General features: G+C 36.6%; 131 protein-coding genes, 4 pseudogenes and 2 riboswitches. Of the genes and pseudogenes, 103 read left to right on the top strand and 32 right to left on the bottom strand.

Annotation, left to right across the window (positions count from 1 at the left end; translation table 11 throughout):
• Positions 1-349 precede the first annotated feature (349 nt).
• The 20 genes from ACQKMI_RS18580 (at position 350) to ACQKMI_RS18675 (ending at position 20,831) form a co-directional block, all read left to right on the top strand.
• Entirely contained in the window at positions 350-532 is a 183-nt protein-coding gene (locus tag ACQKMI_RS18580; protein WP_100543083.1) for a hypothetical protein, read from the top strand.
• 227 nt (positions 533-759) lie between these two features.
• Positions 760-1,443, top strand: coding sequence for an adenosylcobinamide amidohydrolase (locus ACQKMI_RS18585; protein ID WP_427491285.1), 684 nt, complete (start codon positions 760-762; stop codon positions 1,441-1,443).
• Positions 1,440-2,396, top strand: coding sequence for an adenosylcobinamide-phosphate synthase CbiB (gene cbiB / locus ACQKMI_RS18590; protein ID WP_427491287.1), 957 nt, complete (start codon positions 1,440-1,442; stop codon positions 2,394-2,396). The genes ACQKMI_RS18585 and cbiB overlap by 4 nt, the downstream gene beginning before the upstream one ends.
• Positions 2,383-3,531, top strand: coding sequence for a pyridoxal phosphate-dependent aminotransferase (locus ACQKMI_RS18595; RefSeq protein ID WP_427491289.1), 1,149 nt, complete (start codon positions 2,383-2,385; stop codon positions 3,529-3,531). The genes cbiB and ACQKMI_RS18595 overlap by 14 nt, the downstream gene beginning before the upstream one ends.
• Positions 3,532-3,847: 316 nt before the next feature.
• On the top strand, positions 3,848-4,462 hold the full coding sequence (locus ACQKMI_RS18600; protein WP_427491291.1) for a histidine phosphatase family protein: 615 nt from the start codon (positions 3,848-3,850) through the stop codon (positions 4,460-4,462).
• Between the two features lie 12 nt (positions 4,463-4,474).
• A complete protein-coding gene (locus ACQKMI_RS18605) occupies positions 4,475-5,050 on the top strand; it encodes a bifunctional adenosylcobinamide kinase/adenosylcobinamide-phosphate guanylyltransferase (protein ID WP_427491293.1) in 576 nt (191 codons plus the stop codon).
• A gap of 40 nt (positions 5,051-5,090) precedes the next feature.
• Positions 5,091-5,867, top strand: a complete 777-nt coding sequence (gene cobS, locus ACQKMI_RS18610) for an adenosylcobinamide-GDP ribazoletransferase (protein ID WP_427491295.1) — start codon at positions 5,091-5,093, stop codon at positions 5,865-5,867.
• Positions 5,840-6,439: a histidine phosphatase family protein gene (locus ACQKMI_RS18615; RefSeq protein ID WP_427491297.1), complete on the top strand. Its 600-nt coding sequence runs from the start codon at positions 5,840-5,842 to the stop codon at positions 6,437-6,439. Before cobS ends, ACQKMI_RS18615 begins: the two co-directional genes overlap by 28 nt.
• Positions 6,388-6,780 (top strand): bifunctional adenosylcobinamide kinase/adenosylcobinamide-phosphate guanylyltransferase, encoded by a 393-nt coding sequence (locus ACQKMI_RS18620; protein ID WP_427491299.1) that lies wholly within the window; start codon positions 6,388-6,390, stop codon positions 6,778-6,780. The genes ACQKMI_RS18615 and ACQKMI_RS18620 overlap by 52 nt, the downstream gene beginning before the upstream one ends.
• 316 nt (positions 6,781-7,096) lie before the next feature.
• Positions 7,097-7,591 carry an ECF transporter S component gene (locus tag ACQKMI_RS18625; protein ID WP_427491300.1) on the top strand — a complete coding sequence of 165 codons (495 nt, stop codon included), beginning with the start codon at positions 7,097-7,099 and terminating at the stop codon, positions 7,589-7,591.
• The gene (locus ACQKMI_RS18630; RefSeq protein ID WP_427491302.1) at positions 7,588-8,271 is read left to right on the top strand and encodes a hypothetical protein; all 684 of its coding nucleotides are present in this window, start codon (positions 7,588-7,590) and stop codon (positions 8,269-8,271) included. Before ACQKMI_RS18625 ends, ACQKMI_RS18630 begins: the two co-directional genes overlap by 4 nt.
• A gap of 109 nt (positions 8,272-8,380) precedes the next feature.
• Positions 8,381-8,570: riboswitch (cobalamin riboswitch) on the top strand.
• Between the two features lie 161 nt (positions 8,571-8,731).
• The gene (locus ACQKMI_RS18635) at positions 8,732-10,945 is read left to right on the top strand and encodes a ribonucleoside-diphosphate reductase subunit alpha (protein WP_427491304.1); all 2,214 of its coding nucleotides are present in this window, start codon (positions 8,732-8,734) and stop codon (positions 10,943-10,945) included.
• A 13-nt stretch (positions 10,946-10,958) separates the two neighbouring features.
• Positions 10,959-11,999 carry a ribonucleotide-diphosphate reductase subunit beta gene (locus ACQKMI_RS18640; RefSeq protein WP_427491306.1) on the top strand — a complete coding sequence of 347 codons (1,041 nt, stop codon included), beginning with the start codon at positions 10,959-10,961 and terminating at the stop codon, positions 11,997-11,999.
• Between the two features lie 704 nt (positions 12,000-12,703).
• Entirely contained in the window at positions 12,704-14,437 is a 1,734-nt protein-coding gene (locus tag ACQKMI_RS18645; protein WP_427491308.1) for an ABC transporter ATP-binding protein, read from the top strand.
• On the top strand, positions 14,434-16,245 hold the full coding sequence (locus tag ACQKMI_RS18650; protein ID WP_427491310.1) for an ABC transporter ATP-binding protein: 1,812 nt from the start codon (positions 14,434-14,436) through the stop codon (positions 16,243-16,245). The genes ACQKMI_RS18645 and ACQKMI_RS18650 overlap by 4 nt, the downstream gene beginning before the upstream one ends.
• Before the next feature lie 125 nt (positions 16,246-16,370).
• The gene (locus tag ACQKMI_RS18655; RefSeq protein WP_427491312.1) at positions 16,371-16,793 is read left to right on the top strand and encodes a DUF1801 domain-containing protein; all 423 of its coding nucleotides are present in this window, start codon (positions 16,371-16,373) and stop codon (positions 16,791-16,793) included.
• A 122-nt stretch (positions 16,794-16,915) separates the two neighbouring features.
• Positions 16,916-17,908, top strand: a complete 993-nt coding sequence (locus ACQKMI_RS18660; RefSeq protein WP_427491313.1) for an alpha/beta fold hydrolase — start codon at positions 16,916-16,918, stop codon at positions 17,906-17,908.
• Positions 17,905-18,576, top strand: coding sequence for a response regulator transcription factor (locus tag ACQKMI_RS18665; RefSeq protein WP_427491315.1), 672 nt, complete (start codon positions 17,905-17,907; stop codon positions 18,574-18,576). The genes ACQKMI_RS18660 and ACQKMI_RS18665 overlap by 4 nt, the downstream gene beginning before the upstream one ends.
• Positions 18,573-19,565 carry a histidine kinase dimerization/phospho-acceptor domain-containing protein gene (locus ACQKMI_RS18670; protein ID WP_427491317.1) on the top strand — a complete coding sequence of 331 codons (993 nt, stop codon included), beginning with the start codon at positions 18,573-18,575 and terminating at the stop codon, positions 19,563-19,565. The genes ACQKMI_RS18665 and ACQKMI_RS18670 overlap by 4 nt, the downstream gene beginning before the upstream one ends.
• Positions 19,566-19,730: 165 nt before the next feature.
• Positions 19,731-20,831, top strand: a complete 1,101-nt coding sequence (locus ACQKMI_RS18675) for a lactonase family protein (RefSeq protein ID WP_427491319.1) — start codon at positions 19,731-19,733, stop codon at positions 20,829-20,831.
• A 99-nt stretch (positions 20,832-20,930) separates the two neighbouring features.
• On the opposite strand, the gene ACQKMI_RS18680 is transcribed toward ACQKMI_RS18675, so the two are convergent.
• A complete protein-coding gene (locus ACQKMI_RS18680; protein ID WP_427491321.1) occupies positions 20,931-21,848 on the bottom strand; it encodes a LysR substrate-binding domain-containing protein in 918 nt (305 codons plus the stop codon).
• Positions 21,849-21,911: 63 nt separating this feature from the next.
• On the opposite strand from ACQKMI_RS18680, the gene ACQKMI_RS18685 reads away from it, so the two are divergent.
• The 21 genes from ACQKMI_RS18685 (at position 21,912) to ACQKMI_RS18785 (ending at position 39,887) form a co-directional block, all read left to right on the top strand.
• A complete protein-coding gene (locus ACQKMI_RS18685) occupies positions 21,912-23,150 on the top strand; it encodes an MFS transporter (RefSeq protein WP_427491323.1) in 1,239 nt (412 codons plus the stop codon).
• A 136-nt stretch (positions 23,151-23,286) separates the two neighbouring features.
• Positions 23,287-24,279 carry an ATP-binding cassette domain-containing protein gene (locus ACQKMI_RS18690; RefSeq protein WP_427491609.1) on the top strand — a complete coding sequence of 331 codons (993 nt, stop codon included), beginning with the start codon at positions 23,287-23,289 and terminating at the stop codon, positions 24,277-24,279.
• 44 nt (positions 24,280-24,323) lie between these two features.
• A complete protein-coding gene (locus ACQKMI_RS18695) occupies positions 24,324-25,091 on the top strand; it encodes an ABC transporter permease (protein WP_427491611.1) in 768 nt (255 codons plus the stop codon).
• A 135-nt stretch (positions 25,092-25,226) separates the two neighbouring features.
• Positions 25,227-25,610, top strand: a complete 384-nt coding sequence (locus ACQKMI_RS18700) for an SRPBCC family protein (protein ID WP_427491325.1) — start codon at positions 25,227-25,229, stop codon at positions 25,608-25,610.
• Positions 25,611-25,701: 91 nt separating this feature from the next.
• Positions 25,702-26,235 (top strand): sigma-70 family RNA polymerase sigma factor, encoded by a 534-nt coding sequence (locus tag ACQKMI_RS18705; RefSeq protein WP_427491327.1) that lies wholly within the window; start codon positions 25,702-25,704, stop codon positions 26,233-26,235.
• On the top strand, positions 26,219-27,103 hold the full coding sequence (locus ACQKMI_RS18710) for a hypothetical protein (RefSeq protein WP_427491328.1): 885 nt from the start codon (positions 26,219-26,221) through the stop codon (positions 27,101-27,103). Before ACQKMI_RS18705 ends, ACQKMI_RS18710 begins: the two co-directional genes overlap by 17 nt.
• Positions 27,104-27,257: 154 nt before the next feature.
• Positions 27,258-27,974 (top strand): toast rack family protein, encoded by a 717-nt coding sequence (locus ACQKMI_RS18715; protein WP_427491330.1) that lies wholly within the window; start codon positions 27,258-27,260, stop codon positions 27,972-27,974.
• Between the two features lie 268 nt (positions 27,975-28,242).
• A complete protein-coding gene (locus ACQKMI_RS18720; RefSeq protein WP_427491332.1) occupies positions 28,243-28,785 on the top strand; it encodes a sigma-70 family RNA polymerase sigma factor in 543 nt (180 codons plus the stop codon).
• Positions 28,769-29,875, top strand: a complete 1,107-nt coding sequence (locus tag ACQKMI_RS18725) for a DUF4179 domain-containing protein (protein ID WP_427491334.1) — start codon at positions 28,769-28,771, stop codon at positions 29,873-29,875. Before ACQKMI_RS18720 ends, ACQKMI_RS18725 begins: the two co-directional genes overlap by 17 nt.
• Before the next feature lie 87 nt (positions 29,876-29,962).
• Positions 29,963-30,487 (top strand): tubby C-terminal domain-like protein, encoded by a 525-nt coding sequence (locus ACQKMI_RS18730; RefSeq protein WP_427491336.1) that lies wholly within the window; start codon positions 29,963-29,965, stop codon positions 30,485-30,487.
• 479 nt (positions 30,488-30,966) lie between these two features.
• Positions 30,967-32,649, top strand: a complete 1,683-nt coding sequence (locus ACQKMI_RS18735) for a methyl-accepting chemotaxis protein (protein WP_427491338.1) — start codon at positions 30,967-30,969, stop codon at positions 32,647-32,649.
• Positions 32,650-33,022: 373 nt separating this feature from the next.
• Positions 33,023-34,606 carry a right-handed parallel beta-helix repeat-containing protein gene (locus ACQKMI_RS18740; protein WP_427491340.1) on the top strand — a complete coding sequence of 528 codons (1,584 nt, stop codon included), beginning with the start codon at positions 33,023-33,025 and terminating at the stop codon, positions 34,604-34,606.
• A 542-nt stretch (positions 34,607-35,148) separates the two neighbouring features.
• Positions 35,149-35,340, top strand: coding sequence for a hypothetical protein (locus ACQKMI_RS18745; protein WP_323649640.1), 192 nt, complete (start codon positions 35,149-35,151; stop codon positions 35,338-35,340).
• Between the two features lie 231 nt (positions 35,341-35,571).
• Entirely contained in the window at positions 35,572-35,865 is a 294-nt protein-coding gene (locus ACQKMI_RS18750; RefSeq protein ID WP_427491342.1) for a cysteine hydrolase family protein, read from the top strand.
• A 64-nt stretch (positions 35,866-35,929) separates the two neighbouring features.
• The gene (locus ACQKMI_RS18755) at positions 35,930-36,526 is read left to right on the top strand and encodes a class I SAM-dependent methyltransferase (RefSeq protein WP_427491344.1); all 597 of its coding nucleotides are present in this window, start codon (positions 35,930-35,932) and stop codon (positions 36,524-36,526) included.
• Between the two features lie 24 nt (positions 36,527-36,550).
• Positions 36,551-37,126, top strand: a complete 576-nt coding sequence (locus tag ACQKMI_RS18760) for a DNA-3-methyladenine glycosylase I (RefSeq protein ID WP_427491346.1) — start codon at positions 36,551-36,553, stop codon at positions 37,124-37,126.
• Positions 37,116-37,799: a DUF1963 domain-containing protein gene (locus ACQKMI_RS18765; protein WP_427491347.1), complete on the top strand. Its 684-nt coding sequence runs from the start codon at positions 37,116-37,118 to the stop codon at positions 37,797-37,799. The genes ACQKMI_RS18760 and ACQKMI_RS18765 overlap by 11 nt, the downstream gene beginning before the upstream one ends.
• Positions 37,800-37,915: 116 nt before the next feature.
• Positions 37,916-38,077, top strand: coding sequence for a hypothetical protein (locus ACQKMI_RS18770; RefSeq protein ID WP_427491624.1), 162 nt, complete (start codon positions 37,916-37,918; stop codon positions 38,075-38,077).
• A 234-nt stretch (positions 38,078-38,311) separates the two neighbouring features.
• Positions 38,312-38,614 (top strand): hypothetical protein, encoded by a 303-nt coding sequence (locus ACQKMI_RS18775; RefSeq protein WP_427491349.1) that lies wholly within the window; start codon positions 38,312-38,314, stop codon positions 38,612-38,614.
• A gap of 165 nt (positions 38,615-38,779) precedes the next feature.
• A complete protein-coding gene (locus ACQKMI_RS18780; protein ID WP_427491351.1) occupies positions 38,780-39,187 on the top strand; it encodes a hypothetical protein in 408 nt (135 codons plus the stop codon).
• Between the two features lie 79 nt (positions 39,188-39,266).
• Entirely contained in the window at positions 39,267-39,887 is a 621-nt protein-coding gene (locus ACQKMI_RS18785) for an NAD(P)-dependent oxidoreductase (protein WP_427491613.1), read from the top strand.
• Positions 39,888-40,363: 476 nt separating this feature from the next.
• Here ACQKMI_RS18785 and ACQKMI_RS18790 read toward each other — a convergent pair.
• Positions 40,364-40,564 (bottom strand): annotated as a pseudogene (locus tag ACQKMI_RS18790) (tyrosine-type recombinase/integrase); the annotation flags it as partial.
• Between ACQKMI_RS18790 and ACQKMI_RS18795 the strand changes: the two are divergent.
• The 4 genes from ACQKMI_RS18795 (at position 40,544) to ACQKMI_RS18810 (ending at position 43,799) form a co-directional block, all read left to right on the top strand.
• The gene (locus ACQKMI_RS18795; protein WP_427491353.1) at positions 40,544-40,741 is read left to right on the top strand and encodes a hypothetical protein; all 198 of its coding nucleotides are present in this window, start codon (positions 40,544-40,546) and stop codon (positions 40,739-40,741) included. The pseudogene ACQKMI_RS18790 and the gene ACQKMI_RS18795 sit on opposite strands and share 21 nt — an antisense overlap.
• Before the next feature lie 172 nt (positions 40,742-40,913).
• Positions 40,914-41,098: riboswitch (Lysine riboswitch) on the top strand.
• 153 nt (positions 41,099-41,251) lie between these two features.
• Positions 41,252-41,968, top strand: a complete 717-nt coding sequence (locus ACQKMI_RS18800; protein WP_427491354.1) for a cysteine hydrolase family protein — start codon at positions 41,252-41,254, stop codon at positions 41,966-41,968.
• 13 nt (positions 41,969-41,981) lie between these two features.
• Positions 41,982-43,325 carry an APC family permease gene (locus tag ACQKMI_RS18805; RefSeq protein WP_427491356.1) on the top strand — a complete coding sequence of 448 codons (1,344 nt, stop codon included), beginning with the start codon at positions 41,982-41,984 and terminating at the stop codon, positions 43,323-43,325.
• A gap of 282 nt (positions 43,326-43,607) precedes the next feature.
• Positions 43,608-43,799, top strand: a complete 192-nt coding sequence (locus ACQKMI_RS18810) for a hypothetical protein (protein WP_100543053.1) — start codon at positions 43,608-43,610, stop codon at positions 43,797-43,799.
• A 198-nt stretch (positions 43,800-43,997) separates the two neighbouring features.
• On the opposite strand, the gene ACQKMI_RS18815 is transcribed toward ACQKMI_RS18810, so the two are convergent.
• The 3 genes from ACQKMI_RS18815 to ACQKMI_RS18825 all read right to left on the bottom strand — a co-directional run bounded on the left by ACQKMI_RS18815 (position 43,998) and on the right by ACQKMI_RS18825 (position 45,121).
• Positions 43,998-44,243 carry a hypothetical protein gene (locus ACQKMI_RS18815; protein WP_427491358.1) on the bottom strand — a complete coding sequence of 82 codons (246 nt, stop codon included), beginning with the start codon at positions 44,241-44,243 and terminating at the stop codon, positions 43,998-44,000.
• Positions 44,244-44,475: 232 nt separating this feature from the next.
• Positions 44,476-44,862 carry a hypothetical protein gene (locus ACQKMI_RS18820; protein WP_427491360.1) on the bottom strand — a complete coding sequence of 129 codons (387 nt, stop codon included), beginning with the start codon at positions 44,860-44,862 and terminating at the stop codon, positions 44,476-44,478.
• Between the two features lie 67 nt (positions 44,863-44,929).
• A complete protein-coding gene (locus ACQKMI_RS18825; protein ID WP_427491361.1) occupies positions 44,930-45,121 on the bottom strand; it encodes a hypothetical protein in 192 nt (63 codons plus the stop codon).
• 289 nt (positions 45,122-45,410) lie between these two features.
• On the opposite strand from ACQKMI_RS18825, the gene ACQKMI_RS18830 reads away from it, so the two are divergent.
• Positions 45,411-45,773, top strand: a complete 363-nt coding sequence (locus ACQKMI_RS18830) for a hypothetical protein (RefSeq protein WP_427491363.1) — start codon at positions 45,411-45,413, stop codon at positions 45,771-45,773.
• Positions 45,760-46,398 carry an O-methyltransferase gene (locus ACQKMI_RS18835; RefSeq protein WP_427491365.1) on the top strand — a complete coding sequence of 213 codons (639 nt, stop codon included), beginning with the start codon at positions 45,760-45,762 and terminating at the stop codon, positions 46,396-46,398. Before ACQKMI_RS18830 ends, ACQKMI_RS18835 begins: the two co-directional genes overlap by 14 nt.
• 69 nt (positions 46,399-46,467) lie before the next feature.
• Here ACQKMI_RS18835 and ACQKMI_RS18840 read toward each other — a convergent pair whose 3' ends face one another.
• From ACQKMI_RS18840 to ACQKMI_RS18855, 4 genes are all read right to left on the bottom strand, one after another.
• Positions 46,468-46,689, bottom strand: coding sequence for a hypothetical protein (locus tag ACQKMI_RS18840; RefSeq protein WP_427491367.1), 222 nt, complete (start codon positions 46,687-46,689; stop codon positions 46,468-46,470).
• A 199-nt stretch (positions 46,690-46,888) separates the two neighbouring features.
• A complete protein-coding gene (locus ACQKMI_RS18845) occupies positions 46,889-47,317 on the bottom strand; it encodes a GNAT family N-acetyltransferase (RefSeq protein WP_427491369.1) in 429 nt (142 codons plus the stop codon).
• Between the two features lie 339 nt (positions 47,318-47,656).
• Positions 47,657-47,989 (bottom strand): chaperone CsaA, encoded by a 333-nt coding sequence (csaA, locus tag ACQKMI_RS18850; protein WP_427491371.1) that lies wholly within the window; start codon positions 47,987-47,989, stop codon positions 47,657-47,659.
• Positions 47,990-48,006: 17 nt separating this feature from the next.
• On the bottom strand, positions 48,007-48,417 hold the full coding sequence (locus ACQKMI_RS18855; protein ID WP_427491373.1) for a hypothetical protein: 411 nt from the start codon (positions 48,415-48,417) through the stop codon (positions 48,007-48,009).
• Positions 48,418-48,849: 432 nt separating this feature from the next.
• Here ACQKMI_RS18855 and ACQKMI_RS18860 point away from each other — a divergent pair, with 432 nt between their 5' ends.
• Positions 48,850-49,587, top strand: coding sequence for a polysaccharide deacetylase family protein (locus ACQKMI_RS18860; RefSeq protein WP_427491374.1), 738 nt, complete (start codon positions 48,850-48,852; stop codon positions 49,585-49,587).
• A 132-nt stretch (positions 49,588-49,719) separates the two neighbouring features.
• Positions 49,720-50,418, top strand: coding sequence for a Type 1 glutamine amidotransferase-like domain-containing protein (locus tag ACQKMI_RS18865; RefSeq protein ID WP_427491376.1), 699 nt, complete (start codon positions 49,720-49,722; stop codon positions 50,416-50,418).
• Positions 50,419-50,774: 356 nt separating this feature from the next.
• On the opposite strand, the gene ACQKMI_RS18870 is transcribed toward ACQKMI_RS18865, so the two are convergent.
• The 3 genes from ACQKMI_RS18870 to ACQKMI_RS18880 are packed head-to-tail and all read right to left on the bottom strand — an operon-like array spanning position 50,775 to position 53,643.
• The gene (locus ACQKMI_RS18870) at positions 50,775-51,572 is read right to left on the bottom strand and encodes an ABC transporter ATP-binding protein (protein WP_427491378.1); all 798 of its coding nucleotides are present in this window, start codon (positions 51,570-51,572) and stop codon (positions 50,775-50,777) included.
• A gap of 14 nt (positions 51,573-51,586) precedes the next feature.
• Entirely contained in the window at positions 51,587-52,642 is a 1,056-nt protein-coding gene (locus ACQKMI_RS18875) for a FecCD family ABC transporter permease (protein WP_427491380.1), read from the bottom strand.
• Positions 52,642-53,643: a FecCD family ABC transporter permease gene (locus ACQKMI_RS18880; protein ID WP_427491382.1), complete on the bottom strand. Its 1,002-nt coding sequence runs from the start codon at positions 53,641-53,643 to the stop codon at positions 52,642-52,644. The genes ACQKMI_RS18875 and ACQKMI_RS18880 overlap by 1 nt, the downstream gene beginning before the upstream one ends.
• 172 nt (positions 53,644-53,815) lie before the next feature.
• Between ACQKMI_RS18880 and ACQKMI_RS18885 the strand changes: the two genes are divergently transcribed.
• Positions 53,816-54,796 (top strand): ABC transporter substrate-binding protein, encoded by a 981-nt coding sequence (locus ACQKMI_RS18885; protein WP_427491384.1) that lies wholly within the window; start codon positions 53,816-53,818, stop codon positions 54,794-54,796.
• Between the two features lie 238 nt (positions 54,797-55,034).
• On the top strand, positions 55,035-55,325 hold the full coding sequence (locus ACQKMI_RS18890) for a DUF5316 domain-containing protein (RefSeq protein ID WP_427491386.1): 291 nt from the start codon (positions 55,035-55,037) through the stop codon (positions 55,323-55,325).
• Between the two features lie 262 nt (positions 55,326-55,587).
• Here the strand turns inward: ACQKMI_RS18890 and ACQKMI_RS18895 are convergent, their stop codons facing one another.
• On the bottom strand, positions 55,588-55,764 hold the full coding sequence (locus tag ACQKMI_RS18895; protein WP_427491388.1) for a YjcZ family sporulation protein: 177 nt from the start codon (positions 55,762-55,764) through the stop codon (positions 55,588-55,590).
• A 983-nt stretch (positions 55,765-56,747) separates the two neighbouring features.
• Positions 56,748-57,245 carry an NUDIX hydrolase gene (locus ACQKMI_RS18900; RefSeq protein ID WP_427491390.1) on the bottom strand — a complete coding sequence of 166 codons (498 nt, stop codon included), beginning with the start codon at positions 57,243-57,245 and terminating at the stop codon, positions 56,748-56,750.
• Positions 57,246-57,524: 279 nt separating this feature from the next.
• Between ACQKMI_RS18900 and ACQKMI_RS18905 the strand changes: the two genes are divergently transcribed.
• Positions 57,525-57,872: a hypothetical protein gene (locus ACQKMI_RS18905; protein ID WP_427491392.1), complete on the top strand. Its 348-nt coding sequence runs from the start codon at positions 57,525-57,527 to the stop codon at positions 57,870-57,872.
• A gap of 79 nt (positions 57,873-57,951) precedes the next feature.
• Here the strand turns inward: ACQKMI_RS18905 and ACQKMI_RS18910 are convergent, their stop codons facing one another.
• The gene (locus tag ACQKMI_RS18910; protein ID WP_427491394.1) at positions 57,952-58,863 is read right to left on the bottom strand and encodes a LysR family transcriptional regulator; all 912 of its coding nucleotides are present in this window, start codon (positions 58,861-58,863) and stop codon (positions 57,952-57,954) included.
• A gap of 515 nt (positions 58,864-59,378) precedes the next feature.
• Here ACQKMI_RS18910 and ACQKMI_RS18915 point away from each other — a divergent pair.
• The 5 genes from ACQKMI_RS18915 to ACQKMI_RS18935 all read left to right on the top strand — a co-directional run bounded on the left by ACQKMI_RS18915 (position 59,379) and on the right by ACQKMI_RS18935 (position 64,160).
• Entirely contained in the window at positions 59,379-60,587 is a 1,209-nt protein-coding gene (locus ACQKMI_RS18915; RefSeq protein WP_427491396.1) for an ABC transporter substrate-binding protein, read from the top strand.
• Between the two features lie 96 nt (positions 60,588-60,683).
• The gene (locus tag ACQKMI_RS18920) at positions 60,684-61,565 is read left to right on the top strand and encodes a branched-chain amino acid ABC transporter permease (RefSeq protein ID WP_427491398.1); all 882 of its coding nucleotides are present in this window, start codon (positions 60,684-60,686) and stop codon (positions 61,563-61,565) included.
• Between the two features lie 13 nt (positions 61,566-61,578).
• A complete protein-coding gene (locus tag ACQKMI_RS18925; RefSeq protein WP_427491400.1) occupies positions 61,579-62,631 on the top strand; it encodes a branched-chain amino acid ABC transporter permease in 1,053 nt (350 codons plus the stop codon).
• On the top strand, positions 62,624-63,421 hold the full coding sequence (locus ACQKMI_RS18930; RefSeq protein ID WP_427491402.1) for an ABC transporter ATP-binding protein: 798 nt from the start codon (positions 62,624-62,626) through the stop codon (positions 63,419-63,421). The genes ACQKMI_RS18925 and ACQKMI_RS18930 overlap by 8 nt, the downstream gene beginning before the upstream one ends.
• Positions 63,414-64,160, top strand: a complete 747-nt coding sequence (locus ACQKMI_RS18935) for an ABC transporter ATP-binding protein (RefSeq protein ID WP_427491404.1) — start codon at positions 63,414-63,416, stop codon at positions 64,158-64,160. Before ACQKMI_RS18930 ends, ACQKMI_RS18935 begins: the two co-directional genes overlap by 8 nt.
• 126 nt (positions 64,161-64,286) lie before the next feature.
• Here the strand turns inward: ACQKMI_RS18935 and ACQKMI_RS18940 are convergent, their stop codons facing one another.
• Positions 64,287-64,721, bottom strand: coding sequence for a PaaI family thioesterase (locus tag ACQKMI_RS18940; protein ID WP_427491406.1), 435 nt, complete (start codon positions 64,719-64,721; stop codon positions 64,287-64,289).
• 439 nt (positions 64,722-65,160) lie between these two features.
• On the opposite strand from ACQKMI_RS18940, the gene ACQKMI_RS18945 reads away from it, so the two are divergent.
• From ACQKMI_RS18945 to paaX, 15 genes are all read left to right on the top strand, one after another.
• Positions 65,161-66,492: a phenylacetate--CoA ligase family protein gene (locus ACQKMI_RS18945; protein ID WP_427491408.1), complete on the top strand. Its 1,332-nt coding sequence runs from the start codon at positions 65,161-65,163 to the stop codon at positions 66,490-66,492.
• Positions 66,489-67,505, top strand: coding sequence for an NAD(P)/FAD-dependent oxidoreductase (locus tag ACQKMI_RS18950; protein ID WP_427491410.1), 1,017 nt, complete (start codon positions 66,489-66,491; stop codon positions 67,503-67,505). Before ACQKMI_RS18945 ends, ACQKMI_RS18950 begins: the two co-directional genes overlap by 4 nt.
• Before the next feature lie 29 nt (positions 67,506-67,534).
• Complete coding sequence (locus ACQKMI_RS18955) at positions 67,535-67,774, top strand: ferredoxin (protein WP_427491412.1); 240 nt, start codon at positions 67,535-67,537, stop codon at positions 67,772-67,774.
• A gap of 71 nt (positions 67,775-67,845) precedes the next feature.
• Complete coding sequence (paaA, locus tag ACQKMI_RS18960) at positions 67,846-68,799, top strand: 1,2-phenylacetyl-CoA epoxidase subunit PaaA (protein WP_427491414.1); 954 nt, start codon at positions 67,846-67,848, stop codon at positions 68,797-68,799.
• A 23-nt stretch (positions 68,800-68,822) separates the two neighbouring features.
• On the top strand, positions 68,823-69,176 hold the full coding sequence (paaB, locus tag ACQKMI_RS18965; RefSeq protein WP_427491416.1) for a 1,2-phenylacetyl-CoA epoxidase subunit PaaB: 354 nt from the start codon (positions 68,823-68,825) through the stop codon (positions 69,174-69,176).
• Positions 69,169-69,969: a 1,2-phenylacetyl-CoA epoxidase subunit PaaC gene (paaC, locus tag ACQKMI_RS18970; RefSeq protein WP_427491418.1), complete on the top strand. Its 801-nt coding sequence runs from the start codon at positions 69,169-69,171 to the stop codon at positions 69,967-69,969. Before paaB ends, paaC begins: the two co-directional genes overlap by 8 nt.
• Positions 69,970-69,998: 29 nt before the next feature.
• Positions 69,999-70,496, top strand: coding sequence for a 1,2-phenylacetyl-CoA epoxidase subunit PaaD (gene paaD / locus ACQKMI_RS18975; protein ID WP_427491419.1), 498 nt, complete (start codon positions 69,999-70,001; stop codon positions 70,494-70,496).
• Positions 70,497-70,516: 20 nt separating this feature from the next.
• On the top strand, positions 70,517-70,819 hold the full coding sequence (locus ACQKMI_RS18980) for an EthD family reductase (RefSeq protein WP_323649746.1): 303 nt from the start codon (positions 70,517-70,519) through the stop codon (positions 70,817-70,819).
• Complete coding sequence (locus ACQKMI_RS18985; protein ID WP_427491421.1) at positions 70,819-71,595, top strand: enoyl-CoA hydratase/isomerase family protein; 777 nt, start codon at positions 70,819-70,821, stop codon at positions 71,593-71,595. Before ACQKMI_RS18980 ends, ACQKMI_RS18985 begins: the two co-directional genes overlap by 1 nt.
• Before the next feature lie 2 nt (positions 71,596-71,597).
• Positions 71,598-72,371, top strand: coding sequence for an enoyl-CoA hydratase-related protein (locus tag ACQKMI_RS18990; RefSeq protein ID WP_323649749.1), 774 nt, complete (start codon positions 71,598-71,600; stop codon positions 72,369-72,371).
• 16 nt (positions 72,372-72,387) lie between these two features.
• Positions 72,388-73,896: an aldehyde dehydrogenase family protein gene (locus tag ACQKMI_RS18995; RefSeq protein WP_427491424.1), complete on the top strand. Its 1,509-nt coding sequence runs from the start codon at positions 72,388-72,390 to the stop codon at positions 73,894-73,896.
• Between the two features lie 73 nt (positions 73,897-73,969).
• Positions 73,970-74,839: a 3-hydroxyacyl-CoA dehydrogenase gene (locus tag ACQKMI_RS19000; RefSeq protein WP_427491426.1), complete on the top strand. Its 870-nt coding sequence runs from the start codon at positions 73,970-73,972 to the stop codon at positions 74,837-74,839.
• Entirely contained in the window at positions 74,836-76,041 is a 1,206-nt protein-coding gene (locus ACQKMI_RS19005; RefSeq protein WP_427491428.1) for a thiolase family protein, read from the top strand. The genes ACQKMI_RS19000 and ACQKMI_RS19005 overlap by 4 nt, the downstream gene beginning before the upstream one ends.
• A gap of 924 nt (positions 76,042-76,965) precedes the next feature.
• Complete coding sequence (locus tag ACQKMI_RS19010; protein ID WP_427491430.1) at positions 76,966-77,742, top strand: enoyl-CoA hydratase-related protein; 777 nt, start codon at positions 76,966-76,968, stop codon at positions 77,740-77,742.
• Positions 77,743-77,763: 21 nt separating this feature from the next.
• Positions 77,764-78,588 (top strand): phenylacetic acid degradation operon negative regulatory protein PaaX, encoded by an 825-nt coding sequence (gene paaX / locus ACQKMI_RS19015; RefSeq protein WP_427491432.1) that lies wholly within the window; start codon positions 77,764-77,766, stop codon positions 78,586-78,588.
• Between the two features lie 46 nt (positions 78,589-78,634).
• On the opposite strand, the gene ACQKMI_RS19020 is transcribed toward paaX, so the two are convergent.
• A complete protein-coding gene (locus ACQKMI_RS19020; protein ID WP_427491434.1) occupies positions 78,635-79,042 on the bottom strand; it encodes a PaaI family thioesterase in 408 nt (135 codons plus the stop codon).
• Positions 79,039-80,016 (bottom strand): NAD(P)H-dependent flavin oxidoreductase, encoded by a 978-nt coding sequence (locus tag ACQKMI_RS19025; RefSeq protein ID WP_427491436.1) that lies wholly within the window; start codon positions 80,014-80,016, stop codon positions 79,039-79,041. The genes ACQKMI_RS19020 and ACQKMI_RS19025 overlap by 4 nt, the downstream gene beginning before the upstream one ends.
• A gap of 75 nt (positions 80,017-80,091) precedes the next feature.
• Between ACQKMI_RS19025 and ACQKMI_RS19030 the strand changes: the two genes are divergently transcribed.
• The 3 genes from ACQKMI_RS19030 to ACQKMI_RS19040 all read left to right on the top strand — a co-directional run bounded on the left by ACQKMI_RS19030 (position 80,092) and on the right by ACQKMI_RS19040 (position 82,199).
• On the top strand, positions 80,092-80,604 hold the full coding sequence (locus tag ACQKMI_RS19030; protein ID WP_427491438.1) for a gamma carbonic anhydrase family protein: 513 nt from the start codon (positions 80,092-80,094) through the stop codon (positions 80,602-80,604).
• 246 nt (positions 80,605-80,850) lie between these two features.
• Positions 80,851-81,270 carry a hypothetical protein gene (locus ACQKMI_RS19035; RefSeq protein ID WP_323649765.1) on the top strand — a complete coding sequence of 140 codons (420 nt, stop codon included), beginning with the start codon at positions 80,851-80,853 and terminating at the stop codon, positions 81,268-81,270.
• Positions 81,271-81,605: 335 nt separating this feature from the next.
• Positions 81,606-82,199 (top strand): GNAT family N-acetyltransferase, encoded by a 594-nt coding sequence (locus tag ACQKMI_RS19040; protein ID WP_427491440.1) that lies wholly within the window; start codon positions 81,606-81,608, stop codon positions 82,197-82,199.
• Positions 82,200-82,517: 318 nt separating this feature from the next.
• Here ACQKMI_RS19040 and ACQKMI_RS19045 read toward each other — a convergent pair whose 3' ends face one another.
• Both ACQKMI_RS19045 and ACQKMI_RS19050 read right to left on the bottom strand, forming a co-directional pair.
• Positions 82,518-83,675 (bottom strand): Ger(x)C family spore germination protein, encoded by a 1,158-nt coding sequence (locus ACQKMI_RS19045; protein WP_427491442.1) that lies wholly within the window; start codon positions 83,673-83,675, stop codon positions 82,518-82,520.
• A 205-nt stretch (positions 83,676-83,880) separates the two neighbouring features.
• Positions 83,881-84,285 carry a VOC family protein gene (locus ACQKMI_RS19050; RefSeq protein WP_427491443.1) on the bottom strand — a complete coding sequence of 135 codons (405 nt, stop codon included), beginning with the start codon at positions 84,283-84,285 and terminating at the stop codon, positions 83,881-83,883.
• 110 nt (positions 84,286-84,395) lie between these two features.
• On the opposite strand from ACQKMI_RS19050, the gene ACQKMI_RS19055 reads away from it, so the two are divergent.
• Positions 84,396-84,563: a hypothetical protein gene (locus ACQKMI_RS19055; RefSeq protein WP_427491445.1), complete on the top strand. Its 168-nt coding sequence runs from the start codon at positions 84,396-84,398 to the stop codon at positions 84,561-84,563.
• A gap of 89 nt (positions 84,564-84,652) precedes the next feature.
• Here ACQKMI_RS19055 and ACQKMI_RS19060 read toward each other — a convergent pair whose 3' ends face one another.
• On the bottom strand, positions 84,653-84,853 hold the full coding sequence (locus ACQKMI_RS19060; RefSeq protein ID WP_427491447.1) for a hypothetical protein: 201 nt from the start codon (positions 84,851-84,853) through the stop codon (positions 84,653-84,655).
• A gap of 163 nt (positions 84,854-85,016) precedes the next feature.
• On the opposite strand from ACQKMI_RS19060, the gene ACQKMI_RS19065 reads away from it, so the two are divergent.
• Complete coding sequence (locus tag ACQKMI_RS19065; protein ID WP_427491449.1) at positions 85,017-85,262, top strand: hypothetical protein; 246 nt, start codon at positions 85,017-85,019, stop codon at positions 85,260-85,262.
• Between the two features lie 974 nt (positions 85,263-86,236).
• Here ACQKMI_RS19065 and ACQKMI_RS19070 read toward each other — a convergent pair.
• Both ACQKMI_RS19070 and ACQKMI_RS19075 read right to left on the bottom strand, forming a co-directional pair.
• Positions 86,237-86,683 carry a GNAT family N-acetyltransferase gene (locus ACQKMI_RS19070; RefSeq protein ID WP_427491451.1) on the bottom strand — a complete coding sequence of 149 codons (447 nt, stop codon included), beginning with the start codon at positions 86,681-86,683 and terminating at the stop codon, positions 86,237-86,239.
• Between the two features lie 96 nt (positions 86,684-86,779).
• Positions 86,780-86,944, bottom strand: coding sequence for a hypothetical protein (locus ACQKMI_RS19075; RefSeq protein WP_427491453.1), 165 nt, complete (start codon positions 86,942-86,944; stop codon positions 86,780-86,782).
• 503 nt (positions 86,945-87,447) lie between these two features.
• Between ACQKMI_RS19075 and ACQKMI_RS19080 the strand changes: the two genes are divergently transcribed.
• From ACQKMI_RS19080 to ACQKMI_RS19090, 3 genes are read left to right on the top strand one after another with little or no spacing between them, the layout of a single operon-like run.
• Complete coding sequence (locus ACQKMI_RS19080; protein ID WP_427491455.1) at positions 87,448-87,789, top strand: ArsR/SmtB family transcription factor; 342 nt, start codon at positions 87,448-87,450, stop codon at positions 87,787-87,789.
• A gap of 28 nt (positions 87,790-87,817) precedes the next feature.
• Entirely contained in the window at positions 87,818-88,333 is a 516-nt protein-coding gene (locus ACQKMI_RS19085) for an SRPBCC domain-containing protein (protein ID WP_427491457.1), read from the top strand.
• Positions 88,334-88,391: 58 nt separating this feature from the next.
• Positions 88,392-88,772: a VOC family protein gene (locus tag ACQKMI_RS19090; protein ID WP_427491459.1), complete on the top strand. Its 381-nt coding sequence runs from the start codon at positions 88,392-88,394 to the stop codon at positions 88,770-88,772.
• Positions 88,773-88,889: 117 nt separating this feature from the next.
• Here ACQKMI_RS19090 and ACQKMI_RS19095 read toward each other — a convergent pair whose 3' ends face one another.
• A complete protein-coding gene (locus ACQKMI_RS19095) occupies positions 88,890-89,078 on the bottom strand; it encodes an RNA polymerase subunit sigma (protein WP_427491461.1) in 189 nt (62 codons plus the stop codon).
• A gap of 332 nt (positions 89,079-89,410) precedes the next feature.
• Here ACQKMI_RS19095 and ACQKMI_RS19100 point away from each other — a divergent pair, with 332 nt between their 5' ends.
• The 3 genes and pseudogenes from ACQKMI_RS19100 to ACQKMI_RS19110 all read left to right on the top strand — a co-directional run.
• Positions 89,411-89,557 carry a DUF3953 domain-containing protein gene (locus ACQKMI_RS19100; protein WP_427491615.1) on the top strand — a complete coding sequence of 49 codons (147 nt, stop codon included), beginning with the start codon at positions 89,411-89,413 and terminating at the stop codon, positions 89,555-89,557.
• 118 nt (positions 89,558-89,675) lie between these two features.
• Positions 89,676-89,798 carry a hypothetical protein gene (locus ACQKMI_RS19105; RefSeq protein WP_427491463.1) on the top strand — a complete coding sequence of 41 codons (123 nt, stop codon included), beginning with the start codon at positions 89,676-89,678 and terminating at the stop codon, positions 89,796-89,798.
• Between the two features lie 62 nt (positions 89,799-89,860).
• Positions 89,861-90,165 (top strand): annotated as a pseudogene (locus ACQKMI_RS19110) (IS3 family transposase); the annotation flags it as partial.
• Between the two features lie 83 nt (positions 90,166-90,248).
• Here ACQKMI_RS19110 and ACQKMI_RS19115 read toward each other — a convergent pair.
• Entirely contained in the window at positions 90,249-90,821 is a 573-nt protein-coding gene (locus ACQKMI_RS19115; RefSeq protein ID WP_427491465.1) for a hypothetical protein, read from the bottom strand.
• A 993-nt stretch (positions 90,822-91,814) separates the two neighbouring features.
• On the opposite strand from ACQKMI_RS19115, the gene ACQKMI_RS19120 reads away from it, so the two are divergent.
• Positions 91,815-92,012: a helix-turn-helix transcriptional regulator gene (locus tag ACQKMI_RS19120; RefSeq protein WP_427491467.1), complete on the top strand. Its 198-nt coding sequence runs from the start codon at positions 91,815-91,817 to the stop codon at positions 92,010-92,012.
• Between the two features lie 2 nt (positions 92,013-92,014).
• Positions 92,015-92,413 (top strand): hypothetical protein, encoded by a 399-nt coding sequence (locus ACQKMI_RS19125; RefSeq protein WP_427491469.1) that lies wholly within the window; start codon positions 92,015-92,017, stop codon positions 92,411-92,413.
• Positions 92,414-93,152: 739 nt separating this feature from the next.
• On the opposite strand, the gene ACQKMI_RS19130 is transcribed toward ACQKMI_RS19125, so the two are convergent.
• A complete protein-coding gene (locus tag ACQKMI_RS19130) occupies positions 93,153-93,770 on the bottom strand; it encodes a hypothetical protein (protein ID WP_427491471.1) in 618 nt (205 codons plus the stop codon).
• Positions 93,771-94,736: 966 nt separating this feature from the next.
• Between ACQKMI_RS19130 and ACQKMI_RS19135 the strand changes: the two are divergent.
• From ACQKMI_RS19135 to ACQKMI_RS19145, 3 genes and pseudogenes are all read left to right on the top strand, one after another.
• Positions 94,737-95,450: pseudogene (locus ACQKMI_RS19135) on the top strand (DUF2278 family protein).
• Between the two features lie 641 nt (positions 95,451-96,091).
• Entirely contained in the window at positions 96,092-96,814 is a 723-nt protein-coding gene (locus tag ACQKMI_RS19140) for a peptidoglycan recognition protein family protein (RefSeq protein WP_427491473.1), read from the top strand.
• Between the two features lie 442 nt (positions 96,815-97,256).
• Positions 97,257-98,045 (top strand): copper amine oxidase N-terminal domain-containing protein, encoded by a 789-nt coding sequence (locus ACQKMI_RS19145; RefSeq protein ID WP_427491475.1) that lies wholly within the window; start codon positions 97,257-97,259, stop codon positions 98,043-98,045.
• Positions 98,046-98,378: 333 nt separating this feature from the next.
• On the opposite strand, the gene ACQKMI_RS19150 is transcribed toward ACQKMI_RS19145, so the two are convergent.
• On the bottom strand, positions 98,379-99,368 hold the full coding sequence (locus tag ACQKMI_RS19150; RefSeq protein WP_427491477.1) for a C45 family autoproteolytic acyltransferase/hydolase: 990 nt from the start codon (positions 99,366-99,368) through the stop codon (positions 98,379-98,381).
• A 238-nt stretch (positions 99,369-99,606) separates the two neighbouring features.
• Here ACQKMI_RS19150 and ACQKMI_RS19155 point away from each other — a divergent pair, with 238 nt between their 5' ends.
• Together ACQKMI_RS19155 and ACQKMI_RS19160 are read left to right on the top strand one after the other, a co-directional pair.
• Positions 99,607-99,819 carry a hypothetical protein gene (locus tag ACQKMI_RS19155; RefSeq protein ID WP_427491479.1) on the top strand — a complete coding sequence of 71 codons (213 nt, stop codon included), beginning with the start codon at positions 99,607-99,609 and terminating at the stop codon, positions 99,817-99,819.
• Positions 99,820-100,158: 339 nt separating this feature from the next.
• Positions 100,159-100,467, top strand: coding sequence for a hypothetical protein (locus ACQKMI_RS19160; RefSeq protein WP_427491481.1), 309 nt, complete (start codon positions 100,159-100,161; stop codon positions 100,465-100,467).
• Between the two features lie 215 nt (positions 100,468-100,682).
• Here the strand turns inward: ACQKMI_RS19160 and ACQKMI_RS19165 are convergent, their stop codons facing one another.
• Together ACQKMI_RS19165 and ACQKMI_RS19170 are read right to left on the bottom strand one after the other, a co-directional pair.
• Positions 100,683-100,922: a DNA-binding protein gene (locus ACQKMI_RS19165; protein ID WP_427491483.1), complete on the bottom strand. Its 240-nt coding sequence runs from the start codon at positions 100,920-100,922 to the stop codon at positions 100,683-100,685.
• An 82-nt stretch (positions 100,923-101,004) separates the two neighbouring features.
• Positions 101,005-102,015 carry a hypothetical protein gene (locus ACQKMI_RS19170; RefSeq protein WP_427491485.1) on the bottom strand — a complete coding sequence of 337 codons (1,011 nt, stop codon included), beginning with the start codon at positions 102,013-102,015 and terminating at the stop codon, positions 101,005-101,007.
• Positions 102,016-102,448: 433 nt separating this feature from the next.
• Here ACQKMI_RS19170 and ACQKMI_RS19175 point away from each other — a divergent pair.
• Positions 102,449-102,673 (top strand): annotated as a pseudogene (locus tag ACQKMI_RS19175) (IS1595 family transposase); the annotation flags it as partial.
• Positions 102,674-102,706: 33 nt separating this feature from the next.
• On the opposite strand, the gene ACQKMI_RS19180 reads toward ACQKMI_RS19175, so the two are convergent.
• On the bottom strand, positions 102,707-103,138 hold the full coding sequence (locus ACQKMI_RS19180) for a hypothetical protein (RefSeq protein WP_427491487.1): 432 nt from the start codon (positions 103,136-103,138) through the stop codon (positions 102,707-102,709).
• Positions 103,139-103,379: 241 nt separating this feature from the next.
• On the opposite strand from ACQKMI_RS19180, the gene ACQKMI_RS19185 reads away from it, so the two are divergent.
• The 7 genes from ACQKMI_RS19185 to ACQKMI_RS19215 all read left to right on the top strand — a co-directional run bounded on the left by ACQKMI_RS19185 (position 103,380) and on the right by ACQKMI_RS19215 (position 107,880).
• The gene (locus ACQKMI_RS19185) at positions 103,380-103,811 is read left to right on the top strand and encodes a BrxA/BrxB family bacilliredoxin (RefSeq protein WP_079560990.1); all 432 of its coding nucleotides are present in this window, start codon (positions 103,380-103,382) and stop codon (positions 103,809-103,811) included.
• Entirely contained in the window at positions 103,799-104,602 is an 804-nt protein-coding gene (locus ACQKMI_RS19190; protein WP_427491489.1) for a class I SAM-dependent methyltransferase, read from the top strand. The genes ACQKMI_RS19185 and ACQKMI_RS19190 overlap by 13 nt, the downstream gene beginning before the upstream one ends.
• Before the next feature lie 174 nt (positions 104,603-104,776).
• A complete protein-coding gene (locus ACQKMI_RS19195; protein WP_427491491.1) occupies positions 104,777-105,298 on the top strand; it encodes a hypothetical protein in 522 nt (173 codons plus the stop codon).
• 111 nt (positions 105,299-105,409) lie between these two features.
• Complete coding sequence (locus ACQKMI_RS19200) at positions 105,410-106,171, top strand: ANT(4')-I family aminoglycoside nucleotidyltransferase (RefSeq protein WP_427491493.1); 762 nt, start codon at positions 105,410-105,412, stop codon at positions 106,169-106,171.
• Positions 106,172-106,504: 333 nt separating this feature from the next.
• On the top strand, positions 106,505-106,720 hold the full coding sequence (locus tag ACQKMI_RS19205; protein ID WP_427491495.1) for a hypothetical protein: 216 nt from the start codon (positions 106,505-106,507) through the stop codon (positions 106,718-106,720).
• A 343-nt stretch (positions 106,721-107,063) separates the two neighbouring features.
• Positions 107,064-107,228, top strand: a complete 165-nt coding sequence (locus ACQKMI_RS19210) for a hypothetical protein (RefSeq protein ID WP_427491497.1) — start codon at positions 107,064-107,066, stop codon at positions 107,226-107,228.
• Complete coding sequence (locus ACQKMI_RS19215; RefSeq protein ID WP_427491499.1) at positions 107,221-107,880, top strand: AroM family protein; 660 nt, start codon at positions 107,221-107,223, stop codon at positions 107,878-107,880. Before ACQKMI_RS19210 ends, ACQKMI_RS19215 begins: the two co-directional genes overlap by 8 nt.
• Positions 107,881-108,110: 230 nt before the next feature.
• Here ACQKMI_RS19215 and ACQKMI_RS19220 read toward each other — a convergent pair whose 3' ends face one another.
• Both ACQKMI_RS19220 and ACQKMI_RS19225 read right to left on the bottom strand, forming a co-directional pair.
• Complete coding sequence (locus tag ACQKMI_RS19220; RefSeq protein WP_427491501.1) at positions 108,111-109,313, bottom strand: tyrosine-type recombinase/integrase; 1,203 nt, start codon at positions 109,311-109,313, stop codon at positions 108,111-108,113.
• Positions 109,314-109,371: 58 nt separating this feature from the next.
• Positions 109,372-110,052, bottom strand: coding sequence for a helix-turn-helix domain-containing protein (locus ACQKMI_RS19225; RefSeq protein WP_427491503.1), 681 nt, complete (start codon positions 110,050-110,052; stop codon positions 109,372-109,374).
• A 141-nt stretch (positions 110,053-110,193) separates the two neighbouring features.
• Here ACQKMI_RS19225 and ACQKMI_RS19230 point away from each other — a divergent pair, with 141 nt between their 5' ends.
• The 5 genes from ACQKMI_RS19230 to ACQKMI_RS19250 all read left to right on the top strand — a co-directional run bounded on the left by ACQKMI_RS19230 (position 110,194) and on the right by ACQKMI_RS19250 (position 114,220).
• Positions 110,194-110,457: a helix-turn-helix domain-containing protein gene (locus ACQKMI_RS19230; RefSeq protein WP_427491505.1), complete on the top strand. Its 264-nt coding sequence runs from the start codon at positions 110,194-110,196 to the stop codon at positions 110,455-110,457.
• On the top strand, positions 110,438-110,707 hold the full coding sequence (locus tag ACQKMI_RS19235) for a hypothetical protein (RefSeq protein ID WP_427491507.1): 270 nt from the start codon (positions 110,438-110,440) through the stop codon (positions 110,705-110,707). Before ACQKMI_RS19230 ends, ACQKMI_RS19235 begins: the two co-directional genes overlap by 20 nt.
• 56 nt (positions 110,708-110,763) lie before the next feature.
• Entirely contained in the window at positions 110,764-113,184 is a 2,421-nt protein-coding gene (locus ACQKMI_RS19240) for a phage/plasmid primase, P4 family (protein WP_427491509.1), read from the top strand.
• A 439-nt stretch (positions 113,185-113,623) separates the two neighbouring features.
• Positions 113,624-113,839 carry a hypothetical protein gene (locus ACQKMI_RS19245; protein ID WP_427491511.1) on the top strand — a complete coding sequence of 72 codons (216 nt, stop codon included), beginning with the start codon at positions 113,624-113,626 and terminating at the stop codon, positions 113,837-113,839.
• Positions 113,840-114,220, top strand: coding sequence for an HNH endonuclease (locus ACQKMI_RS19250; RefSeq protein ID WP_427491513.1), 381 nt, complete (start codon positions 113,840-113,842; stop codon positions 114,218-114,220). It begins immediately after the preceding gene.
• The last annotated feature ends 105 nt before the right edge of the window (positions 114,221-114,325 follow it).

A 114,325-nucleotide genomic window follows, 5' to 3' on the forward strand; every position in this document is an offset into this window, starting at 1 on the left:
TTACGGGCAGTTAAACGTCGCTTGATTCATGGATAGAGGTCATGTATTTGAGGATTCATTTTCAATACAGAAAAAATACGGCCCGTTAATGCGGGATAAAGTGAAACTTTAATCAGTGGGGAATACTTTATCCCCACTGATTATTAGTGTTCACCAATCGGGCATTTACGGGCAGTTAAACGTCGCTTGATTCATGGATAGAGGTCATGTATTTGAGGATTCATTTTCAATACAGAAAAAATACGGCCCGTTAATGCGGGACAAACGCTAATCCTTGAAACGGATTAGTGTTTTCTTTTTGGCGAGAATACGGTAAAATCGAGGGCGTACAAGATTGGAGGTTTTTCTTTTGAAAAAATTATCGATTGGTATGTTTCTATCAATGATTGGCATACTATTTGTTTGTTTAACGATCATGGATATTTTACCGTCCTCGACTAAAACAATGAAAATTGTCTATATCGGTATTGGTTGGGTATTTATTATTGCGGGATCCGTTATTCGTTTTAAAACTTTAAAACAAAGACAATAACGGAATATCTCGAAATTGAATTGTGATAACCTGCGAATTTATGATACAATTTCAAAAAAATAAATAATTTGAGTATTATGAAGTTGCGATGCTGTGCGAAAATTCAAAAGGATTAAATTGGGGAAAGATGATTAATTTAAGTATAAACAGTACAAATTCTTCTTTGTAAGAATTTGTTTTTTTATTTTCGTTAACAATGCCCAACACATAGAATAGGAGGAGAAATCATGCCAGTACTTCGCAAGGAGGATATTCATATTTCCGACCAGTATGTGGCTATCCAAACAGATTCACCAATGAAGGTCGTATCCTCAGCAGTACATAATCCGGGCTTTGGCTTTTTTACTCATTTAATTAATCGTTCGGTGCCCTATACGTATGATGAACGAAAACCACAGCTAGAATTGCAACGGTTTTTACAGTCTGAGGGCTTTCCCATTGACAAGACGGTGGCGATGATGACGGCAGTCTATGCTCGGTATGCGACAGTCCGTGAGTTTACATATGAAGGGATTCATCTTGTCATCATGATTACTGCTGGTCTTGGCAATGCAGTCGATATTACGCGAGCTTTTCATCGTCAGGAGCAGTATCATGCGGGAACTATTAATACGTGGGTACTAATAAATGGGAGATTGTCAGATGAAGCATTATTTCAAGCGATGATTTCTACGACAGAGGCAAAGGTTAAGGCACTTATTGATGAAGGCATCACAGATCCAACAACGGGTACACAAGCTACAGGTACTTCAACGGATAGCTTGTTGATTGCTTCAACAGAGGAAGGTGACTACCATCAATATGCTGGGCCGATTACGATGCTTGGAAAAGTCATTGGCCACGGTGTTTATGAAACGATGCGTGAGGCCATTCAAAAATATAAAAAAGATAAAGAGGAGAATCCGTTATGATGGCACTGGTGATTGCCTGTATCATTGGGCTTGTTTTTGATTTAATAGTGGGTGATCCTCCTAAAATGCCTCATCCAGTACGCTGGATTGGAAAGCTCATTCAATCTCAAACAGAGTTATGGAATAAAGGGAGAATGAGGAAATTTCGTGGCATGGTGATGGCGCTTGCTGTAGTTGGTACAACGATGTTTGTTGTGACGGCCATTATGCTACTAAGCTATAAGGTTAGCCTCCTATTTGGCATAGTGGTTGAGGGCTTACTTATTGGGATTGGACTAGCACAGCGTAGTTTGAAGGAAGCGGCGATGGCTGTCTATGAACCGCTCGTCAAAGGCAATTTTGCTGAAGCTCGAGTGAAGCTTTCCTGGATAGTTGGGCGTGATACGGAAAAACTTGACGAGGATGAAATTGTTCGTGGTGTTGTGGAAACAGTCTCAGAAAATACGAGTGATGGCGTAACAGCTCCATTATTTTACGCCTTTTTATTTGGTGCTATTGGGTTATGGGGTTATAAAGCTGTTAATACGCTAGACTCTATGATTGGCTATAAAAATGAACAATATAAAGATTTTGGTATGTTTGCAGCAAAGCTAGACGATATACTAAACTTTATTCCGAGTCGATTAACAGGCCTACTGATGGTGCTAGGGACGAAAAATGAAACGAATGTATCTCTCGGGAAGCGCTTAAAACGATGGGCACAAGATGCGAAAAAGCATCCAAGTCCTAACAGTGGTTATTTAGAAGCAGCTACAGCTGTTCAATTAGGTGTACAGCTTGGTGGAAAAAATACATATAAGGGAGTCGTTTCTAATCGAGCAATAATGGGCGAGAAATTAGTCCCATTAACAAAAGAGCATATTGCAACGTCAGTGATACATATGCGCATCGCGACCTTGCTCTTTACGCTTGTAATGATATCAGTGGAGGTGTTAATTTTTGCAATTACCTAATCACGGAGCAAATCCGCAAAATGTTTATCATCAGCTAGGGCTTGTTATGCCCGAAGAGGTGTATGATTTTAGTGAAAATGTGAATTCAGCAGGGCCTCCTCCGTTTGTTGAGGCACGTTGGCGAACATTTTATCCGCTTATTCAACGTTACCCAGATCCGGACGGTGAACCGTTTTTATCAAAGGTGGCAGCTTTTCATGCCGTCCCAAAAGATTCTATATTACTAGGTAATGGTGCATCTGAGCTATTTAGTGTTTTAGTTAGACGCTACGCCAATAAGCGTGTTATTATCGTACATCCAACTTTTTCAGAATATGAACGAACATTAACAGCTGCAGGCGCTGAAATTGTGCCAATTATTGTAGAGGATATTGTACACTACACATTGCCGATGGAGCATCTGAAGCGTGAAATGGTAAACGCGGATGCTTTATATATTTGTACACCGAACAATCCAACAGGGGTGCTTCCAAAGAAAGAGGAGCTTCTCGAATTAATCTCTCACGGTGCAAAGGTCAATTGTGAGCTTGTCATTGATGAGGCATTTATTGACTGGGTAGATGAAGCTTATTCATTAATCCAGTATGTGGCAGAAAAACCTCATTTGATTGTCGTTCGTTCGATGACAAAAATGTATGCGATTCCAGGATTACGCCTAGGCTATTTAGTGGCGAACCCAGTAGTTGTTACTGAGCTAAAGGATATTCTGCCGCATTGGAACTTAAATGCCTTTGCCCTCGTTATCGGGACAGGTTGTTTAGATGAACGCGCATATTGTGAGCAAGCCATTACCTATGCTAAAAATCAACGAGAATCGCTACAGCGCTATTTACAGGAACATGGTTGCCAGGTGACAAATAGTGTAACGAATTATGTATGTTTTGCATTACCGAAAAATCAGCAAGCAGATACATTTTTTACATATTGTTTATCAAAGGGCGTCGTGCTGCGTCATACAAAAAACTTTATGGGCTTAAATGGTGAATGGTTCCGTATTGGGATTAAAGATATTGTAGCCATGACATATTTACAGAATTGTTTACAGACGTGGTTTAACTTCATTCAGCAGAAGTCTCCCACCTCTATAGATGGTGATATGAATGCAGATTTAAGCTGCTTTTCAGCGGGTATCTAAACACCTGTACCTGTCGCTACGCTTTCGGTACAAAAAACACATGTAGCTGACGCTGCGTTAGCACTACGCTTTCGCGCAAAAGACATCTGATGGCACAAAGCCTCCGGCGGATGTCACAGAATCGGATAGGAGTTCTTAGGGGATGTTAGCCTAAAATCATCGCATCCATGCGATAACGGCTAACTGACCTGCATCGGTAAAAACGCAACGTCCTGTGGCATTACAGAAATGACCGACATCGTGTCGGCCCTCGTGCAGGCCTAAGCACAAAGCCGATTCCGGACTCAGCCGAGGCATAATTGATTGCAAATTAGGGGTGAGAAAGTTGACGACTTTTTATTTAGTAAGACATGGGGAAACAATGTGGAATAAAGAGCAACGACTACAGGGATGGTTAGATTCGCCGTTATCCGAAAATGGTATTTTACAGACAGAAAAACTTCGGGATCATTTGAAAAATATTTCTTTTACAGCGGCATTTAGCAGTTCAAGTGGTCGTGCTAAGGAAACGATGCAAATTCTTCTAACTGAACGACAGCTTCCAATTAATTATGAGGATAATTTACGCGAGATTTTTTTAGGAGATTGGCAAGGAAAAAAAGTCGAGGACATCATGACTTCTCATTCTGATTATGAATTATATACCGATTATCCTGGACAATTCGTCGCAACTCATACGGAAAGCTTTGATACGGTAACAGAACGAGCGATGTTTTCTTTAAAGAAAATAGCAGAAAAATATCCCGAGAATAATGTGTTAATTGTGTCCCACGCTGTAACGATTAAATGTATCATTAACGCTATTTTAGGGCGAAATGTCGATCAGCTGTGGGCAGAGCCATTTATTAATGGTACAAGTGTAACGATTATTGAACAAGTCGATCAACAATGGCTCGTTAAAGAGATCGGTAACATTCAACATTTACAATAGGAGGCGTAAACATTGCCACTGATTTTCATTACTGGGGGAGTACGCAGTGGTAAATCCCACTTTGCTGAAAAATCGGCTGTTACTCACTATCAAACAAAGTTTATGCAAGCGCAACGACTTATTTATATTGCTTCCGGAGTAGCGTTGGATCGTGAAATGGAGAAGCGGATCATACGACATCAAGCAGACAGACAAGCGCAAAATATCGAGTGGCTGACGATAGAAGCACCTTATGACATCGCAGATACCTTGCATAAACTGACCGATGGAGATGTCGTGTTATGGGACTGTGTTACGACATGGCTGACAAATGCGTTTTACGAGGGTTTTGATGCGGGTACTCCATGTGTGGAACAACCCGGCTGTTTAGAAAAGAAGGTTGAGGTTTTAAAAAAGGCGGTAGGGACGTTACTTGAGAAAAGAGTGACGTTTTTTATCGTCTCAAATGAATTATTCGATGAGCCTCCATATACGAACGAGGAAGTCGAATTATACCGACAAATGCTTGGGAAATTACATCAATGGTTCGTGTCTTTAGCGGATGAGGCGTATGAAATAAATTATGGTGTCGTTAAGAAATGGAAATAATGAATGACGCTTTAAAAATAAAAAAAAGGTAGGCAAGACGATGAAAAATTTCTGGCATAGTATGCAACTTGCATTTCAATTTTTTACAGTTTTGCCGGTACATAAAGAAATTCCTTTAACGAAAGCAACGATTACAGGGATGTTCGCCTTTTTGCCATGGATAGGGGCACTCATGGGTACAGCAGTGGCAGCAGTGATCTATTGTTTAACGGAATGGACGGCAAGTAGTGAGGTTTTACTTGCCTTTGTGATTATTGGATTATTTGCCTTATTTACTGGTGGATTACATTTAGACGGTTTTATTGATATGGGAGATGCTTATTTTTCCTATCGAGATCGTGAGAAGCGGCTTGAGATTTTAGATGATCCACGCGTTGGGGCATTTGGTGTGCTTTCAGTGTTATTTTTAGTGCTTGGTAAATTTGTGATACTGCATGAGCTATTCGTACAGCATAAATTAGCACTGTGGATGCTTGTGTTTATTCCGTTACTAACACGAGTAGGTATGAGCTTTTATTTTATGTCGCTCAAGTGTTCAAAGGAAAAGGGGCTTGCCTACTTTTTTAAAACACATATTAAGCCAGGTTTACTTATCTGCTTTATGCTATTAACATTAGTTGTTGCGTACAGTAGCTTGTTGATTGTAACGGGCTTCACAATTGTTCCATTCGTGTTGATGGCTGTATTAGCGATTGCCTTTTTAGTCTTTCGGCAATTTACAGTGCGCAACTTTGGCGGTGTTTCTGGGGATTTACTCGGTGCATCAATTGAAGGAATGGAGGTTGTACTATGGGTGACGTTGTTACTGTGCACTTAATGAGACATGCACCAACAAAGGAAAATTTAGAGAAGCGTTATATCGGCTGGACCGATTCTTTATTAGCTGATGCATCTTTACTCCCTATTGTAGATCAAGAGGTCACGAAGGTGTATGGTAGTGATTTACTGCGCTGTAGGGAAACCGCGGCCCGTTATTTCCCGAATGCAATATACGTGTCTGATAGGAGATTTCGAGAGTCGAATTTCGGAGAATTTGAAGGGCGAACATACGAGGACTTAAAATCGGATAATCGATATTGTGCATGGTTAGATGATCCTGTACAGTCACCTCCTCCAAAGGGGGAAGGTTTTGATGACTTTTGTGCACGTGTTTTGGAAGGGTTCACTGCATTACCAAAAGGGGAAGATGTGTGTCATCTCGTCGTCCATGGTGGCGTTATTCGAGCACTTCTCGTAGCCTTTGCACCAACTGAGCAACCTTTTTGGTCGTATCAAACACCGCATGATAAAATGTTTTCTTTAACGTTTACAAGAAAGGCTTGGGAGGAGGGAGCAAGATGCATGTCTTTATCGGAGGAGCATATAGTGGGAAAACCGACTACGTCATGAAATTACTTGCAGGTCAAAACGTTGAGCTAGTGGATGGTACTCTACCTAATGGCACTCTTACCTGTGATGTACTAGTTATTAAAAATATAGAGAAATGGCTTGTGACACAAGATCTTGAAGATGATGAGCCCCTTGTCAGAACCATTTTGACAAGACTAAAGACCCTTGAAGAAAATTGTACCTTATATATAATAGTGACCGATATGGGACGTGGCGTTGTGCCGATGGACAAACAGGCACGATTATTGCGTGATACATGTGGGCGTTTGTACCAGGCATTATTTGCTGAAGCCGAACAAGTCGTACGCATTTGGTACGGTATTGGGGAACAAATTAAATAATATAGTGACTTGAAGAATTTGTAAGGCTCTTTACAAAAGTGGGGATGACAAATGCAAAGATACATGCTATGTATATAAGTTGATTGGAGTGGAGGCTGGGCGACACCTCGGGGATCAGCAATAAAGGAACGAAGGCTAAAACCATCACATCCTGTGATAACGCCTTCGTGACCAACATAGTGTTGGCCCGAGACCCTGCAGCGAAGCGAATGTTTTCTGTGCGAAAGCGAAGCGGCAGCAACAAAGCGCCCAGCCGGAACGGAAATCAACCTACGATATGTTGACGAGCCAAATATAAAAAGAAAGAGGAAATGGAATGGATCGACAAAAATTGATGAAATTGACGCTCACTGCCATGGTAGCAGCAATTTGTGCAGTAGGTGCAGTTATTAAAATTCCTGCATTTATTACAACTGCAGCGCTTGACTCTGCACCTGCATTTTTGAGCGTTGTATTTTTATCACCAGTATTAGCTGGTGTTGCGGGAGTCATTGGGCATTTTATCTCAGCCTTGACTACGGGCTTCCCTCTAGGACCACTACATATAATTATCGCATTGGAAATGTTTATCGTTGTATGGATCTTTGGAGTTATGCATAAAAAAGGAATGCATTTCTGGAAATGGCCTGTGGCACTTATATTAAATGGTGTCGTGGCACCTTTACCATTTTACTTTATCATTAGTCCGGCATTTTACTGGACGTCATTGACTAGTCTTCCGCTGGCAACACTCATAAATTTAGTGATCGTTGCGGTTGTGATGCCAATTCTGTCGAAGGTGTTTGTGCGTAAGGAAGGTCGAGTCCATTGAGAAATGCAATGAAAATAGGTGAGCTGATTGCGACAACAGATAATGCCGCAGCAATTGGCGAAAAGATACAAGATGTTGTGTCTGCTCCAGATCAACTTACGGCATATTTTACCGCACGTGTTACATTTTTAGAGCAGCTTGCTGCAAATGCTTTACCAAGGCATATTTTACTTGCTAATTTTACAGGGGATGCTGCATGGTCTCGTTATGTTGCAGGTATTCAGCAAGTTTTTGATGAGGCTGGTCTTTTTTGTCCACCAATAGACGGTAGTTCAGAGACTAATATGCCAACTTTACAATCAGGTTTGTCAATCACGATGCTTGGGGAGCAGCAAAAACGCATAGCAACTAAGCATGAGCAGCTAAGTTGGTACACATATGGTCTGCCACTTGTAGGCAATGAAATCCTTGGACAGCCTGAGGATGTCGCACAGCTGGAACCTATTTTTCAAGCGTGGAAAGAGGGGCTCGTGCAGCAAGTATGGCCAGTAGGGTCAAAAGGTCTACAAGCAGAATTTACCCGACTTTTTGGCGAGCAACAGATCAAAAGTTCATTAGATGTTGAGAAAACGGCTGGTCCATGTGCAGTAGTTTTGCTAGGAATTGATTCAGAAAAAGAGCAGCTAGCACAAAAATATTTTCCTAGAAATTTTGAAAAACTACGTAAAACTGCATTGTAATCGGGCTTGCTTCGAGAAAAAGTAGCACTTTAAAAATTTTAAGGGGCAAAACGCCTATTGCAAGTGTAAACACAATATGTTAGATTTGTTTAGGAGTTAAAACACAATATATAGTAGTTTGGACGAGCGGTACCAAATATGGTTTAAAAGGGAATTCGGAAAAGAGTCATCTTAGGCCGAAGCTGTCCCCGCAACTGTAAGTGCTGACAAATGATGAAAAGGCCACTGTGAAGAACGGGAAGGCTATCATTTGGAGGAAGCATGAGCCAGGAGACCTGCCAACTTGTTCAAGACAGCAACACATTCTTCGGGGATTGAGAAGTGGAGGCGAGAGATTTGTCCACTTCTTAGTGTGCATGTCCTTCATTTCCATTTCCGATTTTACAGCGATCACGTAACCGATAGATGTTGCGTGATCGCTTTTTGTGTTGCTGGAGAAAGAAAGGGAGAGAATGTATACATGACAATTCAAATCGAACAGCAAATTGCTAAGCTCAAGAAAAGTTATACGGAGGATGAACTCGAAAGTTTTGTAAGATTATCGGATCGATGGCTACGAAAAAACGACAATGCGACATTTGAAGCATGGGCGGATGCGATGATTTTACAAACGCTTAGCCTAATTGATGAGGAGGAGCCTTACTGGACATTTGTCGCAGCTCAAGTTTATTTAGAAAAACTGTATGATCAATTTGCAATGCGCCGTGGCGTTTCAGTGCAGGATGTTTATAAAGGTTTCCCAGAACAATTAGCACGCTATACAGAAGCTGGTTTGTATCATGAATGTTTAACAACAAAATATAGTGAGCAGGATCTTCAAGAACTCGCTTCCTATTTAGAATCAAGTCGAGATGAATTGTTTACGTATATTGGCTTAAAAACATTAATGGACCGCTATGTAGTCCGTGATTACACGAAAACACCAGTGGAGCTACCACAGGAACGCTGGATGGTCATTGCGATGACCCTTATGCAAGATGAAACAGAAAATCGTTTAGAAAAAGTACGTGAATCTTACTGGGCAATGAGTAGTTTATATATGACTGTTGCCACACCGACTTTATCGAATGCAGGTAAAACACATGGCCAGCTATCTAGCTGCTTTATCGATACAGTAGATGATAGTTTACAAAGTATTTATGACACGAATACAGATGTCGCTACATTATCGAAATACGGCGGTGGCATTGGCGTTTATATGGGCAAAATTCGTAGCCGAGGCTCATCAATTAAAGGCTTTAAAGGCGCATCAAGTGGCGTTTTACCATGGATTAAACAGCTTAATAATACGGCGGTTTCAGTCGATCAGCTCGGTCAACGACAAGGAGCTATTGCTGTCTATTTAGATGTTTGGCATAAAGACGTCTTTACGTTTTTAGATTTACGCTTAAACAATGGGGATGAGCGTTTGCGTGCCCATGATATTTTCACAGGACTATGCTTACCGGATTTATTTATGGAAACGGTTGAAGAGCGCGGGGAATGGCATTTATTTGATCCACATGAAGTGCGAGAAGTTATGGGCTTTTCATTAGAGGATTACTACGATGAGAAAAAGGGTGATGGCTCTTTCCGTACTAAATATGCGGAATGTATCGCGAATCCATTATTAAGTCGTGAAGTCGTGCCAGCGATTGATATTATGAAGCGAATTATGCGCTCACAGCTTGAAACAGGCGTGCCGTTTATGTTCTATCGAGATGAAGTGAATCGCATGAACCCGAATAAGCATGAAGGGATGATTTACAGTTCGAACTTGTGTACAGAAATTTTCCAAAATATGTCTGCGACTGAATTCGAGTCTATTACCCTAGAAGATGATGTCATCGTAACACGTCGCAAGCCTGGAGATTTCGTTGTATGTAACTTATCATCTATCAATTTAGGTAGAGCTGTACCGGCTGGTGTTTTAGAACGATTGATCCCGATTCAAGTACGTATGTTAGATAACGTTATTGCACTTAATACAATTCCAGTAAAACAAGCAGAGCGTACAAACTTACGCTACCGTGGTATTGGGCTTGGAACATTTGGCTGGCATCATTTATTAGCTTTGAAAGAAATTCAATGGGAGTCTGAGGAAGCTGTGGAATTTGCGGACAAGCTTTATGAGCAAATTGCGTATTTAACGATTCGTGCTTCAAACAATTTAGCATGTGAAAAAGGGGCATACCCACTATTTGAAGGCTCGGATTGGCATACTGGTGCATATTTTGACAAACGTGGCTACGACAGTCATAAATGGAACGAGTTACGTGCAGCGGTTGCTGAAAAAGGAATGCGTAACGGTTATGTCATGGCGGTTGCACCGAACTCATCAACATCCATTTTAGCGGGCAGTACGGCTACGATTGATCCTATCTTCCAAAAGAGTTATTCAGAGGAGAAGAAGGATTACAAAATTCCGGTAACAGTACCAGATCTATCACCTGTGACAACTTGGTATTATAAATCTGCTTATTTCATTGATCAAAATTGGACAATCAAGCAAAATGCTGCACGAGCACGTCATATCGACCAAGGCATTTCACTTAATTTATACGTTCAAAATACGATTAAGGCGAAAGATTTACTAGCATTGCATATGAATGCTTGGGCGAGCGGCGTGAAAACGACATATTATGTACGCTCAACGTCTGTAGAATTGCTAGAATGTGAGTCTTGCGCAAGCTAGGAGGAAGTTAATAATGACAACTATTACAAAACGACAAATTATGGATAAGGAAGCGCCAAACCGTTCAACAGGAATTGTGAACGGGCGCTCTTCTAACATTTTAAACTGGGATGATGTGCGCTTTAGCTGGGCTTATCCTAAATATAAAAAAATGCTAGGGAACTTCTGGACACCGTTTGAAATTAATATGAGCAATGATGTCAAGCAGTTTCCACAGCTATCAGCAGATGAACGGGAATCCTTTTTAAAAATCATTGGCCTACTAGCGCTATTAGACAGTGTGCAAACCGATTTTGCAGGGAAAGTAGCGGACTATTTAACAGATTCAAGCTTAAATGCATTAATGATTATTTTAGCGCAACAAGAGGTGATCCATAATCACTCTTATTCTTATGTGCTATCAAGTATTGTGAACAAAGACGAGCAGGATCGTACGTTTGACTTTTGGCGAACAGAGCCAGTATTAGAGCGACGTAATGAGTTCGTTATTAAAGGCTACCATGCATTTTCGGAGGAGCCAACTGTTGAAAATATGCTAGAAGCGATTGTCTATGATGTGATTTTAGAAGGTTTATTCTTCTATTCAGGTTTTGCGTTCTTCTATCATTTAGCACGCAATCAAAAAATGGTGGCCTCATCAACGATGATTAACTATATTAATCGCGATGAGCAGCTACATGTCGATTTATTTGTGAAAATTTATCAGGAGCTACTAGAGGAATATCCTGAATACGATACACCAGAACGAGCAGCTCGTGTACAGGAAATCTTCCGAGAAGCGGTTCAGCTAGAAGTCGATTGGGCTAATGAAGTGATTGGCAATAAAATTGATGGCCTTGATGTGGAAGATGTACATGATTATGTTCACTTCTATGCGAACGTACGCTGTAATCAGCTTGGCGTAGAGCGTCCATTTGAAGGTTACCGCAAAAATCCATTGAAGTGGGTAAAAGCATATGAGGATGTTGATTTAGGGAAAACAGATTTCTTCGAGCAGCGTTCTCGCCAGTATGTGAAGGTCAATGTAGAAGATAACGGCTTTGATGATTTGTAAAAAGCTTTAGAGAAAAAACTGCCATGTTAGCGTGATGAATGCTGACATGGCTTTTTTCCAGTTGTTCAAAAATGGAAAATAGTTGGATGCAAGCCTCTCTTAAATAAATATTAGCCTAGTGTTGATGACTTCAAAAAGTATTTTATTGGGAGGGCTTATTACCAAATTTAGAGATGATATTTGTAAAAACGTATACGATGTAAATTAGTTGATTTTCGTTACGACTGGGCGACTCCTTGGGATCAGCGATATAGAGGAACGAAGGCTAAAAGCATCACGTCCTGTGATAACGCCTTCGTGACCGACATCCTGTTGGCCCGAGACCCTGGAACGAGCAGGTAGGGGAACGAAGGCTAAAACCATCACGTCCTGTGATAACGCCTTCGTGACCAACATCCTGTTGCCCCAAGCGGCTCATCGGACGCCCCCAGGAAGCTTTGCTCTGTGCGAAAGCGAAGCGTCAGCAATTGTTTTATCTGTGCGACAGCAACAACAAATGTTTTATCTGCGCGAAAGCGAAGCGGCAGCGACAAAGCGCCCGGTCGGAACGGAAATCAACCTCACGCTATGGTGATGAACCATAATTAGTATATTTATTATCAATCGTGTCCCGGATATTACGAGACACGAAAAATTAATTGACACTTGAGAATGATTTTCAGTTATAATTATTAACGAAGAACGAAAAGAACGGAGAAGAAAGAATGCAGGCAATAAAACAGTTAGGAGGGTTTTTAGGGCCCTATAAATTTTTCACCTTAATCGCACCATTATTAATGGTACTAGAGGTAACGATGGATTTACTTCAGCCGACGATTATGCAGCATATGATTGATACGGGTATTGCGAATGGCGATAATCCGTATGTGCTGAAAATGTTCGTTTGGATGCTGATGAGTGCGGTATTCGGACTTGTTGGTGGGATAGGCTGCTCTTATTATAGTTCGAAGGCAGCTATCCATTTTGCATCGGACGTTCGTCAGTCACTTTATGAAAAAATGATGACGTATTCGGCAAAGGAACGTGACACTTTTACAACAGGGAAGCTTATTACGATTTTAACGAGTGACGTAGAAAGTGTTCAACGCGCGTTTATGATGACGTTGCGTATTTTTGTGCGTGGTCCTTTATTATTTATTGGAGCCGTTATTATAGTTTTTGTGACGGCACGTGAGTTATTTTCGATACTCCTTATTATCGTGCCACTCTTAATTATTGCGATGTACTTTTTCACCAAGTACTCGGGTGTCCTGTATCGTCGAGTGCAGGAGGCAATTGACGGTGTTAATATGAAGCTTCAGGAGAACTTAGCGGGGATTCGTGTTGTGAAGGCGTTCCGTCGTGAAACGCAACAGATTGAACAATTTGGCGCTCTAAATGATACGCTGACGAAGCGCTTTATTATTGCAGAGCAAATAGTTGGCGTGCTCGTGCCATTTACGATGTTTGTTGTCAATCTAGGGATTGTAGCAGCACTTTGGCTTGGGGCCATTAAAGTAGAAGCCGGTACATTAAAGGTTGGAGTGATTCTCGCTTTTATTAACTATTTAACGATTATATTAAATGGATTGATGACTTCTAGTATGGTATTGATGCAAATAGCACGTGCTATTCCTTCAGGAGAGCGTATCGTGGACGTCTTAAATAAAGAAGTAGCGGTCAAGGAAGTGGAAAATCCACTTACAGCGCCAATTCAAGGGGCTATTGACTTTCAAAATGTGAGCTATCGTTATTATGAGTCGGCTGAGGATGTTCTGAAAAACATTACATTTTCCGTAAAGCCAGGGCAAACGGTAGGTCTGATTGGAAAAACAGGTAGTGGAAAATCAACGCTAGTGAAGCTATTACCACGTTTGTTTGATCCCACAAGTGGAGAAATACACTTGGATGGAAAGCCTCTAAAGGATTATGCATTATCCACTTTACGCAAACATATCGGTTTTACTTCTCAAAAAGCATTACTATTCTCAGGTGCAATTGACCATAATATCCGTCTTGGTAAGGACGATGCAACGTCGGTGGAATTACAGCAAGCTCTAGATGCAGCATGTGCCACTGAATTTGTGGACCGACTGGATAAAGGGTTAGCGCATGAACTTTCACAGGGGGCAACCAATCTCTCTGGCGGTCAAAAGCAGCGATTAGCGTTAACGCGTGCACTCGTTAGGCAGCCTGCTATTTTAGTGTTGGATGATACAACATCTGCTCTTGATAGTGCTTCTGAAGAACATGTTCAGCAAGCTATTAGCACTCATTATAATGACACAACGACGTTTATCGTAGCGTCTAAAATAGCTTCTATTCAAGAGGCAGACCTGATTTTAGTATTAGAGGACGGCGAAATTGTTGGTCAAGGCACACATCAACAATTATTACAGAATAATAAATTCTACCAAGCAATTTACGCTTCACAGCAAAAGGCTGGTGTACAACAATGAGTCAAAGTCAACCAAAGCAGATTAATTTTGGACGCGGACCACGTATGGCTGGACCAGCTGAAAAGGCTAGAAATCAAAAAGCAACGATCAATCGTGTGTGGCACTATGTGAAGCAGCAAAAAATAGGACTTTATTTCTCTATATTCTTTGTAGTAGTTTCTACATTTTTAAGCTTAGCAGGACCGTACTTAATCGGACATATCGTTGATGAATATATTATGAAAAAAGATATTACCGGTACGATTCGTTTAGGTATTGTGCTAGCAGTTATTTATACAGCTGCGTCTATTTTTACGTGGCTACAAACATATGTCATGATTCATGTGGCGATGAAAACAATTCGCACATTACGTCTTGAACTGTTTAAAAAGCTTCAATTGTTAACACTGAGATTTTTCGATCAGCGAGCACTCGGTGATTTAATGAGCCGTGTGACAAATGATATCGATAATTTAAATACGGCACTTGCACAAAGTGTGACACAAATCGTATCGTCAATCTTAACGGTAATCGGTGTTAGTATTGCTATGTTCTCTCTAAGCTGGCAGCTAGCAATCGTGACGCTGACTATTATTCCTCTAATTGTTTTTACGACGAAGCAAATTGTTAAACGTAGTAGTAAAAACTATGCGGCACGTCAACGTGATTTAGGGCAGCTGAACGGGTATATTGAGGAAATGATTACGGGTGCAGAGGTTGTGACACTTTTTGGGACAGAACAACAAACGATTGAGACGTTCCATAAGCAGAACGAAAATCTCCGTCACTCGGCACAGCGAGCAGAAATTACTTCAGGTCTACTAGGCCCAATTAATAATTTTATGAATAACTTAGGTTTAACTGTAGTCATTGGCACAGGGGCATTTTTATCGGTAAAAGGGATCGTTTCAGTTGGGGTTATCGCCGCATTTGTCACGTATACTCGTCAGTTTTTCCGTCCATTGAATCAGTTATCTAATCTTTTGAATACCTTCCAGTCGGCGATTGCAGGGGCAGAACGAGTTTTCGAAATTTTAGATGAGCCTTCGGAAGTAGCAGATAAAAAGCATGCCATTGATTGTCAAAGTCTAAAAGGGGATGTGGCATTTCGCAATGTATCCTTCAGCTATTTGCCAGAGAAGCCAGTACTGAAAAATATTAGCTTCCAAGCCAAGAAGGGTGAAACCATTGCTCTTGTCGGTCCAACTGGGTCAGGTAAAACAACGATTATCAATTTGTTAACTCGTTTTTATGATGTTGATGCAGGTGAAATTTTGATTGATGGTCATAACATCGAGGAATATAAAATGGCAACAATCCGTCAAAGAGTAGGTGTAGTCCTACAGGATACGTATTTATTCTCAGGAACGATTCGTGAAAATATTCGTTTCGGTAAACTTGATGCTACAGATGCAGAGGTTGAAGAAGCGGCAAAAATCGCAAATGCCCATAATTTTATTAAGCATTTACCAGCACAATATGATACACCTGTACAGGCAGGTGGGGCTAACTTGAGTCAAGGTCAACGACAATTATTAGCTATTGCCCGGGAAATTCTTGAAAATTCAGATATTTTAATTTTGGATGAAGCTACATCCAGTGTGGATACGCAAACAGAGGTTGATATTCAAAAAGGTCTCCAGCATTTAATGCAGGGGCGCACTAGCTTTGTCATTGCACACCGCTTAAAAACAATCGAAAATGCCGACCAAATCCTTGTGATTCAACAAGGTGAAATTGTTGAGCAGGGCAATCACGAGCAGCTTATGCAAAAACAAGGCATTTATAGTAATCTCCAGCAAAAACTTTTACTGGAGCAAGTGGAATAAGTTAAAGGAGGCTGTCTAGTAAGTTGTAAAAACTTATTAGGCAGTTTTTGTTTTTAGCTATTGTGGAAGGCATTTGGAAATGTTATGATGCATCAAAATTCAACTTTAGAAGGTGAGGTATTAAAATGTACGAATTAAAAACAAAAGAAACTGATGAGAGTGTCATTGAATTTATTGAAAACGTGGATCATCCAAAAAAGCGTGAAGATGCTTACCGACTATTGGATATTTTTGCTGAAGTAACAGGGTATGAAGCAAAAATGTGGGGGCCAAGCATTATAGGATTTGGTAAATATCATTACAAATATAAATCTGGACATGAAGGCGATGCACCTTTAGTTGGATTCTCTCCTCGAAAAGCTAAAATCAGTTTATATTTTGCGCCAGGTGACAGTGAACGAGACAATTTACTAAAGTCTTTTGGTAAACATACAACAGGAAAAGCTTGTGTTTATATAAATAAAATAGCGGATATTGATGTGGAAATATTAAAGTCGCTCATCCAACGATCTGTATCCTTTTTACAAGAGTCCTATCCCGATCAATAATTAAGCGCTGTCTAAGTGGAGTAATACACTTTTAGACAGCTTTTTTTTCTAATTACCCAAAAATTAATTAGAAATTTATTTTTATTGTTTATCCTTTCATTATCAACTGAAAGGAGCATTTTATGAAAAAACTTTTAAAGAAAATAGTTATCTATTTTATAGCAGTCATGCTTATTGGACTAGTGGGGATATTCAGTTATCATCGTTATCAGCTAAGTAAAGAATCCAAACTTCTAGGCAATAAAGGGACACTAATTGAGGTCGATCATCAAAAAATCAATGTTTACACGGAAGGCAATGGTCAGGACACGTATGTATTTATGGCAGGTTCAGGGGTTGCGTCACCCATTTATGAAATGAAAGGGCTGTACAGTAAATTTTCGCAACAACATAAGATTGCGGTTATTGAAAGAGCGGGATATGGATATAGCGATGTCTCGAAGGACGAACGAGATATTGATACAATTTTAGCGCAAACGAGAGAAGCGCTCTTGAAAAGTGGAAATCAGCCTCCTTATATATTAGTACCGCATTCCATTTCAGGGGTTGAAGCTATTTATTGGGCACAAAAATATCCTGAAGAAATTAAGGGAATCATTGCGCTTGATATTGGTTTGCCAAGTCAATATGTGGAGCATGAAATGGGGGCAGTCGACTTATGGACTGTTAAAGGAATGAATTTGCTAACGAAATTGGGCGTACATCGATTAACACCTTCGAAAGTGTATAATCCAGAAGTAATGAAGCAATCGTTTTTAACTGAGAGAGAAAAAGAAATATATAAAGCTCTATCCTATAAGAAAACTTTTAATGATGATATGAAAAATGAACTACTACATGTATACGAAAATAGTTTAAAATCAGAAGAGCTTCCGAAACCAAAAGACACACCGATATTATTTATAGATGCCATTGCTGAACAAAATAAAAATTCGGAATTTACGAAGTACCATAGTCAGAAATATGCAGAATTCGCCGAGCAAATTAGCATAGCGGATGTCCAAGTATTAAGCGGTACTCATAGTATTTATTTATATAAACCTGATGAAATTTATAATCTTGCGATAGAATTTATGAAAACAAAAGTTGGCAACAAAGAAAGGTCGAGGAAATGAAAGGATTTACGATTTTAATAGTAGAAGACGACCCAATGATTGGCGAGTTGATGCAAAAAATATTCCAACGTGAAGGTTACGACGTTGTCTGGAAAACTGATGGACGAGAAATAATGAACATCATCCATCAAGTCGATTTAGTCATCATGGACATTATGCTCCCAGGGGAAGATGGCTATCAGCTGACAAACAACATTAAAAGCCTTGGCTTAAATATCCCCATTATTTTTCTATCTGCTCGCAATGATATTGAGAGCAAGCTGCAAGGGTTAACTGTTGGGGAAGATTATATGACAAAACCATTTGATCCGAGAGAGTTACTTTTAAGAATGCAGAAAATGCTAGAGCAGCAGTATGGCACATTGTCACAAATCCAGCATCTATTAATTGATAGAGAGCATCTTAAATTATTTAAAAATAATATACATGATGAAATTTCATTAACAGCAATCGAACGTAAAATCTTCTTTTATTTATTTGACAACAAGGATAGGGTATTGACGAAGGATCATTTTTTTGGCTATTTATGGCCACTTGAAGATCGAAATCAAAATATCATCAATGTTCACATCAAAAAGATCAGAACGAAAATGAATGATAAATCAGGTACCATCCTACAAAATATTTACGGAGAAGGGTATCGATTAAATACCTACATAAAGAAATGACATTAAAAACTAAATATCGATTATTATTATTTACGGCCATAGTCAGTGTTCCAATCGTCTTGTTAGGGATCAGTGTGTCGATGTCTATTATTTACGAATTCGCTTTTAAAACTAGAAATAAAGGCACTCCATTCCATGAATCATTCGCCTATCCAACGATGCTATTTGTGTTCTTCCTATCATTATGTTTGCTAGCATTTTTATTTTCGAAATCGATCAATGCATTACTAACGAAAATTAATATGCTCAATAAAACGATTCGTGACTTAGCGAGTAATGAAAAAATACCGAGTACATTAGCTGTTGGCAGTGAGGATGAAATTGGCCAGTTAATTCAGTCCGTTAATATACTAATAGAGCGAACTACTTATCGGGAATTAGAGCTTAAACAACAGCAGGAGCTACAAAAAGAGCTACTGCAAAAGCTAAGGCACGACATTAATACACCGTTAACTGCGATCCGTTTACAATTATTTTATCTAGAAGAATACTATAAGGAACAACCAAAATTGGTGGAATCTTTGAATGAGCAAATTCATTATATCGCTAGCTTAACGAATGCATTTAATTTGCAATCCTTAGACACAATGGAGAATTCTTATATCGTTACAGAGGAAGTGCAACTCACGACATTGTTAGAAACGATGATAAAAAAATGGAGCTATCTATATAGAATGCATAACATCGAACTAATCTATCATCCAGAGAATACAAATGTAATATGGACAAGTAATGAGCTATGGCTACAACGAATGTTCGATAATGTGTTCCAAAATACTTTGAAACACTCAAAAGCTACAAAACTTGAGATATCAATGAAAGATAATCAGATTTTCATGATGGATAACGGTGTTGGCTTTGAACAAAATTGTGTAAGTGGGGGTCTAGGTTTGAAGATCATTGATGACATCGCTAGAATTCTTCAAGTTAGCTGTTCACTCCAATCCAACGAAGAAGGGACCTCATTTTGTTTTTCTATTTCAACCTAAAAACAACGGCTTTTTTACTTTGCCGTTGTTTTTTTATTATATCGAAAAAAGCTAGGTGTTGCTGCACAACAATTGGACAGCCAGTCTAATGTTGTTTATTAATAAAAAACAGGGAATCGAAACCGTAAAAGAACCATATAAAGCTATAAAAGGAGGAACGTTTATATGAACAAAAATTCCCCTGCAAGTGTAAGTATGGTTTACATGATGACGAATAATGAAGTCATGAACCAAGTTATTGCCTTTCACAGGGACATGAATGGAATGCTCAGCTTCGCTGGTGCCTACCCGACTAATGGGAGGGGTACTGGAATAAGGAAAGTTTCTGCGGCAACCCCAAACAATGGTGTCGATCCCCTGACGTCACAAGGAGCATTAACCTTATCCCGTGATGGTCGTTTTCTTCTCACAGTGAACGCAGGCAGCCATAGTATCAGTAGTTTTATCATTAATGACAGCGGTGTACCCGTTCTCGTTGACGTGAAGCCATCGGGAGATGCTCAGCCAAATAGTGTAAATGTGTTTGGTGATCTAGTCTATGTTGCCAATGTAGGGTATGCCGCAAATAATTTTGCATCTAACATCATGGGTTTTCGGATAGATGAACACGGGCGCCTTACTCCTATTGCTGGCTCCTCACGTTCTCTCAGCACTTTCAATGCCGAGCCCGCTCAGGTTCTTTTCACACGTGATGGCAGTAAGCTCCTTGTAACCGAATATACTTCAAACCGTCTTAGCGTTTTCAACGTAAATCAAAACGGTACGGTTACAGAACCAATCGTCAATGATTCTTATGGTGACGGTCCACTGGGTGCCTATTTTCTATCCTCTGGAATCCTTTTAGTTACTGAAGCAAGTTCAAATGCCCTATCATCTTATTCAATGAGCAACGACGGGATTCTCCATGTGATCAGTGGCTCAGTACCAAACGGATATAAAACCGCATGCTGGGTAATAACGAATAGAGATGAACGTTTTGCCTTCATAACAAATACTTTAAGCGGCACTATTTCCACTTACCGAATCGATAACAATGGAGCATTGTCTGTGGCAGGGCATATTACCAGTACACCACAAGGTACAGCTCCAGGACTGCCGATGGATGTTGGAGTGAGTAAAGATGGACGTCATTTTTACACCTTGAACGGAAATCAGGGAACAGTCTCCGTTTTTGCGATCCAAGAGGATGGAAGGCTAATTAGATTGCAGGTTGCTATATGGGCTCAACTCCCTTATTTTGGCTCACAGGGATTAGCGGTTCTTTGATTTTAAGTTAGGGGATAAATTAAAGTTAGGCGATAATTTTAAAAAATGTTCCGATAAATCACAAATTTGTTCCGATATATCAATTTAGACCCTATCGAACTAGCTTCGTTCAATAGGGTCTTCCAGCAACAATGATTCAATCACATGTTTTAATTGAAAAATAGAAGATTGTTGACTTTCGTTCTTCTTGTAAATAAAGACAGTTTCGATGATTTTGTTTAGCTGTGGCAAATCGTAATAGTGAATGTTGGAGTAGTTATAAAGGTCAATCAGTTTCGTATTTAGCACAGCTATCGTGTTGTCTATTTGTAGGAAATCAAGGATACTACTTACCGATTTTATTTCTTTCATTGTAAATGGCACTTGATTCTTATTTAACCACTCCACCAATGCACGAGTATACATACAGCCTTTGCTCAACACAAGTAATGTAATAGGTGAACCTTCCTCAAAATTAATAATATGTGAATTGTTCGAAATGACTTCAAATGTTTCTGATGCAATCCTGTCATAATTTAAATCAGGGTAGTGTTTAATAGGATTACTCGTCAGTGCACAATCGGCTTCAGTATTATGTATTTTTTCATTTAAGGAAGTGCTCGATTCTACAGTGAAATCTACATCTAACGGAATATTATTAATTTGCAAGGCATTCATAATGGATGCACCATAAATTTTGATCGTTGTATGAGAAGTGCCGAAGTTAATTTTTGAATTTGTTTGTGCCGAACCAATTTCTTGTAAAAATTCATCGTATTCCTGTGTCATTAGCTTTAAAAATTTTAAATATTGTGTCCCTACATTTGTAATCTTCAAGCCCTGCGGTGTACGCTTAAACACTTCCTGACCAATTTCTGCCTCCATTTTCTTCACTTTAGAGGTTAAGGCAGATTGAGTATAATTCGTTATTTCAGCGGATTTACTAAGATTTTGCCTCTCCAAAATCTCAATTTTTAATGCTATTTCTTCTATGTTCATGTTGTATGTCACACACCTATAAAATTTTTTGATAGCCACTATCACTTTCCTCCATTTTACGCATTCATAGGGGAAGCGTAAACTCAAATACGTAAAGTTATTATGAATCAGTGTAAGAGCACAGGAGGAATTTTTATGAATACATATTATAAATGGGTCATTGTATTAGTGGCTACGCTGTCTCAAACTGCGGCAACTTTTGTGACGTACGGCATGGGACCAATCGCCACATTTTATCAAATTGAATGGAATTTATCATCGCTACAAACAGGTTTTATCGTCTCTGCCGTTAATATTGGCCCAATCTTCTCGATGATTCTGTTCGGTTATTTAATGGATAAAAGAGGAGAAAAACAAATCATCGGATGGGGTTCTATATTATTAGGGCTCTCGGCTTTACTACTCATGTTGGTCAATAATTATGTGGTGTTGTTATTTTTATTATTAATCGTAGGTGTATGGTACGGCAGTGCGCAAACTGGGGGAAGCACGGCGATTGTGAAATGGTTTCCAGACAAACATCGTGGGCTGGCGATAGGCATTCGACAAACAGGTATTCCAATCGGTGGAGCGCTAGCATCAGTCATTCTCACTTATATGTACTATCATTATAGTCTGTCATCGGTGCATCTTGTGCAAGGATTCGTAGCAATTGCTGGCGGACTGCTCTTTTTACTGATTTACCAAGAGCCTAAAGAACGTGTAGCAGTAGCTACAACATCTGTCACTTTTAAAGAGAAGCTCACAGCCATTAAAAATAATAAGAGTTTATATCCAATTTATATTGTAGGAATCGTGATGATGACCTTACAAATGATACTCGTTGCGCATTTTATGAGTTATTTACATCAAGAAGGAGGCTATACCTTAACAGAGGCAGGGCAATATTTAAGCCTTGTATTAATCGGTGGGATGATTGGCAGGGTAGCCATTGCTTGGATAAGTGATCAATTTTTTGCGCAGAAGCGGGAATATTTTTTAATGATCGTAATGGCTAGTGCAGTTATTCTTACAGTCATATTGCCATATATGATACATGCGAAATTGTTGATGCTATTATTTAGTTTTATTTTAGGATTCATAGCACTTGGCTGGTATTCATTGTTTATCGCCTGTGTGACCGAGCAATCGAATCCACAATATGTGGGTCTAACTGTAAGTGCTGCTTTGACGCTAAATCAATTTTTTATCGTCATTGCGCCTACATTATTTGGATTCATGGTCACTTTTTTCTCAAGTTATCAATTGGCCTTCGATATTGTCGCAGCTTTTGTAGCGCTAGGTGCAGTTAATTTACATAGGTCAACTAAAACTACAAAGATTAGTTCGGAAATTCTGTAACAAATAAAATGAGTGACGTAGATTATTCGCTTCACACTCAGTTCATAAACTTGTTGTATTATCCGTTTATAGACAAATTTCTATAAAACTGATGGTAATGAATGAGGGAGGAATAGTATTGGGGAATGTGAATAGAATGAAAAGCCCGTTAGAGAATAGTGAGTGGGCTATTGAAGCACGTGGCCTAGTCAAACATTTTGGAGGAAATCGAGCTGTTGATGGTGTCGATCTAAACGTCCGTTCTGGCACGATCTATGGTGTACTTGGTCCTAACGGAGCAGGAAAGACAACTACTATTAGAATGCTAGCGACCCTTCTAAGAGCAGATGCAGGGTCGGCAAGAATATTTGGTTATGACATAGTGAAAGAGCCACATATTGTACGTCAATTAATTGGCGTCACTGGTCAGTATGCTTCAGTTGACGAGTCACTTAGTGCAACGGAAAATTTAATAATCTTCTCTCGTTTACTAGGGTTGGGACGTACAGAGGCCCGGAATAAAGCAGCTGAATTACTGGAAGAGTTCGGTTTAACAGAAGCTGCTAAACGTCCTTTGAAAAATTTCTCTGGTGGTATGCGTCGTCGCTTGGATTTGGCAGCAAGTCTGATCGCACAGCCACCGTTGATTTTCTTAGATGAGCCGACGACGGGGCTAGATCCACGTACACGTAATCAAATGTGGGATACTATTCGTCGTTTAGTAGATACAGGGTCAACTGTGCTGTTAACGACACAGTATTTGCAAGAGGTAGATGAGCTGGCGGATAGGCTTGCGGTTATAGATCATGGGCGCGTGGTTGCGGAAGGGACAGTCGATGAGCTAAAAGCATCTGTTGGTACTTCATCCTTACATTTGAGCATTCAAAATTCACAGGAAATGTTGGCTGCTCGTGAAACAGTAGAACATATACTCCAAGTGAAAACAACCATTTCACAGGATGTCGGGAAAATTACGGCCCCAATGGCTGATGTTGACCGGGTGACGGATTTACTGATTGCCCTTCGTCAAAAAGGAATTCAACTTGACGAGTTTAGTGTACAAAAACCGACCTTAGATGAAGTGTTTTTAACAATCACTGGTAATGATGTGAAAGAAAATGCCCCCCAACTTGAGGAGGAAAGAGTATGAAAAGTAATACGATAAAATCTCCAGTTGGACGTGGATTGTTACGCATGCCAAGTATCAATCAATCTATAAGAAATTCGCTCACGATGGCCTACCGCGGTGTATTAAAAATCCGACGTACGCCTGAGCAGTTGTTCGATGTAACGCTTCAGCCGATTATTTTCACGCTGATGTTCACCTACATTTTTGGGGGAGCCATTTCGGGGAATGTGCAAAACTATTTACCAGTCATTATTCCAGGGATTCTCGTGCAGACTGTCATCACTACCTCTATCGTCACAGGCGTTCAGTTACGGGAAGATATGGATAAAGGAGTGTTCGACCGATTTAAATCATTACCAATCGCACGCATTGCGCCATTGGCAGGGGCCCTATTGGCGGATACCATTCGTTATACAATTGCAACGGTACTTACTTTTACTATGGGATATATCATGGGGTATCGACCAGAAGGTGGATTGGAACACGTTGTACTTGCCGGGCTTTTAGTCATTGTATGTGCCTGGGCCATAAGCTGGATCTTTGCCTTCTTTGGTGTTATTGCCCGAACAGCTTCGAGTGTACAGGGAATTTCTATGCTCGTTCTATTTCCACTAACATTTCTTTCTAATGCTTTTGTTCCAGCAGAAACTTTGCCAGATTTCCTACAATGGTTTGTGAAAATTAATCCGATTTCACATCTTGTGACGGCTGTCAGAGAACTGACGAACTCAGGAACAATAGGTTGGGATTTATCAGCCTCACTCATTGGAGCTGCAGTGGTTGTCGCTATCTTTGCGCCACTAACAGTGAAAGCGTATATGCGTAGAACATAAGAAAAGGCCTAAAAAAGTGTGCTTTGAGCAAGTAATTGTCAAAACACACTTTTTTATTTCTTGGTGTTGTTAATTCCAATAATAGGATAAAATGAAGGGAAAAGGAATAAGTTCAGCAAACGGAGGAATGCAAGGATGGATCAAGAAAAAAGTTCAATTTGGATTGATGCAAGTGTTGCTACAGTTTGGGGAGCTGTCACAGAGGAGCAGCTATTGTCGCAATGGTACGCCCAAGATTCAACTTGGGAAATCCCTAAATTAGAGGCTGGAACAGATATTATTTTCACGATACTGCCGAATGAACAGAATCAGCTTGCAGAGAAATTACCAATGGTGTTAACGATTAAACATGTAACGCCGAATCGAGAATTTTCATTTTACTTAAGTATCGAAGAATCACTGATCTCTATTTTATTAGAGGAAGAACAAAATGGCACCACGGTCACTTTTAATACGAGCGGTTATGAGGCTTCTCTCGCTAACTTAAAAGCTTTAGTGGAGGGAAATGATTCTCTTTAACATGTAAGTTTCATGGGAAAATTGATTTTTTCATGAAACTTTTTCATTGTTCAGCAGTCTAACTGTAAATGCTTTTGTGGGGGCGAGCAACATGTTAAAAGAACAGAAGGACGCTCACTTATCTAGAGCTATGACAATGTACGGAGATTATTTATTACGCGTTTGTTTTACATATGTTCTAGATTGGGCAGTAGCAGAGGATTTGGTCCAGGATACGTTTGTTAACTATTACGAGAAAATGGAGCAATTTCGTGAAGAAGCTTCCGTCAAAACCTACTTATATCGCATTGCGATTAACAAGTGTCATAGTTATCTTTCAAGCTGGCGCTATAAAAAAATACAATTTATTGATTACTGGAGCAAATTAAAGAGCTTATCCGATAATCCTGAAGAGGAAGTATTGCTGGGTGAAACGGATGCATTGCTAGTGGCATCGATTGAAAAACTTCCAACGAAATACAAAGATGTACTACTACTATTTCACTTTGCAGAGTTTCCTTTAAAGAACATTGCGAAACTGCTAAAGCTACCAGAAAACACGGTGAAAACACGATTAAGGCGAGCACGTCAAATGGTTGGCTTCACGTTACTGGAGGAGGGATTCGAATATGGATCAGATTCGTAATGCCATCAATAACATGTATAAGGAAGGTAAATTCGCTGACGATAGCCATGTAAAAACGTTTCAAAAAATTCATCAAAAAACGAAGAAGCGAACACCATTAATCCCAATTATCCTAACAGTAGTCGTATCAGCTTGTCTGATCATTGGCTTAAAGATGATGATTTTTCAACATGATAGCCAACCAATGACGACGGCGCTTACCGATTCAAATCTTTATCCAGAAAAGTCTGGAAGGGTGAAAGACTATAGCGTATTAACACAACCTTGGATGGTAGTAGGATTACTGTGTTCGGTCTTTTTATTTATTTTCGCATTATTTGCTTTCATGAAAAAATGGTTTTGGCGTGTATTACTATGTATCATCATTATTATTGCCATTTTGGGGAATATGTCTGAACGAATTGGATACCGCATTTACGTACAGAATGAAGCGGACATTCAAAATGCTATAAAATGGGGTCCATTTCATCCTAATACGGTAAAAATGAATGATACAATAACGATTCATCCGTATAGAATGGGCTATTTTTCGGAGAATGGCTTTCAAGGTATTTCCATTTTCAAGCATGATGGAAAAGGCTATGCATTGGATTTCAATATACAGAGTGAATTAGATACCATGAATGCGATTTATTTGAAAGAGGTTCACTTTATTGTTATTCCTTTACTTAACAATCATAACATTGAAAAATTGATAATAGACACTGGAACTGAGCGAGATGAGATAGCAGTTGATTCGAATAAAGCACACCTAGTATCAGTCCCTCTTCAATCAGAAAAATATACTTCACAATTGGTGATACATGCATTGGATCATGAAGGAAAAACATACGATCTTTATAAAAATATGCAAATTTTCACCTATTAAGATTTAAAAAGCTGTATTCGGGTGGCATAACCATCATATAAATCCTCAGTACGTCTTAGGTCTTAGATGAATTTAAAGCTGAAGGTCGTATTTATTAATGTATATTCCTATATAATGAATTTATTGGAAGATTATATAGCGGGAGGAAATTACATTGAAAAAATTTTTAGGATTTGGTTTGGTTATAGGTGCTTCATTAATTGCGTTATCGGGGTGTAACTCAGTCGTACCAGGTAAAACAAAAGATGAAACGATCCTAGTTGAAAAGGATAAAGCAGAAAAGTTGGATGTTGAATTACAACTTGGCATTGGAGAGATAATAGTTAAAAAGGGTGCTAAGGATTGGGTTGAAGGTACGGCTCAATACAATATTGATAAATTTGCACCAAAAGTAAAATATGATTTACGCGGCCAGACAGGAAAAGTAACAATTGAACATAAAGGTTCTACTAGCGTGCGTTTTGGGAAAATAAAAAATATATGGGATATCGAACTGAATGAAGATATTCCAATGGATCTCTCAATCGAAACGGGCGCGTCGGATGCAAAGCTAGATTTGCAAGGGTTGCAGCTAGAAAAATTAAATATTGATACGGGCGTTGGCGATCTCGATGTGAATTTAGGTGGCGATTGGAAAAAAAGCTTCGAAACGAATATTGAAACGGGTGTTGGGGAAACTACTGTCATTTTACCGTCAAAAGTTGGGGTAAAGCTTACGACGGAAGAAGGCATCGGCAGTTCAAATATAGAAGGCTTCATTTCTAAAGGCAAAGGGGTTTATGTAAACGAAGCGTATGATAAAGCAGATGTAATAATAGAGGTCAACTCAGAGATGGGCATTGGCGAGGTTACTTTTAAATTGGATAAATAAAGAAAAGTTTAGTAGGCTACTTAGATGAAGTAGTCTACTTTTTTTGTAGAAACAAAGGTGACGGATAGAATGATTAAAGTGCAAGATAGAAGAGCCAGAGTCGTGGATAGAACGAATAACATGCACGAAAGAAGAGCCAAAGTGACGGATTGAACGTCACCTCAATATTTGAGGCAGAGCCAGTTTGATCTATTTATATAAAGAATTTTATCAAAGTGAAACCTTTTCATTGGGTTATTGACTCTAAGTATTGAGAGGAGGGAACAGCGTGGAACATGACTTATCGATCGTCAAACAGGCTATTGCAGGGAATAAGGAAGCGTTTGAGCAGCTACTCATTCTAGAGGAAGAAAAATTATTTTATACCGCGCTTTCTTATGTTGGCCAAAAAGAGGATGCACTAGATGCTATTCAAGAAGCGGCATGTAAAGCTTATCTAACCGTTCATCAGCTAAAGAATCCGGAATTTTTTTCTACATGGCTGTTTCGAATTTTAATACATGAGTGCTACCGGTTACTAAAAAAAGGGCAGAAAATCATTCCTTATGAAGAAAGTGAATTATTAAATCGTTTACAGGAGCAAGAAAATGTTATGGCGAATCCAATCGATTTATCGGATGCTATACAGCATTTGAATCATTCACAGCAAATGGCCATCATTTTATTTTATTATCGCGATTTATCGATTAAAGAAATTTCAGAAGTAATGGAAAAGCCAGTTAGCACTATTAAAACGTATTTGCATCGTGGGAAAAAGCAATTAAAGCGAGAATTAGAAAGGAGTGCAACGTTCAATGAAAAAGCTATTTAATGAAAACGGTACCCTTCCAGAATTCCCAAGAGATGAGGTAAGAGCAGCAATTACCAAAGGAATCCAACAAGCAGAGGAGCAATCAAATATGAGTCAAGCCCCTATTCAAATGAAAAGAAAAAGCAAACGTAAACCATTATTATATGTAGCAAGTGCGGCAGCCGCATTTAGTATTATGGTAGGTTCCGCCGCCTATGTTTCACCAACTTTCGCAAGTACATTATCACAGCTACCAATTGTCGGGTCGGTATTCAGTAACTCTGGCTTCCTTGGGCTAAAACAGGCAAGTGAACAAGGGTTAACAAGCACTATTGGAGAAAAACAAACAATTAACGGTATTTCCGTAACGGTAGACGAAGTCCTTTATGACGCGTCTAATATTACGGTAGGACTTACAATTGATTCTGAAAAGGAATTAAGTGATGAGTACTTCGGGGCAGGATTTGACTTGACAATTAATGGTGAAACTCCTGAAACAGGTTCTGGAAGCTATGGAGAAAAAGTTATAAGTCCAACGGTTCGTACAGGTATCGCCAGATTTGATGTGAAAGAGAGCATGCCGGATTCTTTTGAAATGGGCTTAATGTTAAAAGGTGAAGAAGGGGAAAAATGGAAATATGCAGTTCCCGTTAAAAAGATTTCGGATTCTATTTATGTTCCGGTTAATCATCAGCAGCAAGCAGAGGGCATTCAACTGGATGTGTCCAAAATTTCATTAAGCCCATCAGGTATAGCACTTGACTATAAAGCCACTGAAAAGGGGTCAATTGATAATCCACAATTAAGTGCATCGTTTATAGAGTTCCGTATTACCGATCAGAATGGCAAGGAAATTACATCGCATTCTGGTGGAGGAGAAGGTCATTTCGATAATGGTGTATGGAACTTTAGTAGCATCAAGTCCTTTGACCCGATTTCGGAAGATGTTCAAAAATTAACGATTACCCCTTATTTAGCGCTTCCTTCAGACGGAGGTGGCGTACAAATGGATAAAGATGGTGTAGAAACAAAAATACCATTTGATAAGTCAGCACTAAAAGAAGTGAAGTTCCAACCATTCACAGTCGAAGTACCTAAGCAAACTAAATAAACATTCAAAGCGTCAAATACTACCTTTGTATTTGGCGCTTATTTTATGTTAATTTATAGGGAGCAACTGAATGAAGGAGCGAACGGATTGAAGATTTATACATATAAACAATCAGCGGCCATTGAGTCAACAGATTCAGTCGCAATTTTAAATGAAGCGGGCGAAGTATCGTCTACTGTTCAACGTGTTTATTCGAATGGATTGAAGAAGGCGTTTGACCGCACGATGGACTATCGTTATTTTGTACGTTTCGATGTCAGCGATGTCGCTGGTCAGCCTCTTTTCACATGTAAGAAGATGTCGCGTCGTGGGCGAGTGCATTTTCGAGGGAAAGATTTCGTTACAGGCAAAGAGTATATGATTGCCTATGATGGCTGGCAAATTATGATTCCTGATTTAATCATCACAGATGGAGCACAAAAAATAAACCTGAACAAGGAAATGGAGGACTGGTCCGTATTTTCTCTTGACAATCAACCGATTGCACGCTGGCAGGCTGTTTTTTGTGAGACGCATTTTGAGATTACGCTGCAAATTGAAGACAACAGCCCTATACAGCATGAAGCCTTTTTTATAGCGATTGGACAGGCCGTGTTGTTTATAGGAGCGTAATTGTGGCTAGATGTCGATAAATTTGAAAAAGTATCCGATAAACTGAAATAGTTGGGCGATAAAATGAGAAAGTTGGGTGATAAATCTATAAAGTTGGGCGATAAAACTAATATATAGCGCGATAAATGACAACAGACCCTCTACTTTTTTACATTTCACACTTTGACAGTAAAACAATAGGAGATGTTATGTTTAATTATTGGGATTAATATTTATATTGAAGGAACAGCTTCCTTTTGAGTTGTTCCTTTTTTTATGTCAAAAGTCCTGTTGTGGATTGTTTAGGTAGTTCTATTGTTTGGATATTTAGGATACAATAATCCGCTGAAAATTACACAAAAATTAACTAGTTATTTCATTTAATTCAGAAAAAATTCCAAATCAATCCAAATAGCGCTAAGGAGTGTTAGATTACTAATGGTATGCAAAAATAGGACAAGGCACATTTAGATTGCATTGGAAAATAAGGAGAATTTGAAATGAATTTTAAGTCAATTAGTAAAAGAATCGTTTTTTCCTTCAGCATTGTAGTAGCAGTAGTGGTTTTATACATAGGTTACAATTTTTATGCGGTAAAGCAAAGCAACAACGCAACGGAACAAATTATAGAAGAAGAATTGCATTTACTGATTACAGATTATGAGGAAGCCCAGACGATAGGGCTAAGAATTGCGGCAGCTAGAGGGTATATACTTTCTGGTGAAGAAAAGTATAAGAAAATTTTTGAAGATAATGTAAAGCGTGCTGATGAGAATGAGAAAATACGTTCATCGATAACAGAGTCGGGGGATTTCAGCAAATTTGCGGAAATGGCTAAAGAATGGAGTAGTTATGTAGAAAAAGAAGTATTTTCTGTTTATGATCAAGGGCAGATCGATCTTGCAACAAAAAATTTAGCAACTATGAGTGATAAGGCTACGGAAATACGTGAAGGCTTTGAGGGGTTAGCTGAACATCGTAAGCAATCGATTAATGCGACTGGTGCAGACATTATCAGTGCAGGTGAGACGAAGCAGCTTACAGGTATTTTCGTCGGTGTTGTGATTGTTATTGTTTCTATCATAATTGCATTGTTAAGTGCTAGATTAATTTCAAGACCAATCATCGCTGTGACAAATCGTATGCAACAAATTGCTGAAGGTGATTTAAGTGAGCCAGCACTAATTGTGAAATCAAAAGATGAGGTAGGACAGCTTACAGAAGCGACTAATAAGATGTCCGATATGTTGAATCGTTTATTAAAGCAAATTCAAACAGTATCCAATGACGTAGCTGCACATAGTGAAGAGCTTATGCAATCATCTACAGAAGTGAAAACTGGTACAGAACAAATTGTCGATACAGTTACTGAAATTGCAAGTGGCACAGAAGTGCAGGCGAGTAATGCATCAGATGTAGCGACAACAATGACAGAATTCACCTTAAAGATGACAGATGTCAATAATAGTAGTACGGATGTTCAGCAATATTCCCAACATGTCATGGCTTTAACGAAAGAGGGCCAAGGTTTAATGGACGCATCTACTGCGCAAATGACATCTATTCATCATATTGTGAAGGATTCTGTTTATAAGGTGGATGAACTCAGTAAACAAACACAGGAAATTTCAAAAATCGTAGCTGTGATTCAGGATATTGCTGCACAAACGAATTTACTAGCTCTTAATGCAGCTATCGAAGCGGCTCGTGCAGGGGAGCATGGTAAAGGATTTGCGGTCGTTGCAGACGAGGTTCGTAAACTCGCCGAACAAGTAGCTGTCTCAGTGGACGATATAACGGGCATTGTTCAAAAAATTCAACAAGATTCTAACACTGTGACATCCTCACTGGAAACTGGCTATCAAGAGGTTGAAAAAGGTACGGCTCAAATCGCATCTACAAATGGAACATTCAACCAGATTGCAGAGGCCGTTTACTCAATGTCAACGAACATTGATAGCATGACGACAAAGCTAGAAGAGGTAGTACAAAATACGGTTACGATTCATAAATCAGTGGACGAAATTGCCGCTGTATCAGAACAATCTGCTGCAGGCATCCAAGAAACTTCAGCAACGATCGAACAAGCAGCAAGCTCTATGGACGAAATCAAAAATAGCTCAGCCAATTTAGCGGACATGGCAGAGAATTTAAACGACCTTGTTAGGAAATTTAAATTGTAATTAAGTCTATCGGAATGCCATCCAGAGTACATTCAGCAAACTGCACACCAAATATAAGCAGTTGACGAAACATAATTAAGCCTAAGCTCCGGTTTTGTAACAAGTGAATTTTGAAAATCGATGAAACCAGCAATTGACGAGTAAATCGTGTAATTGCTGGTTTTATTTTATTATGTCGTTTAGAGGCTAGGAAGAAATCAAGAAAGATATATATAAATACCTTTTAAAAATAGTATTGTCGCGCTAAATAAAAATCGGTTATAAATTATTTATCCAAAATTGAATAATAGGAAGTTCAATGAGGCTATAAATAAAAGAAAACCGACAATTAATTTCATGATTTCATGAAAAAGCTTCGATAAGGAGTGTGGAGATGGCAATACTTGTTGTAAAGAGAGGTATTATGCATAAATACCAAAGCATTGGGCAGGCGATTCAAGAGGCAAAGCCGGGAGATTTTATTGAAATCCGGGAAGGGATCTATGAAGAGAGCTTTGAAATTTCCCAAAGGCTTACACTGTATGGAGTAGGGAATGTGACCATTAAAGGTGGCGTGTTTATCCGCTATCAGACACTTGTGAATATGCGAAATCTGCGTTTTACTCAAGGGCAGGGTATTTATGTAAAGGGAGATTTACAGCTAGAAAACTGTGTCATTGAGCAACAGATGGTGCAAACACAAGTAACCGTAAGCTTCGGAAGTCTCATGATGAAAAATGTTGATGTGTTAGCGAGTCCTGTCAATCATGTTGGTTTACGTATTGATAATGGTTCGAGTGTTATTCTTGTGGATAGCACGATCCAGCAACATGTTAAGGCTCAAATTATGGTGCAAAATAGTGAAATCGCATTGACAAATTGCATGCTGTTGGAAGGGCGAGCGAATGGCATTTTTGCAATACGGGATGTAAAAATGGAGATGGTGGATTGTGAAATTCATGGACATCAAAAGGCACAGATTGTTGCAGCCTCCAGTTCAATTTCAATGATGAATACACTTATTCACCAAGGGCTAGATGTAGGGATCCAAGTTTTCGATAACACGAAGCTAACGATGGATGGCTGTGAAATCAAGCAACATCAAGACACACATTTGGTTGTTCATCAATGTGAGTTGTTCGTGACGGATTCTATCTTCTCTGATGGAGAGGGGAATGGCCTTTATCTTGGCGAGAAATCTAAGGCGATATTGTATGATTGTAAAATTCATCGGCATATGAAGTCGCAGTTATTAATTGAAAATAGTAAAGTGGAGTTTCGTACATGTAGGATAGAAAAGGGAGAGGCGACGGGAGTTACGGTTGTCAATGAAGCCGATGTATCGATGACAGAATGTGATATCCAAGAACACCCGCAATTTCAAATGATTATTGACTCCAGTGGGCTAATGCTCAATCAGTGCATGATTCAATTTGGGCAGGCAGGTGGTATTTATGGCAATGATCACGCTAAGATTACGCTCCAGAACACAATAATTCGAGAGCTCGAAAGTCATCATATTTATATCAATAAAGCTCGACTCTTTACTGATAATTGTACTTTTGAACATATTAGTGGGAATGCGATTACTTGTATTGATGCTATTTTTGAAGTTGCCAATAGTGAATTTAAAAACTGTTATGAAGGCCCGTTTGCAATCGTTTGGTCTGATCAGTCAATGGGACGTATTGTGCATTGTACGATTGATGAAGCAGTTCGTCCATTTTTAGCGATGTCCAATCAATCTTTACTTGAGATAGTGTATACAGATCTAACTACTGTAAAAATACCAGCTATCGTACAGGGGAAAAGTCAATTATTTATCAAAGGGTATTTGAACAAGACAATGTGGAAGAGTGATGAATCATCGAGAATAGTTTACTTGCCAGTCGATACTAGCGATAAGACAAAGCAAGGTGTTATAAATAAAGAGGAAACAAATGGTATCCAAATATCGGATGGGAAATTACGAAAATAAGTTGAAAATTTACAGAATTTTATATAACCCCCTTAGGGAATAGTATTAATAAAACAGTGAAGTAACCGAATAAAGAAAAAGGATAAGTAATTTCAATTATTTTGAAATTACTTTTTTATGAGATAAAAGTGCTGTAATAACGAGGTAAATAAGTAAGATGGATATGTACAAAGATACCTTTATCATTGTTCATAGCAATTTATATTTGTATGTAAACGGTTTCTTTATAGTGATATTACCCTGTAGCGCACAATGTTAAAATTCGACAAAAGTAATTGTTATTTCTATAATAGAATTAATGAATAACAATTATTGATATAGGAACTACATTAAAAATTAGTATTAAATAACAATGATTTTTTACAGAGGTTAAAATTTTATTACATTTAAGCAGATTTTGGATTGTTTAATTTCTATATGTTTCTATATGTTATCCTATAATCAGTAAAAAAAGTTCGTGGAATTATTTACCAGTTCGTTGTTTTAGAAATATGAATAATGATTGTAAAATAATAATATAGTAAAGTAGAGGTGAAAAAAGAATGTTTGGGCTGACAAAAGAGGAAATTATGTTAATGCTTGAGAAGGTAGGTTTAGAGGAGAAACAAAAAAATGCAATTGCGGACATCCTGCATCTTAACAATGTGCGAATCGAGCAACAACTTGCATTTATTATCCATCTAATAATGGACGAGCGCGAAAGAAGTATTGCCAACAATACATATTTAAATTAGAAAATGTTGTAGGATAAGAAATATAGCTTTTTCACACATACCATATAGTTTGTACGAAATGACAACTATGTTAAAAAATAATAACCTTTAAAACGATTGTTTCTATTTTTTTATCCTACTTATAGATGATTAAAATCACAAGTGCTAAGAATTTACAAAATGCACTTGTGATTTTTTAAATTTTGTTTAAAGGATGGCTGCCTATTTAATCATTTGAAAAATCCTTCTCGAATGGTAAATTTTGAAACTTTTTTATTTTTCAGAACGTATAGAGATAAGATGAAAAGAACAGGGAGTTTTTCAAAAAATAGAGCGGATGCATATAGTAATCCCAGCTTAGTAACGTATTTAAAAAATAATGAAATAAACGAATTGATAGTAACGGGGGTTTTTATAGAGGGGTGTGTCACTGCAACTGTGAAAGGGGCTCTAGCTAGAAATTTTGCTGTAACTGTTGAGAGAGATGCAGTCGCAGGTGCTACAGATCAAAGTAAGGAAACAGCTTTAACAAAGCTTGCTACTTAAGACACCTTAACCCTTACTTCTCTGCAGGTTTTTGAAAGTGAAAATGATAAAGGGGAAATTTGAAATGACACTTTTACAACGTTTGATTGAGCAAGCTAAAAACCCTCGAGGATTTGTAGGCTCATTGATGTTACGAATTATGAATAAGGCACATAGCGGTATGAATACTTGGCTCATGAAACAGGAAGTTGTAAATGATGGCGATATTGTGTTAGATATTGGATGTGGAGGTGGAAAAACACTGCAATCCTTATCGAAAATGAATCCAAGTGGTAAAATCTACGGTATAGACTTTTCTGCGCAGGCTGTTAAAGATTCTACGAAAACAAATCAAATGGATGTAGCAAATGGAAAAGTGATCGTGACGCAAGCAAGTGTTTCGAGCATTCCGTACATGGATAAGTTTTTCGATACGATTACTGCGTTCCAAACGCATTATTTTTGGCCAGACTTAGCAAATGATGTGAAGGAAGTATTTAGAGTGTTGAAGGACGATGGGAAGTTTATCATCATTTCGGAGCTCTATAAAATTAATTATCATATGAAAGCTTATAAAACAAAACCTGAAATCAAGCAGTTGCTTGAAAGTGTTGGGTTTCAAACTGTTACTATACGAGAAAACACGCAAAAAGGTTGGCTATGTATTACAGGGATTAAATGAACCATAAAAATGGAGGATATATGAATGAAAAGATGTGAATGGGTCAAGCTAGATGAACCTTTATATGTTGAATATCATGATAAGGAATGGGGTATTCCCGTCTATGATGATCAGCATTTATTTGAAATGCTCTGTCTAGAAGGAGCACAAGCTGGTCTTAGCTGGTGGACGATTCTACAAAAAAGAGAGGGCTACCGGGCAGCTTTCGACCAGTTCGATGCTTCGAAAATCATTCTCTATACGGAGGACAAGCTACAGGAGCTTAGAGAGGATTCTCGCATTGTACGAAATAAGCTTAAAATTGCTAGTGTTGTAACGAATGCTCAAGCCTTTCTACATATACAGGAGCAATATGGTTCCTTCTCTGAATATATTTGGAGCTTTGTAGACCATCAGCCGATCATCAATGAATGGTCGTCCATTGCAGACGTACCTGCGACAACAGAATTGAGTGAACGGATGAGCAAGCAATTGAAAAAAGACGGCTTTAAATTTGTGGGTAGTACGATTTGCTATTCGTTTATGCAGGCAACTGGAATGGTAAATGACCATGTAGTCGATTGTATTTGTCGCGGTGAGGGGCCCGCTGATGAAAATTGATGATATTAAGGCTCAATTAGTAAGGCAGGCAACGATCTTTGAAACGGGTGGTATTAGACCTACACATGACCTGCTTGAAAGCTGGATTGGCTATGTAGGATGGTCTTTACCAACAGAACAATGTCCACAAGGGTTTCAGCCACTTGCTACATTATTTTTAAAGGAGCTTCCTTTTGTACCCGCAGCACTAAAGCATATAGAGCTACTAACGCTTTTTATCAACGAAGAAATATTTGATAATCTTATAGAAGATGATCTTAGCCGTTTTTTTGAAATAAGAGCATATACTTCTCTTGAAGGTTTAGTCCAGCAAAATTGGCAGCATAACCGTATTCGAGCTTTCCCGCTTGTTTCAAAATTGATTGACAATGATTATCCGACATGGGATGGCGGAGGGATTCCGTCTGATGTAGAGGAAGAAATATTGAGGCTAGAGCACGAGGAGGATGTTGAGTACTTCGATGATATCGTTGAGGAAATATACGCCGTACATAAAATTGGCGGCTATCCTGCTTTTTGCCAAAGTGGTCGTGATTACGGTGAGGAGTTTCCCTTTGTATTTCAGATTGCCTCAGACGGGAAAGCGTATTTTAATATTGTCGATAATGGGAATTTCTATTTCTTTTTTAATTGTGAGCTAAATGAGTGGCGTGTGTATTGCGATTTTTATTAGCGGTAAAATCATTATCACGTTCCAACAGCAACGTTACAGTGATACATCTATTAATGGCATGATTAGGAGGAATGAAGATGAGAAGGCATACTTCCGAAGTTAGGAGAGTAAAGAAGGTGAGGAAAATGGAAAACAAAACAGTCATTAAGAGCGGTATTAGTTTTGGCTCGGTATTAGCCATTACTATTTCTTGGAGTGTCAATCATTCGATAATATGGGCAATCATACATGGTTGTTTAAGTTGGTTGTATGTAATCTATTACGCACTAATAAGATAAATAATGACTAGCATGTGGAATCCAATCAAAGAAGCGGGATGATTGTGGAATCTGTCGATATGCAATTGTTTAGCGAAACATTGCATCGTATACATACAATAATGAATGTGTGCTTCGTTCATAACTTTTGAGCATTTAGCATAAATAAACAAAGTGCTCTTTTTTCGATGAAAAGCTCATATTCAGAAAGATTACAGACATCTTTCCATGTATCGTAGAAGAAAGGTTGATAGGATGACACATCAAGTAACTGCCAAAAGCAATTTTGATTTTAATGCTTCAGGCGTTGATGAAATATTACAAAATGTAGCGATTATATTATCTACTTTCGTAATATCTTGCCCTTTATACAGAGATTTTGGTTTTAGACTAGACACTCTTCCACCTTTCCAGCTTGCCAAAAGACGTAATACTGCACGTCTTTTAGAAAGCATTCAACGTTTCGTGCCACAAGCTATAGTTATAGATGTAGATTATCTTGGAGATGCATATGTAGGAAAATTAGAACCTGTTGTGAAAGTCATCGTAAATGAATAGACTTTTAAGGTGAGTTTTAAATTTGCCAGGTATTTTAACTTCTTTCAGCAAGTGTCACGGAAAGGGTAGCCTGGCAAATTGATTATAATTATCGATCATTGCTGTACATATCGGGAACTTGGGATGAATTCATGTTTTAAAAAGATAAGCGTATTCTATTAAAAAATGAAATGGAGAGAATATATGAGAGGGTTCATAAAAAGCCTTTTTATTTTATTTTCCTTGATAGTAATAACGGCTGCTTTGATAAAGTATAATCAACCTTCTTTTGAAAGACCTATTCAAAAAAATCCCGATATGAATTATGCTGATGAAATTGGTGAAAAATTACAAAGTACGGGTTTTACACAAAAAATTATAGTAGCGTTACGAGCAGCAGGCTATTATCCTGATAGTACGTTAGGGTATTTAATTGAATCTCCAAACAATCAAGTAATTACTATATCATTACATAATTTAGAAAAATTAGACAAGAGTACAGAAAGCGAAATCCAAAACATCGTCAACAGTATTGCGGAAACGAATGATCTTCAGCTGTTTATTGTTAATATCAGACTTATTGATCGCCATTAACAACACGTAAGAATGGGTAAAGACCTCTAAAAAGTTACAGAAAATTTGTGTGCTATAATCAAGAAAAGAGGTGATCATTCTGAGAATTTTAGTGTTAGGCGCCACTGGACGTGTAGGTAGCCACATTGTTTCCCTAACTTTACAACATGAACATAGCGTTATAGCTTTAGTTCGTAATCCAAATAAGCTAAACATAATTGATGAAAATTTACAAATCGTACAAGGGAATGTATTAGAAAAACAAGATATAGAAAATGTCATGGCGAATGTTGATATTGTGATCAGTGCATTAAACACGGATGGCACCAATACATTAACCAAAAGTATGCCGCTAATTCTTGAAGCGATGGAAAAAACGCATGTGAAAAGAATTATAACGATTGGGACGGCTGGAATTTTGCAAAGTCGTCTGACACCAAGTATTTTACGTTATCAATCGAGCGAATCAAAAAGAAAATCAACCTTCGCAGCAGAGGAGCACCATAACGTCTATCATTTATTGAAGAAATCTGACACTGATTGGACAATCGTTTGTCCTACATACTTACCTGATGGTGAATACACGGGTACATATCGTATCGAACGAGACTTTTTACCGGATGGTGGGGGAGAAATATCTGTAGCAGATACGGCAGAGTTTGCTTATCAACAAATTCAAAGTAAAGAATATGTGAAATCGCGTGTAGGAATTGCGTACTGAATTTCTAAGCAACTATCTCTTAAGTATAAGAAGCGGATAAAAAGGTCTTAGGTGTTGGTGTGCGTTAATCCAAGTAGGATAAAGTCACTTAATCAAATTAGTTGAACCGAGTGAAAATCAGTACGATTAAGTCTTATTTATAAAGGCTTTCAACAACCTAAAATAAACTGAGTTAAATAAAATCAAATCAAAAAAATAATTATATGAGCATTTTGGAGAGCAAGTGATCTGCTTCAAATAACTCAAAATAAATTAGATTTGATTGTCGTAACATTTAAAAAGGGTAACCTTCAGTATTTATCCCTTTATTCATAAAGCATTTCGTCATATCATTTGGAAGTGGATTTGACTCCCACTGTCTCTGTTTTATGGAAATTATAGGTTTGAATGGACACCGAAATCCCATGGTATATATGGGGTTTCGGTGTTCTTTACTTTCGTATGGTTTTACTGGGTTATAAAAAAAGTAGTTAATATTAAAGCGAGCCATTCAAGTAATTATCGAATTTTTGAATCGTCTCAGATTTCGCCTTTTGCGTGAGGTGCGTATAAATATCCATCGTCGTTTTAATATCAGAATGTCCCAAGCGGTCTTGAATTTCTTTAAGACCAGCGCCCGCTTCAAACAGAAAGGAGCAGTGGGTATGGCGTAGTCCATGCGTAGTAATTGTTCGAAATTACCATCAACATCTTTCGCTGCACTCTTTTTTACCACTATTGGTAATGTATTTGAAGCAGTAATGACAGTGTTTGATTATGGTATCGTACTTATCATTGTATTTACTGGCGCTGCATTGATGTTAGGGCATCGCTCGAAGGCTATCGAATTGTTAATCGGGGTGGCTTGCGGATAATTATTAGGGAGAAAAGCCGTTGATATTCGTGATTTTTAAAATCAATTTAATTGTCATTTTTTTGTGGTTGTGCGCGATAAATCTTATAAAATATAGTAGATTTTAAAGTTGACATATAAAAAATGCAATAATATAATTATTCTAAATAATTAAATAAGCCTCACTTTTCTGATAGTGAGGTAGAGGCGCGGCAGTTAACAGTACCTAATGGAGTCCGAGAAGATGAAGAAGTTAGATAGAAGGAAGTGTCGCCGAAGTATGTGATGAGTTCTCGCCATCATATACTGGGGCTGTAGCGAATAGTTGCAGGACTGTCTTCGTAAACGTACGTGTATATGAAGTTGTGCTATCTCTGTTTAGACAAACAGTGGGATTTTTAAATGGTCGATTCATTTTAAGTTTCTAGAAATGAGTAGGTCATTTTTGTGTTAGATAGATTCTTTTGTACAAAGAGTCTGTTTTTTATTTGTCTATACATTTTAGAAGTAGAGGTATTTTGGAGGGGATTTTATGGATAATACATCAACATTATATTATGAATTTTTACCGACTGACGGTCAAAAAATAAACGTGAACCCAGATAAAACAGCATTACTAATAGTAGACATGCAACATCAGTTTATTAGCCGGGACGGATTAGACGCGCAGGTTGCAAGAGAAAAGGGCATGTTTGATAAGTGGGAATACTTTTTTGATCGTATCGACAATTTAACGATTCCGAACAATAAAAAGCTTTTAGATTTTTTCCGTACTAATAAATTAGAAGTAACATTTGGTCGCATTGCTTGCCATCATAAAGATGGACGAGATCGTTCTCCTGTACAACGCCGACCAGGGTGGAACAATATTTTATTACCAATCGGTGACCCAGGAGCGGAGATGGTGGATGAATTAAAGCCTCTTGATGACGAAATTGTTGTAAATAAAACGACAGATAGCGTACTAAGTGGTACGAATTATGAATTTTTACTGCGTAATATGGGCATTGAAACAGTAGTTTGTACAGGTGTTGTAACAGATCAATGTGTTGCTTCAACAGTTCGAAGCTTAGCTGACGCAGGCTTTGAAGTTATTTTAGTTGAAGATGCATGTGCAGCTGCAACGCAACAGCTTCATGATGCTGAAATTATGATTATGAATCAAATTTATTGCCAAGTGATGAGTACAGATGAAGTAATTGATTTAGTAACGGAAGAACTATCAAAACGCGAACTACTGAATCTGTGAGAGGAAATGGACTATGAATCAAACACCAAATGATCATACACCACAGTTAAAGCGTGTTTTAACATTAAAAGATTTAGTCATTTATGGTATTGCTTTTATGACACCGATTGCGCCAGCTTATATTTATGGCTTTGCAGCAGAGACTACAGGTGGAATGTTGCCATTAGCCTACTTGATTGCGATGGTTGCAATGATGTTTTCTGCATATAGTTACGGTCGAATGGCTGCTGTTTTTCCAAATGGAGGGTCAACGTATACATATACCCAGCGTGCAATCAATCCGCATTTAGGTTTTTTTGCAGGTTGGGCTATGTTTATGGATTATGTTTTAGTGCCACTCATTGTATTCATGGTAGGTGCTTCATATGCGAATGCATTAATGCCGTTTGTTCCGTATTGGGTATGGGTGTTATTAATTGCAGGTATTATAACTACTGTCAATATTCTAGGTATTGGCATCGCTGCAAAAACAAATCAAATCCTCGTTATGTTTATGGGAATTATAGTTGTTATTTTTGTGATTTTTTGTGTAAAGACAATTGTCGGTGCGGAAAGTGATACGTCGCTCTTTACTGTTGTCCCGTTTTTCAACGATGAAAAATTCGTTATGTCTGCAATTATTTCTGGTGCAGCAATGGCTTGCTTCTCATTTTTGGGGTTTGATTCGATTACAACACTTTCAGAAGAGGCAGTTAATCCAAAAGAGGATATTTGGAAGGCAGCTATTTTAGCTTGTTTAATCGGAGGACTTATTTTTATTGTGCAAGCGTATGTAGCTCAGCTCGTTTGGCCTGATGTTACAAACTTTAGTTCAGCTGATACGGCTTTATTTGATGTAGCGGAAAAAGCAGGTGGTGCAGTTCTTGCAACTCTTTATACGGTTGCGATTATTGTATCGACAGTGACAGCTGGTTTAACAGGACAAGCAAGTGCATCTCGTTTAATGTATAGTATGGGGCGAGATGAGGTACTTTCGAAAAAGTTTTTCACACGTTTACATCCAAAATATCAAACACCAGTATACAATATTTTATTGATGTGTGTGATTAGTGTTTTAGGAGCGCTGTTTTTATCAATAAATTTTGTAGCAGAATTAATGAACTTTGGAGGCCTGACAGGATTTATGTTTGTCAATTTGTCAGTGATCGTGTATTACTTCTTCCGTAAAAAAGAAATGAAAATAATTCGATACTTATTAATTCCAGGGCTAGGATTTGGTATTTGTTTCTACTTATTTATTAATTTATCACCGATGACATTGAAGGTAGGCTTTATCTGGCTTGCAATCGGTTTTATTTATGCTTTCATTACGACGAAAGGCTTCAAAAAGAAACCGCCAACATTTACGGATTTATAAATTACCGAAAGAGCTTAGAGTAAATTTCTAAAATAAGTCAGTTATCTAGTATTGGTAATTTTTATCGATGTTAGGTAGCTGATTTATTTTTATACAGGAATATCTTTTACGAAAGCAAAATACTCGCAGTATAAAATATCTTTACTTACGGGTATAGGCCAATACTTCACGGCATGATTAACTGAATAATCTTTTATAGCCAGAATAATGAATATAAGTGCATTTTCAAAAGCTAAAAGTGTTATACTTATAAGCACGTTATAAATTGAGGAGTTAGACAGTATGAAATATTTTAAACCACAAATGCAGCAACTTGTGAAAGAAAACCGTGAATTGCATGATCGCCTAAAAGAGTTAATGGCAGATATGGATTTACAAAAAAATTATGCTTTAAAAGCTCTATATCACGCTGAAGTAGCGGACGGTGGACGCTATCAGCAAGATTATCAAGCGTTGGACTATTTATATAAATAACTCTAAATGAGCAAAAACACTTCGAATAATTTCCATTAAACAAAATAAAAAGACAGAATCTACTCTTTTGGTTAAGCTATTTTCCAAAAGATTATTGCTGTTAAAATTAAAAGGCAGATTTAATCTACAAAACGTGTAGAATTAATTCTGCCTTTTTTTGTAGATATCTGGTGAATCTAAATTTAAAGTAAGCCACATTTAGTACAATAACTTATGGATTGAAAGGAAGATGATTAGTATCGCCATCACTATTATCAAATATGAAAAAATGGATTTTTTGTCTTTTCTAAAACTTCGCATTTCATTAACAAGTAAATTTATTGCTATTAATAGGAATGCGATTTCTGTTAAATTATCGTACATAAACCCAAGTATCGCTAGAAGTAGTGCGACGATAGCAATAACAATTTGGATCTTATCTAACTGATTAAAAGTTTTTTTCATCCATTCTCCTTTCAACCTTCATTTTGTACAATTTTACCACTAGAAACAGTTACTTCTAGCGCAAATAGCAACAATCTTTTCGAAAACAGCCTTTGGTTAAAATGAACGCTCTCACACAAACATCCACCAAAGGAGTGTATCTGTCTGATGAATTGATAAACACATCACCACAAATCAAGCGATAGAAAGTTCTCATCCTCGCGTTAAAATGTGAATATTCGAGTCTAGTAAATCAGCCCTCAGATTGAACTAAATAACGTTTAACAACATTGTCATATTTCACGATTAAAATATCATCACGTTCTTTTGCTGAATAAATCTTTGCGCCAATTGGCAAATGGTTAGCTGTACCATCCTTAAAATCCTCAGCTTTAGTGGCATTAAATTGTATGTCACCAATATATTTATCTTCATTAATTTCAAGTTCATCGATCCATTCTATATTGGTCGAGAAAATGTTACCTTCCCATTGAAAAATATTTGCTTGGTTGTTCAATCTTAAAGCTTCAGCTGCGTCAGGTTTTTTAGAAGTATAAGTATCTTCTACGACTGACTCATTACAACCAACTAAAAATAAACTAAACAATATTATAAATAATAAGTAGTTTTTCGTTTTCAATATTTCACCCACTCAATTCAGTCGTAGGAACCCCTCAATTTTATTCAAACTCATTAATCAAAATCAATTATTTGATGTGGCATGCAAAGGTGTAGTTTAATGAAAGAAGATCTCTTTCTACAATGGGTTCTCCACCTGCTTTTAGACACCTTTCACTTACCAAATTAATTTCCTGTTGATTAAAAAATGATTGCACTCCAGTTAAAAACACTACGCCAAAAACAAGTAATAGACCAATTTTTAAAAATGGTCTTTTCATTTTATCGCTCCTTCTTTTTAACATGAAGTTCTCTACATCAATACCAATGAATTCTTAACTTTTTAATTACCGTTTATGTTGATGGCTGTTATTTACAGTTTAATGGAAGAACATAGGGAAGTACATATTACGAAATTCCTTAAAACGTTTAATGTTTCTGTTGTTAAAGTATGAAATCTGGAAACAGGAAATGAATAGAGAAGGTTTATTGACAAAGTGTATACGTTTGTATACACTGGAAATGTATTTGAGATTGTATACAAATGTATACAATGAGAGGAGAATGAAAATGAGAAGTGAAAAAATGAAGGAGTTTAGAGAAGAGGGACATCATCGAGGGGGACGTCATAGAGGAAGAGACGGCTCTCATCAACGAGGCCCTAAAACTTTCCGTCGTGGAAGAGCTATTGCTTTTTTAGAGATGATGAATCTAAAGCGTGCAACGATTAAGCAACAATTAGAGCAACCAGAGTTTCAATCGATTCAGCCAATATTAGTGGGCGAATTAAAAGCTATTGATATGGTCATCAATGAATTCAGTCAATTATTTGAAATACATGAAAGTGAAACACTGGATACACCCGACAGTCAAGAAAATGAAAAATCTTTAAACAATGATGAAGAAGGGAATAACCTAAATGAAAATAATTAATACTTACATTGATTCAGTGTTTCATACACAAGACTCTATTTTAGAGGGGGTTATTACATCCATTGAAGAAAACGGAATGCCCGCCATTTCTGTTTCTGCTTCCTCTGGAAAACTTTTAACAATGCTTGTATCGATGACAGGCGCTAAAAACATTCTTGAAGTAGGGGCTCTCGGTGGCTATAGTGGAATTTGTTTAGCTAGAGGATTTGGCAGTGATGGAAAATTAACTTCTCTTGAATTAGAGGAAAAATACGCACAGTTAGCTTACAGTAATTTATCAAAGGCAGGTTTTGGTGAACAAGTGACCTATATGACGGGACCTGCATTGCAAAGCCTCGAAAAGCTGGAGCAGGGCAATGAGCGATTCGATTTTTTCTTTATTGATGCGGATAAGGATAATTATGAAAACTATTTAAATTATTGTGTGAAGTTAGCAAATCCCGATGCGATTATCGTTACGGATAATGTCCTTGCAAATGGGAGTGTGGCAGACCCAAATGCCCAACCAAAACGTTATACGGAATTAATGAAGAAATTCAATGTAGCGGTAGCGAACTACCCTCAATTAGAGTCGATTATTATTCCAATCGGTGATGGTATGACACTTTCAAAAGTGAAGAAGTAAGCACCATTTTGTTTCGAAGGCACTGACGGACTGCATGTTAGTGCTTTTTTGCTTTACAATTTTTCTAGTCTACAAGTATAAATAATTGAGTATCCATCCGGCAATCCCAGCCATGATTCCAACAATAATTAAGATAAGTCCATGCTTTTTCGCATGATAATCACTTTTTAAAACGACGCCCATACAAATGGTCATAATACCACAAAACAATTGAAAAAAGACAAGGGCAAACGAAACGTTTATCCAACCAATTAGTATGAGTAGGGATTTGTAGCTCTTTTCAGTGTTCATATACATTCCTCTTTTCGTGTTTTGTATATAGACCATTTTATTGGAGCGGATTATTAAAAATACATGATTTAATTTTGATATTATCAGTAGTGTAGAAAAAGGGGAGCCACGATAAGTTGGGGGTTCAATAAAAAAAGACTGAAGTCAAACTTGTTGTCATAAGCTTGTTTCAGTCTAATTTAGATTTAACTTATCTTATTTACTTCAATCTTAGATGTACTATTGGATAAGGGCGACCTGAACTATCAGTTGAATCTTCACTGACTATCGTGAAACCATTTTTAAAATAAAACATTTTTGCGTTTTCATTGTCTTTATTAACATCAACGGACCTAATATTAAAATCTCTAATAAGTTGTTGTATTATTTGTTTTCCATAACCTTTTCCAATTTCAGCAGGTTCTAAAAATAGCATTTCTAAATGCTGATTATTGGTACCAGAAAAACCTATCAATTCATTTTCCGCAAACCAAATTCTCACATCAAGATGTGGGAAATACATAGGGATTTCCTTTTTTATGTCTTCCTTATCTTTTAAACTTAAAAATTCATGCGTTTTGGTAACGGATCTATCCCAAAGATTTATGATAGTTTCATAGTCATTAGTTGTTGCTTGTCTGTTTTTCATACTGTTCTCTCCTTTTTCTCTTCATTATCACGCACCTTTCTATTTTGTAATTGAAGATTTTAACGATGTAGCACCAATCTATATAAAATTTCATTTTTATTTTCCTCCCAATTGAGGGGATTTGTTCTTATAATTTTATGTAACGAAAATCATAACATATAGTAAAAGAGAAACAAAAAATAATAGAAGGGCCACAATAGTAGAGACCCTTAGTATCAAGTCAGGAGGTGTAAGGCTAAGTTAGCTTTACATTACTATAAATATGATGTAGAAGAAAATAAAGTTAGTTTTGTGCCTGCAAGATAGATTCATTTTTTATATCATCACAAAATCCTAGACTTAACTAATTTTAGTTCCGTTTGGGACAGGTTGGTCAAGCGTTAATAAAATCACATCTCCTTCTACAGGAACTCCACCAATCACTAAAACTTCAGATTTAAAGCCTGCCACACGACGAGGAGGGAAATTAACGATCGCTACTACTTGCTTATTAATAATCGCTTCAGGCGTATAGCGTTTAGTAATTTGAGCAGAGGATTGCTTGAGTCCGATTTCTTCCCCAAAATCAATTTTCATTTTAATGGCAGGAACCCTTGCTTTCGGAAGTTCCTCGGCTTGGATTACAGTCCCAATTCTAATATCAAGATTCACAAAGTCTTCAATAGTGGCCATAAAAAATACTCCTTCATTTAATTTTTAATTTGTATAAACTCTTGTAAATTCTTTTCGATGAAATTATTAATTTTTTCTATAGTAGTTGGATAAATATTTTCGAACATTACATATAGCGATTCAAATGATGCATGGAGCTCTTTGTTATGATTTAAATCATCACGAGTGATTGAAAAATTCTCTAATGTAGTAGGGTGATTATGTTGTTTTAGTTCTTGTTCTATTTTCTCAAGGAGTAAAAGAAAAGGTTCTTCATGAAAATACTTAAAACATGCTTTGATAGCTGCCCAACTTTTAGGTTGAGCCATGAAATAAGCACTCCACCAATAAAATTCGATAAAAGATTTACTAATATGGATATAATAAACATTAAACATAAATAATGCTCGTTGGCCTTCCGTAAGTTCCTCATAAAAACGTTCTTTCACACCGATATTCGTCTCTCTGGACATTCTTACCTTATAAATTTTAACTGACTTCTGCGGGTGTCCAAACACCCACTGAAATCAGTTAAAGCCTCCGGCGGATGTCACGGAATCGGAAAGGAGTTCTTTGTGCAAGCACAAAGCCGATTCCGGACGCAATTATGCCGAGGCATAATTGTTTTAGTGGTTCAAAGCACCTTTGATTTAGAGTGGAATAATTAAAATCAAAGTCTTCTTCTCTTACCTTTATTATCAAAATAATCACACTCCTTCCCAATAATATAACATTTTGGCATTGGGGTGTGCAGCGTTATTTACATTCATTTTGGATTGTTATTCGTTTTGTATACAGTTAAAAGTACAAAAATTAAAGCATTTTTTAGTTTAAACCTCAAATAATAATATTAGAAATAATTATTTGCAGGAGGTGAAAACTTGAGGAAATATTATCTGCTGATCGCATTATGCATTTTCGGGATATTTTTATTCTTTGTAAATGAAAAATCCTTTGCAGATAAAGGAAGGAAGTTTTACGAGGAAGCAGGGCAAATTTTGTGGGATATTAATACGGATGAGAAAGTTATCGCCTTAACCTTTGATGATGGTCCTCATAAAAAGTACACACCTGCCATTTTAGATATATTAGACAAGTACAATGCTAAGGCCACATTTTTTATTGTGGGTGAAAATGCAGAAAAAAACCCAGAGCTTGCTTACCGTATACACGAAGAAGGTCACGAACTAGCCATTCACACATATACACATCCTTTTAGGACTAATGTTTCCAATTTAATGAAAGAAATAAAACAAACACATGCAACAATTTATGGTATTACTGGATATGCACCAGTCTTATTTCGACCGGTTGAAGGGCAATACACTGATTCCATGATTGATGCAATAGCAAAAGCAGGATATAAAGTTGTCATGTGGTCATGGCATTTAGATACATTTGATTGGAAAAGTCCTGGAGACAAGAAAATTACCAATACGGTTTTAAAAGGTGCAAAGCCTGGAAGTGTCGTGTTATTCCATGACGGCGGTGGAAATCGTGATCAAACAGTAAGGGCATTGGAAAAAATCTTACCAGAGCTTGAAAACCAGGGATATAAATTTGTAACGATTTCAGAGCTGCTGGAGATTCAAAAATTAAATAATAAGAATGGAAAATAATATAGGCAGGGCTCGGTTCGTAAACCGGGCTTTGTTTTTGAATGTTGTTAGAAAATGGCATAAATATTTGTGGCGTTATATAATTAAGTTCAGTATTTTCGAAAAATTAAAGCGGAACGGAAGTGGGAAAAGATGAAACAAATTATTGCATTAGGTGGGGGAGGCTTTTCTATGGAGCCTCATAATCCATTATTAGATACATATATTTTACAGCAATCTAACAAAGCTAATCCTAAAATTTGCTTTGTGCCTACTGCAAGTGGGGATTCAGAAAATTATATTTCAAAATTTTATTCTTTTTTTGACTCACAACTATGTATTCCGTCTCACTTATCACTTTTTTCTCCCCCTACGCGAGATTTAGAAAGTTTTATTATGGAAAAGGATATCATTTATGTTGGGGGAGGAAATACTAAAAACCTTTTAGCTTTATGGAAGGAATGGTCGTTAGATAGCATTTTTAAGACTGCTTGGCATGAGGGAATACTTTTAACAGGTATAAGTGCTGGTTCAATTTGTTGGTTTGAGGAAGGACTAACAGATTCATTCGGGGGAGATTTAGAGCCGATAAAATGTTTAGGGTTTCTTCCAGGTAGTAATTGTCCTCATTATGATGGAGAAATCAATCGAACACCAGCTTATCATAATTTGGTGAAAGCGAATAAACTCTCATCTGGGATTGCCGTTGATGATGGAGTAGCCGTTCATTTTACCGATCAAGAAATTCATAAAATCGTTAGTTCAAAACCAAATGGGAAAGCCTATAAGGTCTTTTTGGATAAGGATATCAAGGAGGAAGAGTTTGCTGTGGAATATTTAGGAAGTGTATAAATGATTACTATAAAGACCGTAATAGCTTTAAAGAATATACCTACTCATGACTTTTGGTGTCTTGAATAGTCATATTCATTCAGAAGAAATAAATCGCAAATCTAAGATGGTTCATCAAGCTTAATGCAATACTACATGAATTTCAGTTTTACTTATGCATTAGTTGTGTCGATTTAAAATTCGATTATCTTGGATTATCAATGACTGATTTTAAGCATCTACAGTTTGTTGTATAGCCGTTAATGTATAGAATAAAAATACACGTAACCACTCAGCGTCGTGTACTTATGATACAAAGGTTGGGGTTACGTGTTTTTAAACGTTAATGAAGCAATAGGAAAGTCTAATTTTTATGATTAAGAGATTTTACGCCCTTTACCAAAAGGAATACATAATGGTGTGCCAAAAATAGGATCATTCGTCATTTTACAATCTAGATCAAAGACATGCTTTACCAATGTCGTCGTCATGATTTCTTCAGGCCTTCCTTGTTGAAAGACGCCTTGGTCTCGAACAGTTATGATGTGGTCAGCATATCGACATGCTAAGTTAATATCGTGTAAAACCATAATAATTGTCCGCTTTTGCTGTTGATTTAATTCAAATAATAAATCTAAAATTTCTATTTGATGTGTTAAATCTAAGTAAGTAGTTGGTTCGTCTAAAAGGATAATATCTGTATCCTGTGCAAGTGTCATGGCAATCCAGGCACGTTGACGTTGACCGCCTGAAAGCTCGTCCACCGGTTTATCCTGTAAATGATCAACACCTGTCGCTTTTAATGCGTTTAACACTATTTCTTCATCTTTTTCTGTCCATTGCTTGCGCCAGCTTTGATGTGGGTAACGACCTTGCTTAACAAGCTGAAGTACTGATAATCCCTCTGGTGCTACTGGAGATTGCGGAAGAATAGAAAGTTTTTTAGCTACTTGTTTAGTCGATAATTTAAAAATGTCTTGTCCATCTAATAATACAGATCCGTTTTTAGGCTTTAATAATCGAGCAATGGAGCGTAAAAGTGTAGATTTTCCACAACCATTGGCGCCAATTAGCACAGTAATTTCATTCATCGGAATAGATAAATTCAGATTTTCAATGATATTGGAATCACCATAATTTAATGTAAGTGATTTAGTTTCTAAAGTTGTAGTCATGAAATTTGACTCCTTTATTTTTTAGGGTTTCTAAATAATAAATAGATGAAATAAGGAGCACCAATGGCAGCCGTAAACACACCCGCTGGTACTTCTAAAGGACTAAATGCTGTTCGTCCGATAATATCTGCAACCATTACAAGTAATGAGCCAATTGCGGCAGATGTAGGTATTAACACACCGAATGAAGGACCTACAATTCGTCTTGCAATATGAGGTGCCATTAAGCCAACAAAACCTATCGCTCCTGCAAACGCGATAGCACTAGCAACTAGACTTGAGCTCAAAAGTAATAGGAAGAGACGTGTTTTTTGTACAGACTGTCCTAAACTAGCAGCCGTATCATCACCCAATTCTTGGACATTTAACTGTCTAGTAATAAAAAATGTTATAAGTAGGAGGACTAGTATCAATGGAACTACAATTTGAACTTGATTCCAATCTGCACTTTTGACGCTTCCTGTAATCCACTTATTGGCTTCACTAGCTTGATAGATGGGGCCAATAATCATCAACATCGTCGTAATGGCTTGCATAAATGCAGAGACTCCGATGCCGATTAACACAAGACGGGTTGGTGTCACTCCTTCTTTCCAAGCAAATACGTAAACAATAAGTCCGACAATGGTTGCTCCGATAAAACCTGCGACGGGTAACCATTCAATACTAACTGTTAAGGAATGATTGGAATCGCTAAACATAGCTAAAAAACCAACGACCGCAGCTCCGCCACCTGCAGAAATACCGATAATATCAGGGGAGGCTAATGGGTTTTTAATAATTCCTTGTAATATAGCACCCGCCACGGCTAAAGCCATTCCAGCAAAAGCAGCTAGAAAAATTCTAGGCATTCTGAAATCAACAATAATTAATTGATCAAACTCAGAACCTTTGCCGAACAAAGTTTGGATCACCGTTAAAGGATTTATAAACGAATCACCAAATGAGGCACTAAAGAAAAAAACGGCTAGTGTAATGATGCTAATAAAGAAAAGCTTTTTAGAAGCTTTAACATCAAGTAAAAACGAGATTTTATTTTGTAGTAAACGTACTGTTTTTAACTGTTTCATTATTTTTTTCCACCTTTTCGCGCAAGGTAAATAAAGAATGGGGTACCAATCATCGCTGTCATTACTCCTACTGGTACTTCTTGAGGCATAATGATATAGCGGGCTGCCACATCGGCTATTAGTAAAAGAATACCACCTAATAGTGCAGCCATTGGAATAAGCCAACGATGATCTGTGCCAACAAACTTCCGCGCAAAATGGGGTACCACAATTCCGACAAACCCTATAGGACCAGCTATCGCAACTGAACCACCTGCTAATAAAATGGCAATAATACCTACCATCAATTTCATCAATCCTAAGGGTAATCCTAGGCCTCTCGCTACATCGTCCCCAAGAGCAAGTATATTCATTTTAGATGAGATTAATAGAGCGCCAACCCATCCAATCACTAAATAAGGTAATACAGATAATAGAATTTCAAGCTTTCTGCCTTGCACTGAACCAGCTAACCAAAACAATACTTGTTCGAGTGCTGCTTCGTTTGTTGCCAGTAATCCTTGAGTAAAAGAAGCAAATAATGCACTGATAGCCGCACCTGCTAAAGTTATTTTGACTGGCGTTACCGCGTCTCGTCCAGCCGAGCTAATAGCATAAACAGATAGAGCGGCTATTGTAGCACCTAAAAATGCAATCCATGCAAAGGCTTGTAAACTTGACACATGGAAGAAAATCATAGCAAAAACGACCGCGAAGCCAGCTCCAGCATTAATTCCTAATATTCCTGGTGATGCTAAAGGATTTTTCGTTAACGTCTGCATGAGCACGCCTGTAATAGCTAAGGAAGCACCCACACATGAAGCGATTAGAGCTCTAGGAATACGAACATTTTGAATAATAATATGCTCGTTAGAATGATTAAACTGTGTAAAAGATTCAATAGTCGTATGAATGGACGTATTTGCATAGCCGTATACAATACTTATCCCCATACAAAGGAGTAGGAGTAGTGTTCCTACAATTAATGTAATTGTTTTTGAAAAATTATTTTTTAAAATCATATAAAGTTGTACTCTTCTTTCAATAGAATTTGTTTACATTTTAGTTAAATAAATGATTGACAATGATAGATTCTTACAATATGATTAATTGCGTTCTCAAGTAGATGAAAGTGATTCTCATTATCATTGAATCTGCTTAAACATTCTATCATATACATTGGGGGAAGAAAAGATGCAAAAAGCATTTCAAAAACTACTAGTTTTGCTTGCTGTTGTCGCTGTATTTGTTTTAGCTGCTTGTGGCAATAACAAGGAAAACACGAAAGAAGAAAGTTCAACTGAGAGTAATGCTTACAGTGTCGAACATGCAATGGGGACAACTGAAGTTAAAGACACACCAAAACGAGTTGTCGTTTTAACAAACGAAGGGACAGAAGCACTTCTTGCTCTAGGTATTAAACCAGTAGGGGCTGTACAAGCATTTTCAGGTAATCCTTGGTATGATCATTTAAAGGATCAGTTGGAAGGTGTGGAAGTTGTCGGGGTTGAAAGTGAAATTAATATTGAAAAAATTGCTTCTTTAAAACCAGATTTAATCATTGGAAATAAAATAAGACAAGAGAAAGACTATACAAAATTAAGCAAAATTGCTCCGACAGTTTTCGCAGAGACACTACGCGGTGATTGGCAAGAAAACTTTAAACTTTATTCAAAAGCGGTAAATCAAGAAGCTAAAGGCGAAGAAGTTTTAAAAGAATATAATGATAAAGTTCAAGCTGTTAAAGAAAAGCTTGGCGATAAAACGAATCAAGAGGTGTCATTCGTACGCTTTATGGCTGATAAATCTCGAATCTACTATACAGATTCATTCTCAGGCGTTATTTTTGATTCATTAGGATTTAAACGTGTACCAGAGCAAGCGGAACTATTTAAAGATAATGCGAAATTAGGAAAATTAGCTGTTGAGGTAGGAAAAGAAGTAATTCCTAAAATGGATGGAGATGTACTTTTCTACTTTACTTACATGCCAACAGGTGATGATACAGCATTAGCTACTGAAAAAGAATGGACAGAAGATCCACTATGGAAAAACTTAAGTGCAGTACAAAAAGGGAATGTCCATAAAGTTGATGATGTAATTTGGAACACAGCAGGCGGCATCCTTGCAGCTGACATTATGCTTGACCAAATTGAAGATATCTTTGTTAAATAACAACGATATCATGAATTAAAAAACGCTATACTTTCATCGACGCTGATGATTGTATAGCGTTTTTCATTTATTCAATTTCGTTAGCAACCATATTGAAGGTACAGGCTCTACCCAAATTTGCAAGTCGTTTTATGTTCTCGAATCATACGTAGATAGGTCCTAGTCGAATTGAAAAATTCACCATATATCGAAACAAAATGGGGTAATCAAACGTAAAATAAGGAAAAGGGGGATATGGATGAAATATTTATTAATCGGTGCTCTCTTATCACTATGCGGTGTTTTCATATCGATGATTTTGTGGGGAATGGAAAAAATTTATTTAGTTCTAGGAACAGTCGGCTGTATTTTCATTTTAATTTCAATGGTTTTTTCAGGGTCTATGGCAAGTGGGGATCGGATGAGGGCAAACTTTGCTACCGAGACTACAGAACATCGGGACGAACGTCATAAAATCACGATAAATTCCTTATACATTGCTTTACCAAATATTATTGTTGCGGTTTTATTTTATTATTTAAGCAAATGATTAAAAGAACGCTTAGAATTTTTGAGAACCTTGGTTTTATTTCATAAAATGAAAAAACTTCTGAACGTTGAAATACAAAAATAAAAGGTCACTCGGACAAAAGTGACCTTTTTGTTTTACTGTAGTATGTCAGGCTGGTAAGTTATCCTACTATTACTATGGATGTTATTTAGCAATAGAGAGTATGGAATGATTGAATGTAACAATGATAATTAGCATTAACTTTTTTCATAAAAAATCTGAATAGTAGTAGAAAACTGCATTAATAATGCATGAATGTTGCACCGACAATAATTAAAAGAATAAAGAGGACTACAATTAGGGCGAATGCTGAGCCGCCGCCATATCCGCCGCCGCCGCAACCACCGCCGTAATAGCCTCCGTAGTAACCACAATTACCACCAAAATTACCACCAAAATTTCCACCGTAGTATCCCATAAAATATCCCCCCCTTCTACGTCTATAATATGTTCAGGTGTAGAAAGGAGGGGAGGTATTCATCTAGGTTTTACTCATTTTGGTTTGAAAATTGAAAAATCCATCATGAGGAATTACCCCGGAAAAAGGGCACCTATGCTAACGGTTCCTCGAATTTTTGAGGTTTTTTAGAAAGTAGAGCATGTTACATATGACATTTAGAGAAAAAACATTTTTATAGAATAATGCCGTTTATTGCATGGGCAATACTAACTTTTTCAATTGTATGCTTCTTACCTTTTTTTATCTGGCTTTCTGCTAGTTATCTTGGAAATGGTGATCAATCAAAAAGAAAAAATAACTATTGGTTATTCTTGATGTTAGCAGGATTATTAAATTCATTGAATTTATTTTTGTATAAGATTCAAGATACATATTTCTTGGTAGTAATAGTCATCATCATATTATTATCGAGCCTACACATGTTCTTCATCGTTCGGAAAGATAAAAGAAAGGCGATGGAATGACTAACAAAACGATTAAGAAATTTGTGCTACAGTACACAAAAAATCTATAAAGTTCTTCGCTATCTCGAAGATTTGATTTTACCTCTGTTTTTTAAAATTTTTTCTGTTTCAATACCCGCGTTGAAAACGGACACTATCATAAGAAAGAAAAATAGAATTTGAATGAACCTATCTGAAATATTTATCAGTATAGGTATAAAAAATTAGGTGAGTTTAGATAACGATGAAAGAGAAGTTAAAAAGGGTCACTCGAACCAAAGTGACCCTAAACCACAAACTAGGAGGGCAAAGCTAAGTTAGCTTTACACTACTATTAATATGATTTGGTAGCTATGTTTGTATAGTGAAATGCCTGTGAATTAAATTGAAAAATTAAATCTATAGGTGAAATTTCAAAATTGTATATCTGTCACTTTTTCTACATGCTCTTCTTATGGAGATATTTGTAACAAGCATTGCGATATATCCTTATAACAATTAAGAAGGTTGGTTATCTAAAGCTGCTTGTAATACTACGTTTGCAAACTCATGGTCTTTGATAACATAAAGTACTTCGTCCGGCTCAACCCAAATGCGCGAAATCGTTTCATGCTCACGAAGAAACGGGGGACAGTCTTGAACTTCCATACAATAAAACATTTGATAACCAATTAAGGGGTACTTCCCATCAGCTTTGAATAAAGGATTCTCTTCGTGGCTGACTTCAATTGCTCCTATATAGTTGATATGACCCTTAACATAGCCTTCTTCAAATGCCTCTCTATGAAATGCTTCTTCAGGTGTTTCACCATTTTCTATATGACCTCCAGGAAAATTAAATCCTCTCCCGTCTACATGAACTAACAAAACATTCCCATTATAAAAACAAACTCCATGTACACTTGTTACGTTGCTGTAATCTTGAAAACTTTTATTTGGTAACCACGTCAGTTTAAGATAATGTCCGCCCCAGTCTACGTAAGTATGGTTGTTCATATGTTGCCCTCCTTTAAATAAATTAAGGAAATCATTATATTTCCATTTTAGTTAGCTGAAAGATATGTTTATAGTCTTTATTTTTTAACATACATTAATAATCTATCAAATTTAGGGGTAATCAAGGAATTAACTCGCAGGTGAGTGATGCTGGGGAATCATTATCTAAACAAAAAAACAAAAAGAGTCACATTTAACTAAGTGTGGCTTTTTCTTATGCATCTAATAGCTATGAATAGAAACAATGGCGGCTATCTTAATGCCAGCTAAGGAGCAGCCATGTTTGACTTAACTTTACGCAATGAAAGAGGTGGTACTATGCAATTAACAGATGGAACAAGAACTTATGATTCAGAAGTGATCGATGAAGCCGCGAAAAAATTACAACGAGATGAGCAGGATCGAGAGATGTTGAATGCTTTTGCTCGCTATGCCTACCTTCGATACAAGCAGATTCGAGATTGTGTAAACCCTCGTAAATGTAAATACATGAGGATTGATCAAGTGCGTGAACAATTAAAATCACCTGCGAAGCTAAGAAAAGTGAGCAGTCGATTTACCATTTCAGAAGAAGAAGTTCTTTACATCGTAGATTTTGTGAAAAAGTATTTGAAGTATGTCAAATAAATAATAATCTCCCGGTCAAAAATTAACCCGGGAGATTCTCATTTTACATAAACAGTCAGTTCATCACCGAAGCACCAGATCATTGACTCTGGAGAATTGTTTCACTAGTTAGAAAATGAGTTTCTCCTGTAAATAATTCTAAAAAATTCATTGCGTGCTTTGCTAAATATCGATCTTTTGACCAAGCAATAGTTGCTTTTGATTGGATATTGCAATTAGAAAATTTAATGATTTTAATACCTTGAATTGAAAATTTATCGAGACTCGTTTTTGGTAAAATTGTTACCCCCAAACCTTCACTTATTAAGGAAATAACCATCGCAATATCAATACACTCACAAATAATAGTAGGCTCAAAGCCGTGTTTTTTAAATTCGTCAAATATTATGCGAAACGTACTACAACTCCGATGACGATAAAACGAAAGAAATGGTATATCTTTCAAGTCTTCTATTCGAATTGGGTTCGGTAAATTCCATTTTGCAGGTGTTGCAAGTACAAACTCTTCAAATTCTAATCCTATTGAAAAGAAATTATCATCTTCAATGGGTTGTTGTAGTATAGCTAAATCGATTTCTTTACTTACAAGACTTTTCGTTAGGAAAAATGTATCTCCTTCTATAATTTTGAAGCATAAATTAGGGTATCTCTCATTCATCAACTTAATTTTTTCAGGTAGGTAAGATAAACAGGTTTGATCTGCGCCAATTGATAATACCCCCTTTAACCCTTCTCCAACTTCTTTTATTTCCGAAATCGTATCTTCGAAATTAGCTAATAATGCTTTGCCTTTTTCATATAAAATCTTTCCTGGTTCAGTTAGCTCTAATGTTCTACCGTTTCGATCCAATAGTTTGCAATTTAATTCTTGTTCAATAACTTTTAATTGATTGCTAAGTGGCGGTTGTGCCATATGCAGTCTTTTAGCAGCTTTCGTAATTTGTTTTTCTTCAACAATCGTAATGAAATAATTTAATTGTCTTAAATCCATTCTTCTCTCACCCCTATACTTAAAATTAAATAGTTTATGCAATTTGTATACTTATTCTGTATAGTAACATTTTTTCGAGTGATTTCGTTAAAATTGTTAGATATTTCTGATTTTTTAGATATATAATCTGTAGAATCCTAGAATTAGTAAGGGTTTTACGGATTTTTAATTTACATATTTTTTATAGATTTTATATAACGATTAAAGTACGGGTATACCTAAAACGTATATATATGAATTTTTAATATATATTTTTAGTATTTATCATTTATAAAAATACATGATATTCTTGTGAATAATAAAAATCGCTAATTTCTCTTTGGTGTATCATTTAGTCTCTAAAAATCAGTTTTTACCTTTTGAGATTTTGTTATTTTTGAAAAACATAATATTACAGATAAATATCAATGGTATTTATTTTCGTTAAACTTTTTCTCGAGGGGGCTATACATACCGTCATTTTAAAAGGGGATGCGGTTTTATAGGTATAAAAATTATTAAGGGGTGTAGTGTTTATGAAAAAGACTTTATTGTCTCTTTTCCTGTTGGTGGGGACACTATTGATGGTGGCCTGTAATTCATCTTCGGATTCGGGGGAAGGTGACGAATCTTCCGTTAGTACTAGTACTGAAGCTTCAGCTAATTCCATTAAAATAGCTGGAATCTTCTCTGCATCTGGTGGGGCAGCTGCTCTAGGGGAACCAGAAATGCAAACGCTTAAAATGTTAGTCGATCAAACAAATGCAGATGGAGGCATAAACGGTCGAAAAATTGACCTAGTAACTTATGATGATAAATCTGACCAAAATGAAGCCATTCTTTCAATGAAAAAAGCTTTAACACAAGACAAGGTATCGATGGTTATCGGAGGGACGACAAGTGGTAACTCATTAGCGATGTTACCTTTGGCAGAGCAAAATCAAGTGCCTTACATTTCTGTTGCTGCCAGTAAACAAATTTATATGAATGAAAATGGAGAAGCGCGAAAATGGGTATTCAAGATGCCGCAGGATGATCAACAAGCTGTGGAACGGATATTACAATATTTAAAAGATCATAACTTAACGAAAGTTGCTTGGTTAAATGTTGCGAATTCTTTTGGAACGGGTGGACATGAAGAATTTGTTCAATACATGGAAAAATACGGTGTGGAATCAGTAATTGAAGATGAATTTGAAGCGACAGTTACAGATGCGAAACCATTATTAACTCGTGTGAAAAAAGCAAATCCAGATGCAATAATTGTATGGGGAACCGTACAAGAGTCAGCAGTTGTCATTAAAAATATTCGAGAATTGGGACTAGATATGCCAGTACTTGCAAGTCATGGTGTCGCAACGGACCAATTTATCGAAGTAGCCGGTGCTGCAGCAAACGATATAGTGTTGCCTACGGGTAAATTATTAATTGCGGACAAATTAGAAGATTCAAATCCACAAAAAGAATTATTAAAAGCGTATAACGAAGCTTTTACAGCAAAATACAATAAACCTGCAAGTACATTCGGTGCATATGCAGCAGATGCTTTCTCGATTGCGACGAAAGCAATTGAAGTAAAAGGTAGTGATAGTGCTGCACTTCGAGATTACATTGAGCAAGAACTAGGTGAATATGTAGGCTTGACAGGTACATTTAACATTACTGCGGATAATCATATGGGGTTGAGTCCGGATAGTTTTGCGATGGTACGAATTGTTGACGGTAAGTGGACTTTAGAAGACTAATCAAAATAATATACATTCGATGAACAGTGGTGTCTCTCCATCACTGTTTATTAAATTATTAGCTTAGTAATCCCGAAATGAATGGAGTGAAACAATATGGAAACCTTTTCTCAAATGTTGCAATTATTATTTTCCGGTTTAACAATAGGAGCCATTTATGCATTGATTGCGGTTGGATTTGTCATTATCTATAACGTGACAGGCATCCTTAATTTTGCACAAGGCGAATTTGCTATGTTTGGTGCTCTAATCAGTATTTCACTCGTAAAAGCGAATCTACCTTTATGGTTAGCTATTATTTTAAGTATCGTCATTGTGGCAGCTATTGGCGCTGTATTTGAACGAACAGCAATTCATACAGCCCGTAAATCATCCATGACAACTCTAATAATCATTACAATTGGTGTATCAATTGCATTTCGAGGTATTGCCATTTTAATTTGGGGAACACAGGCCCAAACATTACCGCCGTTTACGGATAACGCACCGATAAAATTGTTAGAAGCTGTTCTACTTCCGCAAAATCTTTGGGCAATCGGCCTTTCGATTGTTATTTTAATCGTAATGATGTACTTCTTTAACTTTACATTTACAGGAAAATCATTAACAGCCTGTGTTGTTAATCCATTTGCAGCACGTTTAATGGGAATCAATCCAAATAAAATGTCATTGTTTGCTGTTGTTGTAAGTGCTGGAGTTGGGGCTTTAGATGGTACAGTTATCGCGCCAATCTCTGGTGCATCCTACGATATGGGAATGATGCTTGGCATAAAAGCTTTTGTAGCAGCAGTTGTTGGTGGTTTAACAAATGCCCCAGCTGCAATTGCTGGCGCCTTTCTAATTGGAATTATTGAAGCGTTTACAGAAGGGCTATGGTCATCTGGTTTAAAAGATGTAGTGAGTTTCTCTTTATTACTATTAATTTTATTTGTAAAACCAGAAGGTCTATTTGCAAAAGCTTCTGGAAAACGTGTATAGGGAGGTTACAACGATGAACAAAAAAAGCTTAAAGCTAATCTATAATAATAGCTTAGTTGGGCCAAGTATTTTTTTCGCTCTTCTATTTTGCATCCCACTAGTTGGATCTAATTATACACTCGCTATTTTTACGATGATTGGGTTTTATGCATTAGTATGTATCGGTTTAACGATGCTAACAGGCTATGCTGGACAAATTTCACTAGGACACGCGGCCTTTTATGGGATTGGTGCCTACACGTCTGCTTATATGACAGCTACATTAGGGTTATCTCCTTGGTTAGCGATATTGGTAGGGGCACTCATTTCTGCACTTGTTGCAATAGTAATCGGCATTCCTACATTTAAGTTGAAGGGCTATTATTTAGCGTTAGCAACACTAGGGTTTGGGATTATTGTTTACACAGCATTTAAAGAATTAACGTCCATTACAGGTGGATCGAATGGCTTTTTTGGAATACCACCTATTCATTTATTCGACTTTGAATTCGTTACAGATCAAAGTTATTTTTATCTTATTTGGATATTTGTTTTTATGGCACTGATTTTCTCACGTAATATTATTCACTCAAGAATTGGGCGTGGATTACGTTCGATTGAGGGGAGTGAGATTGCAGCGGATGCCGTTGGTGTAAATTTAATGAAATATAAATTACAAATTTTTGTGACAAGTGCTATTTTCACATCTATTTCCGGTTCGCTATTAGCACACTATGTATCATTTATTAATCCGAATTTATTTACAGCAAATACCTCTATTTATTTATTAATAATGGTGATTATTGGTGGGTTAAATAATATTTGGGGTTCCATTGTCGGTTCAGCTGCTTATGTTTTACTAGGTGAACTATTAAAACACTTTGTACCAGTAATTTTCCCTAACATTGGAGGGGAATTCGAAATTGTTTTCTTCGGTATATTGCTAGTTTTAACGTTGATTTATATGCCTAATGGCTTAGTTCCTCAATTTATGAAAGTTGTCGCAAAGCTTAACAAGAAAGAACGTCCTATATCGTTAGAGTTCACAATCGATACACAAGCTCCAGGAGGTAAAACAAATGACTAACAAGGAGCTTATCTTAAGTGTAGAAAACTTAACGAAAGTATTTGGGGGAGTTGTTGCTGTTGACAATGTGTCCTTCACGATTAATAAAGGTGAAATATTTGCAGTTATTGGTCCTAACGGTGCAGGGAAAACAACACTTTTTAATATGATAACGGGCGTATTGCCAAGTTCATCGGGGGATGTCTATTTTCAAGGGAAGCGGTTAACAAGAAAAAAGCCTTATCAAATTGCTCAAGCAGGTGTAACAAGAACATTTCAGAACCTAGAAGTTTTCGATAATATGACCGTTATCGAGAATGTGATGACTGGTGCACATATTGCAATGAAAACAAATATTTTAACGGCTGGGTTACGCTTACCTACTGTCGTGAAAGAAGAAATTTATACAATGGAAAGAGCATTACAATGTTTAAAAGATGTAGGTATTGCTGAGTATGCTTATGAAATGTCCGATAAATTGCCTTATGGTAGTCAACGACTTCTTGAAATTGCACGTGCAGCAATTTCCAAGCCTCAACTCATTTTATTAGATGAACCAATGGCAGGTCTAAACGCTGAGGAATCGAGGCAATTAGTGAAGGTCATATTAAAAATGCGCGCAGAGGGAATGACTTTTTTATTTGTAGAACATGATATGGAAACTGTTATGTCTATTTCAGATCGTTTAGTTGTTGTAGATAACGGGGTCAAGATCGGAGAAGGTACTCCAGAAGAGATTTACAAAAATCCAAAGGTTGTGGCAGCGTACTTAGGCGACGATGAAGCGGAAGAAGGTGTGGTCTATGCTTAAAGTCGAAAACTTACATACTTATCACGGGCATTTACATGTTCTTGAAGGTATTGACTTCGAACTAGTAGAAGGAGAGTTATTATCGATAGTTGGATCAAATGGTGCAGGGAAAAGTACACTTCTCGGGACACTCGCAGGTGTGTATTCACCGAGTGAAGGGAAAATTGAATACAAAGGGTTAGATATTACGAAAGATGGTGTACAAAAGACAGTTGCCAATGGGATATGTTTAGTGCCTGAAAGAAGACAGATTTTTTCTGCATTATCTGTCAAGGACAATTTGATGCTCGGTGCTTATCACCGCTATAGTAGAGAGAAAAAAACTGTACATCGAGATTACGAGGAAATTGTAGAATTATTTCCACGCTTAAAGCAAATGCTTAATCGCCCGGGTGGTTTACTTTCAGGTGGGGAACAACAAATGGTGGCCATTGGGCGAGGTTTAATGGCCAACCCGAAAGTTTTGATGCTTGATGAACCATCATTAGGACTAGCTCCTCTAATAGTCAAAGACATTATGTCTATTTTACGTAGATTATGTGATGAACGAGGTGTCACGATCATTTTGGTAGAGCAGAATGTGAAAGCTGCATTGAAGGTGGCTGACCGTGCCTGTGTATTAGCCCATGGGAAAATGGCCATTTCAGGTACAGCACAAGAGCTGTTGAATGACCCGAAAATCCAAGAGGCATACTTCGGTAAACAACAGACAACGTCGAAGAATAGTATGCAAGTATAAAAATTGCTTCATTAAGATTCCTCCTTGTTGTATGTAATGTGTGACGTAACAAGTGAGGGATTTTACTATGTCAAAAAAGATGTGAGAAACCTTTATAACGCTAAAAAGGCTACTCACATCTGTTACTTATTCGATGAAATTTTCTGTCTTACGATAAACCATCGCTTCCATTGTTGCGCATAATTCATCGTTGCTCCAAACTTGAATTCGATACCAGGCTAAACGGCGAGTTTTTTTTACTTCTTCTGCGAGGGCTGTTAGTGGGTGTTCGGCCAAGCCCGCGCTCATGTAATGGATGGTATTCGTTACACCGACAGCTGTCTTGCCGTATGAATTACTAGCTGCTGCAAAGGCGTAGTCAGCTATCGAAAAAATAATACCTCCATGTACAGTACCATGTGTATTGAGCATATGAGGCGTTGGAGAAAGTGTCACTTTTGCAAAACCTGCTTTTAATTCTATTAATTCCATCCCTAAATAATTTGCGTATGGTTCCTTAGATAAAGCTTCAAAAATTTTATCATAATTCTCCTCGTGTTGTTGCGTCTCCGTTAATGTCAAAGTAAATCCCCCTTTGTTTATAACTTCATTTCTACCATTCGTGTAATATATAAAAATCATACATACATATTAATAACGAATGGAATTAAAGTGAAACATAAAATTAATTTAACACCTATTATTGGGAAAGTAAAACGTATTAACGTAGGGTGTAGGTTTGTTTTGAGTTTTCTATTAATTTTAGTGTGATAGTTTAATCAGTGCTTAATAATAGCGGATTTGAAGGGAGGATTCACGAAGTGTTTTTTGGGTTTCTAAATAAAAGTATTTAAGATAAAACGTTCATAGGCGACGAATTAACCAACTTTAATCAGAAAAAATAAAATATATTGACAATTCGGACAAATAAGTTTATCTTAATGTTAATTACGAAACTAATACTCTCGTTTTTTATTTGTTATATTAGATGAATTGTAATAGCATAAAGGGGGGCTAGGAAATGTATCATCTAGAAATAGAAACAGCTTCAAGGGAAGAAATGGCCAGGATTCAGCTAGAGAGATTAAAAGCAACTGTTGAAAAAGTTTATAACAATACACCTTTCTACAAGGCACAGTTTGATGAGCTTGGGGTTAAACCAGCTGATATTCAAAGTTTAGAAGATATTCGCAAATTGCCATTTACTAAAAAAGTAAATTTACGTGAGCAATATCCATTTAAACTTTTTGCAGTACCTATGGATGATGTAGTCCGCATTCACGCTTCTTCGGGAACTAGTGGAAAGCCAACAATTGTTGGTTATACAAAAAATGATATCGAGATGTGGTCGGGACTTTTAGCTCGCGCTATTGTTACCGCAGGGGGACGTAAATCAGATATCTTTCATAATGCATATGGATATGGTCTATTTACTGGGGGGTTGGGTTTACACTACGGAGCTGAAACTTTAGGCGCGGCAGTTGTACCGATCTCAGGTGGAAATACAGAACGTCAAATTACATTAATTGAAGATTTTAAACCACGAGGGATCGCAGGTACACCTTCTTATATTTTAACCATCGCTGAAAAGATGGAGGAAATGGGAAATGATCCAGCGGCGAATGGGATTGAATATGGAATTTTTGGAGCGGAGCCGTGGTCAGAGGAAATGCGCCATGCTATAGAAAATAAATTTAAAATTCGAGCAATGGATATTTATGGTTTAAGTGAAGTGCTAGGTCCTGGTGTATCGATCGAATGCTATGAAGCGCAAGATGGTTTACATATAGCTGAAGATCATTTCTTAGTTGAAGTTATTGATCCGGATACATTAGAGCCTGTAGCTGATGGAGAATACGGAGAATTGGTTATCACAAGTTTAACGAAGGAAGCGTTACCAATTATTCGTTATCGTACAGGTGATATTACATCGATTACACGTGAAAAATGTAAATGTGGACGTACAACAATGCGTATGGCACGTGTTAAGGGACGTACAGATGACATGCTAATTATTCGTGGAGTAAATGTTTTTCCATCTGAAATCGAGCGTGAGTTATTGCAAATTGAAGGGCTGGCACCTCACTATCAAATCCATTTATTGAAAAAAGGAAATATGGATGCTATCGAACTACATGTTGAGTTAACACCGAAGTTATATGAAAAGGTAGCAGGTGACCTAAACCATCCGTTAATACAATTACTAACGAAGGAAATCAAGCACGATTTAAAAAATGCCTGCTTAATTTCCGTTAGGCTTGTCATTGAAAATATCGGTTCTATTCCACGCTCTGAAGGAAAGGCAATTCGTGTCATTGATAGAAGAATGGAGCGGAAGGAGGTTCTTCAATGATTGATACTGAGCAAATAAAAGATGTGACCATTATAGGTGGAGGTCCTGTTGGTATGTTTGCAGCCTTCTATGGTGGTATGCGAGGCATGAGCGTCAAAATTCTTGAAAGTCTTCCTCACTTGGGCGGCCAGTTAGCTGCTCTATATCCAGAAAAATATATTTATGATATTGCGGGATTTCCGAAAATTCGCGCGCAAGATATTATCAATAATTTGAAAGAACAAATGAATACTTTCCCAGTGGATGTCTGTACGAAAGAATCTGTACAAACAATCGAAAAAGATGAAAACGGTATTTTCAAGATTGTTACCACTAAAAGTACGCATTATTCTCGCACTATACTGATCACTGCTGGAAACGGTGCATTTAAAGTTCGTACGCTTGAATTAGACGGGGAAGAAAAGTATGCACAACGTAATTTGCATTACTTCATTAATGATCTCAATGCTTTTAAAGATCGAAATGTGATGGTTTTCGGTGGTGGTGATTCAGCGGTCGATTGGGCGATGATGCTAGAACCAATTGCTAAAAAAGTCTCTATTGTCCATAGACGTGATAAATTCCGTGCACATGAACATAGCGTAGAAAACTTAATGCAATCATCTGTTGAGGTGATCACACCTTATATACCTGAAGAACTTATAGGGGAAGATCGCATTACACATATTAAATTAAAGCATGCAAAAGACGAAACGCAACAACCAATCTATGGAGTAGATGATATTATCGTGAACTTTGGTTTTGTTTCCTCTTTAGGTGCCATTAAAGATTGGGGCTTAGAAATTAACAAAAACTCCATCGTCGTTAATTCACGCATGGAAACGAACATTCCAGGTATTTATGCGGCAGGTGATATTTGCACATATGATGGGAAAGTAAAGTTAATTGTTAGTGGGTTTGGAGAGGCACCTACTGCTATTAGTAACGCAAAAGTCTACATTGATCCAACATCTAAAGTGCAGCCGTTGCATAGTACGAGTCTAATGGAGGAAAAAAAGAAACAACTTACCTAATGTTATAGGTTGGTGAAAGGAATGAGTGTATGGCGAAATTCACTAGAGTAGATCAAGATACATGTATTGCTTGTGGGGCATGTGGCGCATCCGCTCCGGATATTTTTGACTATAATGACGAAGGAATAGCATTTGTTATTTTAGACAACAACAAAGGTTGTACAGAAGTTCCGATTGATTTATATGATGATTTAGAGGATGCGATGGAAGGATGTCCAACAGAATCAATTAAAGTAGCAAACGATAATAAGATCTTGTTGGAAGTGTGATTTTTTTTGCCCTCCAACATAACATAATAGTAACGATTATCAGAAAATGGTTATATAAGGAGGCTTTTATTATGAGTGTTGTTACTCAATTATCTGAACAACAATTACAAGAGCAATTCGAGGCGCGGATTGCTGCAGGTGAAAAGATAGAAGCAGATGATTGGATGCCAGAAGAATATCGCTTGGCACTAATCAAATTAATTTCGATGCATGGTATTAGTGAAATTATGGGTGCTCTTCCTGAGAAAGAATGGGTTCCGAAAGCACCGACTTTATATCGAAAGCTAGGCATTATGGCAAAGGTTCAAGATGAGATGGGGCATGGTCAATTATTATTACGCGTAGCAGAGGATTTGCTTAAACCATATGGTAAAAATCGCGGCGATTTAATGATTGATTTATTCGAAGGACGTCTAAAGTTCCACAACGTATTCCATATGGAATCAAAATCGTGGGGGGATGCCGGGTTAATTGGCTGGCTTGTTGATGGCGCGGCCATTATTTCACAAACCAACATGTTAGGTGCTTCATACGGGCCTTATGCGCGAGCTTTACAACGTATTTGTGCGGAAGAAGTATTCCATGCACAACACGGTGAAGCCATTATTATGGCATTGGTAGAAGGTACACCTGAACAGCGTGAGCTTGTACAAGATGCGTTAAATCGTTGGTGGGAATCACTATTATTTTTCTTTGGCCCAGCGACCAAAGACACAACAGGTACTAGCAAACAAGATGTAACCATTAAATATAAAATTCGTGTTAATACGAATGAAGAGCTACGACAAAGCTTTTTATCTAAATACATTCCTCGTATTCAATCGATCGGCTTAACTGTGCCAGATCCAACTTTGCACTTTGATAAAGCGCAAAATAAATGGATTTACCAAGAGCCAAACTGGGAAGATTTCAAGAAAATCCAGCGCAACGAAGGTCCGTGTTCACAAGAACGCTTAGCACTTCGTCGTTCATCCTATGAAAATAACGCTTGGGTACGAGAAGCGTTATCAGCTCTAGTAAATTAACTCTTTAGAGAGGAGGGATCATCGTGGAAAAACAATCTTTCTATCAAGAATTTGAAGTATTTAGCAAACGAACACCCACATCAAATTTTCAACATCAGTTTAGCCTTTTAGCACCAAATGGAGAAATGGCGTTAGTGATGGCACAGGAAAATTTTATGCGTCGGGAGCCTGTAGTGGACATTTGGGTCGTCAATCGCAAACATTTACACGGCCTTACTCAAGGCAATAAACAAGCGCTACAACGACTAGACAATAAAGATTACCGTACAACAAAAGGCTATGGCTATTTAAAGAAAAAATGGCGCCACTATGAACAAGTCATGCTGGATGAAAAAGAAATTCTATCTTGGGCCGGAGGAGGGAAGAAAAATGAATAACGAAGTAACGCCTGATGATAAAAAGGCAGTCATTACACTACTTTATCAATTAGCGGATGATGATTATTTATTTTCATATCGTGGCTCCGAATGGCTTGGACTGGCGCCGCATATTGAGGAAGATGTAGCATTCTCGTCCATTACACAAGATACTATGGGGCACGCAAAATTATACTACACACTTTTAGAAGAACTTGGCGAAGGTGCTTTAGATTCATTAGCACAGCTTCGGCCAAAAGAGGAGCGTTGTAACAGTCTACTCGTAGAACGACCGAATGGAGAAGGTTACTACAAAGAAGCGCCGAATTATGACTGGGCATACGCAGTAGCACGTAATTTTATCTATACAACAGCGAAAAAAGCGAAGATGGATGCACTAAAGGCTAGCAGTTATGCGCCTATCCGCGAAGTAGCTGTGAAAATTAGTACGGAACTTTATTATCATCAGATGCATTGGACAACGTGGTTTACGCAATTATGTACAGCAACAGAAGAATCACGTTCACGTATGATGACAGCATTACAAGAAGTAATTAAAGATGCCGGTGATTTATTGTCATATGGCAAAGCAGCTAGTCATATAACATCATGTGAGTTAATTGAGCAAGAAGCGGCCGTGAAAGAACGTTGGTCGGCCATTGTAACACCAACTTTTAAAGCAGTAGAAATCGCTTTACCTGTATTGCCAGAACCGATTATGAATGGTCGCAATGGCCAACATACAGACGATTTAACATCGGCAATCGAAACAATGTCAGAGGTGTATCGTTCTGATTTGGCGGCGAGCTGGTAATGATCAATTAAGAAGGAAGGGGGATAACGATGACAACTACGGGTCTGCACGAAGCGCACATCTATGAGGTACTCGATACAGTGAAGGACCCTGAAATTGATACGGTGAGTATTATAGACCTTGGCATGATTGAGCGTGTTCAAGTGAATGATGGCTATATCCGTATTGAAGTGCTACCAACATTTTCAGGATGTCCTGCATTGACAATTATTCAACAAAATATAAAAAAAGCAGTCGAACAACTAGAAGGCGTTCATGAAGTGAGTGTCGTGTTTATCAATCATCCTACCTGGACTTCGGATCGTGTAACAGAAAAGGGACGAGAAGGACTAAAGCAATTCGGTATTGCTCCACCGCCTCGTTTTTTACAAGAAGACGGCTCTTGGCATGTAGACTGCCCGTATTGTGGTTCTACGTATGTCACGCTTGAAAATATTTTTGGTCCAACAGCTTGTCGCAGTATCTTATATTGCAAAAGCTGTAAAAATCCATTCGAAGCAATGAAAATAATTTCTACTTCCATGTAGACAAAGGAGCGTATTTTAAAATGGCAAAATTAATCGCGTTATATAAACATCCTGTTGATAAAGTGGCATTTGATGAGCATTATGAAAAGGTTCATACTCCGATTACTGCGAAAATCCCAGGCTTACGAGAAATGAAAGTGACAAAATTTAATGCAACTCCAATGGGCACAGAAACACCGTACTACTTAATGTGTGAAATGACATACGATAGTGCAGAAGATTTAAAGCTTGGACTACGGTCACCGGAAGGGAAAGCGTCGGGCAAAGATTTAATGAGCTTTGCGAGCGATATCGTCACATTAATAATCGGTGAAGATGCGTAATGACAGCATTCACATTTATTGAAGAAACAATTGACAGTGGGATAGGTTATATCTACTTAAACCGCCCTCGCCAATACAATTCATTAAATCGTGCAATGGTTCGTGAAATTGTGCAGGCGATGGAATTGTTTGATCGTGACGAAGACGTGAAGGTCATCGTTATAGCCGGAAATGGAAAAGCGTTTTCATCAGGTGCAGATATTGATGAAATGGCGGCAGACAACACGGTTCGATTAGAGCTTTTAAATCAGTTTGCTGATTGGGATCGTATAGGGCAGATTAAAAAGCCTATTATCGGTAGTGTCAAAGGATTCGTTTTCGGAGGTGGCTTTGAATTAGCCCTTTGCTGTGATGTATTAATCGCGGCAGAGGGAACAGAATTTAGCTTCCCAGAAATAAATCTTGGCGTTATGCCTGGTGCGGGTGGTACACAGCGCTTAACAAAATTAGTAGGACGAACAAAAGCATTAGAGTGGATTTGGAGTGCAGCTAGGATTACTGCTGATGATGCGCTCACATATGGCATCATCAACAAGGTTGTGCAACCAGAGATATTAATAGAAGAAACCCATAAAATGGCGACGATGTTTGCACAAAAACCCGCTTTTGCTTTACGTCTTATTAAAGAAGCTGTCAACAAAGCTGTAGATTACTCGCTTTATGAAGGTATGCAGTTTGAACGAAAAAATTTCTATTTACTATTCTCTTCAGAAGATCAAAAAGAAGGTATGCAAGCATTTGTTGAAAAACGTCAACCGAACTTTAAGGGGAGATAATTATGTTTGAAACCATTCAATACGAACTAAAAGAATCCGTAGCTTATATTTCATTAAATCGTCCAGAAACATTAAATGCATTTACTGCGCAGATGAATCATGAAATTCGTACTGCTGTTAAACAAGCATCTATAAATGATGATGTACGATGCATTGTCATTCGTGGTGAAGGACGTGCATTTTGTTCAGGTCAAGATCTTTCAGTTATTGGTGAAGATACAAAACTTGGTGATATTTTAACAGATGATTATGGTCCGATGGTTCAACAGTTACATAACTGTGAAAAACCGATTATCGCAGCTGTAAATGGTGCAGCTGCAGGTGCTGGCTTTAGTTTAGCGCTTGCTGCGGACTTCCGATTAATGTCGGAAAATTCCTTCTTTATGAATGCCTTTATTCATGTAGGCTTAATTCCGGATTCAGGGAATTTATACTTTTTGAAACGATTAGTTGGCGATGCTAAAGCACTTGAAATTTCTGTGCTCGGTCAACGTATTAAATCAGAGGAAGCTAGACAATTAGGTTTAACAACTGCTGTCTATAGCAATGAAACATTTGAAGATGACGTCCATACATTCGCTCAACAGATTGTCAAGTTACCAACAAAAGCAATCGGCCTTATTAAACGTAATATCAAGGCAGCAGAACACTTAAAGTTCGAAGATTTCCTTGTTTACGAAGCACAAAGCCAAAGTATCGCCGGAGCGACGGACGACCATCAAGAAGGTATGAAAGCATTTGCAGAAAAAAGACAACCTCAATTTAATGGACAATAAAAAGGAGTGAATGATAATGACACAACAAGTACAAGAGAAAGTATTAGTGAAACGCAATTTTTATCATTTAATTATTAATGGTGAAAAGGTAGAGAGCAGTAATGGTGAGACATTCCAAACAGTTAATCCTGCGACGGGTGAAGTAGTAGCGACTGTCGCTAAAGCTTCACAGGAGGACGCAGAACGCGCAGTACAAGCTGCCCGTGAAGCATTTGATAAAGGAAAGTGGAAGCAATATCCTGTTAATCGTCGTGCACAGGTGCTCCATAAGATTGCTGCTATTATGCGCTCTCGCTTTAATGAAATCGTAGAACTTGAGATGCTGGATACAGGGAAATCTCTTGGCACTGCGCAAGGACAAGTGAACCAAGCAATAGAAGATTTCGAATTCTACGCAGGTGCAATTGTTGGTCATCGTGGAGCAGTGAATAATATGCCGGGTCAATTTCATAATTACACAGAAAAAGAGCCTGTCGGAGTATGTGCACAAATTGTCCCTTGGAATTACCCACTCATGATGGCTGCTTGGAAAATTGCTCCAGCTATTGCTGTTGGTTGTTCGGTTATTGTTAAACCAGCTTCTTTAACGCCTTTAACAGCAATCGTGTTAGGTGAAATTTGCTTAGAAGCAGGTGTTCCAGCAGGGGTTGTCAACATTATTCCTGGTTCAGGGAAAGATGTAGGGAATTATTTAGTGGAACATCAGCAAATCGATAAAGTAGCCTTCACAGGTTCAACACCAGTCGGCAAAGGAATTATGGAAAAAGCTTCTCAAACATTAAAACGCGTTACATTAGAGCTAGGTGGGAAATCACCAAATCTAGTGTTCGAAGATGCAGATATTGATGCGGCGGTAGATGGCTCACTATACGGCATTTTCTATAACTCGGGCCAATCTTGTGAAGCACGTTCACGCTTATACGTGCATAAAGACATTTATGATGAGTTTTTAGAGAAATTTGTTGCTAAAACAAAAGCTATTAAACTAGGTGATCCATTTGATAAAGGTACTCACATGGGAGCGATTATCGACCAAGACCAGTTAGATACGATCGATGGCTATGTGAAATCTGCCATTGAAGAGGGCGCAACAATTTTAACAGGTGGCAAAGTAGCGGCTGTAGAGGGCTTTGAAGAAGGTTTCTGGTATGAGCCAACTGTAATTACAAACGTCACTCAATCCATGAAAGTTGTTCAAGAAGAAATATTTGGTCCGGTAGTGGTTGTGATGCCATTTAGCAATGAAAAAGAAGCGATTCAACTAGCGAATGATTCGGAATTCGGTTTAGGCTCAGCGGTTTGGTCTAAAGATGGGGCACGTGCTACTCGTGTAGCTAATCAAATTCAAGCGGGAATCGTGATGGTCAATTGTCCATTCTCCGCAATGCCGGGTACCCCATTTGGCGGGTATAAGCAATCTGGTTTCGGACGTGAGCTATGTATCGAAACATTAGATTTATATACAGAGACGAAAAGTATCATTTCATATTATGGTAGCCGCCCACTAAATCCACTAGGCGTCTAACCACCACAAAAACCATATGCGATGAGATATCTTCACTCTTCGTATGTGGTTTTCATAATAAGGAGGTTCTTTAATGAAAAAAGTTATAGTCATCGGATCCGGGGTTATGGGACGCGGTATTGCCTACGTAAGTGCAGTCAGTGGCTTTGAAACAGCTATTATAGACATTAACGAACAGGCTTTACAAAATGCCCAAAATGAAATTACAGCCATTTTCGAAAAATCTGTCGGACGCGGAAAATTAACAGTGCAACAAGTACAAGAAGCAACATTACGTCTGACTTATAATACAAACTTGGCAACTATCGCAAAGAAAGCAGACTTAATCATTGAGGCCGTACCTGAAAAAGGGGACATTAAACGAGCTGTATTTGAGCAGATGGAACAGTTTGCCCCGCCTCATTGTTTATTTGCAACTAATACTTCAACAATGAGTCCAACAGAAATTGCTTCCTATGCAAAACGACCTGAACAAACGATTGCGATGCACTTTTTTAATCCTGTGCATAAAATGGAACTTGTTGAAATTATTAGAGGTTTGGAAACGAGTGATGAGACAGTCCGAGCTATTTGTGAAATTGCCGAACAAATGGGCAAACAAACGGTCGTTATCAATGAATTTCCAGGTTTCGTTACAAGCCGTATTAGTGCGCTTGTAGGGAATGAAGCATTTTATATGTTACAGGAAGGCTTAGGTAGTCCTGAAGACATCGATAAAGCGATTAAACTAGGTTTGAATTATCCAATGGGACCATTCGAATTAGTCGATTTAGTCGGTCTTGATGTACGTCTGAATAATTTACGATATTTACATGAAAAGCTCGGTGAAAAATATCGCCCAGCACCACTGCTTGAACAATATGTACAAGCTGGACGTTTAGGACGAAAGAGCGGGAAAGGGGTTTATGACTATAGCGAGCAAAAAGAGGTGGTGAAAAAATGACTGAAGTCGTGATCGTAGATGCTGTTCGTACACCAATTGGTCGTTATAAAGGTGCATTAAAAACCGTTCGGCCAGATGATTTAGCTGCCACTGTCATAAAGGCGCTTATAGAACGTAACCCAAAGGTTCCAGTCGAACAAATTGAGGATATTATTTTCGGAAATGCCAACCAAGCGGGAGAGGATAATCGAAACGTCGCCCGTATGGCCGCATTACTTGCCGAGCTACCGATTGAGGTCGGGGGAACTACTATAAATCGTCTTTGTGGTTCAGGCATGGATGCTATACATTTTGCAGCACGTGCTATTAAAAGCGGCGAGGGCGATATTTTTATAGCAGGTGGTACGGAAAGTATGACACGAGCTCCGTTTGTAATGGGTAAACCAGAAGTAGATTATCCGAGGGGCGATCAAAAAATGTTTGATACAACGATCGGCTGGCGTTTTACGAACCCAAAATTGCAAAGCATGTATGGAGCGGAAACAATGCCCCAAACTGCTGAAAACGTAGCGAAGCGTTTTAATATTAGTCGCGAGGAACAAGATGCGTTTGCATTTGAAAGCCAACAACGTGCGAAAAAAGCGATTGCCTCAAACCGTTTCGCAGAAGAAATTGTACCTGTATATGTGAAAGATAAAAAAGGAAATGAAATCATCGTAGATACAGATGAACATCCACGCCCCGATACAACAGTAGAAGCACTTTCTAAACTACGACCTATTTTTGAAAATGGGACTGTGACAGCCGGTAATGCTTCGGGTGTGAATGATGGTGCCTCAGCTTTATTATTAATGAGTACAGAAAAAGCAAAAGAGTTAGGTATAACACCGTTAGCACGATATGTAACAGGTGCTGTAGCAGGATTAGAACCTGCTGTTATGGGATTAGGCCCTATCTATTCTTCAAAAAAAGCATTGCAACGTGCTGGCCTAACAACAAACGACATTGGTTTATATGAAATTAATGAAGCATTTGCTTCCCAAGCAATAGAATCCATGAAGCAGCTTGAATTAAATCCAGCACAAGTTAATGTCAACGGAGGCGCTATAGCATTTGGTCATCCACTAGGAGCAAGCGGTGCCCGAATAGTGACCACATTACTTTACGAAATGAAAAAACAAAAAGTAAAATACGGCCTTGCTTCCATGTGCATCGGTGTTGGGCAAGGGATTGCAACGATTATTGAGAATATCGAATCATAATTAAACAGGTGTACTGATTTACCGTTTTTATACATTCAGACTAATTCGAGGAGGCTGATTTCCGCTACGGGCTACTCGCTTTGTTGCTGCCGCTACGCTTTCGCACAGATAAAACATTTGTCGCTGACGCTTCGCTTTCGCGCAGAGCAAAGCTTCCTGCGGGCGAGCGTCGAGCCGCTTCCTCCGCTTAAGGAACGAAGGCTAAATGCGTCATGTCCTGTGACAATGCCTTCGTGACCAACATCATGTTGGCCTCAGGGTCTCGTCTGTCTCGCTTTCCCGCGGGAGTCGAGTAGCCCTACGCTACAATCAGTTAAAATGGGCATATATTAGCAAAATAGAAAAAAATCCTTATTATCGCTCAATAATAAACCTATTTTTCCTAATCAACACGCCTGAAAATTAAATGGTCAAGGGAATTTTGTTGTGGCGCTTTAAATGAGGTGATTTGCGTGCCGGGCTACTCATCTTAATCGAACGTAATAAACTTATAACAGTGACGCGATTGTAAATCTGTAGTTGCTGACGCTTCGCTTTCAAGCAGAAAACATCTGTTGCTGCATATTCGTTTTAATATTTTAAAATGACATGCCAGAATATACATGTTAGGTGACATGGGTGATTGGAGTGGAGGCTGGGCTACTCCTTGGAGATCAGCGATAGAGGAACGAAGACTAAGAGCATCACATCCTGTGATAACGCCTTCGTGACCAACATCCTGTTGCCCCAAGCGGCTCATCGGACGCCCCCAGGAAAGCGCCCAGCCGGAACGGAAATCACCCCCTTCGTGTTGCAAAAAAGTCATACTTTCTTTTAATTGGACACTTTAATCTCATTAACATAAAAGTTTTTCAACAATACGAAACGGCACAATTAATGTGCCGTTTTTTTGGAAACAATCGAATAGAAAAGGAGAGTTTGCAAATGAAAAGTATTTCATTTAGAATAGAAAATTATATTGCCTATGTAACAATAAATCGTCCAGAGGTGCTAAATTGTTTCAACTATGATACTTTATTTCAACTGCAACAAGTAGTAGACGAATTACATATAGCTGAAAATGTGCGCGCTGTCATTTTTACAGGTGCGGGCGAAAAGGCATTTAGTGCGGGTGCGGATTTAAAAGAACGAAAAACATTAACAACGCAAGAAGTACGTCGCAACGTACGCGCAATTCGAGATGTGTTTAACAGTATAGCAAATTTACCACAACCAACAATTGCAGCAGTTAATGGGCATGCACTTGGTGGTGGATTTGAATGGTTATTAGCATGTGATTTTGCGATTGCAGTTAACGACGCATTACTGGGACTAACTGAAACAAGTTGGGCAATAATTCCTGGCGCAGGTGGTACGCAACGATTACCAAGGTTAATCGGTGAAATGAAAGCGAAAGAAATGATTTTAACAGCAGCGAAAATTACATCTATTGAGGCAGCGTCATTAGGCATTATTTTAAAAGCAGTGCCTCGTGAGGCATTGTTAGATGAATGTGAATCACTCGCAAGGAGGATTATGCGTAATGGTCCTGTCGCTGTTCGACAAGCAAAATATGCCATTACTCAAGGAATGAATACGGATCTACAAACGGGTCTTGCGATCGAATCGAAGGCATACGAATTAGTCATTCCGACAGAAGATCGACTAGAAGCTTTACAAGCATTTAGTGATAAACGGCAACCTGCATTTCAAGGAAAATGAGTAAGAAAGTAGAGGGAGAGAATGGGCGCAAATACACAGTCTATGATTTTTACGCTCTATGGCGATTATATTAGGCATTACGGTTCAAAAATTTGGATTGGAAGTTTGATTCGTTTATTAAAAGAATTCGGTCACACAGAGCAAAATGTACGCGTATCTGTATCTAGAATGGTCAAACAAGGATGGCTACAATCAGAAAAACGAGGGAATCGTAGTTATTATTTTTTAACAAAACGCGGCGAAATACGAATGCAAGAGGCAGCAAATCGTATTTTTAAATTAAAACCGACGAAGTGGGATGGGAAATGGAGACTTTTGATGTACTCTATTCCGGAAGATAAGCGTCAAATTCGAGATGAATTGCGTAAAGAGCTCTTATGGAGTGGATTTGGCTCCTTTTCGAATGGCTGTTGGATATCACCAAATAATTTAGAAGAAGAAGTGAACCTCCTTATTCAAAAATATGATATTGCTAATCATGTAGACTTTTTTACAGCGGAATATATCGGCCCTCATGATCATGAAGCGCTAATAGAAAAAAGCTGGTCGTTGGCTGAAATTGAGGCGCTTTATGAGAAGTTTATGGATCAATATAGTAAGCAATTTATTATTCATCAAAGTGCAATCTCAAGAAAAGAAATGTCAGATGCGGAATGTTTTGTAGAGCGTACAAATCTTGTTCATGAATATCGTAAATTCTTATTTAACGATCCAGGACTACCTCAAGAATTATTACCGCCTATGTGGAGTGGAAATCATGCTGCACTATTATTCCAGGAATATTATAGTTTATTGGAAGGTCCATCTTGTCGTTTTTTTGAAGAAATATTCCATGCAGATAATTAAAAAGCAGAAAAAGCTTGTCCTTAATGGATAAGCTTTTTTTGTGTGTTTAAAGGATCATGACAGAAGATGTTATTTTAGCGACTTCCTGTCCATTTTGAGAGATTGATGCCTCTACATAGCATGTTTTCCGTCCTTTTTTGACAATTGTTGATTCAATTATGGCCGTTCCGATGTTTAGTGGTCGTAGAAATGTTGTTTGCAAATTGATCGAGGCGAATCCTTGATTTCTTTCTAATATTGAAGCCATCGAATAGGCCATCGTAATATCTGCTGCAGAAGTAATAAATCCTCCCATTACGACTTGATGGCCATTTAAAAAGCGTTCATCGACGTTCCAAGAGCAAATCGCTTTACCTGCAACAGCCGACGTTACTTGGATTCCTAATGTTTTGTCACATGCTGGTGGCTCAATTTCCCCATTAATCACTCGCTTTAAATCGATCATCGTCGTCATGATTGAACACCCCTAACTAAGCCTTTGAAATTATTCAGTAATGTCCGATTTAGACATTGCTGTGCATCATCCATCATGGTCTCGAGAAGAGTAGCAACAGTCGGTAAATCTTGAATCATCCCTGCGATTTGGCCGCTGTTCATAAAACCACTTTGCTCATTACCGTCAATAGCTCCTTTAACATGGAATATTTCGGATGTACGTTCTTGATAGTCTGAAAGTGTTATACCTTTTGCTTCATCAGCAAGAAGTGAAGAGGCGTAAGGTGAACTTAACACGCGGCGCACCTGTCCAACAGAACGTCCTAAAATGACCGTTTCCACATCGGTTGCATCAAGTAGCCTTTGTTTATAGGTAGTATGCACTGGCATTTCCTGTGTAGCAATAAAGCGTGTTCCCATCTGTACACCGTCAGCTCCAAGCATTAACGCTGCAGCTAATCCACGACCATCACCAACACCACCTGCCGCTACAACAGGTACAGAAACCGCATCGACTACTTGAGGAATTAGCGTAAAGGTTGTCAATTCTAAATTGGAGTTAATTCCTGCAGCTTCATAACCTTCTGCAACAATCACATCTGCGCCGCCTTGCTCGGCCTTGATAGCATGTTTAACAGAGGCAACAACAGCAATCACTCGAATGTTATGAGCATGCAATTTCTCTATAAATAATGTTGGATTACCTGCCGATAATGAAACGACCGGTACTTTATGTGTAATAGCCAATTGCAATAATTCTTTTGTATAAGGATTGACATTGATCGGTACATTGAGGGCAAACGGTTTTTGAGTTAGTAGCTTCGTTGCTACAATGCGTTCCTCGACTTCTTCTGGTGTCATTGTCCCGCAACCAATTGTTCCTAAGCCACCTGCATTCGATACAGCTGCCACAAGCTTAGGATTGCTGATATTCCCCATTCCACCTTGGATAATTGGAAATTGAATTGCTAAAACAGAACATAATTGATTCAAAAATAGCACCCCCGTTTAAAATATGTTATAATAAATTCTAGCAAAATATTCAGATAAATGAAAGGGTGATTTTTTATGGAGATTACATACGCTTTAAAAAAACCAAATGTTCATGAATCAGTATTTCAGGCGCCAGGTACGTATATTATTGGGGATGTTACGATTGGTGAACAATCGTCTATTTGGTTTAATGCCGTCCTCCGCGGGGATGAAGATAGCATCACTATCGGAAAACGTTGCAGTATCCAAGATAATACAACCATTCATTTATATGAAGGAGCTCCGGTTGTTGTAGAAGATGAAGTAACAGTAGGTCACCAAGTAGTCTTACATGGATGCAAAATTGGTCGCCGTTCGATTGTTGGTATGGGTTCTGTCATTTTAGATCATGCTGAAATTGGAGAAGAATGTATTATTGGAGCAAACACACTTATTACACAAGGCTCGAAAATACCACCACGATCATTGGTTGTTGGCTCACCAGGAAAAGTCGTACGCCAACTGCATGACAAAGACATCGAGTTAATCCAGTTATCAATTGACACATACGTGCAAAAGGGACAAGAATTTAAAGAAATATTAGAGTAAGGTTAACTGAAAACCTTTCAAATGAAGTGAACTAAAAAATAAAATTGCTTGTTAGGGTTGAGTTCGGTTATCGTGTCGAACTTAATCCTTTTAATTTTTATGTCATACGTTTGTCGTTTATTAAAAAGCACTTAGATTTGTTAAAAAAGGAATGATAATGAAAAATGGCTTGTTCGCAAGGTTATTATTTCTCATCTCTCCACACTATATAGTATGATTAAGTTTAGAATTAAGGAGTGTGAGAATATGAGATTCATTAAATTCCTTCTGGTTATTGTCATTGTCCTAGGTGCTATTGGTTATGGGGTTTATCATTTTGGCGTGAAGTACGCATCTGAAAAAGTCGCTGATACAATTTCATCAGAATTAGAGGAAAGTGGACAAATGGATGAAATTAAAAATACGATCGAACGCGACCCTCAATTAAAATCATATATGGAAGAGGCTAAAACTGCAGATAGCAGCAAGTTGCCGTTTACAACAAAAGAAGAGGCGACAAAAGTAATCATTCAAAAAGTTGGGATTTCGGAGCTTAATAATATAAGAATAAAAGTACAAAATGGTTCAATGACGAAAGAACAGGTCATTCAAGAGATGGAAGGTAAATTAACAGACGAAGAAATGATGGCACTAAAAGTAATCGTGTATAAAGAATTATATAAATAAAACGTTGACAGACCATAAAAAGTAAAAAAACAGGACATGCTATTGTAGCGTGTCCTATTTTTTTGCTTTCTAAAGTAGTTTTAATCAAAATGTTTGCCCCATATTTTGTGATAAATCTGTATATAAATGAGAGAGGAATCTAATTTTTTACTTAACTCAAATAATAAAAGGGGAGGCATCATGGCTATATTTAGGGTTCGCAAAAAGGGAATTTAGTTGTGTTAGTCAAAGGATTTTTGAATGACATCCGTTAAAGCTGGAAAGCAAAGGTCGTTTTGAGCAGGTTCTCTGATATGTCAACGAATACCTAATAATCAATAATATGGTATTCTAAAATGGAAGTTTACTATATGCAAAGGGGCATACTTATGAGCGCACATTTCAACTTTACGGATTTTCCCGTATTAGCAACGGAACGTTTTATTTTACGACAAGCACAGGAAAGTGATTGTTTTGATCTATTGGCGCTTTATTCAGATGACAGTGTTGTGCAATACATACCATTGGAACCTTTTAACTTAGTGGAGGATTCAAAAAATGAAATGATTTGGTATGAAAAAATCTTCGAAGATCAGAGTGGCTTACGATGGCTTATAGAGGAACCTATAACCAAAAAAGTAATCGGAACATGTGGTTTTTTAAATTATGAAAAAGCTCATAATCGTATAGAAATTGGTTATGATTTAATTCCTTCTTACTGGAGGAAGGGTGTAATGAAAGAGACTTTAAGTACGATCATTCATTTTGCTTTTACAAAGATGAACATTAATAAAATAGAAGCAAAAGTAGATCCTGAAAATATATCATCCATTAGATTATTGGAAAAATTAAATTTTTATCAAGAAGGTATATTAAGAGAGCATGAATTTGAAAAAGGAAAGTATGTGGATTTAATTAATTTTTCCATTTTAAAAAGGGAATATAAGTAATCGATAATTCTGTTGATTTAATTTGGTGTTGCTTTTTTACAAAAATTAAGAGGGCAGTAAATAATATTCGTATAGGGCTAATCATCTGCATAATAATTTAAGGCATGCATAGTTTTCTTGGTCAATTAATTTGCATAACAATATAAAAAGCTGTAGCGTATGACAACGCTACAGCACAGAATTGGTCTTGCCCTGATAATGGCTTAGCCATCAACAGCAATTATAACACATCGTACGATAAATCAAAGTTCTAATGAGAATTCATTTCAGTGAATTGAATCCAACGTTGGATAGCTGACACAATTGTGTTTTAAATAGCTATTCTTTAATGGTTTCAGCAAAAGTTTTTCGACCAGGATTCACTTTATTTACGGTAACCTTTAATTTACTTATTGTATCTTCTGTTAAAGGTATCTTGCCATCCTTCTGTATTTTTTTCCACATTTTCACGTCTTTTCGATATAGCTGCTCTGATAAACGAAAAACATCAACATCTAATTTTAAGCCCTCTGCATATGATTTTTTTATATCTGTTTTTACAGCTCTAATAATACCTTTTCTTATTTCATCAGTGTCTACCTTTCCTTTGAAACCATTGATGATTGCATTTAATTTTATATCGACTTCAAATGTTACTTCATTGTTTTTTACAATTGGTTTTAATTCCGTACTTAACTTTTCTAAATCTACTGTTAAGTATTCTTTTTCTTTATTGTCCAATCTAAAGGTTACGTCTCCTCGAGTTTTTTTAGGAAACATCCATTGGATACCTCTCGCATCCCCATCATTTAGATAACCTTTAAAACCATCCTTTGAAACTACCGCGAAACCTGATAATGCGGTTTCCGTTGTTGGTTTATCAGTCGTCTCCCAGTTTTTGTTGATTGTAACTAATGGAATATTCACTTCATGACTCGGTTCATTTAATTGGATAATTAGTTTTCGTAAATCAACAGGCTCTACATAAGTTTGTAGCTCTTTTGTATGCAGTGGATTGCTTAGTTTCGAAGAAGTAAGTGCTTTATTTAATACCGGTGTGACTAAAAGAATATCTTTAATAGGTTCCTTTGTACAATAAGTTAATATTTGATATCTTGTTTCCCGATGACGTAAAAAGCTGTCAATAACAGGAATAGCATTCTCATCTTTTAAGGCATCCTCTGAGAACAGAAGAAAAGTCATATGTCCCCAGAATACTTTTTGGTCAATAGAGCGATATAATTTAAAAAAGGCTTCTTCCATCGTTTTTCCTTTAGCAAAGCCAATCTCTGCAGGTGCAGCTTGAGGAGTAGGACCTTCCGATTTAGCTACATTCGCAAAATTGACAATTTGCATATATATTTCATATTGACCATCTTTATAATCGATACCAATTCCGTCCACATAGTACATTCTTTGTGGTTCAGTAACATCCCAACAGCCTGAAAGTAATAGTACAGCTAATAAGCTTACTATTAACGTAATTTTTTTTTTCATTTTTTAATCCCTACTTTTAGAAATTGTTGTGTAATTTTGTGGAGTAAAGGGGTATTGTTTATAGTTTGGACAAAAAATTGGTGAATTATAAGTGGTGAAAATAGGATAGCTACATTTAGCTATTTAAACAAAAAACCAGGACTCATCTTTAATATGAGACCTGGCATTTTTAGAGAAGAGGGATGAAGAAAATTCCTTGATTCTTTTATATTCCCTTATTATCGCGAAATTCTATAATAGTTCCTTCGGGTGCTTTTAACTTACAAAGCTGACCATTTTCAACTTTATAAATAATTTCCCCATTTTTACGAATAAAATGAACGTCCATTTCCTTTAATCGTTCTACTTCTTGATTTAAATTATCAACCCATAAACAGAAATGTACGATGCCTTGAGCATTTGAATTGCATGCTTCAAGGTCTTCATCATATTTCCCAGTTTGAAGTTCAATATAAAAGGTTCCAAGCTTTAGCCAAGTATTAAAATGTCTATTGTGGAAATTCGGTGACTCCTGTACTAGTTCAAAACCTACTACTTCTGTGTAAAAATTTAAAGATTCAGCGTATGTATTCGTTTGTATGCAAATGTGGTGCACATATTTTTCAACCATATAGTATTTCTCCTTAAAAATTGGTACTTTCTAAATGATAAATTTAGCTTTCATGCCTACAAGTATAATTTGATCCAAAATGGATAATTTATATATCGGAGGTGATATTTTTGACAAACAAAAAGCGCAATAATAGTGAAGAAGAACAAGTAGAATTTGGAGCAGATTTAAGCCCGGACGATCTAGATGTACGTGAAGAAAATGATCAAACTAAAGGGCAAATGAACAATGCTAAGCATGAAAAACAACAAAACACTTCCTCAAAACGTAATAAATAATAAGGAAGAACTCATTTTATTTTCTACCACAATCTTTGGATTGTGGTATTTTATTGTCATATGTCACTATCAAGTGACCCTGAACAAAACTATATGGAACTAGTGAACTTATGGGGTTTTTCAGCCTTAATTGAAGCTACTTCTCCACAATTTTGACACAGAGTAAATATAAGTGGAGAACCATTAGAAAAAATTTTATCAACTGGTTTTAAAGCAGCATAACCATCAAGCTTACCTTCGGAAAATGAATCATTACCACAAGCCTTACAAATCAATTTGTTGTTTTCCATAAAATCACCTCAGTATGTAATATGTGTAAATTGTAACATAAAAAAAGACGATGTGTTATTGACGCTAAAGTGCGAGGATGCCTATACAGAATAATTTCTATAGGGTTATGTGAAACTTATTTAAACCCAAGCCGTAGTATTAATAAAGAGGGGAGGGGTTTGCTTGAAAAAATACCTATTATTTGCAGGGTCTTTCGCGGTAGCATTTTTAGTTCTGCAAGTGCTGTCAGGTATGCTATTAACAATGTTTTATACGCCTAGTAGTAACCAATGGGAAGTGACTTCGAATTTACCATCGCAAGTGGTGTTTGGAAATACAAGCTCTATTCCGCCACTTGTAATATCTTTAATCGCGTTGGTAATTGCTTTTGGTAGTGTTAAGCTAATCAATAAAAAGGCTGTTCACTAAAAAAAGGGAAGGGGTTCTTTTTCTCCTTTATGAGTGAAATATTGCAAGACCATAACATTAGGTATATTTCAAATAGCTTTTTAAGAGTAAGCCTTTCACACATCTGTGAAGGGTTTTTTCTAACAGCTGAAATGAACGAATACTAAGTTCTTCAGTATTAATTGCATATGTATCAACGAAATTACACTACGCAAAGTGCAAAATAGAGAGCAGCATTCTATTAGGAAAATGACAGGGTATTGTTGCAAAAATTGTCGTATAAGGTTCTGTATTTTAGTATAATATTCTATGATTTTAAGAAAAGTCTTTTTCCTTTATTAGGATAAATGGCAAAAGGAAGGTATTATCATGTTATATTTAGGATTGATAATGATTGCTTGTATATTTTTGTATTTACAGAGAGCATCATTTTCATTGGTAGCTGATTCAAAATTATGTTTACCCATTAAAAGAATGGATATGTTAATTGTCTTTGCTCCTTTTATTTCGTTAGTCGTGTTTTTTATTCTTTTTTTAACTGTACTTACGGGACAAATAGCTGATCGAATATCTCATGCTTTAATCGTTTTTAGTCTTTGGATTTTTTTCACCTATTTCATAAAAACTCTATTTGGTTATTGGAAAAATAAAAATATATTATTGGTTTCTTTAGTTGGAATCCCTTTGACGCTATATTTTATTTTTCAACTGACTCCGTTAGACAATTATACAAATTTAGTTTTTCTGAAAATAGGGAACTTTTCATTTATCGTAGGTCTAATATTGATCATTTTATTTTATTCTAATTATTTACATAAAAGGAAGTTGGAAGTGGCGAAGGTTAATTAAATAATGCGGCAATTTTTATTTATTCGCCATTAGAAAAATAGAAGCGTATTCGGAAAGGTCGAATACGCTTTATTGATTGTATTTGGTTTATGTTAAAGAATTTTTTTACGATTGTTAATTAGCTAGTACCAAAAATGTAATAATACTCAATACACTTTAACTTTCATAAGAGGAAGATGGCGGTCGGGAAACAAAGTAGATGGGGTAGAGCCTATTTTCTTTGCTCCCATTTTTAAATAAAAACCTTCTGCGTTAGGCTCACTATCAAGGGTAAACTCACTTATTCCTAACTCCTTTGCTGTATTCAATAAATGGTCCCATATCATTCTCCCGAATCCTTTGCCGATATAATCAGGGTCTATGAATAATGCATCTAATTTAATTTCATTAATAGTAAAGCTGTAAAATGCTACGATTTTGTTGACGCTCTCCATGACGAAAACTGGATTTTCTTCTATGGACTCTTTTGTTACTGTCCAATCATCTTTACATTGTTGCAGAAAATCTTCTGTATATCCCCAGTAGGCTTTTGACTGATAGGCTAAATTGCTTAATAAGTGACAGTCTTGAACTTTTGCACTCCTAATTATCACGGTAATCCCTCCGATAAATCCTTTTTATTTACTACATTTAAGGATTTTTAGTGTTCAATCAATCTGCGTTTACCTCAAAAAGAAGAAAGAAGTATACTATTTCTCTTTATATTCTCTAGAAGGTTTTGGCATACGCAAATAAATAAAAGTTAACAACCAAAAAATGCAACCTAATAAAATATGGATTCCACTTTCGTGAAGTTTTATTCCGCCATCACTAAGTAAAACACCTGTAAAAAAACCTAAAATAATTGCAGTCATTACATCAAGGAATTTCAATTCAACCCCACCTTTAGTAAAATTTAGTTTAATTATATCGAACGAAGAGTTCATTTTAGAAAAAACATTACATCTACATTGCATCTTTAATGATTCTACATCACCAGAATGAAAAACTTAGGATCATCACGCCTCTTTGCTCGAAGAATATAGTACAAGCTAAAAAAATTCACGTTGAATACAACCAAATGTTTTTGTACACCCATTTATTCACATTCAAATTTTATGATAAACGTATCACACATCATTTTTAGACGAGTTCACTTTCGTAAATTAGATAAGAAAATGAGGATAAAATCCTTGCTATTATCACCCAATAACATTTACTTTCTCGTTTTAATGTACGAATAGAAAAAATTCATATACAATCAATATTCCTTGACGGGAATATTCCTTTTTGAGTATATTATGATTATCAGGAATAATAATACCTGTGCTGTTGTAGAAGTTTTTTACCGGCACTATCATTTTACGAGGTGAGTGACATGTCAGGGAAAACTCCAGGCGTAAACATAACGACGTTGAGCGCTTTGTCTGAACCAAATCGTATGAATATCGTCGAACTCCTTCGCCAGGGTCCTCTAACCGTGGGTGAGATTGCCGACCAACTAGGGTTGAGGCAGCCTCAAACTTCAAAGCATCTAAAAGTACTGAGCGACAACGGGATTGTCGAAGTGCAGGCTGAAGCTAACCGTCGAATCTATAAACTCCGGCCCGAGCCATTCCAAGCGCTGGATTCTTGGATACAGTCCTTCCAGAGTGTAATGCAAGAAAGATATGATCATTTAGATGCCTATTTAAAGGAATTGCAGTACAAAGATAAATAAAACATTTCTTGATCAAGGAGGAATTATAATGTCAAACAATGAAATGGTATCGAGAGTAGAAAACGATCGTGTACTTATACTGGAGCGCGTTTTTGATGCACCACGCGATTTAGTATTTAAGATGTTTAAAGAACCGGAGCATCTGAAACGCTGGTGGGGGCCTAAGGGATGGGAAATCCCTGTATGTACCGTTGATTTCCGTCCAGGTGGCGTTTGGCACTACTGTATGAAATGCGTTGATCAAAACCTAGGTGATTTTTTCGGTATGGAAGCATGGGGAAAAGGGGTTTATAAGGAGATTATCGAGCCAGAGAAAATTAGCTATACCGATTTCTTTTCGGACGCTGAAGGAAATTCGAATGACGCCATGCCATCGACCGCGATTACTTTGGAATTCGTCGATTTAGATGGAAAGACTAAGCTGATAAACCGCGCAGAATATGTGTCTGCCGAGGCACTAAAGACAGTTATGGATATGGGCATGTTACAAGGTATCACAGAAACTTGGGACCGTTTGAGTGAGTTTGTGGAGTCACTGAAGTAATAGTGAAGGCAAGTAAAGTTTAATGAAGTAATATCTTTTTTGAGGAGTGTAAAAATCAATGATTAGTAAAATCGGTCAAATTATGTTGTACGTAAATAACCAAGATGAAGCAAAAGAGTTTTGGACAGATAAAGTAGGATTTAGTGTAATTTCAGAAGAAGATAATGGTCAAGGAATGAGATGGATTGAGATCGCTCCAACTAAAGAAGCTGAGACAAGTATTATTCTCCATAATAAGGAGTTAATTGCGAAAATGTCACCTGAGTTAAATCTTGGTGCACCTTCTTTAATGTTTTCCTCAAAAGATTTCGATAAATTATATAACGACTTATTAAACAAAAACGTTACTGTCGGAGAAATTGTAAATATGCCTTCAGGTAAGGTATTTAATTTTGCGGATAATGAAAATAATTACTATGCAGTAATGGAAACGAAATAGATTTATTTACTAGGGCGATGCATGGATACAAGCATCGCCTTTTGCATGTTTGATTTGCGGCGGTCAAAAGATGGATATGTACTTATATTAGATAGCATTGGAGGCTCAAATCAATTGCTATTTTTTTTCATACTTTTTACTATCCCAAGCCCAAGTTGCGAAAGCATAAAACAATACAAACAATAAGGCATAGAAAAAACTATCAAATAAAGCCCAATTACCATTTCTGAAATAATTCCAAATCGTTTTAAATAAAAATAATGTTATGAAATTAATAATATATATGTATTTTCTTACAAATGGCATTTAAATCACCTCTTTATACATCCTATGTAAATAGTAACATAAAAAAGGTACAACGTTTTTCATTGCTTTACGGAGGTAGTGCAATAGGGTAAATTTTTCATTCTAGGACAGACGACATAACTTCGTCTCTAAAATTGAAAGGCTAATAATTGGTATTGATATCCATAAGCTTTTTGTTTGTTGTATGATAAAAATAGACTTATTTTAAGAAATGCAGTTAAAAAGAGGGGTGAAAAGTTTTGCTGAAAATTTTACAAATTGTTTTTTCAATCTTAACAGTCTCTCTATCAGCTTATGGACTTATAACAAAGGATTACCAGCTGAATTATTTAATGATATTATTCTTAGGGTTATTTATGTTAACTTTAGGGATAAAAGAATTTCAGAGTGAGAGAAAATTTTATGGCTGGCTTCTAATAGGGGTATTTTTATTTTCGGTATATGTGACAATTCAAAGTTTTCTATACATGTCTAGCTAAATGTGTGTGTAAAAGTTAGCTATTTAAAAAATGTTACGGGAACAAAGCTTTCATCAAATATAAACTGTACCCTATAAGATAGAACTTTGAAAAAAGTCTATCCTATAGGGTACATTTGATGACATTAGAAAATCAATATGGGTTTACGTATAACTTAAAACCTATTCACCGTACGGAAACGGCAAACGCATATTTATCAACGATTAAGGACGCTGAGATAAACGGAATTTTAGCGTATTAAGTATCTGCTTCATTAAGTATGGATATCGTGCTAAATTGAAGCGATATCACCATCTATTAACGAAAGATGTATTTATCCATTCAGATCAGGGATTCCATTATACGAATCCAAAAATCCAGAAACTTGTGAAGAAAATGGGACTAGGGCAATCTATGTCACGCCGAGGACACTGTTGGGATAACGACCTCAAGAATTCTTCTTCGGTTATTTTAAAGATGAAACCAATTTGAAAACGTGCGAAACATTAGAAGAAGTAAAACGAGAAGTGAAAAGTTATATGATGTATTAAAATCATTATCGAGGGCATTGGAACTTGAAAAAGCTGCCGCCTGCAAAATACAGACAGCAGCTTCAAAAGGTTTCCTAGCTTTTTTCAAAATGTTCTTTACATAGGGTACACTTTAAAAAGGGATGTTGGCTAATTTTTAAAAAATATAATCTTTCATCTTTTTAGTATAAAGGTTTAACTGAGTAATTTCTTGTCCAATAGATTTTAACTTCTACTCCTCTATTGCTTTTTGCATTGGCTTCGTTAACAGCTGATTCTAGTAAAAAGTAATATCCTGAACTTAGAGCAATACCTGCTGATACCCAATAAAAAGGTGCAGTTAGAGCAACTCCTATAGCTAACTTTGTTGCTACTTTATTACACTCTTTTGCGTATTTTTCAGCGGCTATTTTACCAAAATTTCTATCATAACCCCACCAATGATTTGTCCATTCACCATAAACAGCTCTAGCTTTAACAGTTAAATCTGTAATAGATAAATCTTGATTAATGATAATTTGTCCATTATCAACTTGTTCGTTTAATAGATTGAAATGTTCTTCAAGATATTGCAGGCCGTATTTTTGGTATTGATCTGATGGTACATTTTCGAGATGTATATGTCCATTTTCATTTATTTTAACGGATTTTTGCAACTCATTTAAATCGGTTTCGGAGAGATTTACAAATTCATTATTTTCTCCCTGATAAGTAATTTCTTCTTGGTTTATTTTTGTGTCAGCGTGTGCTGACATAGGGAAACTAAAGACAGTGCCAAGGTACTTACTAAGCCATAAGATAGTATTTTTTTCATTGTATTCTCCTTTTTAAAAATATTAATATTACATATATATAGATTTTAATGGAAGTGTAAATACATAAGTAACTTTTACGTTAAAAGAACCTTTACTAGATTTTTTTAGTGCATCTGTTACAATTTTAGCTTTTGTATTACCTGCAAATGAACTTAATACTGCAGTTCCTGTAGCAATAATACCATTATGGATACTTGTTTCAGTGTATCGTAGTCAAAGATACCACTTAATTTATTTAGTTCTGCTCTTGCTTTTACCCGGGTATGATAATAGCATACCATTAGCTATAAATGTTTCAAAATCAACTTTTGTCAGTAATTGAACAAAAATTGATAAAAATCAGAAAATTATCTACTACTTTCTAATATATGAATCTTCGGAATTGTAATAAGGAACTATTGCTATTTTGAACAATTATGTTGCAGGTATTTAGGTGTGTGACAATTGGTGGGAGATTGTGTTTGATATTAGTGATGATACTAATAAGAAAGAAAAGGAAGTCTAGTAAAACTAGACCTCTATAGAGGTATTAATGTACTCATAAAATTCTTTAGAGATCCTGCGGCCACTAGTCTATTAAAGATTCAAAATCAAGTTTTGTTATAAATTGAACAAAACTTGATAAAATCATTAAAATCACCTACTACTGTCGATATAAAATAAAGTTGTACTGTTTAAAATAAAGTCGCACCGTTTTGAGCGTAAAAATCAAGTAAATACTGTTATATCAACATTTGTATTTAACTTTGGTCAAACTTTTTTATAAAAAACAATCATTATAAATAAAAGAAAGCTATCGTTTTGATCAATCTTTATTCAAAGCGATAGCTTTTTATTTGCAGCAATAATACTATATACTTTTCTTGATTTTTGACGTAAATGTAAAGTATACTTTACGTTAAAATGAAATTCACATTATAAAGAGGGGTTTAGTTGAAAAATAATATTAAACAATTTAGGGAACAATTTGATTTAACCCAAGAAGATTTAGCTAAGGAAATAGGTGTTTCTAGACAAACTATTATATCTTTGGAGAAAGGACGCTTTAGTCCTTCAATTATTCTTGCTTTTAAGTTGGCTCAATTATTCAATTGCCAGATTGAAAATGTCTTTATTTATGAGGAGAATTAGCTATGAAAAAAAATTTATTTTTAAATACTAGTAGGAACAGTCGTATCGCATATTTATTTTCGGGTATTATTTGTACAGTAATAGGTATATACATAAACATTCCAGCGATCACATCTAATTATTTTTCTGAAAGTTATATATTATTAGCGATTGGAATTGGCCAAATTATGCTTGCATATGTGGCTCCCCATATATTTCCGAATGATGAACGTTCTGAAAAAATTGTTGGTAGAGCTATGTATATAAATTATTTTGTATTATTTATCATGTTGTTTGTTTTATATTCACTTATTAGTTCGGATATTTGGATTTTGAGTGGAGTTCAACTTTTAATTATTATATTTTCCGTAATGGTTGTATCAATTCCGGCTACAATGATTATTTATACTAAAAAATATTAATAAAGGTTTTTGAAACAAGGAAACCCTTATTCAGGAAATGGGAACAGTAAGTTCTTTAGGCATAATCATATGCAAGATTTTATACACGCTACAGCTCGTAAAGCAGCCCAAAAACGCTGACAAACCAACGATGTATAAAATTCTGTATATACAATATCTCGTGATTCAAACTAAAAGGTAGTAACGACAAGGATTTGTCCTTTGTTATTACTTCCTTTTTTAGTTGTTATATAAACTTAATATGCAGGAATTGTATGAATGAAATTCTACTTACTTCATAAACGGCACACCTATTAATTTAATTATGTGACCACACAAACTTAATTCCAGTTCTATTGGACGACCTGAATTCGTTTTCCATATATCCGAAGAAGTAAAACGTTTCATTGGATCAAGTAATACCGATTGGGCATGGGCAATCCATTAACTTAGATAAAATGATACTATAACCCATTTTAATATTGTAAGTGAATCTGGCATTGAAATATATCCCTTATAACCGATATCCTCAATTGTTTTAGCATCAGAGAAATATTGTTTGATACAATTTGAGCATTCAACAAATCCTCATGAGATTAAGTTGCTTGATGTATTGAAACAACCTATATTTATCAATCCTTGATAAAAGAATAGAAAGGTAGGTACAAAAATGGCCACTCATTTAAGAGTGACCTTCTTTTGGGATATGCCAAGCACTCACTGTACTGAAAATGAATGAACCAAAATGATTAGAACTTCATTAAATTTTGTTCCAGATGACCATAAATTGTGCTGCTTCAGATTCAAGTGCAATTAGATGATCTTCAGTAGAGGGTTCATCTGAAATCAATCGTCCTTTTTGGACGTTTAATATAGCAGGTTTTATAGTAGGAGAATGCTCAATGGTGAAATCTGATTGATTTAATAATGTTAAAGATGAGCGGCATTTATTTTTATCAATTCGTTCGTCCTTCCCTTTGAAATATAACTTGATTAAGTGTGGAACACCATCAATCTTTAATCCAAGTTCTGGTGATGACCGAACAGTTAAATAGTCGCTATACCAATTGGATTTGCCAGGTTCAAACCATTCAATGTCTTTATTTTTAATAAATTTTAAATGTGCTTTGACTGCTTCCATGTAATTTTTTTGTTTAGCTTGTGAAGCATTGTTAGCAAGAGCAAGCAGGTAATCGTTACTAAATTCTTTCTCGTGAAATTTTCGAATACCATCCCGTAAAGGTTTCCAGTAATCAAAAGCTGGATTGTATTCATCTTGATATTTTATTTGTCTCACCATTGAGGTTTTACCAGTAACGCCTTTGAAAGTAAAGTCTGTAAATTGTGTAAGACCGATAGATACTTTTTTTGAAGACATTCATAACAGCTCCTTATATAAATTAACGTCTTTGAAAACCACTGTATTCACAACAATTCAAAGCAATTCATTAAAATGAGGAAAGCCTATAATATGCATTTTTTTATATTTCTGGACTGAAAAAGGAGCCGGGCTACATACTAGATCGCTAAACACGATCACGTAGCGGCTGCCAAGATGGATAGAGTGAAGATTTTATATATTGGGATTTCATGAAAATAATCAAGCAGCTATCGGTGCAGTGAAAGTTAAATTGATCATAGAAGATTATAGTAGTGAGTGTACGAGTATATGACATTATTCGTAGTTTAGAAGCATGTTAAATTGATGATATGGAAGTGGGGAGGGTCATTAGCTGCCTGTAACAGTAAAAGGTGCCAAATGTTCAAAATGAAAAAGTTATCGTCAATGATTGTTAAAAGTGGGGGTCCAGAGGGTGGCCGAGATCAAAAATATTAAGTGATATGTGGGTTGATTATTATAGCATTGGTGTACCAATTTATTATTGTATGCTGGCAATAAAAAAGCTGCCTAACAGTTACCTGTTAAACAGCACATGGATATTGTAAATATAAAACAAAAAACAGGAAAAATCAACAAATTTTTCAGCATTTATTTTGCTCTTATTAAGTGATTTACAAAGCTTGACTGGAAATGAATATTTTCACCAGTAAAAATGTCAATCACTGCGTCAACAATGCATCCTAGAATGAACTCAAGAACAATGGAATGAACGAAGTGGCGGTGAGGACGTCGAAATTTGACGTGAATAAATGATTGAAGTTCCATTTTTAGGAATGATAGAATAAGTATGGAGTAAGTGAAAAAATTAGTAAAGTAAAAAATGACTGAGACTAGGTACTTCCATACGTTAATCAAAGATGAAGATTTTAGTTAATGGGTTACTTTTCAGCACTTAGTGAGATAAGAATGGAAAAAATCTATTAAATTGGAGGTTATAGTTCTATGCCCTTATTCAAGTACGGAGTGTTAAAAGGTAAAGTTGTTGACGTGAGACCTGTGGATTCATTTGACAAAACCCCTCATTACGAAGTGCATATTCGGGCAACAAAGAAGGACAAAAGTGAGGAGAATTATAGGATTGCCATTAATGTTGCGTCTAAGGTAAAACCATCAGAAGTTCTGTATTTTGTGAGCGAAAATTTTAACTCGAATCAAATAACAATTATTCCTAATTTCGAAGAAGGATTTACATAAGTAACTAGTGAAAATCGTGAAATTGCATTAGATTATATTCGTGGTGGCTTATTTGATCCCTCAAAAATGATTCCTCTCCCTGCAACGGAAAATGGGCCAGACAATGACTTAAATGAGAAAGTGAATAAATATATGCAAGAAGCTATGACTAAAAAAGCTACAGTTTACGCATACGGAGAAAAATTTAAAACTGAAGATAAAGTAGATAAATATTTCGGCTTTTCTCCAGGTAGAGGCATTCATGATATTCATATGAATCAAGGAAATAGTAGGGATTTTAGGAAAGATGACGGGATCTGGCAAGATGGTGGTGTACTCATTCATTTTAAGGATGAAAACAGATGGGTTGGTATATTCCTTGCATTCCAATCGCAGTCGTGGTGTACAGATGACCATGGGCATGCTACAAAGCCGGTTAGTGTATGTAACCATACCAATAGAAAATCAGCAATAGAAATTTGAATGCGAAGAACACTTAGATGGGCGATGATGATTTAGCAATGTTGAATCAAATTATGAACAAAATTAATATTATTCTTTTCGTAAGCCCAGAAACTCAATTAAATTTTGAGCCTGGGCTTTTTATATTTGCACAATAAAAAACATGTGAATTATCTCTACTGGTTGGGGTGTTATGTAATATGTTCAATGATACTAGTGGGGTAGTGATCATATGGGTAGAATTGATAGATAAAGGTACGTATCCATTAGATCAAGTACCAAATATCAACAATTTTAAAAGTGGTTGTATTGAGTTGTATAAATGGAGAAACAACATAACGAAAACAAGTAAACGCAGCATAAGCTAGCGTTATTTTTTATGCCTTCCATAGATATCTGTGGAGAGATTTTATTTTGCAATTAATAAAATGAGGATGAGGATATGATTGAATAGTTACAACGTTTTTTAAAATCAGATAGTACAAAGCTAATAAATATATTTTAGCGTTAATTTTTAAGTGTCAATATAATTGATTAATAAGATAAAGTTCCGTAGTAGTACGAAAGCGATTTTTGAAATTGCTTGACTGATGATGACAAGAGTATAGATCCATTTATTGATATTTTCAGAGGCTTAATCCGACGAGAGGGGAAATGAGAAAATGACTTATATTATAGAAAAAAAGTTAATGTCAGGATTGCCAAACTTAGCTTTAACTGCAGTTAAATATGTTATTGCTCATGAATCTGGCAATCCGAATAATTATGGACCGAATGCTTTGGAAAACGAACTAGCATTTATGGAACAAAATAAAGCCATTGCCTTTACTTCTCACTGGGTAGGCGGTGGTGGACGGATCGTGCAAGTCGCGCCAGTTAATCGTGTGCAATATGGCTGTGGTCCTAAAGGTAATCCATTTAGCTATGCACAAGTAGAGTTGGCTCGAACAAATGATAAGGAACAATTTAAAAAGGATTATGCTGCTTACATTTGGTTACTAAGAGAACTTGCAAAAGAGGCTGGTTTACCTATTGTCCTAGATAGTAGTAACAATGGTATTAAGTCGCATCGTTGGGTCGCAGATACTTTAGGCGGTACAACTCATAATGATCCATTTCCGTATTTACAAACTATGGGAATTACAAGTGAACAATTCAAGTTAGATATTAAAAATGGTTTGGATCAACAACAACAAACAGATAAGGATGATGACATAATGCGATTTACAAACGAAACTACAAAAGCAGCAGTCCGTGATTTCATCAAACAATCTGTAGATAAAAAGCTGATTGATAAGTCATGGTTAGATAAATTTGATCAAGGAACTTTGACAGGTGGCGATTATGAAGGACTAAAAATCATCATTGCACAGCGTAGCAGCTAACAGCAGAGCCTAGGTACTCAATTCATTTTGAGCCTAGGCTTTTTATATTTGCACAATATTTATCAAAAATTTTTAAATTAATAATCATACTTTTTAATGGTATTTGAGAAAACTAACTTAATAATATGTATCAAGTGGCGCAAGTGTTTCAATGTAATGTATGAAATTACCGTTAAACTGTCAGGTAGGATGGAGAGGTAAAGGTTCCCTCCATTGGTATTCATCAAATCCAAAATAGTAGAGAGATATAGAGAGAACTGCGCCCCACAAACGACTTCGGAGCGCGATATATATGGAATTCCAATATTTTCTCTTTGAAGTATCAATATACGCATGAATTATTTACCAATAGTTATCGCTGGATGAAATATGTATAATGAAATTGATATTGATATTAATACCAATTAATAGAATAATGATGAAAGATTGGATTGAATGAAGTATGGGAAAAATTAAAAAGTTAGTAGTTTGTTGTTTAATAGTAGTGATTGCAACAATCCACTTCGGTACAGGGAATAGTACTGTATATGCAAGTGAAAGTGATTATGCGATTTATAATGGTAAAGTGGTAAACGGAAGACTTTACGCACCTATTCGAGCTGTTGGTGAAAAGATACAAGCAGAAGTAAGTTGGGATAAGGCAACAAAAACAGCAACTTTAATCAAAGACAAGAAAGTGATCAAACTGACACTTGGCTCTAAGATACTAAAAGTCAATAATGAGCAACTTCAAATGGATGTATCGTTACTTTTAGAAAATGGAAGCATTTTTTTACCTATAAGATATATCGGTGATGCATTAGAGGGTAGTACATACTGGGATAAAAGTCAACGGTTGGCCAACTTATATTCAGACCCGTATGGGATTTATGGGGTTACTGTTTTTGCTCAACCACTGTACTATAAGGATGGCTATAAGCTGCTTGATGAAGCCATCGCAAAAGTAAAAAATGTTTCAACCGTCGCTCAAAAAAGACAGTATTTAAAGCCATACTTCACGGATGAAATGATTAATTTAATTATTATGAGAAACGTAACCTTTACGGATATGTCCAAAGAAAGCAATTATTATTGGTATTCTTATCCAAAAGACACGAATATGCGTATCAGACGTGAGGTTTCTGTACCTGGAAAATTTGGAGCTTTGGCACAAGAAGTTTTACTTACAAAGCGAAATAATCAATGGGTAGTGGGTTCTCTAAATGAATATTTTTATGAATACAGACCATAGAGTTTACTAACTAAGCTTTCATCATAGGATGGAAGCTTTTTCATTTGACTGCATTGAACATCCAAAATACATTGTAATGAGAGGGATGGAAACAACAACAACAACTACTAACAGAAAAGCCTAGTACTCTAATAATTTTGAGCCTAGGCTTTTTTGTATTTCCATTCGGATCAAACACATGTTGAAGAATTATTTTTAAGTCATAAACAATGACGAGGCGTTCATCGGTAATTAATTTTAAGCTGGGATTTTTGTTTTATTTATCAAACGGTCTATATTTGATCTGTAGGTGCATTATTTTTTGAAATCTCAAATTAAAGATTAATATCTTAATTAGATATCTTTTAAAACAGCATCTATTAATCGTCGATCTTGTTTATATTTTGCTCTGTTTGGTTGACCTTCGGCTCTAAGTATATCTAATGTATTTAAGTTTGCTATAACAGAGAAAAGAGTACCAAATCGTTGTTCTTTTAGATTTAAACAAACATGACCTTTGGTTTCCGACATAATTGATTGTGCAATGGTAAGATCCATATTATTTACGTTGTGTTTAAGACGAGTATCTAACGTTTCAAAACGTTCTTTTGATTTGCTCCAATTCCAACTTTCAGTTAAAGATGTACTTTCATGATGGTTTGTACAATGAATATAATTATTAGTAGGGAGGCGTACTTCATAACGATCAGGAGTAACCTCTACAACTGCCATATTCCCTAGGGGATCTGCTAACAAATAGTTATTTGCGACCGAACTCGGAAATCTTTTTAACACGTCTATTCCTTCTTCAACCGTACAACAATTTTCTAAAATGTATTTAACAGCAAAATAAAAATTCAGTCCTGGTTTAATTCCATCATGAGGAACCGATGAAATCCCTACAAATAAACCGTGTTCGTTTATACCATCAACTTTTCCAATAAAGCAATCTGAATGACCAAGATATTTATTTTTATTATCAAAACAAACAAGTGAGCACTCTGTAATATTTTTTAGATTAAAGAGCATATCATAATTTCGGCCAATAAACATTTCTTTTCCGTTAAAGGCAGAGAATATACTACATTGTCCTGCCAATTCGAATACCCCTATACTTAAGAGAAACGAACTTACTTCTTCAAAAGAAGAATGACAACCTTCAGCAAATCCTTGTATCTCTTTCACAATATTAGGATCAAAATCTGTAAGAATAAGTTTGCATGACTCTCCGAATTTTAATTTTTCTTCCGTTACTTGCGGAAACCTAAAACCATTTTTGTAAAGAATTTCTGCATAGTGCTTTCCTGCCTCATAAGAATTTCCTTTTATTCTCGGATGATACATCGTAATTCCCTCCATTTATTATATGTATGTAAAAAGAATAAACTCTCCAGTAGGGGGAGAGTGTACCCTGTTTATGTATAATTTTATAAAGAAATCCAAACAAAGGCCCAGGCGCTCATAAGAAAGTGAGTACCTGGGCCTTAAATTCTGGTGATTTCTTTTCCGATTGTGTATCAAAATCCTATTACACAGTCAGCCATTTCCGGTCTATGATTAACCTAGAAGGTGGTGGTAAAAGATGGGTAGTAATTTAGAACAGGTTAACATAAATTTTTGTGAACAACACGGAGATGTAATTATGGCGTATGACATCAACCAATCTCTATCAGCTTTGATTCCGAACGTTGGTGATGTAGTTAATATTGATGGTAATTACAGGGCCGTGAGTGAAAGAGCTTTTACTTACAGTCCAAGAAGTATCATCGTTACAATCTATTTAGAAGAATTATAATCAGGATTTTCAAAGTCACACTCATTATGAGTTGTGGCTTTTTATTATTCCTTTAGAGGTGATGTTTGAATGGCTAAATTAATATATGGCTTTATGTAATCTTGCAAATGGTTGTTCATACTATTGGAATTTATAGAGTTTATTAATCACTGAATCAATTACGTGAGGAAAATTAAGAAGAAAAAATGAAAGAAAATGATTTCGGGGTATTTGTATAATTTTGTTATAATGATAAAAATAAAGTTGTTTTTCACAAGATTCACGATAAAAATAGATCGTAATTTAAGAAAATATGGAGTAGCCTAGGAATGTCCATTTGAGAAATATAGGAGGGTTAAATTGAACAAGCGGTTTACCTTTACAGTGTTTCTAGCCATTGTATTTGCTCTTACGTCATTATTATTATATGCACATGTTAAAACGCAGTATGAAGAAATCTGGAACTATAAATACTCGTTTTTTTTAGGGACGGAAGATTTAATAGATAATTATCAATTTATTTTAGAATTTGAGAAGAGCTATTTAACAGAAAAAGATATTGATAAAAAGAAGCAAATGGTGGAGAATCATGCTAACCAAAGTTCATCATCCGATAATGAAAGACAGACTCACGTCGAAAAGTTGGAAGTAGCAATAGCGAAATTTTAAAAATTTATTGATGATGGTATGAAAGCAAATGATGTATTTCAGATTCTTGTATGGAATAAATTTTTATTAGGAACGTTCAATTAAAGGAAAACAAAATTTCCGAATTATGGTGAAAATTTTGGCGGGAAAAAGTAAGTGAAATAGAATATGATTTAAATCAAAAGTATAGGAAGGACCAGGCGCTCAATTTAAGTGAGTACCTGGTCTTTGGGCGTTTATTCATCATATGGTCTAAACTTTTTACGCAGTGATTCGAGCTCATCCTTTTTATCTAGCAGTATGCTTTTTAAAAACATTTTAGGTTGTTCTTTAGCTACCTTTAACTTTCCGTTTTTTACTAACTGCCCCAATCGAGCTTTTGATATTTCCAGCAGCTCAGCTGCTTCGGATGCAGATAACAATTCTTCATTTAGAAATTCAAGAAGTTCTTCAGTTGATCTAAATGTATATTCCATTTACTCACCTCAAAGTAATATTACTAAGCATTTTTTTCATATAATTTTTTTGAGAAGGAGGGGTTAACCTCCTTTGAGTGGCTTATTTTTTATTTACTGGTACAACTACTGTTACTTTTTCCCCAACAAATCTGTTATCTTTTGAAGCACTATCAAATACAAATTTTAATTCTTTGACACCTTCTAAACCTTCTTCACCTAAATCAAAGATAACCTCACCTTTTTGAATTACTTTACCAATAAATTCAGATTCAAAAGAGGAAATCATTACATTTGAATTGATTTGACGTTTTGTGTCAGTAGTCATTTTAGATGTATTAGGTTGGAAATCAACAGTATCGCCTGATAAATTTTCTCCTGTTATGGATAGGACAAGTACATTTGTTTCAGCAGCAGTTTCAATTAGTTCAGGATTTTCTGCAACTAGTTTAGCTGTTTTCATTCCATCGATTGAAAATTCAACATCTGCATTATTGTATTTTTCATTTGGTACTTCATATATATCAGTGATTGTATATGTACCTGCAAAATCATTTTTCACTACATCACCAACATTCGCTTCTGTTAAATTATCTGCTGTATTTGCTTTGCTTTCTTCTTTGATTTCAATGTTTGTAGTACCTGTTACAGCTGTCTCAAGTGAAGCCGCATATTTAGCAAATTCATTATCTTCCATATCGCCGTTCATTTGTAATAAAAACAGTCCACTTTCGTGAGTGTGAGAATAAAACATAGGACCTGAATTTCCTAATTCATCATAATAGCTTTTAGCTCTTTTTAGATTAGCTTCATTTTTAAATAAAAATAAACGGCCACCTGAATCATCTCCAAAAGAAGGAATCAAAAGACGTTTACCTTCTTTTCTGAGGTTACCAAATTCATCATTTGGTAAATCTGAAATTTCTCCTAGTTCTAGACCATCATCTTTAAAATGTTTAATTACGTCATCTGTTGTTTTAGCTAGTACTTTTTGCGATTCTTCGGTCTTAGCGCCATTCTCTTTTGGTTTGTCATCCTTGCTAGCGTCGTTTCCACAACCAGCCAATCCTAAACTTAATACTAATGCGGCACTAAAAATTAGTTTTTTCTTCATATATATAAACCTCCCTCGACATTACCATTCTAGGTAATATTAAGTAAAAAGTACATGTAAAAAACAGACAACTGTGATTAGTGATCTAATTCTCCAAGAAGACCATTGCTGTATTACTTCAATTGATTCTTTGCTAAAATACGAACGTTTGTCTAAAAATAAAAGCAACCAAAGCAACCAAAGCAACAAAAAAGCAACCAATATTCTGAATGCAAGGGAATATCGATGAAATCGAAGCATTATACAACTTCGTAAAACCTTGCTAAAGGGCTTATTTACCATGATAAAAATCGAGTATTTCTGATAAAAAAAGCCACTCATTTGAGTGACTTAACTGGTAGATTTGGTGGGTATGAATTTTTTAACAATAAGGATGATGTAATTAAAATGATATAGGATTTTTTTAATAGTTTATTTAGTTCTTATAAGGTAGGGGATATTCCATATACAACACGTTAATAACTTCCATCATCGCTTAAAAGGGTGGATGAAACGTTTTCAAGGTGTGGGAACTTATTATTTGAACAAATACCTCTATTGGTTCCGTTAGCTCGAATTAGGTATGGATTTAGCATTTAATAAGCGTGTTGGACAAATGCTTATTTCAGCGTGTCAAAAATCAAATCATATTACGGTTGAACTGCTTAAAATCGCATAATAAAAGACCTCTAATTCGAGGTCAAACTTATTATTACTGTTCAGATAATTTTTCACCAGTAAGTATTTCAAATAGTTTTGCTGATTTATTCTTGTCTAATTGAATATATTTACTTTCGGAGTCTATTACGAGTTCCGCTTTATCTTTATTTGGGCTTATCCAAAGTTCATATAACACCGCTTTTGCTTCTATTTCAGGATTTTTAAATAGAAATGAAAATCTGTAATCAGCAGGGCGTACCATATCTACTTTTGCATGTTCCCAATTGATATCGCCTATTAGTTCTTTCACATTTTTAACTTGTTCAGTATTAGTAATTTCTTTGAAATCTTCATAATAATAATCATCACCAATCCGCTTTTGAACATCTATATTTTGCTCTTCATTTTCTAATGAGTTTGAACAACCTGCTATAAAAATTGAAATTATCCCAATAAAAGCAATTAAATATTTTAAATTTTTCAATGATATCTCTCCCTTTATATAATAAGACGTTAGTTATGTAGGGAAATCCTAAATTATTCCTTTTTATTATATCATATCTTAATAAAGCAACAATCTTTTAGAAAACAGGCAAAAATAAAAAGCGACCCAAGCAACCAATATTCCGAATGTAAGTGAATAACAGTGAAATCGAATCATTATACAATGACAAAAAACCTTGCTATAATAACCTTTGCGAATACATATGAAAGAGGGTAAAAGCATGAATGCTTACGATGAATATATGAAACAGGTAGTGAAGCCAATGCGCGAGGAGTTAGTGGAGGCTGGATTTACGGAGCTTACGACGGCTGATGCAGTAAATGAATTTATGGCGGAGGCGAAGGGGACTTCGTTGGTTGTGATTAACTCGGTTTGTGGATGTGCGGCTGGGTTGGCGCGTCCGGCTGCTCGTGAGGCAGTGGAGGCGGTTAAGCCTGATCATCTTGTGACTGTTTTTGCGGGTCAGGATCCTGAAGCGACTGTTGCGATGCGTGGCTTTTTTGAGGATGTACCACCAAGTTCACCTTCAATGGCGATTTTAAAGGATGGGGAATTGGCATACTTTATTCCACGTGAACAAATTGAAGGCTTCCCTGTGGAGCAAATTGTTACACATTTAACAGGTGTTTTAGAGCAAACATGCGAGAAGTAAAGACCATTGTTACGACAGCGGGCAGACCAGACGATTTATCGTTGGCGCTCGCTGCTTTTGCGTGTGAACAATTAGATGCTTCGTTTGAGCCAAGAAAAAAGCGTTCTGTTCGGAAGATTTCACAGGAATTGCATGCACATGTAATCGTTGCTGGGAAAAATCGTTTTGAGTATTATGCTTTTGGTGCCAATGAGCCGTTTTTCTTCCATCCGAATTCTGCAGCGTTTCGCTTAAAGCGTGTTGCTCGTGGGGAAACGGAGCCGTTTTTAGAAGCGGCACAGCTTGCAAAAGGAGATTCGGTCCTTGATTGTACATTGGGACTTGCAGCCGATGCTATGCTGGCAGCTTATACAGTTGGTGAAGCGGGGCAAGTCGTTGGGCTCGAAGCGAATCCGAATGTAGCATTTATTGTTGAACAGGGGATGAAATCCTATGATACGACAGAGCTACCGTTAACAGCATGTATGCGCCATATAGAAGTGGTGCAAGCTGAGGCAATTAGTTATTTGAAAACTTTGCCGGACAATACGTTTGATGTCGTCTATATGGATCCGATGTTTGAAGAAGTTATTGAAGAAGCCAATAATTTTGAAGCATTACGCTTAGCTGGGGAACATGTGACATTAACGGATGAATGGGTAAGGGAGGCGAATCGCGTGGCGAGAAAACGGGTAGTGTTAAAGGCTCATTTTCGCTCAGAATGGTTTGCCAAATATCAATTTCAGCAATTAACAAGAACAACTGCGAAGTTTCATTATGGTGTTCTAGATGTTGAAGGAAGTAAAGATTGAGTGTTTCAAGAGGCTTGTTCATTGTGAACGGGCCTCTATTTTTTTATCTGAATTTCAAAATATGGTAATATAAAGCAGTGTTAGATTTTTTAAATTGGAGTGTTCTAGTGCCTTTTACTTGAATTTTTGAAAATGAAAGATCTTTGATTCAATCAAATTTGAGGGGGATATTGTATGTGCCAAATAGAGGAGAAAATCGAGCTATTTTTGAAAAACCCATCAGCGGAAGAAGAAAGCTTTTGGGATAGCGAAGCATTAGTTTGGGTGGATTGGAAAGATTTTGACGAATCTATTGTTGAATATTTTAACGACTACTTACTTGATGAAGATAAAATAAATGTAGAAATAGTTGAAAATGATAAGCCGAGGTGTGTTGATATTTTCTTAATTAAAGATGAAGTGAAGAAAGCGGTCCCATATGATGTAGAAAGAACGGATAGGGACACAACTTTGAAAGCTGTGCAGGACTTTATTGCTCCGAAATATCAAATCCGTTGGTACATGGATTCACTTGGAGGAGATACGTTGGCTTTTTGTTTACTACCAACTGAAAAGTGGTTGCGGTTAGAGAAAGAATACGGAGAAGAAAAAGTTACATATTACTTTGCGCCATTATTACACGATTCTGTTATGTTTGAAATGGATATAGACAGAATCTTTGATTTATTGGAAAAAAGAAAGCAGAGTGTCCATTAAGGAAAGGGGATTTTGCACATGAAGGCAGACAAAATTCCTCGTTAAGCTCGTGGTCCTCCACGGCCAATTATATAGCTCATTTAAACTATTCATTCACAAGGAGAGATAAATATGATTGGTCCGAATAGAATAACGAGAGAAGAAAGAATGGAAATTGCACATACAATTGCCAATCAAGTTTTAGAAAGATATGGTTCCAAGGTACAAGCAATTGGGGTTTACGGTTCATTAGCCCGAAAAACAGATGGACCATTTTCAGATATAGAAATAAAATGTATTTTAAACGCTTTAGATGAGGGCTTTTGCTATGAATGGACAGCCGGAGATTGGAAGGCAGAAGTGAACTTTGACAGCGCAGAACATATTATCGAAGAAGCGACTACAGTTGACGAAATATGGCCATTAACGCATGGACAATTTTTTAACATTTTACCTATTTATGACCCGAAGGATTTTTTCTCTGAACTAAAAGCAAAAGCTAGCTCAGTAGATGGCTCGATAATTAAAGAAGCAATCTGTCGAACTTTAGTGGAAGAAATGTACGAGTATATTGGCAAAATGAGAAATATTGAAATACAAGGTCCTCAAACATTTTTACCGATTTTGGCGATGGAAATTGCTACAGCAGGTGCGATGATTTTAGGATTACACAATAAGCAATTTTTTACAACTTCTGCTCAAGTATTATCTGAAGCATTGTCGTTTACAGATAAGCCTGAGGGATATGAGGTTTTATGCGAGTTGGTGATGTCCGGTAATCTCTCTGACCCAAAACAAATTATTGCGATTTGCGAGAACTATTGGGAGTCTTTACTTAAGTGGTCTGCTCAACAAGGGTATCAAATTGAATGTTCAACGGTTATACCTTGGTAACTTGAAATGGAATCTTTACTTTTAAAAAACTATGTGCTATAATATGAATCGTGCTATTTTAGGTGGCATATTTACGTAATCTGGAATTCTGCTTTTTGTTTTTGAAGATACTTATTCACACTGGCGCATGCTTTGGGGCTGCAAGGACGCAAAAGAAGGTTGGGTTTGCGTTGCTTAAGTTAGAAGGCACACAGGTGGAATTTTACCGCGGTGATGAAACATATACGTTTCAATATAATATTCCCCAGATGATTGGGTTGAGACTTTACAATTTACGAAACATGTTACCTATTAAATACTAAAGGGGTGGCTTCGCAATAGCGAGGCTGCCCCTTGTCCAATTTACTGGGAAGATCGAATATTTCTGAAGCGACGGATAGAACAGCTGAAGTGATGGATAGAAAAGCTAAAGCTGCGAATACAAAAGGCCAAATGATGGATAGAAAGGCCGAAGTCGTGGATAGAACAGCCAAAGTGATGGATAGAAAGGCCAAAACCGTGGATAGGACAGCCAAAATGATGGATAGAATCATCGAACAAATATATTGAAGAGCCTTCAGAAGTAGACAGACTATGTCTACTCTTTTTTATGTAATAAATTCCCGGTTGTCACATCTGTTATAGTTCTTTTTGATTATTTATTCAAATAATTGTTTCAATATATTTGAACCTGTGTAACAATGTTTATTAATAATTTTACTCTAGAATTACTTGTAGTTCTTTTCGATATTGACGTAGTGCAAATGTTACAATGAGATTGCTACCAATGAGTATTTGTTCGTAATATGTTAATTTCATGCGGTTTAAATTCGGAATATTTTTATTTTTACGCAACGTAAAAATGTACTACCTAAATGTCTTCGCAATAGGAGAAAAATGTGGAGGAATAGCTATGAGGTTAAAGCAGACATTATTGATGATATTCAATCATTTAGAATTGGAACAACTATTTGAGGATGCAACTAAGTTTTCTGATAGAGATGAATGTAAGTTTTTTAATAAACTATATGGTTCGATGACATATCTACAAACTTTAGGGGTGACTACAAATGAATAAAGTTGGTTTTTTGACAATCGGTCAATCGCCTCGTTCAGACATTACACCAACATTTATAGAAATATTTAATAAAGATATTAATATTGTGGAAAGAGGAGCGTTGGATTCCTTAAACGAAGTGGAATTACTAACAGTTTTAGCGAGAAATGAAAAGAACACATCTATTTCGCGATTACGAGATGGCAGATCCATAATTATTGATAGAAGAAAACTACTACCATTGTTACAAATGGAATTATCAAAGTTAGAACAAGAGGTGGATATGGTTATCGTATTAAGCACTGATGATTTTCCGATTTTAACATGTGAAAAGCCCATTTTTTATCCGAATCGAATCGTCACAAAAATGATTAGTGCGATGGCCGATCAACCGAGGATAGGTTTAATTATTCCACTAGAAGAACAGAGAAGTACTATGCTTAAAAAGTGGGAAGATATTTCAGATGATATCACGATTGCTGTCGCTTCTCCATATGATTATGGCAACTTTGAAGAAGCAGCCCATTATCTTCGAGATTACCGAGTGGATCTAATTGTGTTGGATTGTATGGGATACAATGAAGAACATAGGGAGGTAGTGCGAAAAGAGAGTGGTATTTTAACCATTTTACCGCGTACATTAGTAGCGGGAATCGTGCTTGAATACTTATAAAGTAAGAAATAAGAAGGATCGTTATTGACTGTAAATAAATTTTTAGTCTAAGGGCTTTATCAATTTGCGAAAATTTGTTCCTTTCGTAATAAAGAAAGTGCCCAAAAAAACAAAGTAGAAAAGTCCGCGAGGTAGCGGACTTTCTTCGTAATAAGGAATTGTATTAGTCCGTGTAACATTAAATAAATGATGAAAGTATTGATATATCAATATTTACACGACTTTATAAATTAATTAGCCCCACTTTTAGCCCCAGTTCTGATTTCTAAACTTTTGCTGAACACTTCCATTGTCTGTTCTTCCAACTCTTTCATTACATGACCGTAAATTTGGTAAATCATTGCTGGGGTATTGCCTAAACGTTCAGCAATCACCTTTACGTTTTGTCCACCATTCAGTAAAATCGTGGCATGAGTATGACGTAAACCATGAAAAGTAATTTTAGGCTCGCCATCATCGTTTAATATACCAGCCTTGAACATAGTATCTCTAAACAATTTATGGATCGCCATACCATGTAATGGATTATTGAATTCAGTGATAAATATAAATAGCTGATCGTCAAAAGACTTACCATGCTTCAATAAAATTTGTTTACACCATATTTGATATTTTTTGAGTTGGTCAATCACAAGATTATCAACTAAGATTTTCCGGTAACTATTTTTAGTTTTAGGTGTGCGTGTACCTTTTTCATCTCGTGTACGTTCAATAGTAATCGTGTTGTTTTTGAAGTCTATATTTCGCCATTGTAAGCCGCAAGCCTCACCTTTTCGCATACCTGTATAGACGGCTACTAATAAAAAAGTATAATTTGTAATGTTTTCATACCTTTTTGCTACTTCAAGGAATTCATTTAACTCCTCAATTGTTAAAAAGTTATTCGTTTCTTTCGTCAATTCAGCTTCGTTCTTAATAACAACTTTCGTGAAGCGATTACGCGCAAGTAATTCCTCTTCAACAGCTGCATTAATAGCAATTTTAAAAATTGAGTGGAACAAATTAACGGTACCAGGTTTAAATTTTTGCTCTATTTTATCAATAAATACTTTTTGGTACGTTATTCGGTCTAGCTTTTGAAGTTTAAAGTGACCAAGTAGTGGCTTTAAATGGTTTTTAACTGTTAATTCACGTTGCTTCATTGTGGTAACTTTCCACTTATTTTTATTCATTTCAAGCCAAGTATCAAGCCATTGCGATATAGTTATGTTATCATTTTCTATAAGTTTCGTTTCACCACGCAGTGTTTGAGCCTTCACTTCAAGAAGGGCTTGAATAGCTGCTTTTTCTGTTTTAAAACCACTTTTTTTCTTCTCTTTCCGTTTACCTGTTAATCCATCATGATACTTGTGCCGGAACATCCACAATTTTTCACCTTTATTATTGAGGTAAGAATAGACTTCTTTTTCTTTCGTTGATTTAACTAATTCCAATTTAATTACATTCCCTTCATCGCTTTTGGTGAGCATGTGTGTAGGGATGAGATTAGATTTAATCGAGAATGGTTTTAATTATTAATCGTAACTTTTCTTGCGTTTCTTCTGGAATTTCAATGCCTTCCTTAAAGAAGTAATACTTGCCTTCGTTATTTGGATTCAAGTATATGGCCGTTTGTATATCTCTATTATAGTTGTCGATACCTTGCCATCTTTTAAGACGTTTTTCAGCCTCTTTTTCAGTGCTTGTTGTTTCATCCATTGCTAAAGCTTGTTGGATAACAGCGCTATTAACAGTGTTTTGTTCTATTTTTTTGAATTTCTGAACTATTTCATAAAAATTGTGTATTAATTCTTCACTTGCTTCGATTTCATCAGTATTATTTAAAATCGGTAAATAGTTTTTCTCTGAAAAAACTTGCTTGAATTCCTCGAATGTATTCCAATTTTCATAATCACTGGGTTTTAGAAGTTTTAATACTTTCATTATGTTGTCTGAAATATCCAAGTCAGTACCTATATCAACATCAGATAGATGGACAAGGTAAGAAAATGATAAATCGAGCTCTCTTGATAAACTTAATATAATTTCAATGGAAGGATTATTATTTCGTCCAGTTTCTAATTGTGATAAATAAGGGTGAGAAATCCCAATTGTACTCGCCATTTCTCTTAAAGAGATTCCCTTCAATTTTCTAGCCTCTCGAATAACTTCTCCAAAAGTTTCATTTTTCATATTTTCACCTCGTATCAGTATTCTTTTTTATAGCTTACTTTTAAAATGGTTGCTAGTCAAATGAAAGTGGTTCGTGGCGGTTGATGATGGTTGACGAACTACCATTATTGATATACTATGTTGATAAAGGAGGTGGATGAAATGTTAAAGTTCGTCTTGAAAAATCCTACTGAATTAAAAATGACAATTGCATTGAATGGGCTTAGTATTAGAGGTTTTTCTAAGGAAATAGGGCTTTCTCATTCTTTTTTATCGCAAGTGATAAACGGAAAAAGAAATCCATCGGCTGCTACTGCTAAAAGAATTTCTACAGGTCTACAAAAGAATATAGGTGATTTTTTTTTAGTTTCACTGGTAGATGAACTACCGTCGAGGGGGATGTGGAATGATTCCAGCGAGAATTGAAGTGGTTGTTGATGAGAAATTAGTCAAAGAAGAAATAAAAAAACAAGTAGATGCAGCGGTAGTTAGTCAATTATGGTTTTGCGATGCAAATAAGATAGCAGAGTTATGTTGTCTTTCTGTGAGATTTTTAGAAGAACACATATTTAGTGATTATCGGATGCGAGCAATTCAAATTCAGAAGAACCGTAAACGTATCTGGAGAGCAGACAAGGCTTTTGAAGTAATCGAAGAAATCTTCGGTGAGTGGTAGTAAAAATATAAAATAACGCTTTTGGTGAGCAAAATACAACAGGGATTAGCGCAACAATGAAAGTAGGTGAATATATGGAACAAGCAACAAATACTCAAGAATTCATTCTTCCAGAAATAAAATCGGATTCTTATTACAATATTCCGCTAGAATTGCAACAACTTAAAAATTGGGTTGTTTGGAAATACGAAATACGAGGTGGCAAAAAGACCAAAGTACCGTATCAATCTAATGGAGACTACGCGAAATCAAATGATCCAAATACATGGGATACGTTTGAAAATGTCGTAAAAGCCGCAAGGAGTGGTCGTTATAGCGGGATCGGTTTTATGTTTTCTCAAAACGATTGCTACATGGGTATTGATATTGATAAGTGTTTTATCAATGGTAAGTTCAATGGAACTGCAGAAAAATTAATAGACTTACTAGATTCATATACAGAGTTTAGTCCAAGTGCTACAGGTGTTCATATCATTGTGAAAGGCACTTTACCGGAGTATGTAACGCAAACAGGCTTTAAAAATGAAAGTTATGGTGTTGAAATATATAGTTTTGGGCGGTATTTTACGTTCACTGGACGTTTAGAAAACGAAAATGAGATTCAAGAGCGTACAGATGAAATTTCAACAATCATTGATGATTACTTTACAAAAGAACAATTGGCACAATATACGGAAACTACTCTCAATGCCGAACCTTTTAATTTTGAAGAAGATACAGCGACATGGCAGAAAATGTTTGCAGATTCTAAAACAGGTAAAGATATTCTCGCTATGTATAAAGGTGAGTTAATTCGTAATGGAGACCATTCCAGCACAGATTATTATTTGTGCCAAGAGCTAGCTTATTATTGCGATAAAGATTTTGTAAAGATGGATAGGATGTTTAGAAATAGTGGTCTTATACGTGATAAGTGGGATAGGCGAACTGGAGAAATGACGTATGGAGAAATATCGTTATTAAAAGCTGCTGCAAGTAAAAAGAAAACTATTTCGAACTACAAAAAGCATGATAATGATAGTCAATCTTCTGTAAGTTACAAAGATTCTCCTAAAGTAGATCTTCAAAAATTATTAGGTGAGAGACGTTTCAAAGAATTGGAAAGCGCTATAAAGGCATGGGAAACAGCTGGTGGAAAAGGTAAGAAGCCGAGTACGATTTTACCTATTCGATGTGCAATCGTATTACAAGAATATATTTCGTTTGTATTATTCGATTTAGAGGAAAATACAAGGCTCGCTATGTACCAGCCAACAGAAGGAACGTACACAAATAATACGACATTAATCAAGCGTGTAATTAGCTGGTTAGAGCCTACTTTCAATGAAGCGAAAGCGAATGAAGTAATTTATCACTTAACGAACCAAGCACAGGTGAAAGAAAGAACAGCAAGCAGATTTTTGATACCAGTAAAAAATGGTGTATTTAACCTTAAAACAAAAACATTAGAATCGTTTAGTTCTAATTATGTTTTCACTGCAAAAATTGCAACTTCTTATGTTGTTGGCGCAACAAACCCAGTAATTGATGGTTGGGATGTCGAGAATTGGCTAGATTCTATTGCTTGTGGAGATGCGGAAATTGTCAATTTATTATGGCAAGTATTAAACGATTCGTTAAATGGGAATTTCACTCGCAAAAAATCTATATTCTTGCTAGGCGAAGGAAACAACGGTAAAGGTACATTTCAAGAACTCATTACAAATTTAATAGGTGTGCAAAATATTGCTGCATTAAAAGTGAATGAATTTGACGAGCGTTTCAAGATGAGTTTGTTAGAAGGTAAAACAGCTGTTATTGGTGACGATGTACCAGCGAATGTTTATATTGATGATTCATCCAATTTCAATAGCGTAGTTACTGGAGATCGAGTAATAGTTGAGCAAAAAAATAAACCAATTTATAGTACAGTTTTTCGTTGCAGCGTTATCCAATCAACAAATGGTATGCCTAAGTTTAAAAACAAAACTAACGGTACTATTCGACGAATTGTGATAGTTCCATTTAACGCAGACTTTAATGGGGCTTTTGAAAACTTCAAAATTAAAGATGAGTACATTAAAAATGAAGAAGTTTTACAATATGTTCTCCACAAAGCTATTAATCTGGATTTCGAGAAATTTGATATTCCGTCTGTATCAAAAATTGAATTGGAAGAATTTAAACAGGACAACGATCCAATTCTTGATTTTAAAATCAACATTTTTGATGAATGGAAGTTAAATGAAGTTCCTAAAACAATTGTTTACGAAATGTACAAGCGTTTTTGTAATGAAAATGGCTATAAATATATTTCAGATAGAAAATTCCACAAACAATTCAAAATGCAGCTAACAGATGAATGGATAGATGGATTGAAGCGTTTTGATTGGACAGAATTAAACAAAATAGGTGACTTAGATTATATGGGTATCGGTTTCCCAGATAAAAGCAAGCCACAGAAAACATATAAAAACGAAAAACTGAAAGTTGTATAACTGGAATTTGTAACTGTAACTGAAATATGTAACCGAAAAAAATCTTTCAGTTACATGCATTTCCCTTGTGGCAGTAAGGTTTGAAATACTTTGTAACTCTGTAACCGTAAATCTATTAACTTTTAAAAATTAAAAACTAGTTATTAATATATGTTTCTATTAAATATAAAAAAAGAAGTGAAAATTACGGTTACAGTTACAAAAATAATCGCACCCCTTGTTGCAGTGAGGTTTGTTCGTGTAACTCAAAAAAGTAGTTCGGTTACAAGTACAGTTAATTTCAGTTACAAAGTTCAACATACCAATATAAATTGTGAAAGTTTGAAAGGAGGTGAACCTATGACAATTAATAGGAAGGTTATATCAATTCATTCATAGTGATCTATGTATACAGTCATTTGACAAAGCATTACAACTATATAGCTAGGAGGAACACACAATGAAAAAACTAACTTACTTTGATGGTGAGAAGCTACGAAAAGTAGCAGAAGGACATAACGATGTGGAATATATCAACTTTAATGAAGAAAGCAAATTAGCAAAAGTAAATTACAACAATGGAATAGTAGTTACAATCACAAGTCCATACATGACAATCGAAGAAACATTCGATGTTGAAGGTAGTATTCAGTTTTTAAGTGGAATGAACTTCTAATTGAGACCACAAAGACAATGCAATCATTCTAGATGCAGAACATTAATTGATTATGACCAGCACTATTGTGAGAGCCACAAGCCACGCACACAACGCAAACAAGAATCCTATGCAGAGCGTATGGAAAAGGATGGGCAATACAGACGATTTTACAAAAGCAAAAGCTGGGAAAACCTATCATTTCGTTACCGCCTATCCCATCCTATATGCGAGGAATGTATCCAGCTAGGACTAGCGGTAAAAGCGGACGTAACAGACCATATTGTGGAGATTAAAGATGATTGGTCAAGGCGGTTAGATGAAACAAATTTACGCAGCTTATGCCATCATCATCATGCGATTAAGACAAAGCGAGAGCAGATGAAACGTTCCCTTCTATAAAAAAAGAGGGGGGCTAATTCTGTGGACGTGAGGACCGTTGAGGAGTCCTTTCTTCGCATAAAATGCCTTTTATAAAGTTATTTTTAGTAATCAGATTATTAATAG

This window comes from Lysinibacillus sp. NPDC097214, from assembly GCF_050277945.1.
Taxonomy (GTDB): Bacteria; Bacillota; Bacilli; order Bacillales_A; family Planococcaceae; genus Lysinibacillus; species Lysinibacillus xylanilyticus_B.

Bases quoted from the DNA above. Each gene is read 5' to 3' on its own strand.
- ACQKMI_RS18585 (WP_427491285.1), top strand. From the start codon at position 760: ATGCCAGTACTTCGCAAGGAGGATATTCATATTTCCGACCAGTATGTG.
- cbiB (WP_427491287.1), top strand. From the start codon at position 1,440: ATGATGGCACTGGTGATTGCCTGTATCATTGGGCTTGTTTTTGATTTA.
- cobS (WP_427491295.1), top strand. From the start codon at position 5,091: ATGAAAAATTTCTGGCATAGTATGCAACTTGCATTTCAATTTTTTACA.
- ACQKMI_RS18615 (WP_427491297.1), top strand. From the start codon at position 5,840: ATGGGTGACGTTGTTACTGTGCACTTAATGAGACATGCACCAACAAAG.
- ACQKMI_RS18620 (WP_427491299.1), top strand. From the start codon at position 6,388: ATGCATGTCTTTATCGGAGGAGCATATAGTGGGAAAACCGACTACGTC.
- ACQKMI_RS18625 (WP_427491300.1), top strand. From the start codon at position 7,097: ATGGATCGACAAAAATTGATGAAATTGACGCTCACTGCCATGGTAGCA.
- ACQKMI_RS18635 (WP_427491304.1), top strand. From the start codon at position 8,732: ATGACAATTCAAATCGAACAGCAAATTGCTAAGCTCAAGAAAAGTTAT.
- ACQKMI_RS18640 (WP_427491306.1), top strand. From the start codon at position 10,959: ATGACAACTATTACAAAACGACAAATTATGGATAAGGAAGCGCCAAAC.
- ACQKMI_RS18645 (WP_427491308.1), top strand. From the start codon at position 12,704: ATGCAGGCAATAAAACAGTTAGGAGGGTTTTTAGGGCCCTATAAATTT.
- ACQKMI_RS18650 (WP_427491310.1), top strand. From the start codon at position 14,434: ATGAGTCAAAGTCAACCAAAGCAGATTAATTTTGGACGCGGACCACGT.
- ACQKMI_RS18655 (WP_427491312.1), top strand. From the start codon at position 16,371: ATGTACGAATTAAAAACAAAAGAAACTGATGAGAGTGTCATTGAATTT.
- ACQKMI_RS18660 (WP_427491313.1), top strand. From the start codon at position 16,916: ATGAAAAAACTTTTAAAGAAAATAGTTATCTATTTTATAGCAGTCATG.
- ACQKMI_RS18665 (WP_427491315.1), top strand. From the start codon at position 17,905: ATGAAAGGATTTACGATTTTAATAGTAGAAGACGACCCAATGATTGGC.
- ACQKMI_RS18670 (WP_427491317.1), top strand. From the start codon at position 18,573: ATGACATTAAAAACTAAATATCGATTATTATTATTTACGGCCATAGTC.
- ACQKMI_RS18675 (WP_427491319.1), top strand. From the start codon at position 19,731: ATGAACAAAAATTCCCCTGCAAGTGTAAGTATGGTTTACATGATGACG.
- ACQKMI_RS18685 (WP_427491323.1), top strand. From the start codon at position 21,912: ATGAATCAGTGTAAGAGCACAGGAGGAATTTTTATGAATACATATTAT.
- ACQKMI_RS18690 (WP_427491609.1), top strand. From the start codon at position 23,287: ATGAAAAGCCCGTTAGAGAATAGTGAGTGGGCTATTGAAGCACGTGGC.
- ACQKMI_RS18695 (WP_427491611.1), top strand. From the start codon at position 24,324: ATGCCAAGTATCAATCAATCTATAAGAAATTCGCTCACGATGGCCTAC.
- ACQKMI_RS18700 (WP_427491325.1), top strand. From the start codon at position 25,227: ATGGATCAAGAAAAAAGTTCAATTTGGATTGATGCAAGTGTTGCTACA.
- ACQKMI_RS18705 (WP_427491327.1), top strand. From the start codon at position 25,702: ATGTTAAAAGAACAGAAGGACGCTCACTTATCTAGAGCTATGACAATG.
- ACQKMI_RS18710 (WP_427491328.1), top strand. From the start codon at position 26,219: ATGGATCAGATTCGTAATGCCATCAATAACATGTATAAGGAAGGTAAA.
- ACQKMI_RS18725 (WP_427491334.1), top strand. From the start codon at position 28,769: ATGAAAAAGCTATTTAATGAAAACGGTACCCTTCCAGAATTCCCAAGA.
- ACQKMI_RS18735 (WP_427491338.1), top strand. From the start codon at position 30,967: ATGAATTTTAAGTCAATTAGTAAAAGAATCGTTTTTTCCTTCAGCATT.
- ACQKMI_RS18740 (WP_427491340.1), top strand. From the start codon at position 33,023: ATGGCAATACTTGTTGTAAAGAGAGGTATTATGCATAAATACCAAAGC.
- ACQKMI_RS18745 (WP_323649640.1), top strand. From the start codon at position 35,149: ATGTTTGGGCTGACAAAAGAGGAAATTATGTTAATGCTTGAGAAGGTA.
- ACQKMI_RS18750 (WP_427491342.1), top strand. From the start codon at position 35,572: ATGGTAAATTTTGAAACTTTTTTATTTTTCAGAACGTATAGAGATAAG.
- ACQKMI_RS18755 (WP_427491344.1), top strand. From the start codon at position 35,930: ATGACACTTTTACAACGTTTGATTGAGCAAGCTAAAAACCCTCGAGGA.
- ACQKMI_RS18760 (WP_427491346.1), top strand. From the start codon at position 36,551: ATGAAAAGATGTGAATGGGTCAAGCTAGATGAACCTTTATATGTTGAA.
- ACQKMI_RS18765 (WP_427491347.1), top strand. From the start codon at position 37,116: ATGAAAATTGATGATATTAAGGCTCAATTAGTAAGGCAGGCAACGATC.
- ACQKMI_RS18775 (WP_427491349.1), top strand. From the start codon at position 38,312: ATGACACATCAAGTAACTGCCAAAAGCAATTTTGATTTTAATGCTTCA.
- ACQKMI_RS18780 (WP_427491351.1), top strand. From the start codon at position 38,780: ATGAAATGGAGAGAATATATGAGAGGGTTCATAAAAAGCCTTTTTATT.
- ACQKMI_RS18795 (WP_427491353.1), top strand. From the start codon at position 40,544: ATGCGTAGTAATTGTTCGAAATTACCATCAACATCTTTCGCTGCACTC.
- ACQKMI_RS18800 (WP_427491354.1), top strand. From the start codon at position 41,252: ATGGATAATACATCAACATTATATTATGAATTTTTACCGACTGACGGT.
- ACQKMI_RS18805 (WP_427491356.1), top strand. From the start codon at position 41,982: ATGAATCAAACACCAAATGATCATACACCACAGTTAAAGCGTGTTTTA.
- ACQKMI_RS18810 (WP_100543053.1), top strand. From the start codon at position 43,608: ATGAAATATTTTAAACCACAAATGCAGCAACTTGTGAAAGAAAACCGT.
- ACQKMI_RS18815 (WP_427491358.1), bottom strand. From the start codon at position 44,243: ATGAAAAAAACTTTTAATCAGTTAGATAAGATCCAAATTGTTATTGCT.
- ACQKMI_RS18825 (WP_427491361.1), bottom strand. From the start codon at position 45,121: ATGAAAAGACCATTTTTAAAAATTGGTCTATTACTTGTTTTTGGCGTA.
- ACQKMI_RS18830 (WP_427491363.1), top strand. From the start codon at position 45,411: ATGAGAAGTGAAAAAATGAAGGAGTTTAGAGAAGAGGGACATCATCGA.
- ACQKMI_RS18835 (WP_427491365.1), top strand. From the start codon at position 45,760: ATGAAAATAATTAATACTTACATTGATTCAGTGTTTCATACACAAGAC.
- ACQKMI_RS18840 (WP_427491367.1), bottom strand. From the start codon at position 46,689: ATGAACACTGAAAAGAGCTACAAATCCCTACTCATACTAATTGGTTGG.
- ACQKMI_RS18845 (WP_427491369.1), bottom strand. From the start codon at position 47,317: ATGAAAAACAGACAAGCAACAACTAATGACTATGAAACTATCATAAAT.
- csaA (WP_427491371.1), bottom strand. From the start codon at position 47,989: ATGGCCACTATTGAAGACTTTGTGAATCTTGATATTAGAATTGGGACT.
- ACQKMI_RS18865 (WP_427491376.1), top strand. From the start codon at position 49,720: ATGAAACAAATTATTGCATTAGGTGGGGGAGGCTTTTCTATGGAGCCT.
- ACQKMI_RS18870 (WP_427491378.1), bottom strand. From the start codon at position 51,572: ATGACTACAACTTTAGAAACTAAATCACTTACATTAAATTATGGTGAT.
- ACQKMI_RS18875 (WP_427491380.1), bottom strand. From the start codon at position 52,642: ATGAAACAGTTAAAAACAGTACGTTTACTACAAAATAAAATCTCGTTT.
- ACQKMI_RS18880 (WP_427491382.1), bottom strand. From the start codon at position 53,643: ATGATTTTAAAAAATAATTTTTCAAAAACAATTACATTAATTGTAGGA.
- ACQKMI_RS18885 (WP_427491384.1), top strand. From the start codon at position 53,816: ATGCAAAAAGCATTTCAAAAACTACTAGTTTTGCTTGCTGTTGTCGCT.
- ACQKMI_RS18890 (WP_427491386.1), top strand. From the start codon at position 55,035: ATGAAATATTTATTAATCGGTGCTCTCTTATCACTATGCGGTGTTTTC.
- ACQKMI_RS18895 (WP_427491388.1), bottom strand. From the start codon at position 55,764: ATGGGATACTACGGTGGAAATTTTGGTGGTAATTTTGGTGGTAATTGT.
- ACQKMI_RS18900 (WP_427491390.1), bottom strand. From the start codon at position 57,245: ATGAACAACCATACTTACGTAGACTGGGGCGGACATTATCTTAAACTG.
- ACQKMI_RS18905 (WP_427491392.1), top strand. From the start codon at position 57,525: ATGTTTGACTTAACTTTACGCAATGAAAGAGGTGGTACTATGCAATTA.
- ACQKMI_RS18910 (WP_427491394.1), bottom strand. From the start codon at position 58,863: ATGGATTTAAGACAATTAAATTATTTCATTACGATTGTTGAAGAAAAA.
- ACQKMI_RS18915 (WP_427491396.1), top strand. From the start codon at position 59,379: ATGAAAAAGACTTTATTGTCTCTTTTCCTGTTGGTGGGGACACTATTG.
- ACQKMI_RS18920 (WP_427491398.1), top strand. From the start codon at position 60,684: ATGGAAACCTTTTCTCAAATGTTGCAATTATTATTTTCCGGTTTAACA.
- ACQKMI_RS18925 (WP_427491400.1), top strand. From the start codon at position 61,579: ATGAACAAAAAAAGCTTAAAGCTAATCTATAATAATAGCTTAGTTGGG.
- ACQKMI_RS18930 (WP_427491402.1), top strand. From the start codon at position 62,624: ATGACTAACAAGGAGCTTATCTTAAGTGTAGAAAACTTAACGAAAGTA.
- ACQKMI_RS18935 (WP_427491404.1), top strand. From the start codon at position 63,414: ATGCTTAAAGTCGAAAACTTACATACTTATCACGGGCATTTACATGTT.
- ACQKMI_RS18945 (WP_427491408.1), top strand. From the start codon at position 65,161: ATGTATCATCTAGAAATAGAAACAGCTTCAAGGGAAGAAATGGCCAGG.
- ACQKMI_RS18950 (WP_427491410.1), top strand. From the start codon at position 66,489: ATGATTGATACTGAGCAAATAAAAGATGTGACCATTATAGGTGGAGGT.
- ACQKMI_RS18955 (WP_427491412.1), top strand. From the start codon at position 67,535: ATGGCGAAATTCACTAGAGTAGATCAAGATACATGTATTGCTTGTGGG.
- paaA (WP_427491414.1), top strand. From the start codon at position 67,846: ATGAGTGTTGTTACTCAATTATCTGAACAACAATTACAAGAGCAATTC.
- paaC (WP_427491418.1), top strand. From the start codon at position 69,169: ATGAATAACGAAGTAACGCCTGATGATAAAAAGGCAGTCATTACACTA.
- paaD (WP_427491419.1), top strand. From the start codon at position 69,999: ATGACAACTACGGGTCTGCACGAAGCGCACATCTATGAGGTACTCGAT.
- ACQKMI_RS18980 (WP_323649746.1), top strand. From the start codon at position 70,517: ATGGCAAAATTAATCGCGTTATATAAACATCCTGTTGATAAAGTGGCA.
- ACQKMI_RS18985 (WP_427491421.1), top strand. From the start codon at position 70,819: ATGACAGCATTCACATTTATTGAAGAAACAATTGACAGTGGGATAGGT.
- ACQKMI_RS18990 (WP_323649749.1), top strand. From the start codon at position 71,598: ATGTTTGAAACCATTCAATACGAACTAAAAGAATCCGTAGCTTATATT.
- ACQKMI_RS18995 (WP_427491424.1), top strand. From the start codon at position 72,388: ATGACACAACAAGTACAAGAGAAAGTATTAGTGAAACGCAATTTTTAT.
- ACQKMI_RS19000 (WP_427491426.1), top strand. From the start codon at position 73,970: ATGAAAAAAGTTATAGTCATCGGATCCGGGGTTATGGGACGCGGTATT.
- ACQKMI_RS19005 (WP_427491428.1), top strand. From the start codon at position 74,836: ATGACTGAAGTCGTGATCGTAGATGCTGTTCGTACACCAATTGGTCGT.
- ACQKMI_RS19010 (WP_427491430.1), top strand. From the start codon at position 76,966: ATGAAAAGTATTTCATTTAGAATAGAAAATTATATTGCCTATGTAACA.
- paaX (WP_427491432.1), top strand. From the start codon at position 77,764: ATGGGCGCAAATACACAGTCTATGATTTTTACGCTCTATGGCGATTAT.
- ACQKMI_RS19020 (WP_427491434.1), bottom strand. From the start codon at position 79,042: ATGACGACGATGATCGATTTAAAGCGAGTGATTAATGGGGAAATTGAG.
- ACQKMI_RS19030 (WP_427491438.1), top strand. From the start codon at position 80,092: ATGGAGATTACATACGCTTTAAAAAAACCAAATGTTCATGAATCAGTA.
- ACQKMI_RS19035 (WP_323649765.1), top strand. From the start codon at position 80,851: ATGAGATTCATTAAATTCCTTCTGGTTATTGTCATTGTCCTAGGTGCT.
- ACQKMI_RS19040 (WP_427491440.1), top strand. From the start codon at position 81,606: ATGGAAGTTTACTATATGCAAAGGGGCATACTTATGAGCGCACATTTC.
- ACQKMI_RS19045 (WP_427491442.1), bottom strand. From the start codon at position 83,675: ATGAAAAAAAAAATTACGTTAATAGTAAGCTTATTAGCTGTACTATTA.
- ACQKMI_RS19050 (WP_427491443.1), bottom strand. From the start codon at position 84,285: ATGGTTGAAAAATATGTGCACCACATTTGCATACAAACGAATACATAC.
- ACQKMI_RS19060 (WP_427491447.1), bottom strand. From the start codon at position 84,853: ATGGAAAACAACAAATTGATTTGTAAGGCTTGTGGTAATGATTCATTT.
- ACQKMI_RS19075 (WP_427491453.1), bottom strand. From the start codon at position 86,944: ATGACTGCAATTATTTTAGGTTTTTTTACAGGTGTTTTACTTAGTGAT.
- ACQKMI_RS19080 (WP_427491455.1), top strand. From the start codon at position 87,448: ATGTCAGGGAAAACTCCAGGCGTAAACATAACGACGTTGAGCGCTTTG.
- ACQKMI_RS19085 (WP_427491457.1), top strand. From the start codon at position 87,818: ATGTCAAACAATGAAATGGTATCGAGAGTAGAAAACGATCGTGTACTT.
- ACQKMI_RS19090 (WP_427491459.1), top strand. From the start codon at position 88,392: ATGATTAGTAAAATCGGTCAAATTATGTTGTACGTAAATAACCAAGAT.
- ACQKMI_RS19095 (WP_427491461.1), bottom strand. From the start codon at position 89,078: ATGCCATTTGTAAGAAAATACATATATATTATTAATTTCATAACATTA.
- ACQKMI_RS19100 (WP_427491615.1), top strand. From the start codon at position 89,411: ATGATATTATTCTTAGGGTTATTTATGTTAACTTTAGGGATAAAAGAA.
- ACQKMI_RS19105 (WP_427491463.1), top strand. From the start codon at position 89,676: ATGACATTAGAAAATCAATATGGGTTTACGTATAACTTAAAACCTATT.
- ACQKMI_RS19115 (WP_427491465.1), bottom strand. From the start codon at position 90,821: ATGTCAGCACACGCTGACACAAAAATAAACCAAGAAGAAATTACTTAT.
- ACQKMI_RS19125 (WP_427491469.1), top strand. From the start codon at position 92,015: ATGAAAAAAAATTTATTTTTAAATACTAGTAGGAACAGTCGTATCGCA.
- ACQKMI_RS19130 (WP_427491471.1), bottom strand. From the start codon at position 93,770: ATGTCTTCAAAAAAAGTATCTATCGGTCTTACACAATTTACAGACTTT.
- ACQKMI_RS19140 (WP_427491473.1), top strand. From the start codon at position 96,092: ATGACTTATATTATAGAAAAAAAGTTAATGTCAGGATTGCCAAACTTA.
- ACQKMI_RS19145 (WP_427491475.1), top strand. From the start codon at position 97,257: ATGGGAAAAATTAAAAAGTTAGTAGTTTGTTGTTTAATAGTAGTGATT.
- ACQKMI_RS19150 (WP_427491477.1), bottom strand. From the start codon at position 99,368: ATGTATCATCCGAGAATAAAAGGAAATTCTTATGAGGCAGGAAAGCAC.
- ACQKMI_RS19155 (WP_427491479.1), top strand. From the start codon at position 99,607: ATGGGTAGTAATTTAGAACAGGTTAACATAAATTTTTGTGAACAACAC.
- ACQKMI_RS19165 (WP_427491483.1), bottom strand. From the start codon at position 100,922: ATGGAATATACATTTAGATCAACTGAAGAACTTCTTGAATTTCTAAAT.
- ACQKMI_RS19170 (WP_427491485.1), bottom strand. From the start codon at position 102,015: ATGAAGAAAAAACTAATTTTTAGTGCCGCATTAGTATTAAGTTTAGGA.
- ACQKMI_RS19185 (WP_079560990.1), top strand. From the start codon at position 103,380: ATGAATGCTTACGATGAATATATGAAACAGGTAGTGAAGCCAATGCGC.
- ACQKMI_RS19190 (WP_427491489.1), top strand. From the start codon at position 103,799: ATGCGAGAAGTAAAGACCATTGTTACGACAGCGGGCAGACCAGACGAT.
- ACQKMI_RS19195 (WP_427491491.1), top strand. From the start codon at position 104,777: ATGTGCCAAATAGAGGAGAAAATCGAGCTATTTTTGAAAAACCCATCA.
- ACQKMI_RS19200 (WP_427491493.1), top strand. From the start codon at position 105,410: ATGATTGGTCCGAATAGAATAACGAGAGAAGAAAGAATGGAAATTGCA.
- ACQKMI_RS19210 (WP_427491497.1), top strand. From the start codon at position 107,064: ATGAGGTTAAAGCAGACATTATTGATGATATTCAATCATTTAGAATTG.
- ACQKMI_RS19215 (WP_427491499.1), top strand. From the start codon at position 107,221: ATGAATAAAGTTGGTTTTTTGACAATCGGTCAATCGCCTCGTTCAGAC.
- ACQKMI_RS19225 (WP_427491503.1), bottom strand. From the start codon at position 110,052: ATGAAAAATGAAACTTTTGGAGAAGTTATTCGAGAGGCTAGAAAATTG.
- ACQKMI_RS19230 (WP_427491505.1), top strand. From the start codon at position 110,194: ATGTTAAAGTTCGTCTTGAAAAATCCTACTGAATTAAAAATGACAATT.
- ACQKMI_RS19235 (WP_427491507.1), top strand. From the start codon at position 110,438: ATGATTCCAGCGAGAATTGAAGTGGTTGTTGATGAGAAATTAGTCAAA.
- ACQKMI_RS19240 (WP_427491509.1), top strand. From the start codon at position 110,764: ATGAAAGTAGGTGAATATATGGAACAAGCAACAAATACTCAAGAATTC.
- ACQKMI_RS19245 (WP_427491511.1), top strand. From the start codon at position 113,624: ATGAAAAAACTAACTTACTTTGATGGTGAGAAGCTACGAAAAGTAGCA.